Annotated in this window: 98 protein-coding genes; 39 read left to right on the top strand and 59 right to left on the bottom strand. The window is 32.5% G+C overall.

Features of this window, described 5'->3' with window-relative positions; translation table 11 throughout:
* Positions 1–4: 4 nt before the first annotated feature.
* From pncB to ychF, 8 genes are all read right to left on the bottom strand, one after another.
* Positions 5–1180, bottom strand: coding sequence for a nicotinate phosphoribosyltransferase (gene pncB, locus EAH81_RS04885; RefSeq protein WP_140504378.1), 1176 nt, complete (start codon positions 1178–1180; stop codon positions 5–7).
* A 90-nt stretch (positions 1181–1270) separates the two neighbouring features.
* Positions 1271–2254: a transglutaminase domain-containing protein gene (locus EAH81_RS04880; RefSeq protein ID WP_140504376.1), complete on the bottom strand. Its 984-nt coding sequence runs from the start codon at positions 2252–2254 to the stop codon at positions 1271–1273.
* Between the two features lie 51 nt (positions 2255–2305).
* The gene (locus EAH81_RS04875) at positions 2306–3283 is read right to left on the bottom strand and encodes a transglutaminase domain-containing protein (RefSeq protein ID WP_140504373.1); all 978 of its coding nucleotides are present in this window, start codon (positions 3281–3283) and stop codon (positions 2306–2308) included.
* Between the two features lie 4 nt (positions 3284–3287).
* On the bottom strand, positions 3288–3812 hold the full coding sequence (locus EAH81_RS04870) for an NADPH-dependent FMN reductase (RefSeq protein WP_140504371.1): 525 nt from the start codon (positions 3810–3812) through the stop codon (positions 3288–3290).
* Positions 3809–4768: a YihY/virulence factor BrkB family protein gene (locus tag EAH81_RS04865; protein WP_140504368.1), complete on the bottom strand. Its 960-nt coding sequence runs from the start codon at positions 4766–4768 to the stop codon at positions 3809–3811. Before EAH81_RS04865 ends, EAH81_RS04870 begins: the two co-directional genes overlap by 4 nt.
* 107 nt (positions 4769–4875) lie before the next feature.
* Positions 4876–5550 carry a lipoprotein gene (locus EAH81_RS04860; RefSeq protein WP_140504366.1) on the bottom strand — a complete coding sequence of 225 codons (675 nt, stop codon included), beginning with the start codon at positions 5548–5550 and terminating at the stop codon, positions 4876–4878.
* Between the two features lie 8 nt (positions 5551–5558).
* Positions 5559–6236: a TIGR02117 family protein gene (locus EAH81_RS04855; protein WP_140504363.1), complete on the bottom strand. Its 678-nt coding sequence runs from the start codon at positions 6234–6236 to the stop codon at positions 5559–5561.
* Between the two features lie 389 nt (positions 6237–6625).
* On the bottom strand, positions 6626–7720 hold the full coding sequence (gene ychF, locus EAH81_RS04850) for a redox-regulated ATPase YchF (RefSeq protein WP_140504361.1): 1095 nt from the start codon (positions 7718–7720) through the stop codon (positions 6626–6628).
* A gap of 317 nt (positions 7721–8037) precedes the next feature.
* On the opposite strand from ychF, the gene EAH81_RS04845 reads away from it, so the two are divergent.
* Positions 8038–10704 (top strand): TonB-dependent receptor, encoded by a 2667-nt coding sequence (locus EAH81_RS04845; protein WP_140504358.1) that lies wholly within the window; start codon positions 8038–8040, stop codon positions 10702–10704.
* 126 nt (positions 10705–10830) lie between these two features.
* Here the strand turns inward: EAH81_RS04845 and EAH81_RS27355 are convergent, their stop codons facing one another.
* Entirely contained in the window at positions 10831–11994 is a 1164-nt protein-coding gene (locus EAH81_RS27355; protein ID WP_161595783.1) for a carboxypeptidase-like regulatory domain-containing protein, read from the bottom strand.
* A 180-nt stretch (positions 11995–12174) separates the two neighbouring features.
* Positions 12175–12525 carry a 4Fe-4S dicluster domain-containing protein gene (locus EAH81_RS04835; protein WP_140504356.1) on the bottom strand — a complete coding sequence of 117 codons (351 nt, stop codon included), beginning with the start codon at positions 12523–12525 and terminating at the stop codon, positions 12175–12177.
* A 135-nt stretch (positions 12526–12660) separates the two neighbouring features.
* Here EAH81_RS04835 and EAH81_RS04830 point away from each other — a divergent pair, with 135 nt between their 5' ends.
* From EAH81_RS04830 to EAH81_RS04805, 6 genes are all read left to right on the top strand, one after another.
* Positions 12661–13734, top strand: a complete 1074-nt coding sequence (locus EAH81_RS04830) for an acyl-CoA reductase (protein ID WP_140504354.1) — start codon at positions 12661–12663, stop codon at positions 13732–13734.
* Positions 13735–13826: 92 nt separating this feature from the next.
* Entirely contained in the window at positions 13827–14897 is a 1071-nt protein-coding gene (gene serC, locus EAH81_RS04825; RefSeq protein ID WP_140504351.1) for a 3-phosphoserine/phosphohydroxythreonine transaminase, read from the top strand.
* 206 nt (positions 14898–15103) lie between these two features.
* On the top strand, positions 15104–16054 hold the full coding sequence (locus EAH81_RS04820) for a D-2-hydroxyacid dehydrogenase (protein WP_140504349.1): 951 nt from the start codon (positions 15104–15106) through the stop codon (positions 16052–16054).
* A gap of 102 nt (positions 16055–16156) precedes the next feature.
* Positions 16157–16720, top strand: coding sequence for a DUF937 domain-containing protein (locus EAH81_RS04815; protein ID WP_140504346.1), 564 nt, complete (start codon positions 16157–16159; stop codon positions 16718–16720).
* A 188-nt stretch (positions 16721–16908) separates the two neighbouring features.
* A complete protein-coding gene (locus EAH81_RS04810; protein WP_140504344.1) occupies positions 16909–17349 on the top strand; it encodes a DUF6146 family protein in 441 nt (146 codons plus the stop codon).
* Positions 17350–17382: 33 nt separating this feature from the next.
* Positions 17383–17685 (top strand): DUF6787 family protein, encoded by a 303-nt coding sequence (locus EAH81_RS04805; protein ID WP_140504342.1) that lies wholly within the window; start codon positions 17383–17385, stop codon positions 17683–17685.
* A 265-nt stretch (positions 17686–17950) separates the two neighbouring features.
* Here the strand turns inward: EAH81_RS04805 and EAH81_RS04800 are convergent, their stop codons facing one another.
* Both EAH81_RS04800 and EAH81_RS04795 read right to left on the bottom strand, forming a co-directional pair.
* Positions 17951–18247 carry a hypothetical protein gene (locus EAH81_RS04800; RefSeq protein ID WP_140504340.1) on the bottom strand — a complete coding sequence of 99 codons (297 nt, stop codon included), beginning with the start codon at positions 18245–18247 and terminating at the stop codon, positions 17951–17953.
* Between the two features lie 109 nt (positions 18248–18356).
* The gene (locus EAH81_RS04795; RefSeq protein ID WP_140504337.1) at positions 18357–19082 is read right to left on the bottom strand and encodes a phosphodiester glycosidase family protein; all 726 of its coding nucleotides are present in this window, start codon (positions 19080–19082) and stop codon (positions 18357–18359) included.
* Between the two features lie 133 nt (positions 19083–19215).
* On the opposite strand from EAH81_RS04795, the gene EAH81_RS04790 reads away from it, so the two are divergent.
* The 8 genes from EAH81_RS04790 to EAH81_RS04755 all read left to right on the top strand — a co-directional run bounded on the left by EAH81_RS04790 (position 19216) and on the right by EAH81_RS04755 (position 28695).
* Positions 19216–19881, top strand: a complete 666-nt coding sequence (locus tag EAH81_RS04790) for an ABC transporter ATP-binding protein (protein ID WP_140504334.1) — start codon at positions 19216–19218, stop codon at positions 19879–19881.
* A 149-nt stretch (positions 19882–20030) separates the two neighbouring features.
* Entirely contained in the window at positions 20031–20795 is a 765-nt protein-coding gene (locus tag EAH81_RS04785; protein WP_140504332.1) for a TIGR02757 family protein, read from the top strand.
* 72 nt (positions 20796–20867) lie between these two features.
* A complete protein-coding gene (locus EAH81_RS04780; protein WP_140504330.1) occupies positions 20868–21929 on the top strand; it encodes a hypothetical protein in 1062 nt (353 codons plus the stop codon).
* Complete coding sequence (locus EAH81_RS04775) at positions 21926–23362, top strand: glycosyltransferase family 2 protein (RefSeq protein WP_140504328.1); 1437 nt, start codon at positions 21926–21928, stop codon at positions 23360–23362. Before EAH81_RS04780 ends, EAH81_RS04775 begins: the two co-directional genes overlap by 4 nt.
* 7 nt (positions 23363–23369) lie before the next feature.
* Complete coding sequence (locus EAH81_RS04770; RefSeq protein WP_140504326.1) at positions 23370–24635, top strand: YaiO family outer membrane beta-barrel protein; 1266 nt, start codon at positions 23370–23372, stop codon at positions 24633–24635.
* 5 nt (positions 24636–24640) lie between these two features.
* On the top strand, positions 24641–26854 hold the full coding sequence (locus EAH81_RS04765) for a DUF4838 domain-containing protein (RefSeq protein ID WP_241676511.1): 2214 nt from the start codon (positions 24641–24643) through the stop codon (positions 26852–26854).
* A gap of 9 nt (positions 26855–26863) precedes the next feature.
* Entirely contained in the window at positions 26864–27232 is a 369-nt protein-coding gene (locus EAH81_RS04760) for a response regulator transcription factor (RefSeq protein ID WP_140504324.1), read from the top strand.
* Between the two features lie 110 nt (positions 27233–27342).
* Positions 27343–28695: a DEAD/DEAH box helicase gene (locus EAH81_RS04755; RefSeq protein WP_140504322.1), complete on the top strand. Its 1353-nt coding sequence runs from the start codon at positions 27343–27345 to the stop codon at positions 28693–28695.
* Positions 28696–28833: 138 nt separating this feature from the next.
* Here the strand turns inward: EAH81_RS04755 and EAH81_RS04750 are convergent, their stop codons facing one another.
* Positions 28834–29946, bottom strand: coding sequence for a lactonase family protein (locus EAH81_RS04750; protein ID WP_140504320.1), 1113 nt, complete (start codon positions 29944–29946; stop codon positions 28834–28836).
* 374 nt (positions 29947–30320) lie between these two features.
* On the opposite strand from EAH81_RS04750, the gene EAH81_RS04745 reads away from it, so the two are divergent.
* From EAH81_RS04745 to EAH81_RS04720, 6 genes are all read left to right on the top strand, one after another.
* The gene (locus tag EAH81_RS04745; RefSeq protein ID WP_140504317.1) at positions 30321–32249 is read left to right on the top strand and encodes a BatA domain-containing protein; all 1929 of its coding nucleotides are present in this window, start codon (positions 30321–30323) and stop codon (positions 32247–32249) included.
* Positions 32250–32463: 214 nt separating this feature from the next.
* Positions 32464–33720: a dihydroorotase gene (locus EAH81_RS04740; protein ID WP_140504315.1), complete on the top strand. Its 1257-nt coding sequence runs from the start codon at positions 32464–32466 to the stop codon at positions 33718–33720.
* A 5-nt stretch (positions 33721–33725) separates the two neighbouring features.
* Entirely contained in the window at positions 33726–34052 is a 327-nt protein-coding gene (locus EAH81_RS04735) for a hypothetical protein (RefSeq protein WP_140504313.1), read from the top strand.
* 281 nt (positions 34053–34333) lie between these two features.
* On the top strand, positions 34334–34978 hold the full coding sequence (locus EAH81_RS04730) for an alpha/beta hydrolase (RefSeq protein WP_140504311.1): 645 nt from the start codon (positions 34334–34336) through the stop codon (positions 34976–34978).
* Positions 34979–35138: 160 nt separating this feature from the next.
* Entirely contained in the window at positions 35139–35372 is a 234-nt protein-coding gene (locus tag EAH81_RS04725) for a type II toxin-antitoxin system RelE/ParE family toxin (protein ID WP_410501098.1), read from the top strand.
* A 120-nt stretch (positions 35373–35492) separates the two neighbouring features.
* Positions 35493–35807 carry a helix-turn-helix domain-containing protein gene (locus EAH81_RS04720; protein WP_140504309.1) on the top strand — a complete coding sequence of 105 codons (315 nt, stop codon included), beginning with the start codon at positions 35493–35495 and terminating at the stop codon, positions 35805–35807.
* A gap of 67 nt (positions 35808–35874) precedes the next feature.
* Here EAH81_RS04720 and EAH81_RS04715 read toward each other — a convergent pair whose 3' ends face one another.
* The 3 genes from EAH81_RS04715 to EAH81_RS04705 are packed head-to-tail and all read right to left on the bottom strand — an operon-like array spanning position 35875 to position 37635.
* Complete coding sequence (locus EAH81_RS04715; protein WP_140504307.1) at positions 35875–36303, bottom strand: hypothetical protein; 429 nt, start codon at positions 36301–36303, stop codon at positions 35875–35877.
* A gap of 49 nt (positions 36304–36352) precedes the next feature.
* A complete protein-coding gene (locus EAH81_RS04710) occupies positions 36353–36856 on the bottom strand; it encodes a hypothetical protein (protein ID WP_140504304.1) in 504 nt (167 codons plus the stop codon).
* A 14-nt stretch (positions 36857–36870) separates the two neighbouring features.
* Complete coding sequence (locus EAH81_RS04705) at positions 36871–37635, bottom strand: MBL fold metallo-hydrolase (RefSeq protein ID WP_140504302.1); 765 nt, start codon at positions 37633–37635, stop codon at positions 36871–36873.
* Positions 37636–37725: 90 nt separating this feature from the next.
* Here EAH81_RS04705 and EAH81_RS04700 point away from each other — a divergent pair, with 90 nt between their 5' ends.
* A complete protein-coding gene (locus tag EAH81_RS04700) occupies positions 37726–39186 on the top strand; it encodes a TonB-dependent receptor (RefSeq protein WP_140504300.1) in 1461 nt (486 codons plus the stop codon).
* A gap of 285 nt (positions 39187–39471) precedes the next feature.
* On the opposite strand, the gene bcp is transcribed toward EAH81_RS04700, so the two are convergent.
* Entirely contained in the window at positions 39472–39924 is a 453-nt protein-coding gene (gene bcp, locus EAH81_RS04695; RefSeq protein WP_140504298.1) for a thioredoxin-dependent thiol peroxidase, read from the bottom strand.
* Between the two features lie 189 nt (positions 39925–40113).
* On the opposite strand from bcp, the gene EAH81_RS04690 reads away from it, so the two are divergent.
* A complete protein-coding gene (locus EAH81_RS04690; protein ID WP_140504296.1) occupies positions 40114–40770 on the top strand; it encodes an endonuclease III domain-containing protein in 657 nt (218 codons plus the stop codon).
* A 17-nt stretch (positions 40771–40787) separates the two neighbouring features.
* Here the strand turns inward: EAH81_RS04690 and EAH81_RS04685 are convergent, their stop codons facing one another.
* The 9 genes from EAH81_RS04685 to EAH81_RS04650 all read right to left on the bottom strand — a co-directional run bounded on the left by EAH81_RS04685 (position 40788) and on the right by EAH81_RS04650 (position 55207).
* A complete protein-coding gene (locus tag EAH81_RS04685) occupies positions 40788–41852 on the bottom strand; it encodes a tetratricopeptide repeat protein (RefSeq protein WP_140504294.1) in 1065 nt (354 codons plus the stop codon).
* 579 nt (positions 41853–42431) lie between these two features.
* Positions 42432–42575, bottom strand: coding sequence for a hypothetical protein (locus tag EAH81_RS27630; RefSeq protein WP_170214123.1), 144 nt, complete (start codon positions 42573–42575; stop codon positions 42432–42434).
* Positions 42576–42625: 50 nt separating this feature from the next.
* A complete protein-coding gene (locus tag EAH81_RS04680; protein ID WP_140504292.1) occupies positions 42626–43210 on the bottom strand; it encodes an RNA polymerase sigma factor in 585 nt (194 codons plus the stop codon).
* Between the two features lie 328 nt (positions 43211–43538).
* Entirely contained in the window at positions 43539–44297 is a 759-nt protein-coding gene (locus tag EAH81_RS04675) for a family 16 glycosylhydrolase (RefSeq protein ID WP_140504290.1), read from the bottom strand.
* A gap of 83 nt (positions 44298–44380) precedes the next feature.
* Positions 44381–46042, bottom strand: a complete 1662-nt coding sequence (locus EAH81_RS04670) for a family 16 glycosylhydrolase (RefSeq protein WP_140504288.1) — start codon at positions 46040–46042, stop codon at positions 44381–44383.
* 12 nt (positions 46043–46054) lie between these two features.
* Positions 46055–47608, bottom strand: coding sequence for a hypothetical protein (locus EAH81_RS04665; RefSeq protein WP_140504287.1), 1554 nt, complete (start codon positions 47606–47608; stop codon positions 46055–46057).
* 12 nt (positions 47609–47620) lie between these two features.
* A complete protein-coding gene (locus EAH81_RS04660) occupies positions 47621–49120 on the bottom strand; it encodes a RagB/SusD family nutrient uptake outer membrane protein (protein ID WP_140504285.1) in 1500 nt (499 codons plus the stop codon).
* 11 nt (positions 49121–49131) lie between these two features.
* Complete coding sequence (locus EAH81_RS04655; RefSeq protein WP_140504284.1) at positions 49132–52197, bottom strand: SusC/RagA family TonB-linked outer membrane protein; 3066 nt, start codon at positions 52195–52197, stop codon at positions 49132–49134.
* Positions 52198–52438: 241 nt separating this feature from the next.
* Positions 52439–55207 carry a triple tyrosine motif-containing protein gene (locus EAH81_RS04650; RefSeq protein WP_140504282.1) on the bottom strand — a complete coding sequence of 923 codons (2769 nt, stop codon included), beginning with the start codon at positions 55205–55207 and terminating at the stop codon, positions 52439–52441.
* Between the two features lie 335 nt (positions 55208–55542).
* On the opposite strand from EAH81_RS04650, the gene uvrA reads away from it, so the two are divergent.
* Positions 55543–58338 carry an excinuclease ABC subunit UvrA gene (gene uvrA / locus EAH81_RS04645; protein ID WP_140504280.1) on the top strand — a complete coding sequence of 932 codons (2796 nt, stop codon included), beginning with the start codon at positions 55543–55545 and terminating at the stop codon, positions 58336–58338.
* A 356-nt stretch (positions 58339–58694) separates the two neighbouring features.
* On the opposite strand, the gene EAH81_RS04640 is transcribed toward uvrA, so the two are convergent.
* From EAH81_RS04640 to EAH81_RS04610, 7 genes are all read right to left on the bottom strand, one after another.
* A complete protein-coding gene (locus EAH81_RS04640) occupies positions 58695–58994 on the bottom strand; it encodes a hypothetical protein (RefSeq protein WP_140504278.1) in 300 nt (99 codons plus the stop codon).
* A gap of 246 nt (positions 58995–59240) precedes the next feature.
* Complete coding sequence (locus EAH81_RS04635; RefSeq protein ID WP_140504276.1) at positions 59241–60893, bottom strand: mechanosensitive ion channel family protein; 1653 nt, start codon at positions 60891–60893, stop codon at positions 59241–59243.
* A 96-nt stretch (positions 60894–60989) separates the two neighbouring features.
* Positions 60990–62459: a lipopolysaccharide biosynthesis protein gene (locus tag EAH81_RS04630; RefSeq protein WP_140504274.1), complete on the bottom strand. Its 1470-nt coding sequence runs from the start codon at positions 62457–62459 to the stop codon at positions 60990–60992.
* A 65-nt stretch (positions 62460–62524) separates the two neighbouring features.
* Positions 62525–63811: a glycosyltransferase family 4 protein gene (locus tag EAH81_RS04625; RefSeq protein WP_140504272.1), complete on the bottom strand. Its 1287-nt coding sequence runs from the start codon at positions 63809–63811 to the stop codon at positions 62525–62527.
* A 39-nt stretch (positions 63812–63850) separates the two neighbouring features.
* Positions 63851–64030 carry a hypothetical protein gene (locus EAH81_RS04620; protein WP_140504269.1) on the bottom strand — a complete coding sequence of 60 codons (180 nt, stop codon included), beginning with the start codon at positions 64028–64030 and terminating at the stop codon, positions 63851–63853.
* Between the two features lie 269 nt (positions 64031–64299).
* On the bottom strand, positions 64300–66735 hold the full coding sequence (locus tag EAH81_RS04615) for a YfhO family protein (protein WP_140504267.1): 2436 nt from the start codon (positions 66733–66735) through the stop codon (positions 64300–64302).
* A 50-nt stretch (positions 66736–66785) separates the two neighbouring features.
* Positions 66786–67070 (bottom strand): DUF4834 family protein, encoded by a 285-nt coding sequence (locus EAH81_RS04610; protein WP_089352697.1) that lies wholly within the window; start codon positions 67068–67070, stop codon positions 66786–66788.
* A 124-nt stretch (positions 67071–67194) separates the two neighbouring features.
* On the opposite strand from EAH81_RS04610, the gene EAH81_RS04605 reads away from it, so the two are divergent.
* Positions 67195–68172: a transporter gene (locus EAH81_RS04605; RefSeq protein ID WP_140504265.1), complete on the top strand. Its 978-nt coding sequence runs from the start codon at positions 67195–67197 to the stop codon at positions 68170–68172.
* A gap of 62 nt (positions 68173–68234) precedes the next feature.
* Entirely contained in the window at positions 68235–69353 is a 1119-nt protein-coding gene (locus EAH81_RS04600; protein WP_140504263.1) for a GNAT family N-acetyltransferase, read from the top strand.
* A gap of 120 nt (positions 69354–69473) precedes the next feature.
* Here the strand turns inward: EAH81_RS04600 and EAH81_RS04595 are convergent, their stop codons facing one another.
* On the bottom strand, positions 69474–69950 hold the full coding sequence (locus EAH81_RS04595) for a hypothetical protein (RefSeq protein ID WP_140504261.1): 477 nt from the start codon (positions 69948–69950) through the stop codon (positions 69474–69476).
* A gap of 118 nt (positions 69951–70068) precedes the next feature.
* A complete protein-coding gene (locus EAH81_RS04590; RefSeq protein WP_140504259.1) occupies positions 70069–71331 on the bottom strand; it encodes an aminotransferase class I/II-fold pyridoxal phosphate-dependent enzyme in 1263 nt (420 codons plus the stop codon).
* Positions 71332–71624: 293 nt separating this feature from the next.
* On the opposite strand from EAH81_RS04590, the gene EAH81_RS04585 reads away from it, so the two are divergent.
* Both EAH81_RS04585 and EAH81_RS04580 read left to right on the top strand, forming a co-directional pair.
* Complete coding sequence (locus EAH81_RS04585; RefSeq protein WP_140504257.1) at positions 71625–72407, top strand: NYN domain-containing protein; 783 nt, start codon at positions 71625–71627, stop codon at positions 72405–72407.
* A 33-nt stretch (positions 72408–72440) separates the two neighbouring features.
* On the top strand, positions 72441–73952 hold the full coding sequence (locus tag EAH81_RS04580) for an FMN-binding glutamate synthase family protein (RefSeq protein WP_140504255.1): 1512 nt from the start codon (positions 72441–72443) through the stop codon (positions 73950–73952).
* A gap of 79 nt (positions 73953–74031) precedes the next feature.
* Here the strand turns inward: EAH81_RS04580 and EAH81_RS04575 are convergent, their stop codons facing one another.
* The 3 genes from EAH81_RS04575 to EAH81_RS04565 form a co-directional block, all read right to left on the bottom strand.
* Positions 74032–74469, bottom strand: a complete 438-nt coding sequence (locus EAH81_RS04575; protein ID WP_140504253.1) for a hypothetical protein — start codon at positions 74467–74469, stop codon at positions 74032–74034.
* A gap of 263 nt (positions 74470–74732) precedes the next feature.
* Entirely contained in the window at positions 74733–75137 is a 405-nt protein-coding gene (locus EAH81_RS04570; protein WP_140504251.1) for a hypothetical protein, read from the bottom strand.
* A gap of 11 nt (positions 75138–75148) precedes the next feature.
* On the bottom strand, positions 75149–76327 hold the full coding sequence (locus EAH81_RS04565) for a glycoside hydrolase family 88 protein (RefSeq protein WP_140504249.1): 1179 nt from the start codon (positions 76325–76327) through the stop codon (positions 75149–75151).
* Positions 76328–76488: 161 nt separating this feature from the next.
* Here EAH81_RS04565 and EAH81_RS04560 point away from each other — a divergent pair, with 161 nt between their 5' ends.
* Positions 76489–76827 carry a DUF2809 domain-containing protein gene (locus EAH81_RS04560; RefSeq protein ID WP_241676510.1) on the top strand — a complete coding sequence of 113 codons (339 nt, stop codon included), beginning with the start codon at positions 76489–76491 and terminating at the stop codon, positions 76825–76827.
* Positions 76828–77158: 331 nt separating this feature from the next.
* On the opposite strand, the gene EAH81_RS04555 is transcribed toward EAH81_RS04560, so the two are convergent.
* Positions 77159–78937, bottom strand: a complete 1779-nt coding sequence (locus EAH81_RS04555) for an ABC transporter ATP-binding protein (protein WP_140504245.1) — start codon at positions 78935–78937, stop codon at positions 77159–77161.
* An 83-nt stretch (positions 78938–79020) separates the two neighbouring features.
* Between EAH81_RS04555 and EAH81_RS04550 the strand changes: the two genes are divergently transcribed.
* The 4 genes from EAH81_RS04550 to EAH81_RS04535 all read left to right on the top strand — a co-directional run bounded on the left by EAH81_RS04550 (position 79021) and on the right by EAH81_RS04535 (position 84265).
* The gene (locus tag EAH81_RS04550) at positions 79021–79599 is read left to right on the top strand and encodes a non-canonical purine NTP diphosphatase (RefSeq protein WP_140504243.1); all 579 of its coding nucleotides are present in this window, start codon (positions 79021–79023) and stop codon (positions 79597–79599) included.
* 204 nt (positions 79600–79803) lie between these two features.
* Complete coding sequence (locus EAH81_RS04545; RefSeq protein WP_140504241.1) at positions 79804–81720, top strand: DEAD/DEAH box helicase; 1917 nt, start codon at positions 79804–79806, stop codon at positions 81718–81720.
* Positions 81721–81970: 250 nt separating this feature from the next.
* On the top strand, positions 81971–82747 hold the full coding sequence (locus EAH81_RS04540) for a carboxypeptidase-like regulatory domain-containing protein (RefSeq protein ID WP_140504239.1): 777 nt from the start codon (positions 81971–81973) through the stop codon (positions 82745–82747).
* Positions 82748–82954: 207 nt separating this feature from the next.
* Positions 82955–84265, top strand: a complete 1311-nt coding sequence (locus EAH81_RS04535; protein ID WP_140504237.1) for a TIGR00341 family protein — start codon at positions 82955–82957, stop codon at positions 84263–84265.
* Between the two features lie 415 nt (positions 84266–84680).
* Here the strand turns inward: EAH81_RS04535 and EAH81_RS04525 are convergent, their stop codons facing one another.
* Together EAH81_RS04525 and EAH81_RS04515 are read right to left on the bottom strand one after the other, a co-directional pair.
* Positions 84681–86141 (bottom strand): aminoacyl-histidine dipeptidase, encoded by a 1461-nt coding sequence (locus EAH81_RS04525; protein ID WP_140504235.1) that lies wholly within the window; start codon positions 86139–86141, stop codon positions 84681–84683.
* Positions 86142–86649: 508 nt separating this feature from the next.
* Positions 86650–86862, bottom strand: coding sequence for a hypothetical protein (locus EAH81_RS04515; protein ID WP_140504233.1), 213 nt, complete (start codon positions 86860–86862; stop codon positions 86650–86652).
* An 83-nt stretch (positions 86863–86945) separates the two neighbouring features.
* Between EAH81_RS04515 and EAH81_RS04510 the strand changes: the two genes are divergently transcribed.
* From EAH81_RS04510 to EAH81_RS04500, 3 genes are all read left to right on the top strand, one after another.
* Positions 86946–88007 (top strand): DUF3810 domain-containing protein, encoded by a 1062-nt coding sequence (locus tag EAH81_RS04510; RefSeq protein ID WP_140504231.1) that lies wholly within the window; start codon positions 86946–86948, stop codon positions 88005–88007.
* Positions 88008–88173: 166 nt separating this feature from the next.
* Positions 88174–88668, top strand: a complete 495-nt coding sequence (locus tag EAH81_RS04505) for an RNA polymerase sigma factor (RefSeq protein WP_068843197.1) — start codon at positions 88174–88176, stop codon at positions 88666–88668.
* An 8-nt stretch (positions 88669–88676) separates the two neighbouring features.
* Complete coding sequence (locus EAH81_RS04500) at positions 88677–89309, top strand: hypothetical protein (protein WP_140504229.1); 633 nt, start codon at positions 88677–88679, stop codon at positions 89307–89309.
* A gap of 109 nt (positions 89310–89418) precedes the next feature.
* Here EAH81_RS04500 and EAH81_RS04495 read toward each other — a convergent pair whose 3' ends face one another.
* Entirely contained in the window at positions 89419–90249 is an 831-nt protein-coding gene (locus EAH81_RS04495; protein WP_140504227.1) for a lysophospholipid acyltransferase family protein, read from the bottom strand.
* Between the two features lie 125 nt (positions 90250–90374).
* Positions 90375–91025 carry an NUDIX hydrolase gene (locus EAH81_RS04490; protein ID WP_140504225.1) on the bottom strand — a complete coding sequence of 217 codons (651 nt, stop codon included), beginning with the start codon at positions 91023–91025 and terminating at the stop codon, positions 90375–90377.
* A gap of 252 nt (positions 91026–91277) precedes the next feature.
* On the opposite strand from EAH81_RS04490, the gene EAH81_RS04485 reads away from it, so the two are divergent.
* The gene (locus EAH81_RS04485; protein WP_140504223.1) at positions 91278–91712 is read left to right on the top strand and encodes a DUF4268 domain-containing protein; all 435 of its coding nucleotides are present in this window, start codon (positions 91278–91280) and stop codon (positions 91710–91712) included.
* 109 nt (positions 91713–91821) lie between these two features.
* Here EAH81_RS04485 and EAH81_RS04480 read toward each other — a convergent pair whose 3' ends face one another.
* The 7 genes from EAH81_RS04480 to mnmA all read right to left on the bottom strand — a co-directional run bounded on the left by EAH81_RS04480 (position 91822) and on the right by mnmA (position 100559).
* On the bottom strand, positions 91822–94293 hold the full coding sequence (locus EAH81_RS04480; protein WP_140504221.1) for a T9SS type A sorting domain-containing protein: 2472 nt from the start codon (positions 94291–94293) through the stop codon (positions 91822–91824).
* Between the two features lie 334 nt (positions 94294–94627).
* Positions 94628–95326, bottom strand: coding sequence for a DUF4386 domain-containing protein (locus tag EAH81_RS04475; RefSeq protein WP_140504219.1), 699 nt, complete (start codon positions 95324–95326; stop codon positions 94628–94630).
* A 96-nt stretch (positions 95327–95422) separates the two neighbouring features.
* A complete protein-coding gene (locus EAH81_RS04470; RefSeq protein WP_140504217.1) occupies positions 95423–96226 on the bottom strand; it encodes a hypothetical protein in 804 nt (267 codons plus the stop codon).
* A 111-nt stretch (positions 96227–96337) separates the two neighbouring features.
* Positions 96338–96742, bottom strand: a complete 405-nt coding sequence (locus EAH81_RS04465; RefSeq protein WP_140504215.1) for a hypothetical protein — start codon at positions 96740–96742, stop codon at positions 96338–96340.
* 20 nt (positions 96743–96762) lie between these two features.
* A complete protein-coding gene (locus EAH81_RS04460; protein ID WP_140504212.1) occupies positions 96763–97707 on the bottom strand; it encodes an NAD(P)H-dependent flavin oxidoreductase in 945 nt (314 codons plus the stop codon).
* Between the two features lie 12 nt (positions 97708–97719).
* Positions 97720–99327, bottom strand: coding sequence for a S8 family serine peptidase (locus tag EAH81_RS04455; RefSeq protein WP_140504210.1), 1608 nt, complete (start codon positions 99325–99327; stop codon positions 97720–97722).
* A gap of 44 nt (positions 99328–99371) precedes the next feature.
* On the bottom strand, positions 99372–100559 hold the full coding sequence (gene mnmA, locus EAH81_RS04450) for a tRNA 2-thiouridine(34) synthase MnmA (RefSeq protein ID WP_140504208.1): 1188 nt from the start codon (positions 100557–100559) through the stop codon (positions 99372–99374).
* Between the two features lie 145 nt (positions 100560–100704).
* Here mnmA and EAH81_RS04445 point away from each other — a divergent pair, with 145 nt between their 5' ends.
* Positions 100705–102582 carry a PEP/pyruvate-binding domain-containing protein gene (locus EAH81_RS04445; RefSeq protein WP_140504206.1) on the top strand — a complete coding sequence of 626 codons (1878 nt, stop codon included), beginning with the start codon at positions 100705–100707 and terminating at the stop codon, positions 102580–102582.
* Here EAH81_RS04445 and EAH81_RS04440 read toward each other — a convergent pair whose 3' ends face one another.
* The 9 genes from EAH81_RS04440 to EAH81_RS04400 all read right to left on the bottom strand — a co-directional run bounded on the left by EAH81_RS04440 (position 102583) and on the right by EAH81_RS04400 (position 113892).
* Entirely contained in the window at positions 102583–103140 is a 558-nt protein-coding gene (locus EAH81_RS04440; RefSeq protein ID WP_140504204.1) for a DUF4956 domain-containing protein, read from the bottom strand.
* Between the two features lie 221 nt (positions 103141–103361).
* Complete coding sequence (locus EAH81_RS04435; protein WP_140504202.1) at positions 103362–104078, bottom strand: toxin-antitoxin system YwqK family antitoxin; 717 nt, start codon at positions 104076–104078, stop codon at positions 103362–103364.
* 91 nt (positions 104079–104169) lie between these two features.
* The gene (yidC, locus tag EAH81_RS04430) at positions 104170–106077 is read right to left on the bottom strand and encodes a membrane protein insertase YidC (protein ID WP_140504200.1); all 1908 of its coding nucleotides are present in this window, start codon (positions 106075–106077) and stop codon (positions 104170–104172) included.
* 81 nt (positions 106078–106158) lie between these two features.
* On the bottom strand, positions 106159–107784 hold the full coding sequence (locus tag EAH81_RS04425) for a CTP synthase (protein WP_140504198.1): 1626 nt from the start codon (positions 107782–107784) through the stop codon (positions 106159–106161).
* 248 nt (positions 107785–108032) lie between these two features.
* Positions 108033–109358 carry an HlyD family efflux transporter periplasmic adaptor subunit gene (locus EAH81_RS04420; protein WP_140504196.1) on the bottom strand — a complete coding sequence of 442 codons (1326 nt, stop codon included), beginning with the start codon at positions 109356–109358 and terminating at the stop codon, positions 108033–108035.
* Positions 109351–111537: a peptidase domain-containing ABC transporter gene (locus EAH81_RS04415; protein ID WP_140504194.1), complete on the bottom strand. Its 2187-nt coding sequence runs from the start codon at positions 111535–111537 to the stop codon at positions 109351–109353. The genes EAH81_RS04420 and EAH81_RS04415 overlap by 8 nt, the downstream gene beginning before the upstream one ends.
* Before the next feature lie 371 nt (positions 111538–111908).
* Complete coding sequence (locus tag EAH81_RS04410) at positions 111909–112484, bottom strand: hypothetical protein (protein WP_140504192.1); 576 nt, start codon at positions 112482–112484, stop codon at positions 111909–111911.
* 211 nt (positions 112485–112695) lie between these two features.
* Entirely contained in the window at positions 112696–112980 is a 285-nt protein-coding gene (locus EAH81_RS04405; RefSeq protein WP_140504190.1) for a hypothetical protein, read from the bottom strand.
* Between the two features lie 330 nt (positions 112981–113310).
* Positions 113311–113892 carry a glycoside hydrolase family protein gene (locus EAH81_RS04400; RefSeq protein ID WP_161595782.1) on the bottom strand — a complete coding sequence of 194 codons (582 nt, stop codon included), beginning with the start codon at positions 113890–113892 and terminating at the stop codon, positions 113311–113313.
* 604 nt (positions 113893–114496) lie between these two features.
* On the opposite strand from EAH81_RS04400, the gene EAH81_RS04390 reads away from it, so the two are divergent.
* The gene (locus EAH81_RS04390; RefSeq protein WP_140504185.1) at positions 114497–115327 is read left to right on the top strand and encodes an IS982 family transposase; all 831 of its coding nucleotides are present in this window, start codon (positions 114497–114499) and stop codon (positions 115325–115327) included.
* The last annotated feature ends 16 nt before the right edge of the window (positions 115328–115343 follow it).

The raw sequence follows: 115343 nt of genomic DNA, 5'->3' as shown, positions 1-115343 counted from the left end.
ATTACTACTTGATTCCCAGTACTTCTTTCGCCAAATCAATCATTTCGGGAGTTCCCGTATTTTTATTTTTTTCATCAGAAAGTTTTACAACTCCTTCCCAATGTCGATTTTCAAGTTTAACTTCTGTTAATTTTATAACCATATTCATCGACGGCAAGCCTACATCGTTGGTAAAATTGGTTCCGATTCCAAATGACATTTTGATTTTATCTTTACAAAAATCTGTAATGCTTTTTACTTTATCATAATTTAGAGAATCCGAAAAAACAATCACTTTAGACTTCGGATCAATCCCCATTTTATTGTAATGCGAAATTACTTTCTGCGCAAACTCAATTGGATCTCCGCTATCATGACGAACGCCGTCAAAAAGTTTAGAATATTTTTTATCAAATTGACTAAAGAAAATCTCTGTAGTATAAGTGTCTGTTAAGGCAATACCAAGATCCCCTCCGTAAACCTGTGTCCAGTGCTCAAGACTCATAAAATTAGCCATTTTGAACCCATATTGTGCCGCATGAAACATAAACCATTCATGAGCATGCGTTCCTAAAGGTCGTTTATTATTGACCATTGCAAAATGTACATTGCTGGTTCCTATAAAACTTTCAGAACCAAATGTTCGAAGCGTATCGTTTATCAAAACATGTACATCATAAGAATGACGGCGCCTTGTACCAAATTCTAAAATCGAAACTCCAAGCGTATTATAATTATCAATTTTATTTTTAGTCAGCTCTTTCACGGCTTCGTCGTTTACACGAATTAAATGATTGGCTTTATAATAAAGTTCCGAAATTAAGGCCATCAACGGCACTTCCCACAAAATGGTCCGATACCAATACCCTTCAACAGTAACTTTTATTTCAGATCCTTCCTGAGTGATTTGAACTTCTGAAGGATCATAAATATATCCCTGCAAAAAATCGAAATAGGTAGGATCTAAATATGGGCAGTGATGGGATAAATATTGTTTTTCTTCTTTTGTTAATCGCAGGTCAGCCATTGCATCAACTGATTTCCGAAGTAAATCTGCAAAACCCGGTGGAAAAATATGTTTACCTCTATTTATAAAACCGTAACGAACTCTTGCCTTTGGAAAAAGTTTTATAACAGTATGCTGCATCGTAAATTTATAGAAATCATTATCTAAAATTGATTTCAGGAAAGCTGTTTCCATAATAGAATTATTATGTTAATTTTCAAAACCTTAAATGCTAAGATACGTCAATTCATTAAAAGTAGAAAATCCTTCAAACAAACATCTCAATCATATTTGTTTCGGAACTATTTTGAAAGCGGCTAGAGCTTGGTTAGAGAGAAAAAAAGTTATAAATCGGCCATATTTTCTGTTATAAGTAACCTGAAATTCTAATTGTCCGTCTTTTTCTTTTGGATTTTCAATCTTGACATGCTCTTCTTTTTTATTCAAATAATAAAGATCCTCCAGTCTTGAAATATTTTTAATTTGAAAGGTTATTTTATCTCCATCATTTGCGTGAACAACTCCTGAAAAAGGGGCTGAAATTTCGCAGGAATTATCTACGAATTCATTATAAATAAGTGGTCCATTCAAAAATGCTTCTTTATTTCCGGTGTTACCTGCATACATTGACGACTCCGGGAAATGTGTCATGTAGAAATAATCAGGAGCCATATCAAAATAAATAGGCGTAAATTTCTTTACACTCACCTGACGCTTTTCATCAAAATATCCTTCTCCCCACGTAGCATCAATCAATATCCATTTTCCATCGATTTGAACTGTATTCCAGGCATGGTTTGATCCTAATCTTTTTCTGCCAATATCATTTAATAATCTTTTAGAATCTCCAGTTACAAACTGACATTTTAATCCTGATAATGTCGCCAACTGCTGGTACAACAAAGAAAATCCCTCGCATACTGCTTTTTTAGATCTAAATGCTTTCTGAGTGGTACTTGCATGCGCCAATTGAATTTGCTTCGCATTTTCTAATTCATTTTTAGAAGTAAAAGTTTTTGGTTCTGGCGGATCTAAATAAGTCTTTAAGTCATAATTCAAATTCAATGCAATCCAACTATAAATTGCTCTTGCTTTATCATGTTCTGATGTGAAGTCTTTTTGAATTCTTTCTGCTAATTTTTCTGGACTTCCAAAACTTGGGTATTTTAAAACAATACTATCCAATGCACTATATCTTTGAGAATAAGACGAATTTAAAAAAACAACATTCAAAAAAAGGAATACAAAGGCGATTTTTCTTATTGCCATAACAGGTAATTAGGTTTAGTTAGGTTAAAATTGAATAAATTTATTTTTTAATTATTTCGGAATTATTTTGAAAGAAGCTATACTGTTCTGATATAGAAAAAAAGTAATATAAGAGCCCATTTTTTTATCGTAGGTAACTTGAAATTCTAAAGCTCCTCTTACTTCTCTTGGATTTTCAATTTTAGCAGGTCTGCCCTTTTTCAAATAAAAAAGTGTATCTGTTTTTGAAATATTTTTAATTCTAAAAGTGATTTTATCACCGTCATTTGCTTCTATTATTCCTGAATTTGGCGATAAGATCTCATTATCTCCTTCGATTGTAGCATCAAAAATAAGTGGTCCGTTTAAGAAATCTTCTTTGTTTAGTTTTTCATTTAGATAAACTCCGGAATCAGGAAAATGCTTCGCAAAAAAGTACTTGGGATCGGTATCAAAATAAACCGAATTAAAATAATTCACCATTGCTTTTTTATTACTGTCATAATATCCTTGTCCCCATGTGGCATCTACCAAAATCCATTTTCTGTCAATCTGAACGATATTCCAGGCATGATTTGACTGTGAATTTTGACGACCAATATCGCTTAACAATCGCTTAGAATCACCACGAATCACTTCGGATTTTAAACCAACTAAAGACGCTAAGTGCTGATATAAAAGTGTAAAACCTTCACAAACTGCTTTTTGAGAATCAAATGCTTTTTGCCATGTTTTATCCTTTAAAGATTCTATCTGTTTTTGTTTTTCGGCTTCATTTCTGTAGCTAAATCTGATTGGTTTCGCAGGATTTAAGTACGATTTATAGTCATACTTTATATTTAAAGCAATCCAGCTGTAAATAGCTCTTGCCTTATCATGTTCAGTCGAAAAATCTTTTTCAATTCTTTCCGCTAAAATTTCCGTTGAACTAAAATGTTTTGGGTATTTCAGTATAATCTTATCTATCGCATTATATTCCTGCGAGTAGGAAAAGTGCAGGAAAATGGCATTTATAAAAAGAAATAGAATTGTAATCTTTTTTATTTTCATCGAATTAGAGGCAAGCTTTTATAATATCTTTTAGTTCCTTATCTAACTCGGTATTTGAAATTTTATTTTGTACTAAATCAAAATTCGCATTGAAAGTTGGCAATGAATACGTACCTTTTATTTGCGCTCCATATCTTGGCAAAGCATTATTTGCAATCTCTAAAACGGATGCGCCTCCTCTTGGTCCAGGAGAAGTTGCCAATAATAGCATCGGTTTTTGCTGAAAAACTTCTTTCGTTATTCTGGAACACCAATCAAATAAGTTTTTGAAAGCTGCAGAATAGTTTCCATTATTTTCTGCCAAAGAAACAACTAAAACATCTGCACTTTCTATCTTTTTCAGAAATGCTTTTGCAAGTTCATGCTGACCAATTTCTTTTTCTAAATCAACACTAAATAAAGGCATTGCAAAATCATTTAAGTCTAAAACTTCGACCTCTGCATTTTCAAATAAACTAGCTGCATAAGTTGCAAAATGTTTGTTGATAGAATGCTGACTGTTACTTCCTCCAAAGGCTACAATTTTCATGGTTTCTCTTTTTGTAATATTTCTTCTATTGGTTCTTTTTTTGGTTCGTCGATTTCATAAATCTCTTTTGCTATTTCTACAGAATATTCGTTTGGATAGATTTTTCCTCCATAAGATTTAGCATAGACTTTCGTAAATTCTGCTCCAAAGTACAGAATTATTGCCGAATAATACACCCAAACCAGAATTATTATAACAGAACCTGCCGCACCGTACACAGATGCAACTGTAGAACTTCCTAAATAAAAACCAATGGCAAATTTACCTATCATAAAAAGGATAGCTGTAACTCCTGATCCTATAAAAGCATCTTTCCATCTTATTTTTCCGTCAGGCAATGTTCTAAAAATAATGGCAAAAAGAGTTGTAATACTCGCTAGCACAATAACTATATTAACCACATAAAATAAATAAACTGTACTCTCCGGAAAATATACTTTTAGACGTGAACTCAGTAAATCTAAAGTTGTACTTATAAAAAGACTGACCAACATTAAAAATCCAACCGAAGCAATCATAGAGAATGACATTAAGCGATTTTGAATAAATTTTTTAATCCCTTTGTCTGGTTTTGCACGTAATCCCCAAATAAAATTTATAGAGCTTTGTATTTCAGCAAAAACTCCGGACGCTCCAATTAACAACATAACGATTCCGAAAACGGTTGCAAAAACATTATCGCCAGATAACTGCACATTTTTTATAGCTTCCTGAATTTGACTCGCCGCACCATTACCTACTAAACCATTAATTTGTCCATACAATTCTCCTGTTACAGCTTCTTCTCCAAAAAAGAAACCACAAATTGTGATGATAATAATTAATAAAGGCGGCAAGGCAAATATGGTGTAATATGCCAATGCTGCACTTAGTTTAATCGCATTATCATCGTTAAACTGTAAAAAGGTGTTTTTTAGAAGAAACCAGGTTTTGGAGAATATATTTTTGATTTTCATGTACTGCATTTTTGATATTCTCTCAAATTTATGAAATTTCCAAAAATTTTGAATTGTTGCTTTTTCGGCAAAAATTACATTTTTACCATGTGATTTTGAGCTTCTTTTTATTTTGAAACCTTATCATATTGCAGATCTGTCCCTAAATCTTTAATTTTTAAAATATCTTTAAACTCACGTCGGGTTGGTTTTATTAAATAAGAAGTTGAATCTAACATTATCCCTTTAATTTGGGTAACCGAATCTAATTTCTTTAAATCTTCTTTTTCATAAATATTTTTAAACTTAATTGTATTTTTTTCAATTGAAAGAAACTGAACATTCCAAAATATAGAATCTCTTCTACTTAATACTAATTGACCATTGATACGTTTTGCCTTGTTATTAAGTGAAAATCTAAAAATAGTGTCAATATCTTTACTTACTATTTCTAATGAATCCCCTTTTACTAACAGATCAAGTTTTTTATGTGTAGCTTTTTCTACTAATTGATGATTTTCAATATCAAATTCTTGTTTTAATGAATCCAGTTCATTTTTGTGAATTCTAATTTTAAAGTAAGATTCTCTTAAAATCCTGTCTTCTTCAATTCGAATAAAAATAGAATCACTATTCATATACAATCCTTTGAACTTAGCAGGAAAACCTGTTAATTCTGAATCATTATTTGGTTGCGGATTTTCAAAATAGAAAGTTAAACAACTATCACACGCTGGTCTATCAGCTTTTTTACAGGAAGTTAAAACGACAAGTAAAACGAGAATTAGTATTATCTTTTTCATAGCTGCTTTTATTGATAATGACAGAAAATCCCTTTATCATAAATCGTCCACAAACTTGCTTTTTGATTGGCAGCTTTCAAAGCACAATTTGCCCAGGTATTACAAGTATAAAAAAGACTATAACTTCCTTTGGCTTCATAAAAAGCATCTTTCTTTCCATAGCTATAACCTTGAATCCATTCCGGGTTTGTGGGATTATTAAAACTTTCTGAAATATAAGTTACTAACTTTTGATAGTCTTCTTTTGAAATCAGGATGCGTTTACAATTTTCGCCTTCTTTTAGTTGTTTAAAAAATGTAGTATGCATTGCTGACGAACTAACTCCAAAAATAGCTTTTAAAGCCGTACTTGCTTTTAAATCCGACCATTCTGGTGTATGTAAATAAAATCCTTTATCGCCCCAACCAAAACCTACAAATTGCATGAGACTGTCTTTTGATTGTGTTTGACTGAATTGGATTTCCTTCCTCCAATCTTTAATTTCATTCGTAATTGGAACTACAATATCAGTGTGAACTCCGTTTGAAAGTATGTAAATAGGAATTGCATCTTTTTCATCCACTTTTGCAATATCTGAATTCACAGTGATTTTAGAAATCAGATAAACAGAGATTACATATAAAACAAGAAAAGTAATGATTCCGAGGATGGTCCAGCCTAGAAATTTGAAGGTCTTTTTTAGCATTTGGTTGGTTATTTTAAGGTTTATAAAAAGGTCTTTTTTGTTGTAACCAATTTTTGAGCCAAAAAAATGATGGCACGCGGATAATACGGATTCGCTAAAGCGAAAGCGCGGATTTACACGGATTTTTTTTTGGCTTGTGTTTTTTTTTCAGAAATTTAATCTCATTTTTTGTCATTTCGACCGAAGGGAGAAATCACACTCGCTAATCGGTAAAGATTGGCGATATTCTTTGCGGAGTTTCTTGTGTGATTTCTCCCTTCGGTCGAAATGACAAACTTTACGCAGATTCCTTTTTTAACGCATAAAAAAAACTGCTGAATCTCTCCAGCAGTTTAGTCTATTCTCTTTATTCTATTTTCTATAATCTTGATTCTCTATTCTCCAGAATTTTAAACGTTAAAACGGAAGTGCATTACATCACCATCTTTTACGATATATTCTTTTCCTTCTACTTTGAATTTTCCTGCTTCTTTTGCTTTTGCTTCTGAACCGTATTGAACGTAATCTTCGTATGAAATAACTTCGGCACGAATGAATCCTTTTTCGAAATCAGTGTGGATAACCCCTGCTGCTTGTGGCGCTGTTGAACCAATATTGATTGTCCAGGCACGAACTTCTTTTACACCTGCGGTAAAGTAAGTTTGCTGTTTTAGTAATTTGTAAGCTGCACGAATTAAAACTGACGCTCCCGGCTCTGTTAATCCCATATCTTCAAGGAAAACCTGACGCTCTTCGTAGCTTTCTAACTCTGTAATATCGGCCTCTGCTCCTACTGAAAGGATAATTACTTCAGCACCTTCATCTTTTACTAATTCACGAATCTGATCTACATATTTATTTCCGCTTACTGCAGAACTTTCATCAACATTACAAACGTATAAAACTGGTTTTGCAGTAATTAATTGAAAAGATTCCATTAAAACTTCTTCGTCATTACCTTGAGGTACAACCGTACGAGCTGATTTAGCTTGTAATAATGCCTCTCTGATTCGGTCTAAAAGTCCTTTTTCAGTTTGCGCTTCTTTATTTCCGGTTTTAGCGGCACGATTTACTTTTTCTAAACGTTTTTCAACGGTTTCTAAATCTTTTAATTGAAGTTCAATATCAATTGTTTCCTTGTCACGAATTGGATTTACATTTCCGTCAACGTGAACAATATTATCATTATCAAAACAACGTACAACGTGAATGATAGCATTACACTCTCTGATATTTCCTAAAAATTGGTTTCCAAGACCTTCACCTTTACTTGCACCTTTTACCAAACCTGCAATATCAACAATATCAACTGTTGCCATTTGTACGCGTTCTGGTTTTACCAATTCTTCTAATTTGTTGATTCTTGGATCCGGAACGTTTACAACACCAATATTAGGTTCGATTGTACAAAACGGAAAGTTGGCACTTTGCGCTTTTGCATTAGATAAACAATTAAATAATGTTGATTTTCCAACATTTGGTAATCCTACAATTCCTGCTTTCATCTGTTGTTTCTATTTATTTTTTATTTGATCCCGACTTTCTCAGGTCTTATCATTAATGCTTCTACCTTAATATATAGGTGCTAACTTTATTGATATATAATTTATGTTTTGATTTTTTGTTTCTGCCGAAATGATATTTTTTGGCTTTAAAATTTTGCAAATATAAGATTTAATAGCTCGTAAGTGAAGTAAAAATGACGATTAATGTATTTTAAAACACTCGTCGTAAAATAATTGAACTTTTTACTAATATTTTGTTAAAAAATACTACTTTTAACAATGATCAAAACAAAAAAATAAACCAAACCCACACAACCATGAAAAAGATTGCATTATTTTTATTTCTATTAAACACGGCGTTTCTTTTTGCTCAAAAAGAAGTTTCGGGAGTTGTAAAAGACAAAACAGGAGCACCTCTACCTGGTGTAAACATACTTGAAAAAGGAACAACAAACGGCGTATCTACTGATTTTGAAGGTAGTTACAGAATAAAAGTTAAAGATGGCGCTACTTTAATTTTTAGTTATATTGGATATTCTACTGTTGAAAAACAAGCTACAAGTACCGACGTTAGTATAGTTTTAGATCAAAACGGCGGTCAGATTTTAAGTGACGTTGTCGTTGTGGGATCCAGAAACACAAAAAGGACAGTTGTCAATTCGGCCGTGCCTATTGATGTTATTAATGTAAAAGATGTCGCCACACAAAGCGGAAAAATAGAAATCAATCAGTTGTTGCAATATGTTGCTCCTTCGTTCAACGCCAACAAACAATCGGGTTCTGATGGTGCTGACCACGTTGATCCTGCTTCCTTGAGAGGTATGGGACCTGACCAGACTTTGGTTTTAATTAACGGAAAAAGAAGACATCAATCATCTCTTATCAACTTATTTGGAACTCGCGGACGTGGAAATACAGGAACCGATTTGAATGCTATTCCGGTTGCCTCTATCAAAAGAATTGAAATTCTAAGAGATGGTGCCGCTGCGCAATATGGTTCTGATGCTATTGCAGGTGTTATTAATATTGTCACAAATGACAATGTAAATGAGTTAACAGGATCTGTTACTTATGGTGCTTTTAACACCGATGCAAAAGGAGATTTTTTACCGGGAACACCAAATACTAAAGGTTTCAGATTGGACCAAAAAGGAAATGGAAACTCCTACGGAAAAGACAAATCTCTTGACGGTCAATCTATAAAAGTGGCCGCCAATTATGGAGTTGCTTTAGGAAGCAAAGGTGGTTACGCCAATTTTACGGGTGAATTCATCAATAAAGAAAAAACTTTGAGACCAGCTTACGATTTCAGAAAAGGTTTTGGTGATGCACAAATTAATGGACTAAATTTCTTCGGAAATCTTGCCATTCCAATTGGGGAGAAAACAGAATTTTATGCTTTTGGCGGAAGCAGTGTTAGAAATACGGATGCTTATGCTTTTACCAGAAATAGTGGTGAACAAGTGGTAGAATCTGTTTATCCAGGCGGATATACGCCAAGAATTACCTCAAAAATTAATGACAATTCGATCGCTGCCGGAATTAGAACAGAAACTTCTGGCGGATGGAAAATGGATTTCAGTAACACTTTTGGAAAAAATAAATTCCACTATGATATAAAAGGTACTATTAATGCTACTCTTCTGGACAAATCTCCACTTGAATTTGATGCAGGAGGACATAGTTTACTTCAAAACACCACCAATTTTGATATTTCTAAAAACTATGGCGACGTTTTAAAAGGTTTTAATATTGCTTTTGGAACAGAATTTAGAGTAGAAAAATTTGAAATTTTTGCCGGTGAAGAGGGTTCATACACAACTTATGATACCAACGGAAAACCAATTACGGACCCAACTACTCAAAGCCCGCCAACAATCCCAAATCCTGACTATGACCCTACTGATCCAACTTCGTCACCAACAACTCCAAGACCTGGAGGTTCTCAGGGATTCCCGGGATATAGCCCCGCAAATGAAGTAAATAAAAGCCGTACTAACTTCTCTTTATATACGGATGCTGAGTTAGATATCACAGAAGCTTTAATGGTTAGCGGAGCAGTTCGTTTTGAAAATTACAGTGACTTTGGAAGTACTATAAACGGAAAATTAGCTTCAAGACTAAAAATTACAGACCATATTAATCTAAGAGGATCTGTAAGTACTGGTTTCCGCGCTCCATCATTGGCTCAGGTTTATTATAATTTACGTTTTACGAACTTCAATGCCAGCGGTGCAACTGACGTTATTTTGGCTCCAAATGACAGTCCGATTACAAGAGCTTTTGGAATTCAAAAACTAAACGAAGAGAAAGCTGTAAATGCTTCTTTGGGCTTCACTGCAAATTTTGGAGATTTTACGGCAACAGTTGATGGATACTATATCAAAGTAAAAGATCGTATCGTTCTTACCGGATATTTTGACGCAAGCGCTTTAAACTTAGGCGTTGATAAAGCTCAATTTTTCACTAATGGTGCAGATACAAGTACACATGGTTTGGACTTGGTTTTCTCTTGGAAAAAAGGATTTGATTTTGGACAATTCTCAGCAACTTTTGTAGGTAACATTAACGATATGAAAATTGATAATATAAAAAATGGTTCTTTGCCTGCTGACACTTTCTTCGGAAAACGTGACCAAGCATTTCTATTGGCATCGGCTCCGGATAGTAAATTTGGTTTAAACCTAAACTATTCTAAAAATAAATTTGATGCAGGTTTAGCCTTTACACGTTTTAGTAAAGTAGTTTTAGTAGATTATGCTGATGAAGATGATGTTTACAACCCAAGATTAGTAACAGATTTGACTTTAGGTTATAAATTAAGCAAAAGTCTGAAAATAAGTATTGGAAGCAATAACTTATTCAACGTTTATCCAACGAAACAAGATGAACAAGGTAATACAGAAGCTGGTGGATATTGGGATGCTGTACAAATGGGTTTCAGCGGAGCTTACTACTATGCAAGACTTGGATTTAATTTTTAAAAAGAAATTCAATCTAAAGCATTATAACTATCAACAAAAAATCCTGAACTTCAATAGTTCAGGATTTTTATTATTAAAACATATTTTTACATTTTCTAATTATCTCATTTTCTAATTATCTCATTTTTACAACTTAAATTGCAGTGAATCTATAATACCTTTTTCTTCTTCGGTAGCTGTAAAACCTGAGATATCCCAATAATTAGTGAGAATTTTATTTTGTTTATTAAAAAGTGATTTTTCTGTGAATACGTCACTATCCTTATAAGTAAAATTTTGTTTATTGAAATTTGTCGTAACAAAATTATTTCGAACCTGAATATTTTTGATTTTATCCTTTAGAATCAGATCATACGCTATTTCTTCATTAGAACTCAGTAAATAATAATCTAATCCATCTGTTCTGTAACTAACTTTTACAAATGATCTCGTGATATGTTTAGAACCTATAGCAGGTTTATCTTCTATTTCAGGAATATTTCCCGGTGCAATTGAAACTGTAAATTCAATAATTAGTTTTTTCTCGGGATCATATGTAATTTCAAAACTGTCAAGAGCTTTTTTTGATTTAACCAGAGGTATAACCGTCATTACATAATAGTCTTTATTTTTAGGATGTCCTTTAGTTATAAAATCATAATTCTTTTTTGTTTTTGAATCCAGCAAAGGATCGAAGTACTTAAAATTAGAATAATTTTCCATTAAATTATTCAAATTATAACCTTTTAAATCGGCACTAACATCTGTTTCTAATAAACCATAAGATCGATTTTGCTCTACCAATAAAGTTGTATTGATTTTTTTTTGACGTGCCACAAATTGAAAATTCACCAACCCGTCATTATAATAAGAGTATTTATTGTCAAGCATAAAAAACTCCCTAACATACACTTTAAGCCTGTAAGAAGCGGCTAACTTCTGTTTTGAATTAGCAACAATTTTACTGAGTGATTTAAAGGGTTTTTCTTTTGAAACAACAATTTCATCTAGTTTATTATTGTTGCTTTTAAGATAAACAACAAACATGTCTGGCTTTAAACTTCCCCAACGCAGTGTCACTTTTTCGTAATTGGTTTCTGAAACCTGAATATTGGACCCACCAGTCAACATAAAAGTTACTTTTCCGTCTTGATTACTTATTAATGTTTGTTTCGTTTTCAAAATAAACACAGCAGCATTTTCAATAGGCAATTGTGTTTCAATATCTTTTACAACAATTGAATACTCAATCTTCTGAGCAAAAACGCCGACATTAAAGAACAAAACAAATAAAAGTATTAGTCTCTTCATAAGCAATTATTAAATTTTTCAACTAAAAACACTTCAACATTAAAAAATTATCATCAAATTAACTAAAATAAAACATTAAATACCAGTATTATACAAAAAAATTATATTAAAAAAGTGACAAAAAAAAATCCTAAGCGTTGAAACTCAGGATTTTTTCAAAACTATTTGAGGTAAATAAAATTATTCTCCATGCAAAAACGCCTGTCTGTTCAACAAGGTTTCTTCATCTTCTACATGATTATCATCTGGCACACAACAATCAACAGGACATACAGCCGCACATTGCGGTTCGTCATGAAAACCCTTACATTCTGTACATTTTCCGGGAACGATATAATATACTTCGTCAGAAATTGGAGTTTGAGCATCATCAGCATCAACCTCAGTTCCGTCAGGTAAAATTACTTTTCCAGAAAGTCTTGTTCCGTCTTTATATCTCCAATCGTCAGCTCCTTCATAAATTGCTGTATTAGGGCATTCTGGTTCACAAGCCCCACAGTTTATGCATTCGTCAGTTATAATTATTGCCATTTTGTTCTTGGTTACGAGTTAAAAGTTACAAGTTGAGAAATAATAATACGAAGATTTTATTCTGCTTTGTCTTATAACTTAATATAGCTTATTTTTGTGCAAAATTACAATCAAAACTCTTCATAAACAAACATTATGACATTAGAAACAAAAAAAAGTGTTTTTGTTGAATTAGGGAAATTTCTAAAACAATTCTCTGAAAAGGACACAATTAAAAAATCGGATGTCTTACATAACGATTTATTTTTTGATGATTTCGAAAAATTAATACATTTATCACAATCTCATAATGGCTGGTACACACCTGAACAAGTGTATTTTGCAATCAAATCATGGGCAGACGCTTTGACGGAAGAAAACCTTGATAAATGGCTTTCTCAATATTCATCAGAGTTTACTCAGGATGACAAAACAGAAAAAACGGTCGCTTTAATATTAGCCGGAAATATTCCGTTAGTAGGTTTTCACGATTTTCTTTCCGTTTTAATTACCGGAAACAAAGCTTTAATAAAAACATCTTCAAACGATCAGCATTTATTACCGTTTTTAGCCAAATATTTAATTGCTGTTGATGAAAGTTTAAAAGATAAAGTCACTTTCGTGGAAGGTAAACTGGAAAACTTCGATACCGTAATTGCCACAGGAAGCAACAATACGGCGCGTTATTTTGAATATTATTTCAAAGATAAACCTTCGATTATTCGAAAAAACAGAAATTCGGCTGCAGTTTTAAACGGAAAAGAAACCAAAGAAGATTTAGAAGCTTTAGGCGAAGATATTTTTAGATATTTTGGATTAGGATGTCGCAATGTTTCCAAACTTTTTGTTCCAAAAGATTATTCCTTTGTTCCCTTTTTTGAAGCTATTTTTAAATATCAGGACGTTATTCATTACGAGAAATACGCCAATAATTATGATTATAATAAAGCGGTATTTTTAATGAGTAATTTCAAGTTATTAGACAATGGTTTTCTAACGTTAAAAGAAGATCCAAGTTACGCCTCGCCTATTTCGAGTGTTTTTTATGAATTTTACGAAAATATCGAAGATTTACAAACTCGTCTTGAAGCTGATGCTGAACAAATTCAGTGTATTGTAAGCAACGATTTAGTAAAAAACAGCACACCATTTGGGCAAACCCAAAATCCTCGTTTGTGGGATTATGCAGATAACGTAAATACTATAACGTTTTTGTTAACAACAAAGTAAAAATATGTTTAATTATTTCGAATAATTTATCGCTTTTTCGGCTCCTATTGCCGAAATTTGCGTCTTTAAAATTTCGACTATTAACAACAACCATGAAAAAACACAACTACAGCGCAGGACCAAGTATCTTACCTCAAGAAGTTTTTGAGAAAGCATCAAAAGCAATTTTAGATTTTAATGATTCAGGACTTTCTATTCTGGAAATTTCGCACCGAAGCAAAGATTTCGTTGCAGTTATGGACGAAGCTCGTTCCCTTGCCTTAGAATTATTAGGTCTTCAGGGAAAAGGTTATCAAGCCTTGTTTTTACAAGGTGGTGCAAGTACAGCATTCTTAATGGCTCCTTATAATTTATTGAAAGATGGCGGAAAAGCTGCTTATTTAGATTCTGGAACATGGGCAACTGCTGCAATAAAAGAAGCAAAGAATTTTGGAGAAACTATTGTTGTAGCTTCTTCCAAAGAAGAAAATTACAACCATATTCCAAAAGGATACACAATACCTAGTGATGCTGATTATTTTCACTGTACTAGTAACAACACTATTTTTGGAACACAAATGAAAGATTTCCCTGCAACCAACGTTCCTGTTGTTTGTGATATGAGTTCTGATATTTTTTCACGCGATTTAGATTTCTCTAAATTCGATTTGATTTATGCCGGTGCTCAAAAAAATATGGGTCCTGCAGGAACTACTTTAGTAGTTGTAAAGGAAGAAATCTTAGAGAAAAGCGGTAGAACTATCCCAAGTATGTTAGACTACGCTAAACATATTAAAGCAGAAAGTATGTATAATACTCCTCCTGTTTTTGCTGTTTATGTTTCATTATTAACATTACAATGGATTAAAAATAAAGGTGGAGTTGCTGCTGTTGAGAAATTAAACGACGCAAAAGCAGATTTACTTTATAATGAAATCGACAGAAACCCATTATTTAAAGGCGCTGCAGCGGTTGAAGATCGTTCTAAAATGAATGTGACTTTCTTATTAAACAACGCTGATCATACAGAAACTTTTGATGCTTTATGGAAAGCTGCAGGAATTTCGGGATTGCCAGGACATCGTTCAGTTGGTGGTTACAGAGCTTCTATTTACAATGCTATGCCTATCGAAAGTGTTCAGGTATTGGTTGATGTAATGAAAGCTTTGGAAAGTAAAGTTTAGTTTTCAGTAACAGACGACTGAAAACTGAGTCTGAAAACTGAAACTCTAGCCCCGATAGAAGTGGAAATCCTTTTATTTTTTTCCTTTAAAAAAATAAAAGATTGTAACGAATAGCGGGATCAGCTCCAAAAAAAAAAAGAAAAAATCAAAATAGCTGGTTCATCGATTAAACAAATTAACGATTAGCCAAATAAACAATATACACAATGAAAGTATTAGCAAATGACGGAATTTCTAAAAGTGGAATTCTAGCCTTAGAAAAAGGTGGATTTGAAGTTATAACTACAAAAGTAGCTCAGGAACAAGTAGCTAATTTTGTGAATGAAAATAATGTAGACGTAGTTTTAGTGCGTAGTGCAACTAAAGTTCGTAAAGATATTATCGATGCCTGCCCTGGATTAAAAATTATTGGTCGTGGCGGTGTTGGTATGGACAATATCGATGTTGATTATGCAAAAAGCAAAGGAATTCACGTAATTAATACACCTGCTTCATCATCAGAATCTGTTGCTGAATTGGTATTTGGACACTTATTTTCTGGTGTTCGTTTCTTGCATGATTCTAACAGAAATATGCCTCTTGAAGGAGATTCAAACTTTGACGGTTTGAAAAAAGCTTACGCAAACGGAACTGAACTAAGAGGTAAAACTTTAGGTATTGTTGGTATTGGTCGTATTGGACAAGCTACTGCAAAAATGGCTTTTGGTTTAGGAATGAAAGTAATTGCTGCAGATAGTTTTATTCCTTCTGTAGATGTTAAAGTTGAGTTTTTTGATGGACAATCTATCACAACTACAATTGTTTCTCAATCATTAGAATCTTTATTTAAAGAAGCTGATTTCATTACATTGCACGTTCCTGCTCAAGATGGTTACATTATTGGTGAGAAAGAATTGGCGATCATGAAAGACGGTGTTGGAATCGTAAACTGTGCTCGTGGTGGTGTTATTGACGAAGTTGCGCTGGTAAAAGCTTTAGATTCAGGAAAAGTTGCTTTTGCTGGTTTAGATGTTTTTGAAAGCGAACCAAAACCGGAAATGGCAATCTTAATGCACACTAAAATCTCATTGACTCCGCACATTGGAGCTGCAACTGGAGAGGCACAAGACAGAATTGGAACAGAATTAGCTTCACAAATTATTACTTTGTTGAGCTAAGTAATTAAAAAATAGATTAACTTTAGAGGGATTTACTATATATTTGTAGTAAATCCCTTTCTTTTTACGTAAATTTGAAGTCTAATTTAAATTCTTAAAATCATGTTTGAACAATTAACGCAATTAGTACAACAATACGGAGGCGACGCCGTGGTAAACAATTCTGCTATTCCTAATGAGCACAATGAAGCTGTAATAAGCGAAACCAGTTCTTCAATTTTTGCAGGATTGCAAAAAATTGCTTCAGAAGGCGGCGGTGAACAACTTGCCAGCTTATTTAGCGGAAAATCGTCTATAGACAGTTCAAATCCGGTTGTACAGCAATTAACACAACAAGTAACAGGAAGTCTTGGTGAGAAATTTGGATTGAGCAGCGATGCTTCTTCTGGGGTTGCGGCAAGCATGATTCCGCAGATTTTAAGTTCGTTAGTAAACAAAGCTAAAGATCCTAATGACAGTAGTTTTAATATTTCGGATATTATTGGTGCTATTTCCGGAAATGGCGGGCAAGCTTCCGGAATTATGGACACGATTTCTAAATACGGAATGCAGTTTGGATTAGATCAAAATGCTGACGGAAAAGTAGATGTAGCCGATGTTCTTGTAGTAACAAAAACTAAAGGCGGAATAGCCGGATTTATTGGAAAATTGTTTGGAAGTAAATAAAAAGGTTCTGAGGTTCTGAGTTCTTAAGGCTCTAAGCTTTTTTTTAATCTTAACTATATTAAAGGCTGTTTGCTCTGCAAATGGCTTTTTTATTGTCGAATGTTAAACCTTGCAAAGCTAGATTATAAGAATCTTAACAGCGTGTTCTGAAATTTAGTTGTAATTTTAAAGTATTGAAAATAAAAGTCATGAAAAAGTATTTCTACATATTAGTCCTTTTGTTTACAATAATCGCTTGTTCTACTGCATCAAAAAATATTAGCGCAACAAATCCTGTACCTACGCCAAAAGTTGCCGTAAACGATACAGTACGAATTGCCAATGATTCTCTGGAATATGAAGTTATTATTATTGACAATGGTTTTAGTACATGGCTGGCTTCAACAGCGCTTCCGCGAAATTACTATTCCCTGTCCTATCTTGAAATCAAGAATCAATTGTATGTAACAGAATGGAATCTTAGAGCCTCGCAACCACAGCGTTACAATCCAAATTTATACGAAATGACAATTGATTACCGACCTAATATACATTATGGGTACGAGGTAAATTATTTGATTTATAATTATATGATTTATTTTCAGAATACATACAAACAAAAGCTTGCGGGTTACGTTCCAATGCGATAATCTTGCTATATTTGTAATTGTTATAAATAAAGCATGAATAGATTAAAGAAACGTTGGGGAATCACCTCAAATCTACAAGCCATTATTATATTTACCGTTTTTGCCATTACCGGATCGGCATCTGCGTATTTGTCTAAACCTTTTTGTGTATGGCTTGGTATTACCAAAGAAGACTTTGGTAGTTGGTTTACTTTAATCCGTTTATTGATTATTTTCCCTATTTATCAGGTTTTATTAGTTGCAATTGGAGCCATTTTTGGGCAATTCCGTTTCTTTTGGAATTTCGAAAAGAAAATGCTTAAAAATATGGGACTGGGATTTCTCTTTAAAGACTAAATTCCAAATTCAAATTAAACGAATGAATGCAAAAACCGGAGCTATAAATCAGGGATGAGTTTTACCACAAAGTACACTAAGTTTTTTTAAAGTATAAAAACGTATACAAACACAGAGTTCGCAAAGCTTTGTGTAGGTAAAGCTTTGCGAACTTTGTGTTTTTTGCATCTACTATTAGATAAAATATTAGCGTGCTTTGCGTTAAAATTATTTACAATACAAATAGCTAATTTCTAATATTTTTCCACAACAATATCCCTTGATCCTAAATTTCCCTATCTGATTTTTGAAAATAATAGGTATAAATCCACGTCAATGTAAATGACGGAATCACATCTGTAAAAGGTAATATTTCTTCAACAAAAGTCAAAATACTCGCCACTTTTCCAACTCTGCCTTTGTACATTCTGGTCATTACAAAAGCCGCAATTGGCGCCCAAATCACATCTGAGAATTCTCCCAAAAGCGGAATTGTGAACGAAATCATTCCAATTCCGTCCAAAAGTAAACCCAAAAGTAATTTCCTGGTTCTATCATCGCTTGTAACTTCCAAATCTTGCATCTTCTTCTATTTAGATATTATTCGAATTTAAAAAGAATTCATTAAAGTAATTTATTTCTAAAAATAATTTTCTTACTTAATTTCAACATGTTGATTTTTAAAACTCCAACTAGTTTTTCTTTTTTCCTGTTACTGCAAATAATACGCCAAAATTACCATCAGTCTGAATCCAGTTTTCTGACGGAACATATGCGCGTGATACAAATCCATCGAGATACAAAGCATTTTTACATCCTAAACTTTTAAAATAACTTGCAAAATCATAGAAATTAACTTCCTCTTTAGACAACACAAAAACTACTTTTCCATCCGCCAAAATCCCAACTCCATTTCGAATATTTAAATTAGCTGAACCTTCTCTAAAATCCGGATGAATTTCGCCATCGATCACCAACATTGGTCCGGATTGCGTTGCATATTCTATTTTTCCGTTATTTTTAAATTTTTCAGTTGTACAAATTTCTGCCCTTTTTCCGGTTGTTAAATAAAATACTCCGTTAGGTTTTAGATAAAAATTCCCTTCTGCTTTAGTTGTATCTAGTGGAGATAAAACTTTCTTTTTTTCGATATAGAGACCTTGCGGCGAATTGTCTTTTTTATACATTCCGGCATTCATCGCAAAACTTAGTGATAAATTATTCTTTTCTATCCAATTTTTCAAATTTAGAATACTTCCAAAATTTTGTCCGGATTCATTCTTCCAGTACAATTTTAGATCTTGTTTTTTGAGATCTACTTTATATACCACAAACGGATCTTCAGAATATACCTTTGCATTGATAAAAACTGCAAAGGCAACTATTATCAATATCAGAAGTCCAAGTTTTAATTTCATTTTTTTTTCTACTTTAACATAAATGTAAAATAAAAAATCCAATAATCATTTATATCGTTTTCTTCTTAAATTTCTGTTACAACCCATTTTTATATCGGGAGAATCTTTGTTTCTTTGTAGAAACAGTTTCAAAATGATACACGCAAAAAATATACATAAATTCTACGACCAACTCGAAGTTCTTAAAGGAGTTGATTTGCATATTAAAAAAGGAGAAATTGTTTCGATTGTTGGCGCTTCCGGTGCCGGAAAAACAACTTTATTGCATATTTTAGGAACACTCGATAAACCTTCAAAATCTGACACCGAAAGTTCTTTAACCATTAATGGTCAGAATGTTTTGGGGTTTAATGATAAAGCGTTATCAAAATTCAGAAACTTAAATTTAGGTTTCATTTTTCAGTTTCATCAGCTTTTACCAGAGTTTACAGCTTTAGAAAATGTTTGTATTCCTGCCTATATTGCGGGCAAAAAACCTTCAGAAACCGAAGCAGAAGCAAAAAAATTACTGGATTTTTTAGGATTATCTCATAGAATTAATCACAAGCCAAACGAACTTTCAGGCGGAGAACAACAACGTGTTGCCGTGGCAAGAGCGCTAATCAATAAACCGGATGTTATTTTTGCCGATGAACCTTCCGGAAATCTGGACACGCATTCTGCCGAGAATTTACATCAATTATTCTTCCAGCTTCGTGACGAATTTGGACAGACTTTCGTGATCGTTACCCACAACGAAGATCTGGCAAATATGGCGGATAGAAAATTAGTTATGGTCGATGGTTTAATTAGTAATTAGGAGCTATTTACTTCATCAGTTCGCTCTCGCTCGAGTCCTGCTATACGTTTCAATCTTTTGTTCCATTTCATTACACAAAAGGATTTTTCCCGAAGCTTCGGGACTATCAGGGCTAGGGCTTTACGACAACAATTACCTTTCATTAAATTATGAATAAATCAGAACTAAAGGATTTCCTCGACGAAAAAGTCGTTCAATATAACAATCAGGATTTTATCGAAAGTGATCCTGTACAGATTCCGCATTTGTTTACTCAAAAAGAAGACATTGAAATCGCTGGTTTCTTAAGTGCTACAATTGCCTGGGGAAATCGTAAAATGATTATTAAAAATTCGCATCAAATGATGGAATTAATGGGTAATACACCTTATGATTTTATCATGTCCCATTCTGATGAAGATTTAGAAAGGTTAGAGAACTTTGTTCATCGTACTTTTAACGGAAAAGATTTTGGAGGCTTTATAAAAGGATTAAAGCATATTTACCAAAATCATAATGGTCTGGAAGCCGTTTTTGCCAAACATCAGGAAGCAGACAGTTTGCAAAAAAGCATCAGTGAATTTAAAAAGATCTTTTTTGAAATCGATCATTTACCGCGAACTCAAAAACATATTTCAGATCCTTTAAACAATTCGGCAGCAAAAAGAATCAATATGTATTTGCGCTGGATGGTTCGTCAGGATACAAAAGGTGTTGATTTAGGTATTTGGAAAACCATTTCGCCAGCTGCATTATCATGTCCGCTGGATGTACATTCCGGAAATGTTGCCCGAAAACTCGGTTTGCTTACGCGAAAGCAAAATGACGGAAAAGCATTAGCCGAATTAGATTTAAAACTTAGAGAGATGGATTCAAAAGATCCTGTAAAATATGATTTTGCACTTTTTGGACTGGGCGTATTTGAAGGATTTTAGCCTCAAAAGCAAGAGATTTCATTAGCTTTTCTTCTTTTTTTTTCGTAATATTACCATATAAAAGCCTTTTGTATGGAACATTTTATTTTCGATTTAAAATATTATATCATTCCGTCCTTCTCAATTGCAACCTTATCTTTAGCCATTATTCTAATATTGAATAGAGTCTATTATCAATACAACTTGCCTTCCAGGCATCTGATTATTCGTAAATCCGAAAAATTTCTGACCGAAATCACTTTATCAAAACCGGACAAAAACACTTTAAAATATAAAATAGCTCAATTTAAATCTGAAATCCCCATAAATCGCTCGTGGTGCAAAGAAATGCTCATTGAGGATATGATCAGAATGAAAAGCAATTTAAAAGGCAAAACAGCCAAAAACATCCTGATCATTTACAAACAACTCGATTTAAATCATTACTCAGCAAGTTTAATTCGGGATTTTAGAAAATATAAAAAACGGGAAGGTATTTATCATTTTCAGGCATTAGGATACAGACCCGGAATTTCGCTTATAAGAAAGTATTTATATCATCCTGACAAAATTATTCGGTCTAATGCCAATATCGCTTATCTGGCTTTATCAAAGGGAGATTGGCAGGCTATTAATAAACTTCCTGTTAAGGTATCTATAATTACTACTATAAAAGTAATGGATGTTTTGCATTCAGAAAAAATACCTATTCCGCCTCAAATTGATCTTTGGATAGAATCAGAAAATCCAACTATCCTGAAGTTAGCGGTTATGACGATGGTTTTTTATAATTACACCAATAAAGCCTCCAAAATAATAAAATTGCTGCATCATGAAAATAAATCATTAAAAATTGATGTTATTACAGCAATTCAGGATCTATATTTAGAAGAAGCCGAAGAAGAACTGATTAAAATCTTTCCAACCGAATCGGTGGAAATTCAAATCGAAATATTAGACGCTCTCTCAGTTATAGGCTCCGAAAAAACAATTATCTATTTAAAAAATGAAATTGAAAAACAGGAGATAAAAGATATAAAGTTAAAAATGGTATTTTGCCTGAACAATCTTGATTCAATAAGTCTTGATGTTTTAGGAAGTTACGATCCAGACACTCAAAAAATGATTAATCACACTAGAAAATTACAGCTATGATACATGATTTTCTATCTTATCTTATTCGTGTTTATGATGTTTTTGTAGCCTGTTTTTCTATTGGTTATATCTTATTTTATATAGCTCTATCCATTCTATCATATTGGGCCATTATAAAACATTTAAAATATCAAAAATATCTGGAAGAAGAAGTCCTAATTCGGTCCAATCATATATTGGGTGTTTCCATTGTAGCTCCGGCATTTAACGAAGGTGTAAATATTGTGTACAATGTAAAATCGCTTCTTTCGCTAACGTATCCAAAATTTGAAATCATTATCGTAAATGATGGAAGTTCTGACAATACTTTAGAAAAATTAATATCCGAATTTGATTTGGTAAAAATTGACTTTTACTATCAGGAAAAAATCGTCACACAACCTGTTCGCGGGCACTATAAATCAACAAATCCCGTTTATTCAAGATTGCTTATTGTTGATAAAGTAAATGGAAAAAGTAAAGCAGACGCCTCAAATGCAGGAATAAACTCCTCGCAATATCCTTTGTTTTTATGTACAGATGTCGATTGTATCTTAAAAAGTAATACTATTTTGAAACTGGCAAAACCATTTATGGAAAACGAAATCCGTGTTATTGCAACGGGCGCAGGAATCAGAATTTCAAATTCATGCGATATAAAAGAAGGCTTTTTGTACAAAGTGCATTATCCTAAAGAATGGTATCCGAGGTTTCAGGAATTAGAATATGTTCGATCATTTTTATTTGGAAGAATGGCCTGGAGTCAAATAAATGGATTATTACTCGTTTCCGGCGGTCTTGGAATGTTTGACAAAGATATTGTTATAAAAGCCGGCGGATACTGGCATCAATCCTTAGGCGAAGACATGGAACTCATTACAAGAATGAGAAAATACATGCATGATACAAATGAAAAATTTTTGATAAAATATATTCCGGAATCACTTTGCTGGACAGAAGTTCCAAGCAGCAGAGAAATATTCTTGAGGCAGCGCGTTCGTTGGGCAAGAGGATTGATACAAACCTTGTATCTGCACAGGAAAATGTTTTTAAATCCCAAATATGGCCGAACAGCATTTGTAGTTTTACCATTCTTTTTTAGTTTTGAATTTCTGGTGCCTATTATTGAATTTATAGGTATAATTACTTTAGTTGCAAGTTTTGTGTTTGGTATAATAAACTTTCAATATCTATTTCTAATTAGCGCATTAGTTTATCTGTTTTATTTGTCAATAACCATAATATCAATCTTAATTGACGAAGTGCTTTATAAGAGTTATGCCAGTTACAAAGAGCTGATTACGCTTGTTGGAATGGCAATTATTGAGCCTTTTGTGTTTCATCCCATTACGGTTTATGCATCGCTAAAAGGATATTGGCATTTCTTTAGAAAAAAAGAACAAAAATGGGGCGTTATGGTTCGCAAAGGTTTTGAATCACCTTCTAAAAAATAATTTGATTATGAAATATTGTAAACCTATAAATATAGCTAAGCTACTTTTCTGTTTGTTTTTATTTTCAAATCAAACAATTAAAGCACAAAGAAAAATTGACACAGACAGTCTTTTAACCGTTGTGATGAAGGACATGAAAAGTACACATCCTGATTATAAACTCAATATTCAAAGAGCTTTATTAGGAAAAAAACTAGCGCCGGATTATATTGATTTTCATCTGGCTTTAGGCAGAAATTACGATCTGCTAAAACAAAAAGACAGCGCCCGATTCTATTACAATTATGTAATCGATAAAAATCCAAGATACGAAGACGCTTTTCTCTACCTTATAAATATGGATCTAGAGGATAAAAATTATGATGAAGCGCTAACTGTAACCTATAAAGCAATTGATTTATATCCTGACAGTAAATCTTTCAGACTTAAAAGAATTGCTATTTATGCGCTGCAAAATGACACTCAGAATGAAGCCAAATATCTTAAATCGATCAGAGCAAAATTCCCGCATGATCCGGATATAGAGCAGCGCCTTTTCGAATTGTATAGTAAAACTAACATTGATCGTGTAGGTACTTATTACAACCTGACTACAATTGATCGTGACGGAGTTGGTCCGTGGCACTTAGCCAGCGCCGATTATATGCGACAACGTACTTGGGGAAGTCTGATTGGCAGAGTTAGTTATGCCAAAAGACTTTCGTCTGATTTGGTTATGGCAAGCGGGCTTCAGTTTGAAGTTGAATCTTATCTTTTTGCCAAAAAAAATAACTACCATTATATTGACATTGCCTATAGTAAAGACAGCGCTTTTCCGGAATGGAGATTGGGTTATTCGTACTTTCAGAATTTCAATAAAGGCTGGGAAGCAGATTTAGGAGTTCGATATATCGTAATGCAGGATAATAGCGATTTAAAAACCTTAAATGTGGGAATAGGGAAATATCTGGGTTCTTACTGGATTAATTTAAGATCATACATCCAAAAAGATAGTCCGTCATTTACTCTAACATCTCGCTATTATTATAAAACAAAGTTTGATTATGTGACTGTAATCGCAGGCTACGGAACTTCACCAGATGATAGAACCAGGTCTGCAGAATATGATACGAGAAAATCATTAAACTCTTATAGAATAAGTGCAGGATTTTATAAACTAATAAAAAGCCACTATATCTTTGGATTTCTAATCACAGATAATGAGCAGGAATATACCACAAACAAATTCCAAACCGAACTTGATTTCGCGGTTTTATTGCAATATAAATTTTAAATATCATGAAAAAAAAGCATCACATTTATATCCAATTCTTCTTTTTTTTCCTGTTTACCTTCCATATGATGGCACAATCTGAAATCGTTATAACTGAAAAAAATAAAATTGTTACTGCTTCTGAAAATACTGAGAAAGCAGCAAAAATTTTGAAAATATATCTGGATAAAGCTTTTAAAAAACCTTTTGAAATTACATCAGAAAGTAAAAAAGACAATAATTCGTCAGAAATAATTTTAGAAATTTCAAGTACTGAAAACCTAAAAGCCAATGAGTTCATTATCAAAAGCGACACAAAATCAATTTATTTAATTGCTCCAAATCAAAAATACCTTCGTTATGCTGTTTACAGTTTACTTGAAATCTGGGAGTTTAGAAAATTTACTGCTGCAGAAACCTATATTCCCAACATAACACAAGTCACTTTTGCAAAAAATACAAAAAAATTGGAGCAGCCATCCTTTGATTACAGAGCATTGTTTTATCCGGATTGTTATGATGAAGACTTTAGAGATTGGCACAAACTCGATTGGCAAGTAGATGATTTTGGTATTTGGGGACATTCTTTTACCGTACTTATTCCGGCAAAAGAATATTTTAAAAGTAATCCGAAGCTTTTTGCTTTGTACGAAGGCGAACGAAATGGAGAATCATTATGTATGACCAATGATACTGTGGTAGATTTGGTGGAGAAAAAAATGGCTAAAATTATTGCCGAAACCCCAAACGTACAATTTTATTCTGTAAGTCAAAACGACGATGTGGTTTATTGCGAATGTACTGAATGCCGAAAAATAAACCAAAAATATGGCGGTCCTCAAGGTTCATTATATTATTTTCTAAATAAAATTGCATCTCATTTTCCAAAAACAAAAATTACAACACTCGCCTATCTTCATACGCTTAAACCGCCCGTAAATATTAAGATCGAACCAAATATCTATACAATATTTTGTCCGATTGAATTGAATCGGGGAAAAGCAATTACGGCTCAAAACTCGCCAACATTTGTAAAAACACTTGAAAACTGGAGTACTGCTTCTCCGCATTTATTTTTATGGGATTATACGGTACAGTTTTCAAATTATATGTCACCGTTTCCTAATCTGGAACCTTTTCAGAGCAATTACAAATTCTTTAAAAAGAATAAAGTAAAAGGAATGTTTGCTCAGGGATATGCTGATGTTCCGGGAGATTTCTCAGAATTGAGACAATATCTTTTGGCTAAATTAATGTGGAATACTGACATCGATCTTGAAGCCACAACTGCTGATTTCTTAAGAGGATTTTATGGCAAAGCTGCACCGTTTATTGAAAAATACCTGAATCTTTTAGCCAATTATCAAAATAAAAGCAATAGCAATCTGGACATTTATGATGGTCCGGTTCAAGCCCGAAATACTTTTCTAACGCCAGAAGCAATGGATCAATATGATAAATTGCTGGAACAGGCATCGAGTGCTGTTGAAGCCGATTCGGTTTTAAACCTGAGAATTCAAAAACTAAGATTAGCTTTAGAATTTGCTTATTTTGAGCAATCTAAATTTTATGGAAAAAACCAACATGGAATGTTTATCGTAAATAATAAAGGAGAAAAAGAAGTACGTGAAGGTCTAACGGAAAGAGTTTTGAAATTCTCCAAAACCTGCAATGCGTTAGGAATTTATGAATTAAGTGAAGGCGGACTTTCACCCGATAATTATTACAAAGAATGGTTAGAAATCTGTAAAAATACCACAACTCATTTAGGAGAAGATTTAAAAGTAAATTTTATTACACAACCTTCAAATGAGTTTAAAGGCAAAGGAAGCTACAGTTTAGTGGACGGAAATCGCGGTTATAAAGATTTCAATATTAACTGGATTGGCTGGTATGAAAACAATCCGGAAATTGAAATTGAAACAAAAAACTTAAACTTTAATACTTTAAGAATAAATTTTTTAAGCGATCAGAGACATTGGATTTTTACTCCAAAAAAAATAAAAGTATATGGCTTTAAAAATCAAAAATGGAATCTTATAAAAGAAGAGGATTTTGAAATTTTAACAGAAAACAACGAAATTACAACAAAATCATGGGAACTTAAGAATCAAAGCTTTAGTAGTTTTGTCAAAGTAGAAGTGATTATAGAAAACCAAGCAGAAATACCGGTTTGGAGAAAACGCAAAAACAAAAAACCAATGGTCATGTTAGATGAAATAGAATTATACCAAAAATAAACGCCCGAAATGAACACTAGTGAAAAAAAAATTATGATTATTGAGGATGACGAAATGACGATTGAAATTCTAAAATTTCTCCTTAAAAGGGAAGGCTACAAAATCAGCATTGCAAAAGATGGTATTAACGCCATCGAACGAATTCCCACAATTATGCCTGATCTTGTTATAACAACGATAATAATTCCGCTAAAATCAGGATTAGAAATTATCAGTTATATCAAAAAGAATTTCAAGGACATTCGCGTTATTGCACTATCGTCTCTTGGAGAAGAAGAAAATACTGTAGAAGAAGCTTTTGAATTGGGGGTTGATGATTTTATTGCAAAACCCTTTAATCCAAACGAGCTTTTATTGCGAATAAAACGTTTTTTATAGTATTTAAAACTCTATTTTTGAGAAATACGAATGCCCCAAGCTTTCGTAATTTCAAAGAAACATCGATTTTTCAGCTATTTATAGCTATATTTGCACAAAATTTAATGCAAATGAGCACTTTCGAGAAATTCAATCTTCCAAAATCAGTACAAAAAGCAATCGACGAATTAGGATTTGTTACGCCTACTCCAATCCAGGAAAAATCCTTTTCAGTTATTATGTCTGGTCGAGATATGATGGGAATTGCGCAAACCGGTACCGGAAAAACATTTGCCTACTTATTACCTCTTTTAAAATTATACAAATTTACCCCAACCAACACACCAAAAATTGTAATTCTGGTTCCAACTCGTGAATTAGTAGTTCAGGTTGTAGAAGAAGTTGAAAAACTTACCAAATACATGTCAGTTAGCACACTAGGTATCTTTGGTGGAGTAAATATCAATACACAAAAAAAAGCTGTTTATGAAGGTGTCGACATTTTAGTTGGAACACCTGGACGTACAATGGATTTAGCGCTTGATGCAGTAATACGTTTTGATGAAACTCAAAAATTAGTAATTGATGAGTTTGACGAAATGCTGAATTTGGGTTTCCGCACACAATTGACAGCACTTTTGGCAATGATGAAAACCAAACGTCAGAACATTTTATTCTCTGCAACAATGACAGATGAAGTAGATGCTGTTTTGAATGACTTTTTTGATTTTCCGGAAGAAGTTACACTTGCAGCTTCAGGAACTCCGCTTGAAAATATTACCCAAATTACTTATAATGTTCCAAACTTTAATACAAAAGTAAATCTGTTAAAACATTTATTAGAAACAAACGAAAGCATGGAACGTGTTTTGGTATTTGTGAATAATAAAAAAATCTCAGATATGCTTCATACCAGAATTGAAGAAGATTTTGAAGGTCAGTTTGGCGTAATTCACTCGAATAAATCTCAAAATTATCGTTTGAGTACAATGGCTGAATTCCAGGAAGGGAATCTACGTGGATTAATAACTACCGATATTATGGCAAGAGGTTTGGATATTTCGAATATCTCTCACGTTATAAATTTTGAGCTTCCTGAATTTCCTGAATTATATATGCACAGAATTGGTCGTACAGGTCGTGCAGATGCTACAGGAACTGCTATTAGTTTTATCACTCCTCGTGAAGAAGAATTTAAAGTTGAAGTCGAAGTATTAATGAACCAAGAGCTTGAAATTGCTGAATTTCCGGAAGAAGTAGAAATTTCAGCTAAATTAATTGAGCCTGAAAAAGACAGACAGCCAATCAAATTTTTAATGAAAAAGCAAACCTTAAAAGGTGACGGTGCTTTTCATGAAAAAGATAAAAAGAACAAAAAGGTCAATCTTGGAGGACCTTCAAAAACAAAAAAGAAGACTCACGGATCTGTCAATCGAAACATGTTGAAAACGAGAGATAAGAAAAGAAAAGATAAAGACAAGTAAGAGTTAAATTCCAATAAAAAAATCCAAATCCCAAATGTAGCAACATTAGAATTTGGATTTTTTTTATTGGAATTTTTCAGTTTTCAGTCTCAGTTTTCAGTTTGCTCGGGACTGAAAACTGAGACTGAATACTGAGAATTAGATCTTCGTAAAAACCAATCCTACCGGCGAACAAAGTTCAATTTTCTTGCCAGTATCAGTTATTTTTCCTGTGGTTTTGTCTCTTTTGAATACGATGATAGTATTCGTATATTGATGTCCTACTAAAAGGTAATTTCCTGTTGGATCAATCGCAAAATCTCTTGGTCCTTTTCCTAAAGTGCTTACTTGTTCTACTAATTCAATTTTCCCTTCTTTAAGAATTTTATATACTGAAATTGAATTTGCATCTACACGATCTGAAACGTATAAAAAGTTTCCGTCAGGCGAAATTTTAATTGCTGCAGCACCAGTTCCACCAGTAAATCCTTTTGGTAAAATGCTTGTTTCTGCAATTATTTTTAAACTTCCTGATTTATCATAACTAAACGTTGTCAAAGTAGCATCCAATTCCTGAATCAGATAAACAAATTTTCCGTCTTTGCTAAAAGTTAAATGTCTTGGGCCACTTCCTGCCTTTACGTCAACTGTTTGTTTTAGTGTTAACATTTCGTTTTTAGAATTCGGATTGTATTTATAAATAAAGACTTTATCCAGACCCAAATCGTTAGACAAAACAAACTTTTTATCCGGTGAAAAAACAGCCATATGTACATGCGCTTTTTCCTGACGGGCAACATTTGGTCCTTTTCCTTCGTGCTGAATTAATTGCTGTACTTTAGAAATACTTCCGTTTGCATTTTTCTTAAAAACAACAAGATTTCCACCCGAATAATTAGAAACAATTACATTTTTATCATCGTTAATTATATGACAAGGATCAGCGCCTAAAGCATCATTTTTATTCAAAAAATTTACTTTTCCTGATTTTGAATCATAACCAAAAGCACTTACCGTACTTTCCTTTCCGTTTTCGTTTACTGCATAAATAAATTTATTATCTGCAGAAACTGATAAATAACTTGGGCTAACTACGTTTTCAGAAGAATTCTTTAATTTAAAATCGCCAGTCGAAGCATTAAATTCGTACACGTAAATTCCGTTACTCTGGCAAGTATTGGTATAAGTTCCCACCAATAAATTAAATTTATTCTGAGCTTGTAAATTTATAAAAGCAAAAGCTGCAAAAAGGACCATATATAATCTTCTCATATTTTTTCTATTATTTTTTGAATATGCTAAAATACTCAATAATATCTTTCGCAAATAGATTTTTTGTTACAAATGAAGTATCAAAAGTTACATTTTTTAAACCTCTTCTCGTGCCTCTAAACCATATAAGTTATATAAGTTTATTTAACTTTTGCGTAAATCAAGCTCAACTTACAATCTCTTATATAACTTAAATGGTTAAACTAAACGTATAAGTTATATAAGTTTATTTAACTTTTGCGTAAATCGAACCTAACTTATAATCTCTTGTATAACTTATATGGTTAAACTAAGTATTACCTATATAGTTTTGACTAAAAATTTGTATTTTTGACCAGCATCTACAAAACGTAGTGAAATAAATCTAAGCCGGAATGCATTTTAAACATCCTGAAATTCTATACTTTCTGTTTTTATTGATTGTTCCAATTTTGGTACATTTATTTCAATTACGACGTTTCAAAATCTCTTATTTTACTAACGTTCGCTTCCTAAAAGAACTTTCTATTCAAACCCGAAAAAGTTCAAAAATCAAAAAAAGACTTTTATTAGCAACTCGTTTGTTGTTGTTAACTTGTATTATCTTGGCTTTTGCACAGCCTTTTTTTGAAGCCAAAGACAGCAAAAATGCTTCAAACGAAATGTATATTATTCTGGACAATTCGTTTAGTATGCAGGCAAAAGGAAAAAAAGGAGAATTGCTTAAGCGTGCAGTTCAGGAATTATTAGAAAACACACCGGAAACTACTCAATTTTCTTTGTTAACAAACACCGAGAATTATTGGAATACGGATATAAAAGCATCCAAAAGCGCTTTACAAAATCTAAACTACAGCGCGACTCCTTTTGAGCTTCCGTCTATTATGGCGAAAATAAAAGCACATAAATCAGCTCATAAAAAAGACATTGTTATTATTACAGACGCTGTTGGTTTAGCCGAAAAAGATGTAAAAAACATTGATACCGAAGAGAAACCGTATTTTATTATTCCCGAAGCCGAGCAAAAAAACAATATTGCAATTGACAGCGTTTTTATCAATCAGACTTTAGAAAATTTCTACGAATTAAGTGTGAATTTATCTGCTTATGGCGAAGATTTTAAACCGGTTTCGATGGCGTTGTACAATCAAAATAAATTGATTGCCAAGACGATTATCAAATTTGATGCGAAGAAAAAGAAAATCAATTTTACGATTCCAAAAGAAGCTTTTCATGGTTATGTAACTATTGAAGACAATGGTCTGACCTATGATAATAAACTATATTTCAGTATTTCAAAAAATAAAAAAACAAATGTTCTCAGTATCGGAGAACCTGAAAAAAGTAGTTTTTTATCCCGAATTTATACCTCGTCTGAATTCAATTATAATAATTATTCTATCAACAGTTTAGATTATAATAGTTTAGACAAACAAAATACCATTATCCTGAATGAATTAGCTGAAGTTCCGCAAGCATTACAAACTACTTTGAAAGCATTTGTTGCCAAAGGAGGAAATCTAGTTGTAATTCCTTCTGAAAAAAGTTCGGTTTCAAATCTAAATACTTTTTTAAGTAATTTCGGAAAAGTACAATTTGGCGTTCTTGAAAACAAAAGCAAATTAATTACCAAAATAAACTTCGATCATCCATTGTTTTCGGGTGTTTTTGAAAATAAAATCACCAATTTTCAATATCCAAAAACGACAAATTCATTTGCTATTTCAAGTCCATATCCTGCAGTTTTATCTTATGAAGACCAAAGTGTATTTGTGACTACGATTCAAAATCCTGTTTCGGGAATCACCATTTTTTCGGCACCAATAAACACAACAAACTCTAATTTTCAGCAATCACCTTTAATTGTTCCGTTGTTTTATAAAATGGGACAAAACAATCAGAAAACAGGTGTAAATGCATTAACTATTGGTAATAATCAGCCTTATTTTGTAGACGTTTTATTGACAAAAGATGCTATTCTGGAGGTAAAAGGAAATGAAGATTCTTTTATTCCGATTCAACAAATATTGAATAATAAAGTAAAATTAACTTTCAATGATTTTCCTGAAACAGCTGGAAACTACAGCATTTTTGATAAAAAAGAATGGGTTGAAAATCTGAGTTTCAATTATAAAAGAAGCGAAAGTGATTTGAGTCAGGTAAATACAAATGTGGTTTCGGATTTTAAAACTGCTGATACGATTTCGACCATTTTTAACACGCTACAAACTGAGCGAACAGACAGTCAAATTTGGAAATGGTTTGTTATCTTTGCACTGTTATTTTTAGCACTGGAAATGGCAATTATCAAATTTGTAAAGTAAAACTTAAAGTTTTATTTTTTGAACCATTAAGATATTAAGAACATTAAGGTTTTAAATAATAAATAAACTCTGGCTTGTCATTTTCGACGAAGGAGAAATCGCATGTGCTGAAAACGCACTGCATGGGATACTCTGGATGTGATTTCTCCTTCGTCGAAATGACAAATAGTGATCTAAAACAATACAATTTCAGTTCAAAATAAATTCTCTACATATGAAAATAATCATCAGAAGCGCCAAAATTATCGATTCAAAAAGTCCGTTTCATAACCAGACTGTAGATCTTTTAATTTCAGATGGTTTAATAGAAAAAATAGGAACTTCAATTCTTGATATCGATGATTCAATTGAAGTAAAATTTGACAACTTACATCTTTCTCAAGGTTGGTTTGACAGTAGTGTATCTCTTGGAGAACCAGGTTATGAAGACAGAGAAACGATCGCAAACGGATTAAATGTTGCTGCCAAAAGTGGTTTTACCGCAATTGCTTTACAACCCAACTCTTACCCTGTTATTGACAATCAATCGCAGGTAAATTTTGTAAAAAACAAAGCGAATGGTTTTGCAACCGAACTTTTCCCAATCGGAGCTTTGACAAAAGCCAGCGAAGGAAAAGATATGGCAGAATTGTTTGATATGAAAAAATCCGGAGCTATAGCTTTTGGAGATTATAACAAAAGTATCGACAATGCTAATCTCTTGAAAATCGCTTTGCAATATGTACAGGACTTTGACGGATTGGTAATTACGTATGCGCAAGATGCTAATATAAAAGGAAATGGTGTTGCCAATGAAGGAATTGTTTCTACAGGATTAGGTTTGAAAGGAATCCCGAATTTAGCGGAAGAATTGCAAATTTCCAGAAACTTATTTTTATTAGAATATACTGGTGGAAAACTTCATATTCCGACTATTTCTACAGCAAAAACAGTTGAACTGATCAAAGAAGCTAAAGCAAAAGGTTTACAAGTAACTTGCAGCGTTTCTGTACATCATTTACTTCTTACAGATGAAAAACTAGAAGGTTTTGACACGAGATTTAAAGTAACTCCGCCATTAAGAAATGAATCTGACAGAACTGCTCTAATAAATGGTGTTCTAGACGGAACAATTGATATGATTACTTCTGATCATAATCCAATTGATATTGAATTCAAAAAAATGGAATTTGATATGGCAAAAAATGGAACAATTGGACTGGAAAGTGCTTTTGGAGCATTACTGACTGTTTTACCTCTTGAAACAGTAATCGAAAAACTAACTTTAGGAAAAGCGATTTTTGGAATAGAAAACAATTCAATCACAGAAGGTTCTAAAGCTAACTTTACTTTCTTTAATCCGGAAGGAAAATCAACTTTCACGAAAGCTAATATTCTTTCAAAATCTAAAAATTCTGCCTTTTTAGGAACTGAAATAAAAGGTTCTGTGTACGGAATTTTAAACCAAAATCAACTTGTTACATCTAAATAATTACAATGAATAATTCAATCGAAGAGGGAAAATCTATCGCAATTACCAGTTATATTTTGATTATTGGTGTTTTAATTGCGATGTCTATGAACTCTGAAAATAAAAATAGTTTTGCTTCTTTTCATATTCGTCAAGCTTTAGGTTTATCACTTACTTTTATCTCTTTCGGAGCCATTATAAGCAACTTTGACAGCTTTATGATCACGTTTCCAATGTGGATTTGTATTTCGATATTATGGACTTACGGGATTTTTAGCGCCATTCAGGGGCAAACAAAACCAATTCCGTTAGTTGGCGGACTTTTTCAAAAATGGTTCAAATCTATTGGATAATCTAAAAGGAAATTCCAATTTTTAAATTCCAATTAAAAATTAAAATTACAAAAAAGAAATCCGTTACAATCCGCGTTTTCGCTTTAGCGAATCTGTTTTATCAGCGTATAAATTTTGAACACGGATGACGCGGATCTGCAAGCAAAAACACGGATAAAAACAGATTTTATAATAATCTCGATAAGCTTTGTCAAAGTTTAAAACTTTGACAAAGCTCAAAATCCTATAAACGTTCTCAAGATCAGCTGAAAACTGAAACTGAGACTGAAAACTAATAAAAAATGAATCTATCTTTAGAATATAAAATACAAGAACCAAAAGTTATCTTAGACAAGAATCCTGTTTTACTTTTATTACACGGATATGGCAGTAACGAAGCTGATTTGTTCTCGTTTGCTACGGAACTTCCTGATAATTATTATATTATTTCTGCACGTGCGCCTTATGATTTACAATATGGAGCTTACGCTTGGTATGCGATAAATTTTGATGCCGATCAGAATAAATTTTCAGATAACGATCAAGCAAAAACTTCTCGTGATTTAATTGCAAAATTCATTGATGAATTAATTGCGAACTATCCAATCGATGCAAATAATGTAACTTTGGTAGGTTTTAGCCAAGGTTCTATTTTGAGCTATTCTGTAGCGCTTTCTTATCCTGAAAAAATCCAGAGAGTTGTAGCAATGAGTGGTTATTTTAACGAAGACATCATGAAGGAAGGTTACGAGAAAAACGATTTCAAGAAATTGAAAATATTCGCATCTCACGGAACCGTAGATCAGGTAATCCCGGTTGATTGGGCTAGAAAAACTCCGGCAATTTTAGAAAACCTAAACATTCCGATTATATATAAAGAATATCCTGTTGGTCACGGTGTGGCTCCGCAGAATTTCTTTGATTTTAAGAACTGGCTGGCTTTGTAGCCTCTTTTAAAATAATTTTTTTTAGGAAAATTCTTTTAAATAATTTCATTATTCTCTATATAAGTTGTATTTTTAAAACTTATAAGATAAACTATTAACTAAATACACAAAAGTATCCTTAAAAGGAAACTTTTGTGTATTTTTGTAATGAGAAAATGTAATGGAAAAACTTTTTGATGTAATATTTCTAGATGAAGCATTTTCATTTCTAAAAAATCTAGAATCAAAACATTCGGAAAAAATCATTTATAACATTCGGAAGTCACAAATCAAAAATGATCCTGAACTTTTTAAGAAATTAAATGATGAAATTTGGGAATTCCGCACACTTTATCAGGGAAAACAATATCGATTATTGGCATTCTGGGTAAAACAAATTCACAAAACACTCTAGTTGTTGCGACACATGGATTTGTAAAAAAACAAAGTAAAATTGGCGATAAAGAAATATTAAGAGCAAAAAATATTAAATCAAATTATTTCCAAGACAAGGATTAATAAAATTTATAGATAAATGAAAATACATACATTAGATGATGTTACTGACAATCTAGTTGGAAAAATTGGAACTCCAAATAGAGATAAGTTTGAATATGATTTGCAAATAGATTTAATTGGAAGTGTTATAAAACAAACCCGAAAAAATCAAAATTTAACTCAGGAAGAGTTGGGAAAACTTATAGGAGTTCAAAAAGCACAAATTTCTAAATTGGAAAATAATGCTGGAAACATAACATTAGACACTTTAATTAAAGTGTTTACCGCATTAAAAGCCAAAGTTAAATTTCAGATAGAACTATCCGACTTAAATATTAGCTTTGATAAATAAAATAGTTTATAATCACACTTTCAATCCCACAAATGAGACTAAAAACTGCGACTGAATACTGTAAACTTTACTCTCCTGTATAAATAATCTTATCTCCTTTTTTAAGAACATAACCTTTCCAGGGAATTAATTGATAATCATCTTTAATCCAAGGTTCTCCTTCTGCTTTTCTTTCGAGAATAATAGCATCTTTTTGGCTATCCAGGAAAAGTTCGGCTTTGTTTCCGTCAAAAATTACGAAAGCAGCGGTTGTGTATGTTTTTCCATCGTCGGCGTGAGATAATTTTGTTCCTTCAAAGATGCGAATACATTCTTTTTTAAGAGTTGACCAAGTATATCCCGCAGAAGCTTTACAACCATGAGCGTCAGAATCTCCTCCAACAACAACCGGTTTAGTTTCTACTTTTTTATCCGGAGTTTTATTTTCATCCGAAACTTTTTTTCCACAAGAAAACGAAAGACCTATAATAATCGAAAACAAAAATATTTTTTTCATAAGTTCTATTTTTTATCTGATTATGGTAAAAAATAGAACTTATTCAATCCTATTTTTGATATAACCAAGTCTGATTTACTTCAAAAGTAATCTTTTCATCTTGATCAACAAAATATTTTAACAAGACTTCTCCCCATAATTCTCCATTGCTATAATCTGCAATGATCCATCTGTGATTTAAAATTTTTATTTTATTGATGATAAATTTGTTTGGACCAATTTTATCTTGTCCTGTATAAGGATTTCCCTTAGGATTTGAATTTAAGTCCAATAGTTTTTCGGTAACAACCGGAATCAATTTTTCGTATAGAATTACTTTTCCGCCAGAAGCACTATTATCAAAGTAATTTTGTGCATTTTCGTTGTGTTCTAAAGAAAAATAATCGGCATCAGCCAGTTTTGTTGATACTAAATTGATGCTATCTCTAAGTTTCTTAGTGGTTTTATCGTATCTGTCCTGCTCAAATTTTGCTTCTCGGCTATAAAACATATAAGTAAAAACGTTCATTAATATCGCTAGGATAAAAAGGTAAAGCATTAAGGATTTTTTCATTTTTTTAATCTAATTTAAATTGTAATTTCTAAGTTATCGTATGCCAGAAATACGTTTTTAGGAAGTTGTTTCTGTACTTCTTCATGAAAGCCTAAAACGTGGCTAATATGGGTTAAATAAGCGATTTCCGGTTGCACCAAATTTATAAAATCAAGTGCTTCCTGCAAATTAAAATGTGTATCGTGTGGTTCTACCCGTAATGCATTTACAACTAAAACTTTAAGGTTTTTAAGTTTCTTAATTTCAGCTTCTTCAATGGTTTTAACATCGGTTAGGTAAGCAAAATCATCGATACGATAACCAAAAACCTGCAAATCTCCGTGCATTACATTTACCGGAATTGCCATTTTATCACCAACCGCAAAAGGTTCGTTATTGATTACTTCAATAGTTTTAACACTTGGGGCGCCGGGATATTTGTTTACGGTTTCGAAAACATATTCAAAACGGCGTTTCAAATTATCAATTACTCTTTGATGTGCATAAACAGGAATTTCACCCTGACGAAAATTGTACGGGCGTATATCATCTAAACCGGCAGTATGATCTGCATGTTCATGCGTAAACAATATTGCATCGAGATGTCGGCAGCCACACGAAAGCATTTGCTGCCTGAAATCGGGACCGCAATCGATCACGTATGAATGTTCGTTCCATGTAATCCAAATGGCTACTCTGAGCCTTTTATCCTTAGCATCAGTGCTTTTACAAACAGGATGATCGACTCCGATAATCGGAATACCTTGAGATGTACCTGTGCCTAAAAAATATACCTTCAATTGAACTTATTTTTTTTACAAAAATAGGATTATTTCTCTTTCATTAGAAGCCTAATTTGCTAACTTTGTAACAAATCTATTTAAAATAAAATGGGTACAGAAATAAAACTCAAAGGTGACAAGGTCATCGAACAGATTCCTTCTATAAAAGACAAAGCGTTACGCATAAATTTAAACGAGAATATTTACGGAACATTTGCTGAAATTGGTGCGGGACAGGAAACCGTCAGGCATTTTTTCAGATCCGGAGGTTCATCGGGAACAATTGCAAAAGCAATGTCTGCCTATGACAAAGATTTTAGTGACGCCGTTTATGGAACTGAAAAAGATGGTCGCTACGTAACCGAAGAGCGACTAAAAAAAATGCTTACTCTTGAAGGACAAATCATTGAAGAGCGATTAAGCAGGGAAAAACATCCGACAAAACTCTTCTTTAGTTACGCCAATACTGTTGCAACGATAGATTTTGCCAAACAATTTAAAGGTCACGGTTGGGTTGGAATTCGATACCAAATTGAACCTGACGAAGCTTACAACGAAATTATTCTACACATTCGTTTTAAAGAAACGGATGCCAGACTACAACAAGAAACTCTCGGAATTTTAGGTGTAAACTTAATTTACGGTGCTTTTTACAAATACAATGATCCAAAACGATTACTTCGTTATTTATACGATCACTTAGACAAAGACCAACTTGAAATTGATACTATTAACTTCTCAGGACCTCGTTTTGCTGATGTTGATAATCGATTGATGAGTTTGCAACTGGTTAAAAACGGAATGACTGATGCCGTAATGTTTAATCCTGAAGGGAAAAATGTTTTACCAGCCGCCATTTTATACAAAAAAAATCTTCTTGCTTTTAGAGGTAGTTTTCGTCCCGTTACGAATGTAAACCTTGATATGTACGAGAAATCTCTTAAGATGTTTCTTGAAGAAAATAAGGTTGAGAAAGACAATACTTTGGTAGTTTTTGAAATTACACTTTCGAATTTACGTTCTGATGGTGAAATTGATGAGCGCGATTTTATGGATAGAGCCGAATTGCTTTGTTCACTAGGTCAAACTGTAATGATTTCGAATTTCCAGGAATATTATAAAGTAGTTGAATACTTTGCTAATTATACCAAAGCAAGAATGGGATTAGCGATGGGTGTAAACAACTTAGTAGATATTTTTGATGAGAAATACTACCGTCACTTAAGTGGCGGAATCCTTGAAGCTTTTGGAAAATTATTCTACCGTGACATGAAAGTCTTCTTATACCCAATGTTGGGTGAAAATGGAGAAATTATTACTTCTGAAAACTTAAAAGTCCACCCTAGAATGAAGGAGTTGTATAAATTCTTTAAATTCAATGGAAAAGTGGTTGATATCGTAGATTACAACCCTGATATATTAAATGTATTCTCCCGTGAAGTTCTGAAAATGATTAGTCAAGGAAAATCTGGCTGGGAACCAATGCTTCCGTCAGGAGTTGCTGAAATTATAAAAGAACACCATCTTTTTGGGTATCATCCGCAGAAAGAACTGGAACAGAATAACTAAAAAAAAGGTCCGAAAAAGAAATTTCTTTTTCGGACCTTTTTTTTAGTTTCAGGTTTCAAGTTTTTCTTGTTTCAGGTTTCTTTTGTTACGCAGATTTTAATGTAGAGACACACAGCAGTGCGTTTAACACAAAACCAAGACGCACTGCTGTGCGTCTCTATGTGTATAATTGATTGATAAACGAGATGGATTAAAATCCATCCCTACACAATATGTTCTATTCCTCTGGAACGTTTTATGACCACAACTTGAAACAAAAAAAACTTTTCAACCTGAAACATTTTTTTACTTCAAAATCTGCGCTGCGTGTTCTTTTGTTTTTACTTTTTCGATTACCTCATCGATGATTCCGTTTTCGTCGATTACGAATGTTGTTCTGTTGATTCCGTCGTATTCTCTTCCCATGAATTTCTTTGGTCCCCAAACTCCAAATGCGTTGATTACTGATTTGTCTTCGTCTGCTAATAACGGAAAAGGAAATTCATATTTGTCTTTGAATTTTGCCTGCGCTTTCTGACTGTCGGCACTTACACCAAGAAGTTCATAATTATTGGCTTTAAAGCGCTCAAAATTATCTCTTAAATCACATGCTTCAGCCGTACAACCTGGTGTACTTGCTTTTGGATAAAAGAATACTACTAATTTTTTTCCGGCGTAATCTGCCAGTTTATGTGTTTTGCCATCCTGATCTACTCCTGAAAAATTTGGTGCTTTATCACCGGCTTTTAATGTTATCATTTATTATAGATTTTAGATTTTAGATTTTAGATTTTAGATTTTAGATTTTAGATTTTAGATTTTAGATTTTTGGATTGCGCATAAAAACCAAATTTACAATTCATAACTACTAACTAATAATTCATCATTAATAATTCATAATTAACAATTGATAATTTATACTATTTTTACAGGATTAAAAATACGGAAATGAATAAAGAAGCTCGCGTACAATTTGTTATAAATACGTTAAAAGAACTCTACCCTACTATACCTGTCCCATTAGACCATAAAGATCCTTATACACTGTTGATTGCTGTTTTACTTTCGGCGCAATGTACGGATGTTCGCGTGAATCAGATTACGCCGTTACTTTTTGCTAAGGCTGATAATCCGTATGACATGATTAAAATGTCTGTGGAAGAAATCAAGGAAATAATTCGGCCTTGTGGTTTATCTCCGATGAAATCGAAGGGAATTCATGGTTTATCGCATATTTTGATTGACAAACATAATGGTGAAGTTCCGCAAAGTTTTGAAGCTCTTGAAGAATTACCTGCTGTTGGACATAAAACAGCTAGTGTGGTAATGTCGCAAGCTTTTGGCGTTCCTGCTTTTCCGGTTGATACTCATATTCATAGACTAATGTACAGATGGAATCTTTCGAATGGAAAAAATGTTGTACAAACTGAAAAAGATGCTAAAAGATTATTCCCAAGAGAAATATGGAATGACTTGCATCTTCAGATTATTTGGTACGGACGTGAATATTCGCCTGCAAGAGGATGGAGTTTGGAGAAAGATATTATTACGAGAACCGTTGGCAAAAAATCGGTAATAGAAGAAGCTGATAAAAAGAAAATTTAGCAGCTTCTTTTTTATTTTTACATGCTGCTCTTTAAGGCATTGTATTCATTTGTCATATCCAACGATCTGTAAACTCCTAAAAGTGTTTTTGTTGCATCTGTATTTTTAGGTTCGATTGTCAGCACTTTTTTAAGATATGGAATTGCACTACGGGCAACATCATCTTTTCTGGCGTTTAACTTATCATATTTCTGCATTTCTGCAGGGGAAGTCCCTAACATGGCTATTTCATCAGCGAGATCTTTTTTCATTTGCAACTTTAGATAAGCAAGATTTATATAGGCATCAATGTAATTTGGATCTAATTCCAAAACATAATTATAGGTTGTTTCTGCTTTGGCATAATCCTTTTTTTCCATATAAGAATAAGCTAAATTACTATTAACTTCAATTTTCTTAGAAGGAACGGACTCTGTTCTTGGTTTTTCATATGATCCTTGCAAAATTGCTGATTCTCTGGCTTTTGGAGAAACAAAAACATCTTCTTCTTTTGTTTTTTTGTTTGTAGCTAGATACAGAATTCCTTTTCCTGAAAAATTAATCTTTTTTAAGGCTTCGTAGTATTTTATTGCCAGATCATAATCTTTAGCATTTACAGAAGATGCTGCAGCATTGTATAGGTTTAATGTGTCTTTTTTATCAAACAAATAAACTTTATAACTTTTCTCAGCACTTTCTTTGAATTTACCGGCATTAAAATCAGTCATAGCACCATTTACCAGACTGGACTTCATTTCTTTTAAAGCCGCATTAGCCTTGACAGTAAATTTAAATTTGCCTGATTCATTTTCGTATAAAAATACGTCCTGATAAGATTGTGCTGCTTGTGTAAAATTATTAGCTGCATCAATATTTTTTACAGCTAAATCTTTTAACACGTTTCCTTTTAAAAAATAAAAATCAGATTTATCTTCATCAGATGCATTAAGAATGAGGTATTCTGTTTTATTTAAAATTGCTGAAGCTTCGTCGCTTTTTCCTTTATCAAATAAAGTTTGGGCCTCTTTAATTTGGTCTTTTTGAGCAAGTGCTCCAATACTCATCAATAGTAGACTTGAGAGTATTATAAGGTTATTTTTCATCTTGGTGGTTTTGTTTAGTTGGTAAATAGATTGGAACTAGTAATATTATATTACAGAACAAAATCTCTCCTTTTGTCTATAATAAATATGTAGCATAAAAAGTGTAATTGGCCTTTATTCTTTTTATACAGCATTTTTCATGCTCAACAAACAAAACAAAATAAAATAGTGTAATTTTTCTTCATAGGTGATCTGGTTATTTTGGTTAAACTTTGTTTTTTTATTTTTTGCTGGTAAATTCTTATACATATAAACTTTTTAATACGAAAAAGTCTTTGATTAAGCGATTTAATTGAATAAAAAATTATTTTTTAACCAAAATAAAACTAATTATTGAATAAATAAACAAAATGTGAACAAATTATTAAATTTTAACACATGTGCCTTAAAAACAGAACTCAATCTTCACAAAATCAGATCAATAGAACAATATTATTTGAGGAAGTAAAAAACAAAAAAACAGATTTAGTACATAAAAAAACTCACTACCTGTATTTGCATACAAATAGTGAGCTTTCAACCAAAACGACCATTTGGTTTTTCTTTCGAAATAAACATCCGACCAGAGTAGTGGGCTGTTTAATTAGCTATAATTTCAAAACTTTTATCTTCAATTTTCACAATTGTTAATGCTTGTGAATAATTAAGTAAAAAAGAAATAACTTCTTTTTTAGGTTTTAAATTCTTTGAAGCTAATGCCTTTTTCGAGTAAATTTTCGCCATACTATGAAAATGTTTTATAATAGTATAACGGGCTAATAATCAAAATAGTATTAGTTGGTTAAAATAATTTGATGTTTATCAATTATTTTTCTCAAATTCATTAGCGCATAACGCATTCTTCCTAATGCTGTATTTATACTGACATTTGTCAATTCCGAGATTTCTTTGAAGCTCATATCCTGATACATACGCATCACTAATACTTCTTTTTGATCTTCAGGTAACTCCTCGATTAATTTTTTTAAGTCAATTTCGACCTGATCGACAATCATTTTACCTTCAATGGTTAAGGAATCATCAGACATTATAGAAAAGATAGAAAACTCTTCTGTCTCTCTGTACATTGGCATTTTTTTGGTTTTGCGAAAATGATCCACAATTAGATTGTGGGATATACGCATTACCCAAGGCAAAAATTTACCTTCTTCATTATAGGAGTTACTTTTTAAGGTTTTGATTACCTTAATGAAAGTGTCTTGAAAAATATCGTTTGAAATATCTCTATCAGCGATCTTAGAATATATAAAACCATATATTTTAGATTCGTGTCTCTTTATTAATGTTCCAAGTGCAGATTCGTTGCCTTCGACATAATTTTTCACTAATAGAGCGTCTGGAATATGCAGATCAGCCATAATACTACTTTTTTTAGTTTCTGTATAAAATTTTAAGTAATTTTTTCTAAAAAGTAGTTTTATTGTATAGGCGTATCCTTTTTTGAGTTATGTTAATATTGTGACCAAATTTAACAAATAAATGTTTTAAAAAGCAAATAAAAGAAACAATAATTATCAAGAAAACATTAAGTTTTGTAAAATAAACTTAAACTTTGCCTGTAAAAGGTTCAAAATACTCAAAATAAAAAGTATTTTTAACAGTTAAAAACAGATGTAAATAACTTACAACTAAACACTTAAGCATTCTACATCTGTTCTAAATACAACATTTTAAAGTATTATTTTTTTATTGGTAAACACGTACATAATCGACGTAATATTTTTGCGGAAGCACCTTATCATCGACTTCAGGACCTCCAAAATTTCCCCCTATGGCCAAATTTAGGATAATATAGAATGGTTTATCAAATGGCCACGTATCTTCATTTTTTACTTGAGGATTGAAGGTATAAACTAATGTTTTATCTACAAAAAAGTCCATTTTTTCTTTGGTCCACTCAATAGCATATACATGATATCCTTCTTCTATTGTAGGAAAAGCAGTTCTTTTTGTATTAATTGTATTTCCGTGACTGTCTTGTGTATGCAAGGTTGTATAGACCATATGCGGATCTCTGCCAATGTATTCCAGAATATCTATTTCTCCGGTTTTAGGCCATTTTACGGCATCGATATTGGCGCCCAACATCCAGAAAGCTGGCCATAGACCGTGACCAATTGGCAATTTTGCTCTGGCTTCTATTCGTCCATACAAGAAATCTTTCTTTCCTTTTGTGGTTATTTTTGTAGAGGTGTATTTATCTCCTTCTTTTCTGGCTTCGATAACTAAATTCCCGTCTTTTAATTCGTGATTTGTTTTGGTATAAATCTGTCTTTCATTATTTCCGAATCCACAAAGATCAGGACAACCATCTCCAATTTCAAAATTCCAAACAGATTCGTTTACTTCCTTTTTATTAAAATTTTCTTCCCAGACTAGTTTTCGTTTTACTGTCTGAGCAAAACCAAAACTGGTAATCAATAATAATACAATTACTTTTTGCATAATTTCATTTTTAAATTGCTAAAATTAAGAAGGCCAGCCTTAAACTGACCTTCTTACTTCATTCTTACTAATTAATTTGTATTCTATTGATATACTCGTACATAATCGATCTCCATCGAAGATTGTGTAAAAGCGGGATCAATATTACCGCCCAGATTACCGCCCATTGCGACATTCAAAATTAAGAAAAAGTCACTATTAAAGGGAAGCGTACCGTCATTAGGAACTGAATGAATCATGGTGTCATCTACATACGTTTTGACTGATGATGCTGTCCAGATTGTTTTATAAACATGAAATTCTGTTGAGACATTTGGTATTGTTTTGGAGCCTGTATTACCATCTCCTCCTGAATGTCCGGGATAATGAAGCGTGCTCAAAATAACATTCTGGTTATTGCCCACATGCTCCATCATATCAATTTCTCCACAGGCTGGCCAAGGTTTGGTTGCATAATTTTGTCCTAACATCCATAATGCCGGCCACGTTCCTGCTCCTGTTGGAAGCTTGGCTTTTATTTCGAGTTTTCCATAAGTGAATGCAAACTTGCCATCGGTTTTTAATCGTGCCGAAGAATAATCTGCTCCGCCTGAAGCTTCTTTTTTAGCCGTTATTTTAAGACTTCCGCCCTGAACAATCACATTTGTTGCTGAATTGGTATAATTCTGTTTTTCATTATTTCCCCAGCCATTTGTTCCTTTTCCTAAATCATAAACCCATTTTGCTGCATCTGGTGCTCCATCAGTATTGAATTCATCAGAAAAAACCAGATTTGTAAAGTCCGGATCCGGAGTTTGATTAGGCGGCGTTGTGGTAAAAGTATGATACCATGCCAAAGAAGCATCTCCGCCCATAATAGCTCTGACAACCATTCTGTTTGCTGTAATTGACAAGATCTCATAAGAACTCTGACCAATATAATACCCCATAAATCCACCATCAGAGAAGTTCAACATTGTACCTCTGGTTTGTGTTTGATGATCCGGATTTTTTGTTACCACAGATTCTGACGGACTTAATGAAACTGTTTTAACTCCTGTCGCGTCATAAGCTAAACATGCATCTCCAGCTCCGCTTCCGCCTGCTACATTTTTGAATGATGCATTAAAGAATGTCGCTCCTCCGTTGTCTAATTCGAATTTCAATTGCCCTCCGACAAGGGAGAATGTCAATACGTTTTCGTATAAACAGCTGCTTGTTGGTGATCCTGCTTTTTCAAAAGGTGTTGCAGAATAGTAATTTGGAAAGAAGTTTTTAGCCGCATCTCCGTCATTTTGTCCCACTCCTAAATGTCCAGGCTCTGATGCTGACCAATACCATTTTTGAGAACTTCCGTTCGTTAAGAACTGAACGGCTTCGTCATCACTAAAATTACTTAATACTGTAACATCTACGGTACTATTTGTAGCTATACCTCCTCTTCCTGTTGCAATTATTGTAACAGTATAGGTATTTACTCCTGTCTTGGTAAAACGTTTGGTAAATACACCGCTTGGAGAATTTTGTGAGGTTCCGTCGCTAAATATATATTTATAAGATACAGCATTATCTGCCGTTGCTATTAACTTTACCATTCCTGAACCGTCTCCGTCCGGAGCATCGGCAGTTTTTCCGATAATTTGAGCTGTTACTTTAAGATTTGAAGGTGCTGACAAATTGCCAAACGCATAATCATCTTTCTGGCAACTTACGGTCAAAAACAATGACAGTAATGCTATTATATTTATAATTATTTTTTTACTCATGATTTCGTTTTTTTAATTGGATTGTTTAATGTCATCAAAATAATAGGTTTTTCCTGTGCCGTTAACTCCAAAGTCAAAGAACACTACTACTCGCTGAAATTGATTGGCCGTTGTTGCGCCGGTGAAATCAAAAGTCAGCTCTTCCCATCCGTTTGCAACAGTTGTAGTCGCATCTACTTCTTTATTGATAGTATTATCTGACATGTTTTCAAACTTCATTTTAACGATAATTCCTGCCTGTGGCGACCATACTTTCATTTTCAATTTCTTGAATGTAGAAAAGCTAAGCGGACTTGCCAATTCGATAAACGATCCGGCCCAAACTTCAGAACCATTTCCTTTTGTTAGTGCGCCTACTTTTGCTGAAGTATTAATTCCTGTTTTATCCGGATTATCGGCTAATACTGAATTTGCTCCACCAAAATTGGTAAAGGAATACGTCAGTACAGAAGATTCGAAAGTCAATGGTAATTTTACCGTTTCTACACCTGCAGTCAATTCGATATCATCAAAATAATAATCAACTCCGGTACCGTTATTTCCAAAATCAAAAAACACCACTACTCTTTGATAATTCTTAGCATTGTCTACCGCTGAGAAATCAAAAGTTAATTCTTCCCAACCGTTAGCAACTGTATTGGTTACGTCAACTTCTGTATTGATATTAGAATCTGTTAAGTTCTCTAATTTCATTTTAACTACAATTCCTGCTTTTGGCGACCATGCTTTAAGCTTGATTTTTTTCAATGTAGAGAAATCAATTGGTACACCTAATTCTAAAAATGAACCTGCCCAAACTTCAGAACCTGCGCTCTTACTTAACTTAGCTACTTTTGCGCTTGGATTGTCTTCGTTTACACTTGGATTATTTGCTACAACTGTATTTGCTCCTCCAAAATTGTTAAAGGCATAATTAAGAGTTGCAGATTCAAAATCTACAGGCAATAAAATAGGATTAGAAATCGTAATTGTTTCTTCATAAGTTGTAGTTGCAAGGCCTCCGCTTAATGCTACTACTTTTACGTTATATACTCCTACATTTGCATAAGTATGCGTAATCGTTGCTCCCTCCATGAAATTTACCGGAACTTCATCCGGAGTTTCACCAAAATATACCTGAAAGAAAGTTTCCAGACTTGCCTTTGCTGTAACTGACGCTGACAAATTATCTCCTGCAACATGTGCCAAAGTCACTTGTAGGTTTGTTGGTGCCAAAAACGAAACGGTTACTTCCTGATCTACTTCAGTTATTTTTCCGTTGATTCCCATGGCTTTAATTTTAGCATGGTAAACTCCTTCTGCGTAGGTATGCTCAACAGTTCCTCCAGATCCAAAATAAGCCGATTCCGGACTTCCGTCTCCATAGTTTATTTTGTATTGCGTAACGCCTTCTCCTTTAGGTAAAAAAGTAACTTTACCTGTATTGTCCTGCGTTACGGTGGTCAAAGCAGATATGTTTGACGGTGCACCAACGCTGTCTAAATCAATATCGCTATTATTGTCATTTGAACAACCCAGTAGTATTGTCAAAACGAAAAGACTTATAATAAAATGTAATTTTTTCATAATAATGTTTTTTTAATATCCAGGGTTTTGCTTCCAATTTCCATTTGCGAATTGAATTTCTTCAATTGGCAGCGGAAATAACTCGTTTTTATTTGCTGTAAAACCCGGTATTTTTCCAACTGCTTTTCCAGTTCTTACTAAATCAAAGAAACGATGTCCTTCTCCAAAAAGCTCTGCTCTTCTTTCTGCCCAAATAAAATCAGTAAGTGCTGCTCCCGAAACTGATATATCATGATTATTATCTCCAAAAGCACGTCTTCTTACCTGATTCAAATATCCTCTTGCTTTTGTATCGTCAATTCCGCCACGATTATACGCTTCTGCAGCCATTAATAAAACATCGGCATAACGAATTGCTCTGTAATTATTTGGATTGGTCAAATTCAAATCTCCCTGAGCATTATCGCTTCTTTTTCTTGGCAAATATTTTCTGTTAAAGTATCCTGTGTCTTCATTTCCTTTTCCAAACGTAACTCCTTTTCCTTTGTCATAATCTTTGTTTGCCGCAGCCCACGCTGCAATATCAAGTATGGCAGTATTTTTACGTTTATCTCCTACTTCAAAAGAGTTTGCAGCTTCGGCAGTTGGAACATTAAAACTAAATCCTGAAGAAAAAAGCGGTCCTGAATAATTTCTTACTCCACTAAAACCAACTGCAACGTTTCCTTCACTACATTGTAAACAGGTAAAGGCTGCTCCTTCAACATCTGTATATTGTACTTCAAAAACAGATTCAGCTCCGTTTTCTCCATCCATTTCAAACATCGCATCATAATCTGGTAATAAACTGTATTGTCCTGAAGTTATTACAGCATTAAAAGCAGTTGCAGCTTGTGCAAATTTCTTTTCATATAAATAGGCTTTTCCTAACAATGCCTGAGCGGCACCTTTAGTTACTCGCCCTTTTTGAGATGCTGTTGGAGATAAATTAGCAGCAGCAAAAATTAAATCAGCTTCTATAGAAGCATAAACTTCTTCAACTGATGAACGTGGTACTGTTTTTTCATCTCCAACTTTAAACCTAGCATCCCCTTTCATCGGGATTCCGCCAAACCATTTAACTAACTCAAACTGGTAATACGCTCTTAGAAAATGTGTTTCTGCAAGTAATTGGGTTTTTCCCTCAAAATCGGTTTTATTTTGAAATTCAAGAATATAATTGGCTCTTTGAACTCCTGCAAACATCCAATTCCAAATATCTCTTAAATTGCTGTTTACGGGCGTATGAATCATATCATCTACTTGCTGCCAGCCAATTACATCTGTTGGGCTTTCTCCTCCGGCTAATGTATTGTCTGAAGCAATTTCTCCCAACAAAGCATTTGCATAAGTAGATTGCAACAAATCATAAGCGGCAACAAGGGCATCATTATAGTCATCTTTTGAATTGAAATAATTTTCAGAATCTATAGAATACTGCGGTTTTGGACTTACAAACTCATCTGAACAAGAAATACTTATTGTCGAGAAAAGTGTAAGTGTTATGATGGTGGTAATTAAATATTTTTTCATTTTTATTGAAATTAAAAATTAATGTTTAAACCCAATAAATAGGTTCTTGGAACGGGGTAAAATCCATAATCAATTCCGGCACCAATTGGTGATTGAGAAACTCCGTCTTTATTTGTTGGTCCAAAGGAAGCTCCCGGATCAAAACCTTTATATTTCGTAAAAGTGTATAGATTATTTACTCCTGTATAAAGTCTTAGCTTAGTAATTCCTGCTTTTTGAGTTACTTTTGGATCAATTGTATATCCGATTTGTATATTTTGAATTCTGAAATAAGAAGCATCTTCAACATAATAATCTGAAAGTACATTGTTTGCTGTTGCTCCCGTAGTTACTCTTGGCACTGAATTACTTGTACCCGGACCTGTCCATCTGTCCAAAACATAATCCAATCGATTAGCATCAGAAAGTACACGCTCGTAGTTACGCACCATATCGTTACCAATTGAAGCAAAGCTATAAAGTGCAAAATCAATGCTTTTATAATTTAACTGTATATTGAAACCCATTGTAGCATTAGGAATAGGGTCTCCAATATTGGTTTTATCCTTAGCGTCAATTACGCCATCACCATTTACATCCACATAACGAATATCTCCCGGTGAAGCATTTGCTCCCAACGCTAATTGTGACGGATGTGCATCCACTTCGGCCTGATTTTGAAATAATCCATCTGTTTTATAACCATAGAAATATCCTATTGGTTGTCCGGCTTGCATGCGTGATGCCGCTGGTTGTCCTACTCCAAAACTACCTTGCTCGATAATTCCGGTTCCATTATTTACTTCCAAAACTTCATTCTTAATAAAAGTTACATTATAACCGATACTCAAGCTCAAATCATTTGAAAATTTCTCTTTGTAATCTATCGCAAATTCAAGTCCTGAATTTCTAACTGTACCTGCATTCAAAGTTGGAGGGGTTGCTCCCGGAGCACCAACTCCTGTAATTCCTGAAACTGGAATATCCGGTATCAATAAATCTTTTCTGGTATCAATAAAATAATCTGCTACAATAGAAACTTTATCGTTTAATACTCTAAGGTCTAAACCAACATCAAACTTTTTAGCTTCTTCCCATTTTAAGTTAGGATTAGGTATTTGTCCCGTTGCTACTCCGCTTACTAACTTACCATCAAACACATAAGTAGCTTCTCCGTTTAAAAGACTTAAGAAACCGTTATTCGGGATTTGATCATTTCCTAATGTACCATAACTGGCTCTTAATTTCAGGAAATTAAATGTTTTTGATTCACCAAAGAAACCTTCGTCAGAAATTACCCAACCTCCTGTAAAGGATGGAAAATATCCCACTTTATTATCCGGACCAAATTTTGTTGATGCGTCACGTCTGATCATTGCAGACAGCAAATATTTTCCTTTATAATCATATTGTGCTCTTCCAAAATAAGAAAGTCTTCTTTGGTCATAAACATAACCTCCGGTATTCACCGCTGTTGCCAATCCTTTTGTTAAAGAAAGATCTGCATAATCCCATGAATTATTAGGAACATCAAAACCGGTTCCACTTGCAGAATTTCCCCATTGTTTGTAAATGGTATTTCCTAGCGTTGCCGTGATATTATGGTTCTCCCCAATTTTTGTAACATACGTTCCGTAAAGATCAAAGGAGTAATCATTATCGTTTGTTGCAGTTTGTGTTACAGAACTTCTTTGTACATCAAAGACTTTTCCGCCATAACTTATTTTTTTTCCAAATGTTTTTCCTTCACTGTTTGAAGTATTAAATCCTATTGAACTCGAAAGCGTAAATCCTTTGAAAATTTTATAATCCAAACCAAAATTTCCATTCAGTTTTTTATAATTGTAATCATTATAGGTATTAGCAATTTGTGCCAGCGGATTTATAATTTCTGTTCCTAATCCTGTTGTACTTGGTACTAAAGTATAATTGCCATTTGCATCATAAGGAGCAAAAGTTGCAGGAACGTTAAGCGCATTAAACAATACAGAACCTAATCCGTTTTCGTTAATGGTTTTTCTATCAAAATACGTGTAGATTACGTTCGTTTTTACTTTGAATTTATCACTCAAATCAGCTCCTAAAGCTAATCTTGCAGTGTTTCTTAAAAATCCTGATTTAGCTGAGCCCACAATTCCTTCCTGATCCAGATGTGAACCACTAATAGAATAGGTAATTTTATCAGAACCTCCGGAGATTGTTATATCACTATTTAATATAGGAACACTTTTACCAAGAACCTGTTTTTGCCAATCCGTGCCAGTTCCTAAGCCACTTGCATTTGGATAAGGAAGCGCTTTTCCGCCATTAGCATAACTTTCATTTAATAATAAAGCATATTCAGTCGCATTAAGCATTGGTAATTTTCTTGAAGCTTCCTGAAATCCTGTATAACTATTAAAAGAGACTTTTGTTTTGGAGTTCTTTTTACCCATTTTAGTGGTAATTAAGATGATTCCGTTTGCTGCAATTGTTCCGTAGATAGCAGCCTGAGCATCTTTTAATACTGTAATTGTCTCTATATCATTTGGATTAAGCAAGCTTAAATCTCCTACATATCCATCAATAATAGCCTGAGGTCCATTCTCACCATTGGTTGCAATACCACGAATGCGGATATCCAGCTTTGCTCCCGGTGCTCCGGATTGTGTGGTAACATTTACTCCGGAAACAGTTCCCTGCAACGCTTGTTCAACCTTAATTGGTTTTAGGATGTCAAGCGTTTTACTGTCAATTACAGAAACAGCTCCTGTTACTTCTCTTTTCTTTTGAGTTCCATATCCAATCACGACAACTTCTTCAAGTGATCTGGCATCATCACTCATTTTTACTGTAATTTTTGGTGCAGAAACCACAACTTCTTGTGTTTTAAAACCGATATAACTGAAGATAATTGTCGTTCCTTTTGGAACTCCTAATAATTTAAAAGATCCGTCAAAGTCTGTGGTTGTACTTTGTGACGAACTTTTAACCTTTACATTCACGCCAGGCAATGATAAACCTGAGCCATCTAGTACTGTTCCATTTACATCAAAAGACTGCGAAAACGCAAACGATGTAAACAGTAATAGTACGGTTAGTAATAATTTAGATTTCATAATTAGTTAGTTTTTATTGAAAGCTAAAATTATCGTATCCTCTTAATAATACGTTAAAATTAACCACAACAAAAAACATACATCATAAAAAAATAACAGTAAAATTCAATATATCTCAAAAAACATCTTGATTTATATATAATTTCAGAATCAAAATTTCCTTAACATTACCTTAACAAAAACACTATAAATATCAAATGTTGAGGTAATGTATAGTTTTTTATCACCGTTTTTTGAGTTCCTATACAGCAAGAATATATTCGACCAAACCAATTTCGTGCTGTAAATCCATTTTTTTACGCAAACGATATCTTTTAATTTCAACACTTCGAACCGAAATATTAAATAAAGGAGCAATTTCTTTTGAAGAAAGATTTAATCGCAGGTACGCACAAAGACGCAAATCGTTTGGAGTCAATAACGGATGCAGTTGTTTGATTCTTTTCAGGAAATCTTTATCGGCATTATCAAACGCTTCTTTAAAGACATTCCAGGAATCTTCTTCTGTTATGTTTTTATTTATGGTACTAATAACAGATTTAATATTATTGCTGTCATTTTGCGTTGTCTTTTTCAGATCGTCTTTGATAAAAGCAAGCAATTCGTTTTTACTATTCAAACTCATTGTCGAAACTGCCAATTCGCGATTCTTATTATCAACATCCTGCGACAATTGCTCGTTTCTGAGTTTCATTAATTGCTGTTCGTTTTCCAGTTCTTTAATCTCCAGTAAAAGATTATTCTCCTCAATTAATTTTGCTTCTTGCTTTCTATAATAATTAGTGTAGGCTTTGTTCACAAAATAAGCCAGAACAATCATTAAAAGAAAATAAATAAACCAAGCCAGATTGGTCAAATACCACGGTTTTAAAACCACAAATGTATAGGTGGCTGTATTTTCTAAAATTATATTGGCATATTTGGCTCTTACTTTAAATGTATATTTTCCAGGTGAAAGATTTTTGAAATTCACAGTTGCTTTTGTACTCCATTCGCTCCACTCGTTCTGAAAACCTTCTAATAAATACTGATATTCTGAATTGATGTATTTATTGTATTCCGGAACCGTATAATTCAAAGTGATATTGTTTTCGCTTGAGCGGAAATTCCCTTCGCTTTGAATTGCAACATTCTTTAAAGTTTCGTTTTGTTTATTAATTGCAATATCAGTAATGAAAACCGTATAATTTTTAAAACTTAAATCATCAATATTCAACGTATAATAGCCATCAGTAGTCCCTATTAAATAGGTTGATTTTGAAATTTGAGTAATATTCTCAAAACCCAGCATAGAATTAGTCAATGAAGACGGAATCGGGATTACGTTTTGTTTTAATTGATTGCTGAGTTTACTGGCGGAGAAATAATGAATGTAGTTTTTAGAAAACAACCAGATTTTATTCGAATTATCGACAATTAATTTCCCAGAAGTATATTCGTCTTTTTCAAAAATAGAACTCAGTAAATTGTCTTTTTCAAAGAGTTTCGTAGCAGGATTTAATTTGAAAATTCCGCCTTTGTAAGCATAATAAATTTGATTGTTGAACTTAGTCAAACTTGCATTTTTCCCCTTTTCAGGAGATTTATACGTATAAAAACCATTTGTTTTTAAGAGCGTTTTATCCAGTTTAAGCCTAAAAATTCCTTTGTATTCATGACTTACATAAACATCCAGATTATTTGAAACTTCAAAATATCGGGACGAATAATCAAAACCCTGAACTTTATTTTTGAAAACCCATTGATTGTTTACTTTTTCCAAAACCGAAATTCCGTAATAATTCCCCTGAAGTAATTGATTTTTAGAATTTGGAACAGGTTCAAACTTCCATGTTCCCGATCCCGAAAATATACTTCTTGCGGAATCATTGCTAATAATAAAAGTACCGGAATCATGACCACAAAAAAGCGTATTATCATATACAAAAAGCGACCAAACCTGACCTTTTGTTCCGTTGATAAATTTAAACTCTGAATTGCTTTGGATATTCTTGCAAAACAATCCCTGATTGGTTCCTACATACAACAAACCATTAAAAGTCGCCGATGCATAAACAGTTCCTAAAACTCCCGTATCATCCGTAAAACTGTGCACCGGAGATTGAATATTGATACAATTAATTCCGTTATCAAGTCCTGCCCATAAATTCTGATCTTTATCTTCAAAAAGTGATAGAGCCGTGTTATTGCTTAAACCTTTGCTTTGCGAAATATGATATTTGAGTTTTCCGGTATCCGATAAAATAAAAATCCCGTTAGAGACCGTTCCCAAAGCAAAACTCCCATCCTGAAGATGTTGGCTGCTATAAACAAAACTCGATTTTAATTCTGAATCAACATCGGTAGAAAAACGAGTCAAAGTATTTCCCGTCAATTTATAAATTCCATCCAATTGCGTTTGAATCAACAAACCATCGTCCAGTGTAAAAACATTGACAATCGTAAATTTTTTAAGAATAGGATTATCTGAAACTAGCTTTGCTTTTCCGCTTTCAATTTCAAAAAGTCCTTCTTTTATTGTTTGGAAATAAATAGCATTTTTAGGCGCAAATGATTTTACAACACCATTCTTGGGCGCAATGATTTTGAATTTTCCGGTTTTAGTATCATAAATATAAATTCGGTTCAGGGATTGAAACAAAATCCATTGATCGTACTTCAGAATATTCCAAAATTGTTCATCATCAAGTATTTTATTCTTGATCGTATCGCTAAGCGAAGTATATTTTAGTTTGCCATTAGTTTGTCTTGTCCAATAGCCAAAATTCATGTAACAACCTGTATAAACCTTATTTTCAATCACTTTTACAGATCGAATAATAGTTTCATTTGGAGCAGGATACAATTGCCAGGTTGTTCCGTTATATTCCAAAAGACCGTCGTTATTGGCAAAATATAAATAATTCTGATCGTCCTGCGAAATCATCCAACTTTGATTTCCTGCACCATAAACAGAAGATGAATATTTGACAATTGGCGGAAACTCCTGTGAAAACAGTAAGAAATTCATCAAAAAAAGTAGTATAAACAGTTTAGTTTTCAAATTGGTATATTGTATTAATGGAATATAAAAACAGTTCTAAAATAGTGTTTTTTTTGCCACGGATTAAAAGGATTAATATTGTAAATGTTTTTTTTGCCACTCCCGATAGCTATCGGGATTCACAAATTTTCACAAATTAAGTTGGCGAAAAAAAATCGTGGCAACCGAGACTGAAAACCGAGACTGAAAACTGAGATTGAAAACTGAAAACTAACACCAATGCAATTAGTTAAAATTTGGAACAATCTGATTAACAAAACTCAAATCAAAATTGATTACTTTTGTAAAAATTGACTTTTTTTATGCAAATCGATCTTTCTACACTCGACCCAAAACATAATATTATAATTAAAGGAGCACAAGTACATAATTTAAAAAATGTAGATGTGGTAATTCCCCGAAACAAACTTGTTGTTATCACAGGACTGTCAGGATCAGGGAAATCAAGTTTAGCTTTTGACACTTTATACGCCGAAGGACAGCGTCGTTACGTAGAAAGTTTATCTTCTTATGCGCGTCAGTTTTTGGGTCGTTTAGACAAACCAAAAGTGGAATACATTAAAGGTATTGCGCCCGCGATTGCGATTGAGCAAAAGGTAAACACAACCAATGCACGTTCGACCGTAGGAACTTCGACTGAAATCTACGATTATATAAAGCTTTTGTTCGCCAGAATTGGACGTACGTATTCGCCAATTTCAGGACTTGAGGTTAAAAAAAATACCGTTACCGATGTTGTTTCTGACGTGAAAAATCTGGAATTAGACAGTAAATGGCTGTTGCTTTCTCCTATTCATCTTGAAGAAGGCAGACAATTAGAAGACAAATTAAAAGTACTGCTTCAGCAAGGTTTTGCCCGTGTTTTAGTAGATAACGAAATGGTTCGTTTAGATGAATTTACACCAACGGAACTTCATAAATTAGACAATAAAGACATTTTATTAGTTATTGACAGAATTGTTGTGAAAGACGAAGAAGAATTTTACAATCGTCTTGCCGATGCCGTTCAAACTGCTTTTTTTGAAGGAAAAGGAATCTGTTATTTACAAGAATTAGGCTCCGATAAAAGATTTACTTATTCGAATAATTTTGAGCTTGACGGAATTACGTTTTTAGAGCCAAATGTTCATTTATTCAGCTTTAATAATCCTTATGGCGCCTGTCCGGTTTGCGAAGGTTATGGAAACATTATTGGTATTGATGCTGATCTAGTGGTTCCAAATACATCTTTATCTGTTTTTGAAAGCGCTATTTATCCTTGGCGAGGCGAAAGCATGAGTTGGTACAAAGACGAATTGGTGAAACATGCTTATAAGTTTGATTTCCCAATACACAAACCATATTTTGAACTTTCAGATGAACAAAAGGATTTAATCTGGAAAGGAAATAGTTATTTTCAAGGTTTAAATGGTTTCTTTAAAGAACTTGAAGAAAAAAATTATAAGATTCAAAACCGCGTAATGTTATCTCGTTACCGCGGAAAAACTAAATGTCACGCTTGTCGCGGAAAACGCTTACGCGAAGAAGCTTCATACGTAAAAATTAACGGCAAAACCGTTTCTGATTTAGTTGATTTGCCAATTAAACATTTGGTTACTTTTTTCAAAAATATCGATCTGAATGTTTACGAACAGCAAATCGCAAAACGTTTGATGGTTGAAATCAACAATCGTCTATCATTCCTGACAGAAGTTGGTTTGGATTATCTGACTTTAAACAGAAATTCGGCAACACTTTCAGGAGGAGAATCGCAGCGTATTAACCTTGCCACTTCGTTAGGAAGCAGTTTGGTTGGTTCTATGTATATTCTTGATGAACCAAGTATTGGTTTGCATCCCAAAGATTCTGAGCGTTTGATTAAGGTTTTGATTTCGCTTCGTGATTTAGGAAATACAGTTATTGTGGTAGAACACGACGAAGACATCATGAAAGCGGCTGATATGATTATTGATATTGGTCCTGAAGCCGGAACTTTTGGGGGTCATTTAGTAGCTCAGGGAACGTATGAAGAAATATTAAAATCTGATTCACTTACAGCTAAATACTTAAATGGAGATTTAGAAATTTCTGTTCCTAAAAAAAGAAGAAAATTCAAAAATCATATTGATATTGTTGGCGCTAGAGAAAATAACTTAAAGAATATTAATGTTACTTTTCCTCTTGACGTTTTAACTGTCATTACAGGTGTTTCAGGAAGTGGAAAAAGTACGTTGATCAAGAAAATCTTATTTCCCGCAATGCAGAAGAAACTGGAAAATGCTGCTGAAAAAGCAGGGCAGTTTAGTGAAATAAAAGGTTCTTTTGCGCAAATAAAACATATCGAGTATGTTGATCAAAACCCAATTGGCAGAAGTTCAAGATCAAATCCGGTAACGTATATCAAAGCCTACGATGATATTCGTGATTTGTATGCCAAAGAAAAACTATCTAAAATAAGAGGTTATCAGGCTAAACATTTTTCTTTTAACGTTGATGGCGGCCGTTGTGAAACCTGTAAAGGAGAAGGTTCTATTAATGTCGAAATGGTCTTCATGGCTGACGTTTCTCTTCCATGCGAAACCTGCGGAGGAAAACGATTTAAAAAAGAAATTCTGGAGATTAATTTCGACGACAAAAACATCAACGATATTTTGACAATGACAATTGATGATGCAATTGCCTTTTTCGAAAAAAATAAACAAACCAAAATTACTCAAAAATTACAACCTCTCCAGGATGTAGGATTAGGATATGTGCAATTAGGACAATCTTCTTCTACTCTTTCCGGTGGTGAAGCACAGCGTATTAAACTGGCTTCGTTTTTAGTAAAAGGTGCAACAAAAGACAAAGCATTATTTGTTTTTGATGAACCTACAACCGGTTTGCATTTTCACGATATCAAAAAATTATTGGCTTCATTTGATGCTTTAATAGACAAAGGACATTCGATAATTGTAATTGAACACAATCTTGATCTGATAAAATGTGCCGACTGGATTATAGATTTAGGTCCAGAAGGTGGAGAAAATGGCGGACATTTATTAGCCGTTGGGACTCCGGAAGATGTTGTAAAAGAAAAAAAATCTGTTACGGGAGTTTATTTGAAAGATAAATTATAAGAAATAGGCTCTGAGGTACTAAGTAGCAAAGGGACAAGGTTTTAGGTTTCCGGTTTCAGGTATCAAATGCAAAAAACTAAGCTTAATTTTACAGTTGAGATATCCTGCAAGGTTTTTTTCAACCTTGTAGGTATTACAATCGCAACAATTATGTGTAAAAAATATACCTACAAGGTTTTGAAAACCTTGCAGGAACGAAAAAACAAAATATCATAATAAAAGGTTTTATCGTAGAGACGCATAGCAGTGCGTCTTGTTCTATAAATAAAAATTCCAAATTCCAATACGGTAATCCGCTATTGGAATTTGGAATTTTTCAATTTGTAATTTTAATTTTTAATTTGTGATTTAAATTACTAAGCGACTAAGCATTTTTCTTCAAATGGAAAACCATCTTCATCAATAGCTACTAATATTTTTTTTTGTTTTGAAGCTTCAAAAGTAAGATATAACCATGCAAATGACCATAATCCTAAGGTTAAACAAAAAATCATAAAATTTAAACTGTGATTGACAACTTTTCCCCCTTTTGAAAGGACAGCAAAAAGAAATTTGTCATTTCTCTCTTCCAAAATAAACCCATTATGAACTCTATTCGATATCATGTTTGAAAATACTTGTCTGCTTTGTTCCTGACTGAGCTGATTGTTCTTCATAATTATTGATCTAAAATTAATCCAAATTCTACCACATCTTCTTTCAACTATTTTTCATTCTACAATTCTGTAAAATTATTCAATCTAAAAAACTGTAATATCTACTTTTAATGATTTTAAAACATGTTAAACTCAATAACCTAAAAAGCAATATTCATTTTTGAAACATAAATTTAATTTTAATAATTTAAACTACAAAATAAACCACTGTTAAATGTTAAAAAAAATCAACTAAGTATCAATGCCTTAACTTTTATTTTTGATATTAAAAGTGGGTGGCTCATACTCTTTTTTCAAATAATTCTCAGGAATTGTTGTTGTGTTTCCGTCACGTAAGGCATTATAATGTGGCGACATAATTTCAATTCCGGCAGCATTAAAGGAGTCCTGAATATTCTGATGCAATGAGGAATAAATTCGAGGCTGTTTAGTGGGTTCTTTGGTATAAACGTTAATTTGATAAGAAACATAAAAATCATCTAAACTCGTTTGCAAAACAAAAGGTGCAGGAGTTTGTTCAGTCATTTCTGTTTTTAATGCGGCATCAATCAAAGCTTTATGAATGTCCTTCCAAGGTACATCATACCCAATGGTTACCGTAGTATGAATTAACAAACCATTATTAGCATGTTTTGTATTGGAGGAATAATTTGTAGAAGTACTTGACAAAACTGTCGCATTTGGAATTGTAATATCTTCAAATTTTGGCGTTCTAATTCTTGTTACCAACGCTGTTTTCTCTATAACTTCTCCACTTACATCGCCAATTTTAATAAAATCACCAATCTTAAACGGACGCATATAAGTAATCACTAACCCTGCAACCATATTGGCAATTGCATTTGAGGAACCTAATGAGAATAAAACCCCAACAAATACCGAAACTCCTTTAAAAATTGGTGAATCTGATCCCGGTAAATACGGAAAAATGATTACCACCATAAAAGCCAACATTAAAAGACGAATTATATTAAATGTAGGCATTGCCCAATCATTATAAAAACCATCTATTTTGATGTTTTCTTTTTTAATTTCATCAAAAAAGAAACGAATTATTCTTATCGTGTATTTAAAAATAATCACGATAACAAGAATGGTTACCAGACTTGGCAGGAAATGAACGAAACCCATCACGGCAAGTTTCGCAGGAGAAAGAATCCATCTCAACAATGTTGTTGTATAAGCTTCTGTAGCAGGAAAAATGCTAAATAGTACCGGCAACGAAAGATAAACAATTAAAATAAGTGTAAGAATCTTTATAAAACCATACAATCTCATTAATAAAAATTGTTGTTTCTGTGGCGAAAGAATATTGATATTATTATAAGTAAACCCTTTAAAATATCTATCACTATTCTTTAGAATATATAATTTTATTCTATTAAATATTTTTCCAACAAAGTATAGAATCAATCCAATAATCAAAATCAATAATGCCGTGTAACCAAGTCTTTTTGGGAGCATCGAATAATTCTCATTTTGATAAATGACAGCTCTTTTTATCAAATTCAAATTTCTTTTGGCAATGTATGCTGCAGTTTGATTTTCGGCTTTTGCATCAATATCCAAAACTGACATGATAACAAAATCATTTTTATACATGATATCCTGAGAAATATCTGAGGGAACTACAGCAATAGAATCTTTCTCGAAAAAAGAATCTTCATAAAGTTTTCTAATTTTTTCCGTAATTGCATTCGCTCTGCTTTCGGCAGAAAAAGAACCCACTTTATTATAAACATAAAAAAGCGTGTCTTTAAATGGAGATACCGGATATCCTTTTGGTTTTAAAGCAACAGTAACTGCTTTTGAAGTTTTTAAGCTATCTTTTTGAGCAAAAGTAAATGAAGATAGCAAAATAATAAAGAAGGCTAAAAAACAAAGAAATTTCTTTTTCATATTGTGTTAGCTATAAATTGGTTATCCTTTCTAACAAATATAAAAACAAAATAGCTTCTAATGTAAATAACTTCTTATTTTCTCCACAAAATCTTATTAAATTTTGATTCCCGCTTTCTTTAAAATAGTATCAATAACTTTATTAATATCCGGAGAAATATTGAACTTGTAATTCAGATATAAATATAAGATCGTTACTAATATTGATTTTAAAGTAATACTAATCAATTGATAAAAAGGAAATTCCCAGAAATAAAACAGCAAAAACAATGCAAATGTCAGCAGTATTGAATAAATGGTTTCTTTTGTAAAAGGGTACAAATGCAGTTTTTTTACAACAAAAAGCAACTTTGCCAAACTGTATAGAGTAATCGACAATAGTGTGGCAAATGCTGAACCTTTAATTCCAAAAATTGGAATAAAAATCATATTTAAGATCACAGTCAAAAACACCAAAAGCAATCCTAAATACAGCACCATTCGGTAGTATTTTGTATTGAAAATAATGGCATTATTATTTCCTAAAATCAAATCGAAGTATTTAGATAATCCAATCATAAAGACAACCGAGATTCCACCGCTGTATTCTTTTGGAACCAATTCATACAATTGATTGATATTGACAAAAATGCACAACATTACAAAACCACCAACTATTTGAAGATTTATTGAGGTTTTTTTGTATAAAATATTCAGTTCATCATGTTTGTTATCGTGCATCAATTTAGCCGTAATTGGATATACAATTTGATGCATCGCACGACTTGGAACTGAAATTACCAAAGCAATATAGGTCGCCACTGAATAATAAGCAATATTCTCAATTTTCATGTACTGATTCAGCATCAGTTTATCTCCATCTAAAAGTAAATTGGCAACACTTCCTGACAAAATAATGAAAAATGTATATTCCATTACATCTTTTACATTCTGAGGAATATTAACTTGAAATTTAGGTTTTTTAATATAGAAGGCATAAAACATAGTCACTATAAATGCTATGAAATAAATTCCCGCAGTTACATAGACAAACTGAATAAGTGTCATCCAATGAAAATACAAACCTACCAAAGCAAAAGTCGAAAACAATCTCAGACCCACTTCTTTAATGAAATTTCCAAAAACAGAATGCATGTGTACTCTTGCCCAAGCATAAAATATTTCGAAATATGCCATACAAATCCCAATAAAGGGAATTAGAAACATAAACTCTTTTACTACAGGGTTTTTCTTTGTAACAAATGCTGTAATATCGTCGAAAAAAAAGATTCCGATTATACCCAGTGGAATACACATTAATATGGGAAATAATGCCGTAAATGATAAAAACTGCTCTCTTTCTTCTTCGGTTTTGTATTGTGAATAAAATTTAACCAGCGTATTTTGCATACCAATCGCAAACAAAGGCATGATAACATTTGCCGCAGACAAAATGTAATTTGTTAATGCATAATAAGTTGCACCTAAATAAATTGGGTATAAATAAAGTGTATTAATGGCTCCAATACCGAAACCTATATAAGTAATAATTGTATTTTTGAAAGACTGATTTAAAACAATACCCATGTTTTGATTTTAGATTGTAGAGTTCTGATTTTAGTCCCGATAGCTATCGGGATTGATGTTAACTTTTACTTGTTAATCAATTGTGCTAGTTGTTTGGTGAGGTTTTTTCTTGAATATTGTTGTAAACCAACTCCATAAGATTGTAATTTTCCTTCCAAATACTGATTATAAAAGTCCAAAATTACACTTTTTAACTTCGCTTTTTCAGAATAATCAAAAAATACTCCTGTATTAGTTTCTGTAATGATATCGGCAAAATCAGAACCTTGAGGTCCAATCGCAATTATTGGGCGATTTGAAACCATATATTCGAATAATTTACCCGGAATAATGCTTTTAGTATCTTCTGAATTTATCTCTATTAAAAGTAAAACCTGTGATTTTTTTTGATGAGCAATTGCTTCGTGATGCGAAACATACCCAAGAAGATTCAAATAATCGTTCAAATTAAACGCTGCAATAGCATCCAGAACTTCCTGACTAACTGCACCAATTAATTTAATTTCTAAATGAGATTTAAATTCCGGTATTTCCTGTAGTAACTCAACCAGACATTCCCATAAAAACTTAGGATTTCTTTCCGATAAAAAAGATCCGATATGTGCCAAAGTAAATTTGGTATCTAAAGTCTGTTTTTCGACATTTTCGATATCATAACCATTCGTAATTACCGAAATTGGTTTATTGGTAATCGCCTGAAATTCGGTTTTTGTAGTTTTACTGGTTACAATAATAGTATCGGCAGTATTAAGAACTTTATGTTCTAATTGTTTGTGTTTTTTATCGGCGTAAGCTGATAAACGCAACGATTTATGATAACCTATTGTAGTCCATGGATCACGGAAATCTGCGAACCATTTTATGTTTAATTTTTCTTTTAATTCTAAACCTATTAAATGCAAACTATGCGGTGGACCCGAAGTTACAATTGTATCTATATTATTTTCTTTGATGTATTTTTCAAGATACGAAACAGAAGGTTTTACCCAAAAAACACGAGCATCCGGAATAAAAAGATTTCCGCGAACCCAAAGAAAAGTCTTATCTAAAAAAGTCTGTTTCTTTTTATGTGGAAAAATTCCCGAACTAATCTTCTTGGTTTTATTTTTTGAAAAAACAGAAGCCAATTGATACGGTTCCCAAATTTTATTTTTAAGAATAATTACCTGATCAGAAATTTCACTAACCAAGCCTTCGTCAATTATTGGGTAAGTTGGATTCTCCGGAACATAAACAATTGGCTGAATATTAAATTCAGGCAAATACTTTACAAATTTCAACCAACGCTGAACACCTGGTCCGCCAGCCGGTGGAAAATAATACGTAATGATTAAGAGTTTTTTTTGTTCCAAGAAAATATTGGGTTTATTTTTAAAGTGCAAATTTAGAAGTTATTTTGAACTTTTATTGTTTTTAAATGGAATGCTATTAACAATACGTAATGTATAAGAAACTTCAATAATTATCATTAATCTTTCTAATCTTTCAAGGTAAGAAAGTGATTTTATTTCAGCTATTCTTCTTTGTTCGCTATTCTTTAAATTCACTTCAATCGCCTTATCAATATTCATTTTAGATTTTTTTTCTTAAAAATTACAAATAAAATATACAATAAAAACAAGCAATTTAAAACAATCCAAAAATTATAGAAAATCCAAACCACTTTATATTCTGTTTGCATGCTGGAAAGGCTAAAATATTCTCCCTGACTTTTATCATAAAAATCATCATAGCCCATCATATAAAGTCCACAAAAAATAAATACTAATAAATCAAAAATGACAAATAGAATTACTTTTAGAACTTTCAGAAGCATAATTAAACTGAGACTAAAAACTGATTATTGATTGCTTGCAGCTTTCTTTCTTTCGAAATAAACTCCGGCAATCAAAAGTAAAATCATTCCAATAAAGCTTACTAAAGTAATTGTTCCTCCGGTTTTTATTACCTCAGGTTCAAATTTAAATTCGATTGTATGTTTTCCTGCAGGAACTTCCATTGCTCTTAATACGTAGTCAACCGGAAAATGATCTGTCAATTTACCATCAACATAAGCATTCCATCCATTTTTATAGTACATTTCAGAGAAAACCGCTAAACCGTCTTTTCCATTATCTGATTGATATTTAATGTAGTTTGGTTTATATTCCATTACTTTAATCGTTCCGGTTGTGTCCCAATCCTTTTTCATTCGGGCATTTCTAAATTTGCCTTCATGGTCATGAACGTTAAAAACTGCTACTTGTTTCGTATCAAGATGATCTAAAGCTTTCATGACATCATCTGGTTTATTTACCAATTTTACGGTATTTACAAACCAGGCATTTCCGTTTGCATCAGGATTTACAACAGGAAATTCTTTTCCTTCTTTATCTGTCTGAATAATATACTTAACATTCAACATATTAAGCACTTCAATATTATTTTTTGCAATTTGATAATCAAATAACTGTTGCATTCTTCTAGGTTTTGCAGCATGATATCCTCCTATCGAATGATGGAAATAAGAAGCACGTGCACTTGAAAGATTTCCGTTTACTTCAAAAACTCTATAATTTGATTTGTCTTTTAAAATCTGAATATCTGAAGGTGTTTCCTGAAATGGAGCTGCAATTTCTACCGGACTTACAAAATCTTTAGCAGAAACATATTTTTTATCCACAAAAAACAAATCAAAAATCATTAAAAGACCTACAATAATCAAAGTGGTATTTTGAGCCAGTTTATTTTTGATAAACAACCATAAAATTCCAAAAGTAACTACGATAAAAAAGCCTGAACGCAATAAATCTGCGGAATAAAGGCTCATTCTGTCTTCTTTTAAAGCATCCACAAAAGCAGGTCCGTAAGTTTGCATGAAATAACTATCGCTGCTTCCTGTAAAATGGAACATACCTTTTGCAAATACCAAAATCAGAATCACTCCTAATCCAAAAGCACCTGTTTGTACTAATGCTTTCTGTTGTAATTTAGGTTCTTCTTTAGCTTTAAAAAAGGATTGTAAACCCATAATAGCCAGAACAGGAAAACACAATTCAAGAATTACCTGAATCGATGAAACTGCTCTAAACTTATCATACATTGGAATGTAATCGATAAAAAAGTCTGTTAAAAGAGAGAAATTTTTCCCCCATGAAAGCACTAAAGAAACTAATGCTCCGGAAAGAAATACATATTTTATTTTTCGATCGTCAATAAATAATGCTAATACTCCCAAAAAGAAAACCACTACTCCAATATACGCCGGAGCAGCAACAATAGGCTGATCTCCCCAATATGTTGGCATTCCTGATACAAAATCCAGAGCTTGCTCTGACGGAACACCTTGTTCTGTCATAAACGAATACATTCGGCTGTCTGTACCAACGTTTTCATGGTTTGAACCTCCAAAAAGTCTTGGTGCAATTAAGTTAAAGCTTTCTGCAATTCCATAACTGTATTCTGTAATATATTCCCTGCTTAAGGCGTTTTCGTTCGTCTTTTTAGACCCATCAGGATTAAAAGTCAGTTCACTATTACTACGGGTACTAAATTTAGCATATTCACTTGTAGCCATTAAATTGCCCGCATTGGCGCCAATAGCAAAAATTCCGGCTACAGCCAAAGTTCCAATAGCAGTCAAAAGTGGCTTGTATTCTTTTTCTCTGATAAATTGAAAGGCAAAATATCCTGAAAGTATCAATAAGAAAATCAATAAATAATAGGTCATTTGAAAGTGATTTGCATTCACTTCAAGTGCAACCGCAAACATGGTGAGTAAACCTCCCCAAATATATTTTTTTTGAAAAACCATTATAAATCCGGCGATGACCAATGGCATATACGCAATTGCATGCGCTTTTGCATTATGACCAACTCCAAGTATAATGATTAAATAAGTAGAGAAACCAAAAGCTATTGCTCCTATAAATGCTTTTAAAGGATCTGTTTTTAAAACTAATAATAAACCATAAAAACCTAAGAAATATAAAAACAGATAATCTGCAGGACGTGGTAAAAAACGTAAAATATCGTCTATATGCCCCACAAAATCATTAGGATAATTTGCGCCTAATTGATAGGTTGGCATTCCGCCAAATGCTGAATTTGTCCAATAAGGTTCAGAATGTTCTGCGGCTCTAAAGTCATTTTGCTCTTTTGCCATTCCGGTATATTGAGCAATATCCGATTGGAAAATTTGCTTTCCTTGTAAAACAGGATAAAAATAAATTAAAGAAACGAGAATAAACCCCAATATAACAAGGGCATGCGGATAGAACTTATTTACTATTTTCAATTGTGGCAGGTTTGGTTAAATGATGAATCCTCTATTTTTAGGACACAAACTTAATCTATTTCTTCGTAATCAACATAATCACCCACCTTTTTGGTTTCGCGAGGATTTTTTGCATTGGCAGTATTAATGATTATTTCATCATTGTTTGTCCGTGTTTTTTGCCACGTATTATCCTGACTATATTGTTGTTGTCTCTGAAAATTCTCTCCTGCTTTTTCAACCGCCTTTTTTACCAATACCGGTAAAAAGATTCTAGCTAAAAACTTAAAAATATAATAAAATGCCACCATATAGCATATGGCTTTTATTAAACCTGTAAAAGATGCTTCTTGCATAATCGTATAATTTTTTCCAAAATTAATAAATCCATTGTTTAAAATTAAAATATCAATCTTAAATAAATAATAAAATATAGTACATTTGAAATGCGTTATTACTTTTTAATCAAAAAATACATCTATGTTAAAAACTAAAAACTTATTTCTTACAGCTCTTTTTTTTGTACCGCAAGTTTTTTTCGCACAATATACTGATATCATCAACTCCAATCGTCCAGGCGAAACAATGTCTGCATACGCCGTTGGAAAAACCGTATTTCAAGCAGAATTGGGTATTTACGGAATTAAAGAAAAACATGATTTACTTGGCTATAACTCCAATGGTTTTGGTACTGATTTAACGCTGCGTTATGGCGCATTTCTTGAAAAACTGGAATTTATTCTTGATCTTCAGTATCAAATGGAAAATTTTGATACCCCTTTTACATCTTATAAAAAAAATAACTTCAGGCAAACTGTTTTGGGAGCTAAATATTTGATTTACGACCCTTATAAAAATTACAAAAGAACAGACAACATTTACAGCTACAAAGCTAATCGCAGTTTTGACTGGCATTCTTTAATTCCGGCAGTTTCAATATTTGCAGGAGCTAATTTTGTTGGTGCAGATAATCCTTATTATTTTTCTCCTCAATCTGCAATTTCTCCAAAAGTAGCATTGATTACTCAAAACCTTTTTGGAGGCGGAAAATGGGTTTTTGTAACTAATATTATTGCTGATTACATTGGAACAGATTATCCAAGTTATGGTTATGTATTAACTTTGACACACGGATTCAATGACAAATGGTCTGGTTTTGTTGAAAATCAAGGCTATAAAAGTGATTTTTATAGTGATGCCATTGTTCGTGGCGGAGCAGCTTATTTAATTAATCCAAACCTTCAGGTTGATGCATCAATAAGTACCAACTTTAAAAACACGCCTTCTATATTATACGGCGGATTTGGGGTTTCATGGCGTTATGATGGGCGTTACAAAGAGAAAGAAGTAGAATTTAAAAGCAACGAAAAAGCTAAAAAGAATAAGGATAACGACCTGCAAAAGAAAGAAGTCGATTATCAGGAAAAAGAAAGAAAACGTAAATCTAAATACGAATAAGAATTTAATAACTAAACTTCTCTGAAACGATATTTGAAGAGATATTTTATAATACCAATTTAATGATTACAATAAAAGAAGCCAAAACCAAAAAAGAATTAACCGAGTATATAAAATTTCCATTTTCACTATACAAAGACAATCCATATTGGGTTCCGCCAATTATTGCAGATGAACTGGAATCGTTTGACAAAACAAAGAATCCGGCTTTTGATAATGCCGAAGCTTACTTTTATGTAGCTTACAAAAATGATGAAATTGTTGGTAGAATTACGGCTATTATAAACTGGTCTGAAGTCAATAATCAGCATAAAAGAAAAGTTCGTTTTGGTTGGTTTGATGTTATTGATGATATTGAAGTTACCAAAGCGTTACTAGAAAAAGTTTACGAATTAGGCAGACAAAATAATCTGGAGCACGTTGAAGGTCCTATGGGATTCTCAAATCTGGATAAAGTTGGAGTTCTTACAGAAGGTTACGACCAAATGGGAACCATGATTACCTGGTACAACAATCCTTATTATGTAACTCATTTTGAACAACTGGGTTTTCAGGTAGAAAAGGAATATATCGAAAGTATTTTTCCGTTCTCTAATGTTAAACCTGAGTTTTTCCTAAAAGCGCAGGAGCTAATCAAGAAAAGATATAATTTACGTTCTTTAACTTTCACCAAGACAAAAGACATTATGCCGCATGTCGACAAAATGTTTGATTTGTTTAATGATTCGTATGCAAGCCTTGCTTCGTTTGTAGCAATTACAGATGTTCAGAAAGAATATTTTAAAAAGAAATACATCAGTTTTATCAATCCGGAATACATCAAATTTGTGGTAGATAAAGATGATAATTTAGTCGCTTTTAGTATTGTAATGCCCAGTTTTTCTGAGGCTTTGCAAAAAGCGAAAGGAAAATTATTCCCATTTGGATTTATTCATTTATTGAGAGCCCGTAAAAAGAGTAAAGATGTGGTTTTTTACCTTATCGGAGTTCATCCGGATTATCAAAATAAAGGCGTTACAGCAATTATCTTCGATGAATATTTTAGAACTTTCTCTGAAAAAGGAATTCAAACTTGTATCCGAACTCCGGAATTAGCAGAGAATACTGCGATTCATTTATTATGGAAAAACTTTGATCCAAAAGTTCATTGTCAAAGAAAAACGTATTTGAAATACCTTTAGGAGAGTTTACAGTTTTCAGTCTCAGTTTGCAGCTTGCTATTCTCTGAGACTGAAAGCTGCAAACTGAGACTGAATACTGAGACTGAAAACTGTGACTATTTCACTATTTATATTACGTTATTATTGAGGACAATCAACTTTTGTCAAAGTATTTTTTGCATCAAATTTTAATTTCTTTTTATCTTTAAAAGTTACTTTATTATTTGCATCCACTACATCTCCATATCCTTCAATAAGAGTTCCGTCTTTTTGCAAAAAAACCACTTCTCTCACAGAAGAAACTCCTTCAGATATAAAAGTATAATCAGCAATTAGCGTATCACCTTTCATATTTCCTACTAAAGTACCTTCGTTTTTATCTTTTCCGGTTAAATTGTAACTTAATTTTCCGTTTACTTCCTGATGTGAGTTTACATTAAAACTTAGTGCCACGATATTACCGTTTAGTCTTGATGCAAAACACTGATCTCCTGCCGGTTCTGCAACCTCAGCTTCTTTTGGAGGATCTGGCGTAATTTCAGGCGCGGGTGCAGGCTCTGCCTTTTTGCACGAAACTAAAACAACTAAAATTACTGTTAGTGCTAATAATTTTTTCATAATGCTATTTTTTTACTGTGGTTTAGAGATATAAATTTACTCTAAATAAAAAAAATCCATTCGCATAACGAATGGATTTTTTTATATAATTCCCATATGAGAATTTATTTTCAAGAAATTAAGCGTCTAAATCTACTTTAGTTCTGCTTGCAATTTCTTTATATGTACCGTTTTCTAATTTCTCACGAATAGCTTCAAATGCCACCAACGTTTCATCGATATCAGATAAAGTATGTGAAGTTGTTGGAATCATTCTCAACAAAATAATTCCTTTTGGGATAACAGGATAAATTACGATAGACAAGAAAATACCGTAGTTTTCTCTTAAATCATTTACCATAACCATCGCTTCCGGAACGCTTCCTTCTAAGTAAACCGGTGTTACACAAGTATTTGTGTCACCAATATTGAAGTTTCTTGAACGTAATCCGTTTTGCAACGCATTAACATTTTCCCAAAGCTTATCTTTTAATTCCGGATGATTACGCAATAATTCTAAACGTTTCAAAGAACCAATTGTTTGAATCATTGGCAATGCTTTTGCAAACATCTGAGAACGTAAATTATACTTTAAATAATCAATGATATCTTTATCTGCAGCAATAAAAGCTCCAATATTTGCCATTGATTTTGCAAAAGTTGAGAAATAAACATCAATACCATCCTGAACTCCTTGCTCCTCACCTGCTCCGGCTCCTGTTTTACCAAGTGTCCCAAAACCATGTGCATCATCTACTAATAAACGGAAATTATATTTCTCTTTTAAAGCAACAATTTCTTTTAATTTACCTTGTTGTCCTCGCATTCCAAAAACACCTTCGGTAATAAATAAAATTCCACCACCTGTTTCTGTAGCCATTTTAGTAGCACGTTGCAGGTTTTTTTCCATACTTTCAAGATCATTGTGTTTATAGGTAAAACGTTTACCCATGTGCAGACGAACACCATCAATAATACAAGCATGAGAATCTACATCATAAACAATAATATCATTTTTAGTAACTAATGCATCAATGGTAGAAACCATTCCCTGATAACCAAAATTCAATAAATAAGCGGCTGGTTTCATTACAAATTCAGCCAATTCATTTTCTAATTGTTCGTGGTATTTAGTATGTCCGGACATCATACGGGCTCCCATTGGATAAGCTGCTCCAAATTGAGTTGCAGCATCAATATCAGCTTGACGAACCTCCGGATGATTTGCAAGACCTAAATAGTCATTCAAACTCCAATTTAAAATATCTTTTCCACCAAATTGCATTCTTGGACCAAGTTCACCTTCTAATTTTGGGAATACAAAATAACCCTCAGCTTGTGAAGCCCATTTTCCTAATGGCCCTTTGTTGTTCTGAATTCTTTCGAATAAATCTTTTACCATAAATATATTTTGAAGTAATAATTTTAATTTATACAGGGTGCAAAAATAAATATTTATTCTATGGTATCATAATATTTTAAAAATGATTCGAATTCAAAGTTTTAATTTAATTACGTTTTAATTTAAAATATTCTTATTTGAAGTTATTTTCTTACCAAAATAAAATGTTTTTATTTCCGTTTACCAATTTATACCTGTTATAAATTCGATTAAAAAGACTGTAATTGTTTTATTTTTTACTAATTTTAAATGCGTTTTAAAAAAATGAATCAAAAAAAACTAACACCTAAATAATGGCTTTAAGCAACTCAAAAGATTTAAAACTAGCCGTTCTAATTGATGCCGACAACGTTCCGTACAGCAACGTAAAAGGTATGATGGAAGAAATAACGAAGTTTGGAACCCCAACCACAAAGCGTATTTATGCAGACTGGACTAAACCGAATTCTAATGGTTGGAAAGGCGTTTTACTGGAACATGCAATTACTCCTATACAACAATACAGTTATACTGTGGGGAAAAACTCATCAGATTCTGCCTTAATTATCGATGCAATGGATTTGCTTTATTCCGGTAAGCTGGATGGATTTTGCATTGTTTCAAGTGACAGCGATTTTACACGTCTTGCCATTCGATTGCGAGAATCCGGTATGAAAGTTATAGGTATTGGAGAAAAGAAAACGCCAAATTCCTTTATAGTTGCCTGCGACAGGTTTATTTATATTGAAGTTTTGGATGGCGCAATCCAAAAGAAAAAACCAAAAGTAACTACAGCCGCAGATGCTAAAAAACCGGTAGAAAAACCTGCCGAAAAAGCATTACATAAAATTGACAAACAAACTATAGAGCTTATTGAAGCTACGATTGAAGACATTGAAGATGACGATGGCTGGGCATTTTTAGGCGATGTGGGAAATCTCATCGTGAAAAAGAAACCAGAATTTGACCCAAGAAATTATGGTTTTTCTAAGCTTACACCAATGTTAAAATCGTTAACCGATATTCTTGAAATCGACGAAAGAGAATCTGACAAAAAAGGCATTAAACATGTTTATGTTCGGTTACGATTCAATTAATTACAAAATACTTTATATTAAACTTAAAAAAACATGAGAAAAAAATTCTTTATCTACGGATTTTTATTGTTTCTAATTGTTGCAGCAACTTATTATTACACAAACCGCGGTTTTTTACTTGTCATTCTTTTACCAATCCTTTTAGTTATTGGTATTTATAATGCCATTCAAACAAAACATGCCATTTTAAGAAACTTCCCTGTTCTGGGCTATTTTAGATATTTGTTTGAAATGATTGCACCAGAGATCCAACAATATTTCATTGAAAGATCTACAGACGGAAAACCTTTCTCCAGAAATCAGCGTTCTTTAGTGTACCAAAGAGCTAAAAATATTGATTCAAGTACACCATTCGGAACACAACTAAACCTAAATCACGATAGTTACGAAGGAATAAAACATTCTATTTTTCCGGCAAAAGTAAACGAAGAATTACCTCGTATATTAGTTGGTGGCAAAGATTGTAAACAACCGTATCTGGCTTCTTTATTTAATGTTTCGGCGATGAGTTTTGGTTCGCTAAGCGAAAATGCCGTTCGTGCCATAAATATTGGTGCTAAAAAAGGAAATTTCTATCAAAATACGGGAGAAGGTGGTTTAACCGAATTTCATCTTGCCGGCGGCGGCGATATTACCTGGCAAATTGGAACAGGATATTTTGGATGTCGAAATGAAGAGGGAAATTTTGATGCTGAAAAATTCTCAGAAAAAGCCAATCTTCCTAACGTAAAAATGATCGAAATTAAACTTTCGCAAGGTGCTAAACCAGGTCATGGCGGCGTACTTCCGGCAGCTAAAAATACAGAACAGATTGCAAAAATAAGAGGCGTTGAACCACATACCATGATTCTTTCTCCTCCCGGACATCATGCTTTTTCAGACAGTAAAGGTCTTATTCATTTTATCGCACAATTGCGTGAATTATCAAACGGAAAACCCATTGGATTTAAATTATGTATTGGAAACACAACTGAATTTGAATCCATTTGCCATGAGATGATTACTGAGGATATTTATCCTGATTTCATAACTGTTGATGGTGCCGAAGGAGGAACCGGAGCTGCTCCGCTTGAATTTGCCGATGGTGTTGGAATGCCTTTTGAGCCTGCTTTAATCTTTGTAAACAAAACTTTAATTCGCTTGAATATTCGCGATAAAATACGCATTATTGGCAGCGGAAAAATTATCTCGGGATATTCTATTTTGCATGCTGTGGCTTTAGGCGCAGATATGTGTAACAGCGCTCGTGGCTTTATGTTTTCGTTAGGTTGTATCCAGGCGTTACGTTGTCATAATAATGAATGCCCAACCGGAGTTGCGACACAAAACAAAATGCTCATGAAAGGTCTTGTAGTGACTGATAAATCAGATCGCGTGTATCATTTTCATAAAAATACTTTGCATGCCGCCAATGAACTTTTGGCTGCAGCCGGTAAGAAAAATTTTGCTGATGTCGATCCCAACATTTTTATGCGTGGAGACGAATTCGGACATCTATCAGACCGCTATTTCCCTGATATTTTAACAAATGTTACCAAGCATTAACTATAAAAAAAAGCCTCTTTGAATTTTTTTACAAAGAGGCTTTTTTTCTGGTTATTTTTGGCTTTTGTTTTATTTAAAATTAAAGTTTTGCTGTTTCCTTACCGGTCGCAGTACTGGCTTTTCCTTCCAGAACAGCCAATTCTTCTTTATCTACTAATTGCTGAGCAAGAATAATATTGTTGTATGATAAAAAGTACACGTCAAACTTTACTCCTTCTTCGATTAATTCCGGAGAGATCTGATCGTTTTTAATCATTTCTTTTAGTAAACCCGGAAAAGTATCCTGATAAGCTTGTTTGTTAGCAGCAGTTCCTTCTAAATTGGTTTCAATTCTAATTTCGATTTTACTATCATTTAAAAATGCTTTTGCACTAGTACTAACAACATTTCCACCTTTTATAGAAGATGAAGTATTGTAGTTACTAACATGTTCCTGTATTTTTTGCTTGGTATTCTTACAACTTACAAGCAACAATACAAATGCAAAAGCAAATGCGATTTGGGTAATTTTTTTCATAATTTTTTGGTTTTTAGGTTATTTTTTAACTCAAACATAACAAACTTATAACACAAAAACAACATGTATTAGAAAAAATAAAAAATGTAATTATTTAACTACAAATGAATTACTATCAAAAGTCAAGCAATTGAAAAGCATAAAAAAAGTAAAGATTATAAAGATTAGCAGCATTCCAAAAACTAAAAAAACCCCTTTAAAATAATTAAAGAAGATTTTGAAATATTGATTATGTCCGGAAATCCTTTTCGATAACACTTACTCTATTTTAATATTTCAGGCAGTTCTTCCTTATTAATTATTTGTTTCACAAGAACTGTATTGTCATTAGCCAAAAAATAAGCATCAAATTGTACTCCTTCTTCAACCAATTCTTTCGGAATCTGATCTTTACTAATCATTTCTTTCAATAACTTAGGAAACGCTGCATTAGCAGCCAATTCATTTGCTGCATTTTTCTCTAAGTTAGTTTCAAATCGCAATTCGATTTTACTATCATTTATATATCCTCTTGCCGTTGTAAGGGTCACATTCTCACTCTTAAAACTTTTTGCGTCAGCATTATAAGAAACAACATATTCCTGAAGTTTTTGTTTGGTATTTTTACAGCTTACCAATATCAAAATGATAATAATTGCAAACGAAATTTGGCTTATTTTCCTGATCATAATCTTTAATTTTATTTTAGTTTTTGAAGTCTTAAAAGTGCTTCAAGATAATAATAATCTGCATAATTTATAGAACAATCAATTTCGCTTCCTGCAGGTTTATGTCCTGTTGAATGAAGCAAAAAAGCAGAGTTAACATCGTGACTTTGATAATGATCCGAAAGCGAAACAATCATTTTTTTAGATTTTGTCAGATATTCATTTTTCAAAGTTTTATCTTTTGTATAAGAACTCAATTCAATAAGAGCCGAAGAAACAATCGCAGCTGCAGAAGCATCTCTTGGCTCATTTGGAATTCCGGGAGCATTAAAATCCCAATACGGAATTAAATCATCGGTTGTCAATCTATCTAAATATACACGTGCTACTTTATGAGCAAAATCTAAAAATTTAGGATTTTTTGTTTCTCTGTAAACCATTGTAAAACCATAAATTGCCCAAGCCTGACCTCTCGCCCACATACTGTCGTCGCTATAACCTTGTGCGGTTCTTCCTTTTATTTTTTTACCCGTTTCATAATCGTAAATTACAACATGATAAGAGGAATAATCAGGTCTGAAATGATTATTCATCGTAGTTTCGGCATGTTTTACTGCAATATCATAAAGCTTTTTATTTCCACCATTTTTAGAAGCCCAAAAAAGCAATTCTAAGTTCATCATATTATCGATAATCGTATTGTGACCACCCATTTTATTATGAGGCCAAGACTGAATCGTTCCCACTTTTGGATTAAAAAGCGTTGCCAGAGTATCGGCTGTTTTAAGGATAATATCTTTGTATTCCGGATTCTTAGTCAATCGATATCCGTTTCCAAAACTATTAAAAACCTGAAAACCCAAATCGTGATCGTTTGCTTTGCTTACCGACAATGGCTTTAAAAACTGGCTAAATTTATCGGCTTCTTTCTCCCATTTTTTATCTCCCGTTGCTTCATATAAATACCATAATTCTCCCGGCCAAAAACCACTTGTCCAATCTTTATAATCAACAAATTTCCATTCTTTGCTTCCTGTGGCAATACTTCTTGGAGAAGTTCCATCATTTGGAATCACTTTTAAAGTCTGAGAAGCCTGATTTGCACAATATTCGAACTGCTTTTTTATATTAAATGAATTATCTTTTTGAGAATAACCTATATTTCCTAAAAGAAACAAAGTCAAAATCAGCATAGTAAATCTTGTATTCATGTGGTTATTTTTTGATAGAAGTTTATAGAATCGATAAATTTATAAAATAACTGGAACGAATCCGAATCTTTGTATTTTTGTTTACCTAAAAAAGTACTAATAATCCCAATCAAAGTTAAATCTTGAAGAAATCCAGAATCTATTATTTCCTTTTATTTCTAATGACAATTTTTTTCGGAATTATGTCAAGGCGAATTCCGCAAATACCTTTAATTACTGGCGATTTTCTATATGCTGTCATGATTTATTTATTGGTACGAATTGTATTTACAGACAAAAAAGCCTTATACATTATAATGACTTCCTTATTAATATGTTATAGTATCGAATTTTTGCAACTTTATCAGGGAAATTGGATGATCGAACTTAGAAAAACACTTTTTGGAAGATATGTTCTTGGGCAAGGTTTTTTGTGGAGTGATATTCTTGCTTATACTTTTGGGATTTTCTTTGCTTTTTCTATTGAAAAAATTGTTTTGAAATACATTAATCGTGTGTAGATGTAACTTCATCAAGAACATCTTGTTGACGGCTACCTTTGTCAAAGTTTAAAACCAAGAGTGTAAGGAACTTTAATTTTAGCTTTTGACAAAGATTAAAAAAAAACATTTTACACAAAATAACCACAATCTTGTCATTTCGACCGAAGGGAGAAATCACACACGGGGATAACGCACTGTTGCTGAGCTACTTTATGTGATTTCTCCCTTCGGTCGAAATGACAAAAACACGCAGACTCGCTTTGAACATAAGCTTTTACAAAGTTCCTTACACCTTTGGTTTAAAACTTTGACAAAGATCGCGATGTAGACGTTTGCATCATCGCTCTAATTAATCAAGCGTCTGTGTAATCTTATCAATATTTAAACTATTTGCCATCGCCGTAAATATTTCATAATACACCGATTTATTATCGTAAAGCTCCTCATGTGCACCTTGTTCTATGCATTTTCCTTTCTCTAAAACAATAATGTGTGAAGCGTCAATAATCTGAGAAATACTATGCGAAATAATAATCACCGTTCTGTCTTTTTTTATCGCATCTAATGATTTCTTTATTTGCTCTGTAGCAATAGCATCCAAACTTGCTGTAGGTTCATCTAAGAAAATGATTGGCGGATTTTTCAAAAATAATCGGGCAATAGCAATTCGTTGTTGTTGTCCGCCCGAAAGCAAATGCGCATCAGAATCATATCCTTTAGGCAATTGCACAATCTGTTCATGTATATAAGCTTGTTTCGCAGCATCTATAACTTCGAGATTTGAAGCATCCGGATTTCCATAGAGAATATTCTCTGCAATTGTTCCCTTAAAAATGTGATTCTTTTGCAAAACCAATCCAATATTTTTTCGCAGAAAGTCAGTATTATAATCATTTAAGTCTACTCCATCTAAATAAATTTCCCCAGAGGAAGGCAGATAAAACTTATCCAGCAAATTAATAATAGTACTTTTTCCGGCACCGCTTAAACCAACCAAAGCAGTGGTTTCATTAGATCTTATAGTAAAATTAATATCCGAAAGTGCTTTTGTGCCATTTGGATAAGCAAAATCAACATTTTTAACTTCAATCAATCCGGTTATTTTTTCAGGAATATAATCTCCGCTGGTTTCTTTTTCATTTTCAGATTCTAAAATATCGAAAAATCCTTCGGAATAAATCAAAGCATCATTTACTTCATCATAAATACGATGCAATTGCCTGATTGGAGACGAAACATTGTTGAACAACATAATATGAAACATGATTGCACCAATAGTCATCTTATTATTCAAGACAAAATAAGCGGTAAGGATAATGATAATTACTACTCCTATTTGTTCAATAAAACCTTTTATACTTTCAAAAATGAAACTGGTTTTTCTGGTCGCCAATTGATTCTCGGTCATTTCAAACTGAATTTTTTGATGCCGATCTGCTTCCATTGGCTCTCTAACAAAAGACTTAATTACCGTTATGGATTCTATTAAACTGATGATTCCGTTGTTCTTTGTTTCACGATAGTTACGCATTCTTCTTCTAAAACCACTTAATTTACTGGCTTGCAATTGACTTACGTAAAAATAAATCGGAATAATACACAAACTCACCAAACCAACATATATATTGGCATAAAACATTAATATCAAAGCCACAAAGGCATTGGCAAACAAAGGCATAATATCTATGAAGAAATTCTGAACCAATTTTGTCAAACTGCTAATTCCTAAATCAATTCTGGTCTGAAGTTTTCCGCTTTCATTTTCGCCTGACGTATAAAACTCCATTCTATAACTTAGAATTTTCTCTACAATAGTTTGAGAAATATCACGAGTTATAAAGATCCGCAGTTTTTCTCCATAAAATTTCTGTCCAAATTGAACTACTGAAGAAATCAATTCTTTAGTAAGCAAAACGATACTTATAATCCCTAATAAATGAAACCCTTTTGACAATGGTTCATGCGCAACCATTAAATTACTAATCTTATCAACGGTATACTTTATTATTAAGGCGTTTACCTGTGCAGCAAATGAACCTAAAAAAGTAAGCAGCAAAGTTGCTATTACCATTTTTCGGTACGGTCTGACAAAAGGTGTTATTTTTTTATATAATGTGGATACCTCCATTTATTTTATTTTTTGGGCGACTATCAAATATAAGAATTCTAAATTTGTGTTTCAAAAATAGTCGTACCTTTAAATTCAATATTATGAAACTTGTTTTCGCATCAAATAATCAAAACAAAATAAAAGAAATCCAAAGTATCCTAAACGGATCAATACAATTATTAAGTCTTGAAGATATTGGCTGTTTTGAAGAAATAGAAGAAACTGCGGACACTATTGAAGGAAATGCAATTTTGAAAGCCAATTATGTAAGGGAGAAATATGGTTATGATTGTTTTGCTGATGATTCGGGTCTGGAAGTTACGGCTTTAAACGGAGAACCGGGTGTATATTCGGCAAGATATGCGGGCAAACAGCGCAATGCTGATGATAATATGAACAAACTTTTGGATGGTTTAAAAAACAAAGAAGATCGCAGCGCACAGTTCAAGACCGTTATTGCTTTAAATATAAAAGGAGAACAACATTTGTTTACCGGAATTGTAAAAGGAAATATTACTTTGGAAAAAACAGGAAATCAAGGTTTTGGATATGATCCTATATTTCAACCTGAAAATTATACAGAAACTTTTGCCGAGTTACCCTTGGAAATCAAAAATAAAATTGGTCATCGCGGAAAAGCAACTCAGCAACTAATTGATTTCCTGAACACAACAAAGTAATTGTTTAAAATACAACATTTTGGAGTGCAATTTTTATATTTCACGACGTTTTTTCGCGGAAATTTCTTCCGTATGTAATGAAAATCATTTTACATTAAACATAACTTTTTGATAATCAAATCATAACAAATACATAATTCTTAAAATAGCATTAGTTTATCTGAATAATTAACAGTAATTTTGCACCCTATTTTAAATACACATATGAATAAATTTGAACAATTAGGATTGAGTGAATCGTTACTGAAGGCGATTTTAGATCTAGGATTTGAAAATCCGACCGAAGTACAGGAGAAAGCGATTCCCCTATTATTGGAAAAAGACACAGATATGGTTGCGTTGGCTCAGACAGGGACAGGGAAAACGGCAGCTTTTGGTTTTCCGCTAATTCAGAAAATTGATGCCAACAACAGAAATACACAAGCATTAATTTTATCTCCAACCCGCGAGCTTTGTTTGCAAATTACTAACGAAATTAAAAACTACTCTAAATACGAAAAAGGTATTAATGTAGTTGCAGTTTACGGTGGTGCTAGTATAACAGAACAAGCTAGAGACATAAAAAGAGGAGCACAAATTATTGTGGCTACTCCAGGTAGAATGCAAGATATGATTAACAGAGGATTGGTAAACATTTCTCAAATCAACTATTGTATTCTTGATGAGGCTGACGAAATGTTGAACATGGGTTTCTACGAAGATATCGTAAACATCCTATCTACATCTCCAGACGAAAAAAGTACATGGTTGTTCTCTGCAACTATGCCACAAGAGGTTGCAAGAATTGCAAAACAATTCATGCATGATCCATTAGAAATTACTGTTGGAGCTAAAAACTCAGGTTCTTCAACTGTATCTCACGAATTTTACTTAGTTAATGCACGTGATCGTTACGAGGCTTTGAAACGTTTAGCCGATGCTAATCCAGACATTTTCTCTGTAGTTTTCTGTCGTACTAAAAGAGATACACAAGCTGTAGCTGAAAAATTAATCGAAGATGGATACAGCGCTGCTGCTTTGCACGGAGATTTATCTCAGGCACAACGTGATGGTGTAATGAAATCTTTCCGTGGAAGACAAATTCAAATGCTTGTTGCAACTGACGTTGCTGCACGTGGTATTGATGTTGATAGTATTACACACGTTGTAAACTACCAATTACCTGACGAAATTGAAACTTACAATCACCGTTCAGGACGTACTGGTAGAGCTGGAAAATTAGGAACTTCTATCGTAATCGTTACTAAAAGTGAATTACGTAAGATTTCTTCTATCGAAAGAATTATCAAACAAAAATTTGAAGAGAAAACAATTCCTTCCGGAATTGAAATCTGCGAAATTCAATTATTGCACTTAGCAAATAAAATTAAAGATACTGAAGTTGATCACGAAATTGACAACTATTTACCAGCAATCAACAGTGTTCTTGAAGGTTTATCTAAAGAAGAGTTGATCAAGAAAATGGTTTCAGTAGAATTTAACCGTTTTATTGCTTACTACAAAAAGAACAGAGATATTTCTAATCAGTCTTCAGGTTCTGAAAGACGTGAAAGAACTGATTCTGAGCCAAGAGAATTCAATAATAACGGAGCAGTTCGTTATTTTGTAAACATCGGTTCAAGAGACAACTTCGATTGGATGTCACTTAAAGATTACTTGAAAGAAACATTAGACTTAGGTCGTGATGACGTTTTCAAAGTAGATGTAAAAGAAGGTTTCTCTTTCTTTAACACTGATCCTGAGCATACTGACAAAGTAATGGAAGTATTAAACAACGTACAATTAGAAGGACGTCGTATTAATGTTGAAATTTCTAAAAATGATGGTGGCGGAAGACGTGACCATAATGGCCGCAGCGGTGGCGGAGGTGGACGTAGTTCTGCTCCAAGACGCGAAGGAAGTTTTGCTCCAAGACGTGAAGGTTCTGGTGGTGGCGGATTCAGAAGCGACAGAAACTCTGCTCCTAGAGAAGGTGGTTTCAGAAGCGACAGAAATTCTGCTCCAAGAGAAGGTGGTTTTAGAAATTCAGCTCCAAGAACAGAAGGTGGTTCTGATAGAGCACCAAGACGTTCTGAAAGCTTTGGTGATTCGCCAAGACCAAGAAGACCAAGAAGAGATTAATAATTTAATATCTTAAAATACAAAATCCCAAATTCCAAACTAATTGGAACTTGGGATTTTTTTTATATTATGAATAATTCTCTCTGAATGCGTTTTGCAATTCAAAACGATCTAATTTAATCTTTTGCATCCCTTTTTATTTAAATACCAAAAGTAACACTGCTTCCTTTGTTAATTTTCTGATAATTATATTCGAAGACTGCGAAATATTTAATCCCGATTTACTACTTTTAGAGCTTTAAATCAGGATATGAAATATTTCGCAGTTTTCTTTTTTACTTTACTATCTACGACCATCTCTTTTGCTCAGGACGTTGAGTCTACAGTACCACAAAGAGTTTCCGGTTACATCATTAATGATAATAGTAAACAGCCACTTGCTAACGTAAATGTCATCAACACAAACAAAGTACGGGGCGCGAAGTCTGATGCTAAAGGATATTTTGAAATTGATGTACAGCCAAATGATACGATTCATTTTTCTATACTTGGATTTCAATCTCTTCGAATCAGAGTTACAAATGACTGGATAAAAAATAAAGTAACGCGAATTCAGCTTACTGAAAAAGCAATTGCACTTGAAGAAGTAATCATTGCTCCGTTTAACCTAACCGGCTATCTTGAAGTCGATTCAAAATTAATTCCAACCAAAGAAAACTATCGTTACAGTATTTCTGGCCTTACGCAAGGTTATGAAGCTGGTGAATATTCTCCAAATGCTTTTGGAAAAGTATTAGGATCTATCTTTAATCCTGCCGATGTACTTTATGGTTTCTTCGGAAAAAACGGAAAAGAACTCAAGAAATTAAAGGAAATGAAGAAGGACGATACGATTCGAAATTTATTAGAATCAAAGTATGATCGTGAAACTATTTCTGTGCTTTTAGGCATTAGCAAAGACGAAATTCCTGAAATTTTACAGCGTTGTAATTATTCTGATTCCTTTATACAAACAGCTAATGATTTGCAGATTATGGACGCAATTAGCGGTTGTTACGAACAATATAAAGTCCTAAAAAGGAATTAAACTTTACTTTCAATTCAAAATATATAAATCCTCAATCTTAAAGTTGAGGATTTTTTTATGCATTTTTTTTCGAAATAATAAAATTAGACTTTTGTTTCTGTTTTATACTTACCTTAATAAATGTAGCATTTAACGTTTTTTTTGACTAAATTAGATTTCCTTACTTCTATCGAAATTTAAATCTCGATTATAATCACATAGAATACAATGACAGATTTTACTCAAAAAATTCTAAACTTTATTGATCTTCACAAAGGCGAAGAAAATAAAAAATTAGTAATAGAAAACATCACAAGTGCCATATCTTTCAGAGGTTCTAATATTTGGATTTTGGCTTGTGCTATTATTATTGCTTCTGTAGGATTAAATGTTAATTCGACAGCTGTAATTATTGGCGCGATGTTAATTTCGCCATTAATGGGACCAATCGTAGGTGCAGGTTTCGGACTGGGAATGTATGATTTTGAACTTGTGAAAAAATCAGTCAAAAACTTATTGATCGCAACAGTTGTAAGTTTAATTACGTCGACCTTTTATTTTTATATAAGCCCTTTTAAAGAAGCACAATCTGAATTATTAGCCAGAACTTCTCCAAATATTTACGATATATTAATTGCCTTTTTTGGAGGTTTGGTGGGTGTAATCGCAGTAACTCGTGTCGAAAAAGGAAATCCAATTCCCGGTGTTGCTATTGCAACCGCTCTGATGCCGCCACTTTGTACTGCCGGCTATGGTTTGGCTTTAGGCAATTATCTCTATTTTTTTGGTGCTTTATACCTTTACACTATCAATTGTGTATTTATCTGTATTGCAACTTTTATAATTGTAAAATACTTGAATTATCCAATTGCGAAACAATTAGATCTAAAACATCAAAAACGAGTAAAATATGGCATTACAATTCTAATTTTACTTTTAATTGTTCCAAGTATTTATTTTGCATACCAATTATACATCCAAAAAAGCTATAATTCTAAAACAGAAATTTTTATACAAAAAGAATTTCTAGATAATGATTACCCTATTATTTATAAAAAAATAAGATATAATACAGCTCCTAAAAGAATTGAATTAGCCTTTTTAGCCAAAAAATTCAGTGATAGTGAAATTACTGATCTTAATAAAAAACTGAATAGTTATGATTTACCCAACACAAAATTGATTATCAGACAAGATACTGTCAATTTAAGAAAGGATATCATGAATCAAATCAATAGCAATCAAAGTGTAGTGGATCAGAAAGATATTATAATCAATAATCTTCGGACTCAATTATCACAATATCAATTCAACAACAATCAAATTAGTGCCGAAGCTAAAATATTATTTCCAACAATAACTTCTCTTGCAATTGGAAATTATACAGTTGAAAATGATGCGAATAAGCCAAAAACAATTCCGGTAATTCTTTATCAAAGCAAAAAAGGTATGGATTTGCAAACACAACAAAAAATGAAATTATGGCTTAAACAAAGGCTTGCGAAAGACTCAATTGAAATCTATCAGCAAAATAATTAATATAAATCAAAAATAGAACTTATATTTACTTGAAAATAAATTAAATAACTAAATTAAGAAAAGATGGCAAAGAGTCAAGATGCTAAAAAAACAGCAAAAAAAGAACCGTTAAAAACGGCTAAAGAAAAGAAGGAAGAAAAACGAGAAAAGAAAAATTCTCCTAAGAGAGATTAGTTTTCAGTCGCAGTTAATAGTTTTCAGTCGCAGTCGCAGTTTTCAGTGCTATTAAGGATGAAAACTGTGACTGACAACTGATTACTTTATTTTTTAGCTTACAGTCGCAGTTTATAGTTTTCAGTTCTATTGAGACTGAAAACTGAGACTGAAAACTGACACTTTATTTTTTAGCTTACAGTCGCAGTTTATAGTTTTCAGTTCTATTGAGACTGAAAACTGGGACTGAAAACTGATTACTCTATTTAACCGGAATATTTGAAAGAATTTCTAATACAAATTTCCAATATTTTTGAGCAGATGAAATACTTGCTCTTTCGTCTGGTGAATGAGCACCATGAATGGTTGGTCCAAAAGAGATCATATCCATATCAGGATAATTTGTTCCTAAGATTCCACATTCTAAACCAGCGTGACAAGCAACAACTTTAGGTTTTTCATTATTTTGTTTCTCATAAATTCCTACCAAAATATCTAGTATTTCAGAATTTACGTTTGGCGTCCAACCTGGATAAGAACCTGAAAGTTCTACTTCGCAACCTACTAATTCAAAAGCCGAACGAAGAGAATTAGCCAAATCAAATTTTGAAGTTTCCACAGAAGAACGTGTTAAACATCCAACCAATATTTCACCATCTTTTACAATAACTCTTGCAATGTTGTTTGAAGTTTCAACCAAATCATCCATATCAGCGCTCATTCTGTAAACACCATTTTGAGCAGCATAAATAGCACGGATAATTCCTTCCTGAACACCTAAATCCATGACTTTTTCAGGAGTATCGCATTTTACGATTTCGATAGATAAGTTTGGTTCTGTTGTTTTATACTCCGTTTTAATATCATTGATAATTTCCTGCATATCAAAAATATAGGCTTCATCAAACATCTCAGAAATAATCACTTTTGCAACACTTTCTCTTGGAATTGCATTACGTAAACTTCCACCATTAATTTCAGATACTTGTAAACCAAAGTTTTCAAAAGCATCAAATAACAAGCGGTTCATGATTTTATTGGCATTTCCTAAACCTTTGTTGATATCCATTCCTGAATGTCCGCCATTTAAACCTTTTACAGTAATAATATGACCAACTGATCCTTCCGGAACTTCTTCTTCATGATAGTTTCTGGTAGCCGTTACATCGATTCCACCAGCACAACCGATATCAATTTCATCATCTTCTTCTGTATCTAAATTCAACAAAATCTGACCTTGAAGAATTCCTCCTTTTAAATTTAAAGCTCCTGTCATTCCAGTTTCTTCGTCGATTGTAAACAATGCTTCGATTGCCGGATGCGGTATATCTTTGCTTTCTAAAATAGCCATAATTGTCGCTACTCCAAGTCCATTATCAGCGCCAAGAGTTGTACCACGCGCACGAACCCAGTCACCATCTACATACATATCAATTCCCTGGGTATCGAAATCAAAAATGGTATCTGCATTTTTTTGGTGCACCATATCAAGATGTCCCTGCATTACGATTGCTTTACGATTTTCCATTCCCGGAGTTGCCGGTTTACGGATAATTACATTTCGGATATCGTCTTCAAAAGTTTCTAAACTTAAGCTATTTCCAAAGTCTTTCATGAACTCAATCACACGTTCTTCTTTCTTTGACGGACGCGGAACTGCGTTTAAATCGGCGAATTTATTCCATAGCGCTTTAGGCTCCAGATTTCTTATTTCCTGACTCATTATATTTTGTTTGAAGTTTAACAATTAAGAGCCCCAAAGTTACAAGTTTAAATCGTTTTCGCTGGGAAAAGGTTTGTTTTTTTTTGCCACGAATTGCACGAATTAGCACAAATTACGAGGACAGTAAATTAGATTAAACGAATATTTAATACTTTGTTAAACCATTAAAAATAAAGCAAATTATTAATTAGTGAAGATTCAATACTGATATGTTGAATTTTATTTAGGATATTTTGCAGGATCTAATGAAGTATTAAAAACAGATAAAATATAAATTGTTTTCAACTTTTCATTAATAAAATAAAAGATAATAAAAGGGAATTTTTTCGTGGGGATGCCGTGATAATCTTTGTATTTAACCTGAAAGAAAGGATTTAAGGTCAATGTATCAATGTGCTCATCAATTACTTGATAAAAATAATCACCTAACCCAATTTGTTTAGATTCATAATAATCGATTGCATCTTGTATATCAGGAAGTGCTCTTGGTTCAATATAACTTCAAAAATCATTTTCCAGATTTAAAGCGCAATTGTTTTTTCGCTTCATTACACGGAAGAAAATCCTCGACTTTCGATGTTGATCTTCTTTCGTCTAATAAATTTTTCATTTCTTCAGTCACAGAAAATTCATTAATTACCGTTTCATAATTAAATTTTTCTATTAATTGCATGAAGAATGACAATTCATTATCTGGAACATTTAAAGTTATTTGTGTCATTTTTCTTTTTATTGAATAACAAAATTACAAAAAAGAAAGGGAACTACTATTTTAATTATTATTTTTAACCCAAAAGTAAAACCGTGAGAAGAAAGTATATCCTTCCTTTATTTCTATTGATTCAAATTATCATTTTAAAGATTCTTCCCTATTTCCCGGAATTTATCGAAAGCTTTTACAGCAACGGATTGTATCTGAAGATTTCACATTTTTCGAGAATCATTTTGGGCAGAATTCCTTTTTCTTTTGGTGATTGTATTTATTCTATTTTGATTTTATTAGTAATTAGATGGTTTTGGAAAGTTAGAAAAACATGGAAGATTCAATGGAAAGACAACCTCTTAAAAGTCTTGAGTGTTCTTTCTATATTTTATTTTTTCTTTCATCTTTTTTGGGCTTTCAATTATTACAGAGAACCTCTTTTCGAAAAAATGAAAATCAAAAGAGAATATACGGATGCTGAATTATTGGTTTTTACCAAAAAATTAATCGCAAAAACCAATGAAATTCAATTCCTGATTACGAAGAAAGACAGTTCAAAAATTATTTTCCCTTATTCGCAAAATCAGGCTTTTCAGATGAATTTAAGCGGCTACAGCAATTTAGCAGCAGAATATCCATATTTTAAATATGAAACCTTAAGCGTCAAAAAATCTCTTTTTAGCTTACCACTCACCTATATGGGTTTTGGCGGATATCTGAACCCATTTACCAATGAAGCACAGGTCAATGATTTATTGCCTATGTACAATTTTCCGCTTACCAGTTGTCACGAAATGGCGCATCAAATGGGTTATGCAAGCGAAAGTGAATGTAATTTCATAGGCGTTTTGGCTACTCTAAAAAATGATAATTTATACTATAAATATTCGGGATACAGCTTTACATTACACTATTGTCTAAGCATCTGGAAGTTTAAAAACGAAAAAATATTTAATCAATTAAAGAAATCCGTTCATGTTGGAATTTTAAAAAATTATAAAGAAAGCCATGATTTCTGGAAACAATATGAAACTCCAATTGAAACCGGATTTGAGATATTTTATGATAATTTCCTAAAATCAAACAATCAGAAAGACGGGATGGATAGTTACAGCAAATTTGTAGATTTGATGGTTAATTATTATAAGAATCGACCTCTATAAAAGTTTGCCACTAATTGCACAAATTATCGAATTTTGTATGATTAAAGAACATATTTCAAATACTCTGCTTTTACTAATCAAGCCATAATTCGAGAAATTTGTAAAATTCATGGCAAAAAATAAAAATCATCTGTAACAAAAACGCTTTCAATACCACTAATACATTATGAGCGAAAATCTAGAACAGTCATTTGTTGCGCAATTGCAGGCAAATCAGAATATAATCCACAAGATTTGTAGGTTATATACTGCCGGCGAAGACGCTCACAAAGACTTGTTTCAGGAGATTACCATTCAGCTCTGGAAGGCGTATCCAAAATTTAGAGGCGATAGTAAATTTTCGACATGGACGTATCGTGTCGCCTTAAATACCGCCATAACGCTATACCGAAAAACCAAACGAACCGTATCGACCGTAGAATATGAAAGCCATCAGCATTTTGTAAAGGATGTCGATTACAATTATGAAGAGGAAGAACAGATTAAATTGATGTATAAAGCTGTTTATCAGCTTAATGACATCGAAAAAGCATTAGTATTTATGTATTTAGAAGACAAAGATTATCAAGAAATAGCCGAAACCTTAGGAATCAGCGAAGTGAATGCGCGCGTGAAGATGAACAGAATTAAAGGGAAACTGAAAAAAATACTAAATCCTTAAAAATTATTATGAAAGAACTGGATTTACTAAAAAAAGACTGGAAAAAGAACTCGGATTCTTTTGAGCAAATTTCTGAAACAGAGATCTACAAAATGATTCACAAAAAATCATCTTCTATCGTGAAGTGGATTTTGATTATCAGTATTTTGGAAATTTCATTTTGGACTTTTTCAAACTTGTTTCTTAATACTGATGATCTTTTACAGAAAATTAATCATCCGGAAATTGTTGCAGCGCTGGAATTTTTGACTTATTTCAATTATGTTGTTGTGTTGATTTTTGTTTTCATTTTCTACAAAAACTACAAAACAATTTCAACAACTGTTGCTACAAAATCTTTAATGAGTGCGATATTAAGAACCCGAAAAACGGTTCAGTATTATGTATGGTATAATTTGGGAATGATTGTTGTGACAGCTATTCTAAGCTTCTTCATTGCATTTGTCTACAATCCCGATATGGCTTTCTTAAGAGAAAAACTAGCCATAGACGGAAAAGCAATGCTGGTAACAGTGGGGATTTTAATTTTGGTTATATTAGGTTTCTTCGGATTATTCTGGTGTTTTTACAGACTGCTTTACGGAACTTTATTACGTAGATTATACGCAAATTATAAGGAACTGAAGAAGATAGATTTTTAGAGGAAAGGTTCATAGGTTTTTTCTTTGAGTGGCTTTGGGACTAAGGTTTTTTTGATGCCAATTGGAAAAACTTGAAACCTAAAACAAATAAAACCTGAAACAAAAAAATCTAATGTTCGTTTTCTGAAGCCTTGTAACTCCATCTTCTCATTTCGTTAAGTTCTTCTTCTACTTCGATTACTTCGGCTGGAATTACTTTTAAAAATGATGGATGCTGTTCAATTGCATATTCTACTTTTTCTACGATTTCTTCGATTGTATCGTTTTCATAATCAATATCAAGAGGTTCTTTGATGATGAAAGATTGTAGAATTCCTTTTTTCTTCATTCGTAATCCTTTTTTATCAAACGATCGGCGGAAGCCATCAATAACGATAGGAATTACAATTGGTCTATGTTGTTTTATGATATGAGCAGTTCCTTTTCGAACAGGTTTAAATGATTTTGTGGTTCCTTGTGGAAAGGTAATTACCCAGCCATCTTCTAAGGCTATTCTAATGTTTTCGGTATCATTTGGGTTAACATCACGTTTTTCTGTAACATCTACACCTTTGGCACGCCAGGTTCTTTCGACAGTAATTGCTCCAACATAAGCTAAAATTCTTGGCAATAAACCGGCTTGCATGGTTTCTTTGGCAGCGACATAATAAATATTCATCTTGGGCTGCCACAAATAACCAATGTTCTTAATGGTATCTTGACGTCCGCTTAAACTTGCGTTAAACACATGAAACATTGCCACAACATCGGCAAAATAAGTCTGGTGATTCGAAATAAACAAAACATTTGTATCCGGCAATGTTTTAATGATTTCAGATCCTTCGATTTGTAATTCATTAAATCCCCTATATCTTCTATGCGTCATGGCACCCAAAATACGGATTAACCATTTTTTGATGAATAATATATGTCCAAAAGGATTTCGTTTAAACAATCCCATAGCTGTTTATTGTGTTTTCTTGTTAGGACGCAAACATACAAAAATTATTCTTTTAGCAATACTATAAAGCAATTTCGGAAATAATTTGTTATTATAATGAATATCAAATTGTTAATTTTCTGTTTTTACGAATTTTCTGCAAATGTAATTTTCAGGACATCTCTCAATTCACTTAAAATCATTGCGGTTGCTCCCCAAACAATGTGATTTTGAATATTAAATGCCGGAACTACTATATTATTGCCGTAAGAAGTTGACAATGTGGCTTCGATGATAATTTCATCATCCAAAAAAACGGATAATGGCAATTCTATAATATCAGCAACTTCTCTGACATCCGGATAAAAGGAAAGTTCTTCTTTTGAAATTCCCAAAAAAGGATGTACCAAAAAATTGCTGGGCGGAATATACATTGGAGAGAAATGCTTAATTACTTCGATTTTGTCCGGCAACACTCCAACTTCTTCATGTGTTTCTCTTAAAGCTGTTTCTTCAAAATCTGCATCGGTAGTTTCATATTTTCCTCCCGGGAAAGCAATTTGGGAAGAATGAACCCCATTATAAGCATTCCTGACAATTAAAACCAGATGTGTTTTTTCTTCTTTTGGATAAAACAACATCATTACTGCAGCAATTCTTGGGTTTTCGGCTTTAAAATCAAGATTTTTTAAGGATTCTATCCTTTCTTTAGGCGCCATTTTTAAATGTGCGGCAATTGCCGGTAATTCAACTGGAATTAAATTAGGAACAAATTGCAAAAAATCTTGAAAATCCATAATCAAAGTTTATTTTTGTACTATTAAATTCCGTTTAAAATTTCTATGATCCTTTTTTACGGATTATTTTTTACCATATTTCGTTAAATTCATAAAAAATAAGTTCATTATTCTTTCTAAATTTGCCTTATCTATCAAGAAATAATCTCATAAAAATTCTGATCTATAAGATTTAAACAGAATCTAAAATAAAATATAAATATAGTCTAGAAAACGCGGTTCTACAAGTTTTCTAAATTCAAAGCCATAAAAATGTACAGTAAAGAAGAATCACAGAAAATAAAAAGAGAATTTTGGGTGGCTTTCGCCGAAAAATATCCACGAAAATGGGTACTTTATGACACTAAAATTAAAGATTTCTCTTTTAAATTTTATGTTGACAATAAAAAAGCACAGGTTTTAATTGACATTGAACACCGAAGTGATGAAAAAAGAACTGCTTATTTTGAAAAATTAGAAGCCCTAAAAAGTATTCTCGAAGAAGAGTTCATCAAAGATTTGGTTTTCGAAAATAACTACACTTTAGAAAGTGGTAAAACCATTAGTCGAATTTGGATCGAAAAACAAGGTGTAGGTTTTAGTAATCGCAATAATTGGGAGGATATTTTTGATTTCTTTTTTGAAAAAATGAATGCTCTTGAAATGTTCTATTTGGAATATGATGAGTTTATTAAGGATATTTCTTGAAAAAAGATTCTAAGATTTTGAGGAACTATCTCGAAGGTTCGGGACTGAGATTTTGATATAATAAACCCGATAGTTTTTTAAAAAATCTATCGGGTTTTATTATTACTTTTTATTTTTTAACTATTTTCTTTGTAATTGTTCCCGAATCCGAGGAAAGCTTTATAAAGTAAATTCCCGAAGCAAATCCGGACATATCAACTTCCAGATTATCCGTACTTTGAACTTTAGCCGAATATAATTCCTTTCCGTTTACAGAATAAACTGCAATCTTATTTGGTACAATCGAATTAGTAAACGATAAACTCACTTTCTCTTGCACCGGAACAGGGAAAACCTGCACATTTGAAGCTAGTTTTTCCGGTGTTGGGCGTACAGATAATGAACCTGATGATTTTCCAAGATTAAGTTTAACAATAGTAGATGATGAACTTGAATTACTATTGTTATTTGTACCAATTGCAAACATATAATTATCAGATGTACTAACTGATTTTGCTTTGTGTGAAACTGGAGAACTATCTTCCGCATCTTTTACCCCAACAATATCTGTTATATTATCAATTACAGCCGGCATTTCAAAATCAGTCTTGATTGTACCATCCAGATTTATTGCCGTAACTTTTGAAGGCACTTGCGTAATATATATGACAGAATCTACTTCTTCAATTTTTCTATAATCGTAATATTCTCCTCCGCTAATTCCTACTTTTGGAATTTTTAGATTCTCATTGAATTTAACATCAATCTCACCATCTTTGGAGAGCTTTACTAACTGGTTAGGGGTTGAAGTACCGCTGTAATCCAGAAAATATCCTGCAATTACAATCTCACCCGACTTCAATACATTTAAATTAGTAACAGATGCATCGGTGTATGAATCAGCTTTAAATTCCTTATCAATCGAACCATCCAGATTAAATCTTATAAGCTTAGATTTTGGACGATATCCAGCACCAAAACTTTCAAATTGAGCGGCACAAATAATTTTATCGCCCTGCATATCAAATTTAATAACTGAAATCCAAAAATTAGGATCTGAATTTAATGAATAAACAATTTCCTGAGTACCATCTTCATTAAACATATACAACCCCGATTGATAAGTGATTAAAAATTTTCCATTATTCAATACTTTAAATTGTTGTATATATAAATCAAAATTACTTTTAAAATCAAAATCCTTTAGAATCTCTCCATCATTATTCAATTTTAATAATTTCTCTTTAGTACTGATAAAAATGGTCTGATCATCAATAATTTGACATTGTGTTATATCACCTAAATAGTTTGGAAAAATAAACGATTGATTAACCGAACCGTTTTCATCTAGCAATCCAATACCAAAAGTTTCAACATCATTTAATTTTACAAAATCTCCTTTAACAACCAATTTTCCGTCAAAATAACCTCCGCTTTCAAAACTACCATATCTACTTGGTTTTAATTCTGAAGAATCTAATATGTTTCCATTTAAATCGCAAATAGATAATCCGTACTTATTCCCAGTATATTCTGAGTTATTGTAGAAAATTTTTTCATTCGCAAAACCTGAGACAAAGTAATTTCCACCTAATTCATTCAATTTAATTTTATTAAAACTTTCATCTAAAACTCCATTAGGTTTTAGTCTTACCAAAAAAGTACCAGAAGAAATTCCATCATTTACAGGTATTTGTGTCGCTATATAAATATAAGAATCCTTCAAACCGATAACAGAACTCCCAAAACTAGAATAAGAGGTCGAAAAACTTTCGTCAAATAATCCGTCAGAATTTAATCTAATTAAACTCGTTGAAGTTACATTGTCTTTCGTATTGAAAAAGTTTCCTCCAATTAATAATTTACCATCATCTTGAAGTGTCATTGAAAAACCGGAGCCATTCGAGCCTTGTCCTACATCAAATGTTGTATCAATTACGCCATCAGAAGTTAATTTTACAAGACTATTTTTAGCAATATCATCAATAGCAGTAAATGCACCACCCACATATATAGCAGTGCCAGAAACTACGACATTGTTTGTTGCTCCGTTAAAAGCTAAATCATTCTTGAAAGTGTCGTCTAAAGAAAAATCACTGTTAAATCGATTCACATAACAACTTGTAAAATTATAGTAGCCAATTGCTCCTCCGGTAACCAATATTTTATCATCGGCCTGAATTGCAATAGATGTGGCATTAAAAATAGTACTAACTTCTTTTATAATTCCACCATTTGGATCAAGCTGATACAGTTTAAAATAATCAGCATATCCAGAATTACCTTTAGTTGTTAAAACAATAATATTTCCGTTACTTTGAAATTTGACATCTTTAATTTCTGAGTTTAGATCGCCATTAAACACAAAAGTTTCGTCGAGCGAATAATCAGCATTTAATCGGATAAGATTACTAACTTTTTTCTCTTTAAAGAATTGGATGTGTCCTCCAAGTAAAATCTTACCATCGGAAAGTTCTTTTATAACGGCAATTTTCGCTGCTTTATAAGGCGTTGGCTGAACAAAAGTCTCATCAATAGTTTGAGCATTTGATGATAAAATTCCGAAAACAATAAGTAATAATAGTGAGTAAAGTTTCTTCATTCGCAGTGTTTACAGGTTAGATTATATTTTTGATTTAATGATAATTTTTTAATTAATCCATAATTTCAACATCCTATTTTAACTAAAAAACATTTTAAAATAGATTAATTTAACAGTTCAAATATAGTTTATTTTAGATCAGAACTTTAAAATAAAACTGTATTTCAAAAAATATTTTTATTAGGAATATTAACAAGCTATCGCGGTACCAATTCATAAAAAAACAGAACCCATTTTATCCCAAAATTAGCGGACAAAACGGGTTCATATATATTTAAATTCTTACTTCTTTATTCTCAAACTCTTGCTTCTTCCTTCTTTTCTTTCCTCCGCCTTAAGCAGAAACTTTTCTAACTCCTTTAATCAATAACCAAAAAACCATAGAAAATTCAGCTACTGAAGAGGTTAAACCCACAATAATACCCGTTACAGAATAATGATAACCTGGGAACAAAACAAATGTAAAAGCGTCAAGTACATAAGCAGAACCTCCGATAATTAATAATATTCCCAAAATTTTAGGCATAAATCCAGATCTGTAAACCAATTGCCCGAAGGGAATTAACCAAAGTCCCCAAAAGATTCTGATAACAACATTGCCGTAATTATACATTTTAATAAATGCCATTATCAAGGATTGCAACTGAGCAGACGGAAAACCTCGCATGAAATTTTCTTTCAACAACAATAAAGCAAACAACTGATTGAAAATAATAAGAAATGCAATTGGAACTCCAACAATCACAAGTGCAAACATAGTTCTGGTTAAATGTTTGCTAACCTGTTGAAATAATTTATAAAGCTGAAGGACTAAAAACACAAATAAAGTCTGGCAAACCAAATTGCTCATAATACCGGAACGAAACAAAAACTCATGTCGCAAAATAGTTCGCATTGTCAGCGGTAAATTACCGGAATCAATTAGCTGCATCGGCACATACATAATACCAAAAACACCTGTTATAGCAATAAATAAATAGATAAATCCTGCAATTCTTGCCGTTCTTTTTAAGTTGATTTGCTCCTGACCCATATCTTAAGTTATTGATTTACTGAAGATCTAAGATACTATTTATTTTATATTTTGAGATTTAAAGTTGGAAAAGGCAAATATCTGATAAAATAAAAATTAAAAATAAACATCAAATTTTACATTACCTCTGGCATCATAGTTTAGCTTCCAGATTTTTTTGGTATTAGAAAAAACCGAATTGTCTATATTCTTTCCCTGCTTTTGGTATTTAGTAAAATTGTTTTTTGACAATGCTCTCAAATAAGTATCTTCAAAAATAACTAACTTTTTTAATGGATTTGGAGCATTATCGTAGTCACTAAAAACTTCTACATTTCTATAATCATAGTTTGTTCTAGTGTACATTTTGGTTACAATGCTATCTAAATTTCCTGCAGGATTATAGTAATATTGAGCCGATTCATTTTGAGTGGTACTATTGCCTTTTTTTGTTGCAATAATTTGGTCTAAATCGTTGTAAAAATATCTAATTGTATCATTTTTTATATAATCACCAGCACTATAAATCCACCTTTCTGCCATTCTGTTTTTACTATCTAAAACAATCGTTCTATCATAAGCATATAGCTGAAACTCTTTATAAGTTGTTTTCAAAACTATTTTAATCTGTCCGTTTGAATAGCTTACATCTTCAAAGATTTCATTACTAAATCTACCTGGGATACTAGAGTCAGATCCATTCCATAAAACCTTACCTGTTTTTTTTACTACTCTTTGATCCTTATCATACTGCATATTCACTAATTCATCTGAAGATGTAGCAAATGCATTTGTATTATGAAACATATAGTCAAAGTGATACTTCACGATCTCATTCGTTGATGAATCTGAACTATCGTCACTTGAACAGCTGAAAAGGGTCGCTAGAAGAAAAAGGTAAATAAAGTAATGCTTTTTCATATATTATTTTAATAATTAATTTCAGTTCTTTTATGGTTTATGATATATAAACCCAACCGGTTTTAAAACTTGTCGGGCTGCTTGAAACTTAAAATATAATATAATTACACACTAAGAAATATTGTAAACAATAATATGATCGTCGTAGTTAATATAAAGCTGTTTGCGGTAGTCTTGTTTTTTACGGGTTATGATTGAAAGTTTACAATCTTTCCCTTCATTGTCTTTGCACATAAAAGAGTACACAATATCAGTATCGTTTTCTTCACGCTCGATATAATCTTCTATATTGAAAAGTTGAATTTCTTGCGAATACACCACAATTCGGTGTTTATTGGTATCTAAAATAACGGAGAGATTTACCAAATCAAGATTGGACCATTCACCCCATTTTCCTTTTTCATTTTTTTCTAAAACACTAAATCCTGAGGTTTTAAATTGATAGGACTGAGCTTGAACTTGTTGCAGACCAAATGCTAAAAAAAGGATTAATATAGAGATGCGTATAGTATTCATAATAGTATTCTTGCAGATAATTAAAACTCAAATTTAGCTTTTTCTTTGGAAGCAAGTTCAAAATCAGCCATCATTTGTTTGATAATTTGCTCTACCGGCAAAATTTCATGAATAATTCCTGCAATTTGTCCAATTTCAAGTTCACCTTCTTCAAGATCGCCTTCAAACATTCCTTTTTTCGCTCTTGCTCTACCTAAAAGTTCTGTTAGTTCTTCTTTTGAAGGGCATTTTTCATATAAAGCCTGAACGTCCTGATAAAACTTATTTTTGATCAATCGCACTGGCGCCAATTCTTTTAGCGTTAATTGTGTATCACCTTCTTTTACATTCACAATCGTTTGTTTGAAATTATCATGTGAAGATGATTCAATTGATGCGGCAAAACGGCTTCCGACCTGAACACCATCTGCACCTAAAATCATTACCGCCAACATTCCTCTTCCGGTAGCAATTCCGCCAGCTGCAATAATTGGAATCTGGATTTTTTCTTTCACCATCGGAATCAATGTTAACGTCGTTGTTTCGTCACGTCCGTTATGTCCGCCCGCTTCAAAACCTTCTGCAACAATAGCGTCAACTCCGGCTTCCTGCGCTTTTAAGGCAAAGATGCTGCTGCTAACTACGTGAACAACTGTAATTCCTTTTTCTTTTAGAAAAGAAGTCCATGTTTTGGGATTTCCTGCCGAAGTAAAAACGATTTTAACGCCTTCTTCAACCACAATATTCATGATTTCTTCAATATTTGGATATAACATCGGAATGTTGACCCCAAACGGTTTATCAGTGGATTTTTTGCATTTCTGAATATGTTCTCTCAAAACTTCCGGATACATTGAACCTGCGCCAATAAGCCCTAAACCTCCGGCATTACTAACTGCCGATGCTAATTTATAACCACTATTCCAGATCATTCCACCTTGAATAATTGGATATTTAATATTGAAAAGCTGCGTAATTTTATTCATTCAAAAATGCTGTTATTGTTTAATTATCTTTCCTGTTTTGTGCAAACCATCAGCATCAAAAGCATAAAAATAGAGTCCGCTTTGCAAAGATGCCACAGAAAGAATTGGATCTTGATTTGTTATATGTTTTTCGATTACCTTTTGTCCTAAAACAGAATAAATTTTAACCGAAGCGTTGTAATTCTCCTCTGAAAACTTAAAGGAAACGGTAGTTTGAGCAGGATTTGGATATACTGAAAAAACAGAAAGTGTTGTTTGATAATCTTCAACTCCCAAAGTTCCTCCAAAATTTGGAATTCCGTAACCGTAATTATTATTTGGTGCCGCATATTTATCTGACGATTGTAGAATCATTTTTCTGATTTCTTTATTCGTTTTTGTTGGAAAAGCCTGCCACAAACACGCAATCATTCCCGCCATAATTGGGCACGAAAATGAAGTTCCGTTTACAGTAGTGATATTTCCGTTTGTATCAGAAACAACCGCCGCTGTTCCTTGCGCCATAACATCCGGTTTTATTCTATTATCAAAACTTGGTCCAATCGAACTAAAAGTAGATTTCACTTTTGCTGCCGTAACAGAGCCAACTGTTATAACCGAAACTCCATCTGCAGGTCCACCAATATGTGGTTCTGCAGTATTTCCTTCATTTCCTGCTGAAGCTACGACGATAATCCCTTTGCTAAAAGCGATTTCGGCTCCACGGGAAATAAAATTCGTAATACCATTCATATCGCTGTAAGTATGGCTATAATTGGCGTTATCAAACCCAAAATATCCTAACGAAGTTGTAATTATATCCACCCCAAAATAATCTGCTCTTTCTGCCGCTTCTACCCAAAGTGATTCTTCAACGGGATTCTCAGTAGCATCATCTTCAGTAATAAACAAATAAAATGACGCACTGGGAGCAGTTCCTACCAAAGCATTTTCTTTATAACCGCCAATAGTAGAAAGCACCATTGTACCGTGATCATCGCCCGAATAAAAATTATCGTTTCTGGCTACAAAATTATATCCACCTAAAATCTGATTGTTAGTAATAAGATTTTGAAACGGCTGAGCAGTATTTACACCTGGAAAACCTGCGTCTATAACTGCAATTATCTTTCCTGAACCTGTAAAATTTTGTTGGTGCAAAACTTGTCCGTTAAGCATTTGTATTTGATTTGCTGAATTTCCGTAAGCATAGTCAATCGAAGTTTTGAGTTTATCTTTTGTTTGGGCAATTTTATTCTCTGAAACTTTTTTACCGGTTGTATTCAAAGTTTTATCTGCAAAAACCACTTTATCTACAAATGAAAGTAATTTTAAAGCTTTAATATCCGTTTGAGTTCCTCGAATATGAAGCGCATTCATCCATTTAGATTGTGCCATTACCGTAATTCCTGTAGCACTTTTCACCTGAGTAATATAGGTTTCTTCTAACGGAACATCTGCAAGATCTAACGAAATATTCTGATTGGTTCTGCGTTCTAAAGCTCGTGCTGAAAGCATCTCAGACGGATTATCTAAAAAATGCTGCGAATTGGGTTTATCTTTAAAATATACCCAAGCGTCTTCTTGTGAAAACATTACAGTTGAAAAAACCAATAAAAGAAATGTGTAGTAGTGCTTCATAGTTTACTTTTTTTAAAGGAAAACCTTTGTAAAAAAGTATAAAGCTAAGAAATTACTCCCGAACCAACTAATTCATTATCGAAATACCAAGCAGCGAACTGACCTTCTGTAATTGCAGATTGTCCTTCTTCAAATTGAACATACATTCCGTCCTCAAATTGATGTAAAATAGCTTTTTGCAAAGGCTGACGGTAACGAATTCTCGCCATAACTTCCATCGTCTCTCCTACTTTTAAAGCTAAATCAGTACGAATCCAGTGTACTTCAGATTTTTCGATAAACAAAGCTTTTTTGAATAATCCAGGATGCAAACTTGTTAAACCAGTATAAATAGTATTGGTTTCAATATCTGTAGCAATGATAAATAACGGATCTGTTGTTCCGCCTACATTCAATCCTTTTCTTTGTCCAATCGTAAAATAGTGAGCGCCTTGATGTTTTCCAACTACTTTTCCCATTGTTGGAAGATAATCACGCTTTTTAGCTTCTAATTTCAATTCTTCTTCTAAAGACAAACCTACAGGTTTTTCGATAGCATAAATGGGATCATTTTTATCAATCTGAACAATTTTACCTTCTTTTGGCTGCAATTTTTGTTGCAGAAATTCCGGCAAACGAACTTTCCCGATGAAACATAATCCTTGAGAATCTTTCTTTTCAGCGGTTACCAAATCCATTTCAGCAGCGATCTCGCGAACTTCTGGCTTAGTCAAAGCACCAATTGGAAACAATGATTTTGCCAATTGATCTTGCGATAACTGACATAAAAAATACGATTGATCTTTATTATTATCCGCTCCGGCAATTAATTGGTAAACAGGTTTTCCATCAACTTCAATTTCATTTTTTTGACAATAATGTCCCGTTGCCACATAATCAGCACCAAGACTTAAAGCAATTTTCATGAAAACATCAAATTTGATTTCGCGATTACAAAGTACATCAGGATTTGGAGTTCTCCCTTTTTCGTATTCGTTGAACATATAATCAACGATTTTTTCTTTGTATTCTTCACTTAAATCGACAGTTTGAAACGGTATACCAAGTTTTTCAGCTACTAATAAAGCGTCATTACTATCCTCTAACCAAGGACATTCATTAGAAATAGTAACTGAATCATCATGCCAATTTTTCATAAAAAGCCCAATAACTTCATATCCTTGTTGTTGCAATAAATAAGCAGCAACACTAGAATCTACTCCACCAGAAAGTCCAACAACTACACGTTTCATTCTAAATCGTTTATAATTTTACAAGGGTGCAAAGATAACTCAAATTATAGATTATTTGGATCGTTTTTGATTAGTTTATATAATGCCGTGGTAGATAAAACTTATTGTGTTTTTTTAATTACTTTTAATCATCAATTAAAATACCATGCAAAGATATATTTACAGTTTGGTTTTTCTATTCTTAATTACCACTTTAAGTGCACAAAGATACACTTCGTCATTGGCTAATTATGAAGCATATAAAGCATTTAGAGGCAAACCTTTATCAGATAAATTTTCGAATATAGAATCTGTAAAAGTTATTTATGATATAAAAAAGCAAAAGATGTATTACTTCAATAGTAGTCTGATTCTTTTGCACTACGACTTTGTTACGAATTATTTAGGCTATAGTCAGGATTTAGAAGTTTTCAATAATGAAAATTATAGCGATACTCTAAAAGACAGAGATTTTTTCTTAGGAAATCTGAATCACATCAAAGGAACTGACAAATGGATTTTCGAATTAGCAGCTTCAGATCATATGCCAATTGAATCCATTGAGCGGTTCTACAACTTAATTGTACAATCGACTTTTATTGGTTCAAATTTAAAATTTTATTTGAATAATCCAACTCAAATGGAATGGTTTCAGCAAAATAAATTCAGAATTCCTTGTGTAAAATCAGATTATATTTTTAACGAAATCAAGTATCAGGAAGTTGTTGCAGGAACAAACATTGGTATTCTGAAACAATATAAAATCAAAGACTTAGAAGCCACAAAACCAAATCCTGATGAAATTATTGTTTTGGACGGGACACCGGATATTTTGCCGAATGTAAGAGGAATTATTGTGAATGAATTGCAAACTCCATTAAGCCATTTAGTGCTTTTAGGCAAAAACAGAAAAATTCCGATAATGGCATATACAACCGCTTTACAGGATAATAACATCAAAAGATTACTTTCAAAAAAAGTAGAACTAAAAATTGAAATCGACACTTTTTACATTAAAGAAAGTACTAAAAAGATCGAGCTAAAAGCAATTACTAAAAAGAAAAAATTAATCATTGACAATAGCGTTACGGACTTAGTAGATTTAGCAATAATCCCAAAAAAGGGAATAAACTATGTTGGTTCTAAAGCGCAAAATATGGCTTATTTAATCGCTATTTCAAAAGAAATTCCGTTTAAAACTCCCGAAGATGCACATGCAATTCCGTTTTATTTTTATACAAAACACATTCAGAAAAAATCAATTTCACCCTTAATTTCTGAGCTTTTAGAATATCCTCACAAAGATTCTGTCGTTTGGATTCATAAACAATTAAAAAAAATTCGGGATGCAATTAAAAAAGAACCTGTAGATCCTGAATTAATTGCAAAACTGAATCAAACTTTTAAAAATGCTGCATTTAAAAATTTCAGATTCAGATCCTCGACTAATGCCGAGGATTTAGATGATTTTAATGGCGCTGGTTTATACGATTCAAAAACCGGAATTCTGGGTGACAGCATAAAGACATTTGAAAAAGCGATTAAACAAGTTTGGGCAAGCGTCTGGAATGAAGCTTCGTATAACGAAAGAGAACTTTTTGGCATCGATCAGCATAATATCGCCATGGGAGTTTTAGTTCATCGTTCTTTTCCTGACGAACTGGCAAATGGTGTTGTGATTACAAAAAATATCTTCAGGGAAAATTTCCCTGGCATAACTGTTAATGTTCAAAAAGGAGAAAACTCAGTTGTAAAACCGGAAAAAGGAGAAATTTGCGAGCAATTTGTCGCTTATCACTTTAATTCAGGAAAAGACGACACTGATTTTGACGTAGATTACACTTCAAACTCGAACTTAAACAACAACGAACCTTTATTAAGCCGAAAAGAAATGAGTAAACTTTTTCTTGTCAGCTCAAAAATCGAAGAAAAAATGTATCGCTATTGGAAAAAAAACCGATACCATCCCGTCGATATTGAGTTCAAGATTGTTGGAGGAAACAGAGATTTATACATCAAACAAGTTCGACCTTTTAATGAATAATCAATAAAACACCTGAAGATCAAGTTCGTTTGAAACCGTGTTTATATTCACAATTTTAAAATCAAAATCGTCAATATTTATTTTGTGCTGAATCGACTTTCGAATGGTTTGATTGTCTAAAGAAAAATTGCTTTCTAAGGCAATTTTTACATCTACAATATTCAGATATTTAGAAGCTTTTTTATTCACAATAACGGAAGCTATAATATAAAATCCGATTATGATAATTTGAAAAAATAAAAGCACTTCGATCTTTTCATACGGATACATAATATCTAAAATAGAAAGTGTAATTGTGGCAAAAAGAAAAATGATCGCATTTACAGTAAACGATTGTGTCCTGAATCTTAAAATGGAGAAAATTGCAAACAACCCAAACCCAATTCCAACGCCAATTTCTATTTTTGTAAATAAATAACAAAGCGAAAATGTACAAAGTCCAACAATAACCATCAGGGGAATTATGTTTTCATTATCTTTTCTATTGGAGAAAAAATACAAAATCAAAATTGAAAAGAACAATAATAAAAATCGTCCTGAAAGCTCGTTTAAATCCATTTAGCTAAAGTATTAAGTCAATCAAATTTAGAAAAAAGTTTAGCACAAAATGCACGAATTTTTCTTTTTGGTACACCGAACCGAATTTTAAAAAAAAGTTTGCCACAAATTACACAAATTTTCACAAATTATTTTCCTTCGCGTAGTTGCAGTATAAATATAATTTGTGAAAATTTGCGGAATTTGTGGCAAAAAAAAGTCCGCTTTAGCGGACTTAAAATCTATTCTTTCTTAGGTTTTGAATCGGCTTGATAGTTGCTTTTTGGATCACTCATGTTTACTTCTTTAGTGAATTTACCTTTTAAGAAAAACTGCCATTTTCCAACTTTTTTTCCGTTTAGAAATTTTCCTTTTGAGGCTACAGCTCCTTCTGAATCATAGAAAACAGCGTCTCCATTATATTGATCATTAGCATAAGTGGTTTGTTCTAAAAGAGTTCCGTTTTGTCCGTATTTTTTATAAATCCCCTCTTTCAGACCATTCTTATAGGTCATTTCTTCGGCAACCTTAGCATTAGGATAATAAACAGTTCTTGTGCCTTCTAATTTACCATTTTTGTAATTCTCAAGAGTCATGACCACTTTAGAAGCTTTATGATAATACTTCCATTCTCCTTCATTATTCCTGCCAATTACTTTACCTTCACTTACTTTATTTTTATTTTGATCATAAAAAATATTGTAAGCACTTCCGTCATTTGCACTAAAATCACGAGTAGCTACAACATCGCCTTTTTTAGTATCATCAAAGTATTTAAATATACCCGTTTCTTTTCCGTGACTGAAAGTTCCTTCATAACGAGGACGTTTAGAAACTTCATAAGTTCCTTTCCAGACACCATCTTTCTTTCCGTTGGCATCCAGTTTATTAAAATCCTGCGCCGAAACTAAAATAGCGTTTAAGAAAACTAAAGCAATTATTATTTTTTTGTAAATCATATTATATTCGATTTTAGACTTTAACGAAAATGGCTTTGATAAAGTATAATTTAGGTAAAAAAAAATCCCGATGACTCGAGATTTTTAACTTTTATTTCTTTTTACCTTTTGCAGCTTCTTGTTGCTCCATCACATCTTGAAGACGTTGTTGAAACTTACTTTGCTTTTTAGGTTCTTTTAATTTATTCTCTTGAATCTGAGCATGAATTTTGTCTGTATCAACAATATAATTTTTAATTACAAACATAATTCCAATTGTAATTAAGTTTGAAATAAAGTTATACAAACTCAAACCAGCACCATAACTATTGAAGAAAATTAACATCATTAATGGTGAAACATAAATCATGATTTTCATCATTTTTGCCATATCCGGCATACCTTCTTGTTGAGGCGCAGCCATTTGCTGATCTCCAGATGTCATTTTCATATAAAAGAAAATCGCAACTGCAGCCATAATAGGAAACAAACTAATATGATCTCCATACAACGGAATGTGGAATGGTAATTTTACAACAGCATCAAATGATGATAAATCGTCTGCCCAAAGGAAACTTTTTTGTCTTAACTCAAAAGCTGACGGGAAAAACTGGAATGATGCATACATAAACGGAAGCTGAATCAACGCCGGGATACATCCTGCCATTGGGTTTACTCCTGCTTTATTGTACAACTTCATTGTTTCTTGTTGTTTCTTCATTGGGTCTTTTTTGAATTTTTCTCCCAACTCTGTAATCTCCGGACGTAAAACTTTCATTTTAGCCTGTGACAGGAATGATTTATAGGTAATTGGCGACATAGCCAATTTGATAATAATTGTAAAAATGATAATCGCAATTCCTAACGACAATCCAATTGTAGAACTTAAAAATCCAAATAACGGAATAAAAATCCATTTATTAATCCAACCAAAAATTCCCCAACCTAATGGAATAATTTTTTCGAAGTTTTTATCGTATGATTTTAAAGTTTTATAATCAGATGGTCCAAAATACCAGCTCATTTTATAGTCAACTTCTCCATTTGTAAAAGCCAATGGAACTGTCGCTCTAAATTGCTTGATAAAAGTTGTATCTATTACTTCATCTTTTACCAATTCATCAGACTGCAGTTTCGATTTTTCGAATGGCTTATCTGTTGCTAAAATCGCGCTAAAAAAGTGCTGTTTAAAAGCTATAAAACTCACTTTTTCCGGAGTATCTTCTTTTCCTACACCAGCACTTACTGAACTGTATTTTTCATCACCATATTTATATTCCAATTGCGCATAACGCTTTTCGATAGAAATACTTTTCTCATTTCTGTAACTTTTTAAATCCCATTGTAAATCTAATGGCTTAGCAGAATTTAAAACTTTATTCAATCCTTGAGAACGAACATCAAAACCCACTAAATAGTCGTTTGCTTTTAGGATATATTTATATTCTAAAAATTCATTTGCACCAGCTTTCAAACGCATAGTCAAAATTTGATCCGCTCCGTTTTTAGTCAACGTTGGTTCAAAATACAGATCTTTAGTATTTAAAGTTCTGTTATCAGTCGTTTGTAACTGAATGTTTAAATTAGAATTATTATCTTTAATTAATTCTACTAATTGACCTGAATTTTTCTCAAACCTTTTAAATTCTTTTAACTTAGCTTCAACTATATAACCACCTTTATTGGCGATTTTTAGTATCATCTTTTCGTTTTCGATTGTTGTAAAAGATTCCTTAGCAGAAGGAAGTGTAGCTGAATAAGCAAAACCACCTAATGTTTTTTGTAATTGTGCCAATTGAACTGTGTCGCCAGGAGTTGTAGCCGCAGCAACTGGTAAAACAGCTGTTTTAGTTTTATCCGTTTTAGCTTGTGCTTCTTGTTTAGCAACTAATTCTTTCTTGGCTTTCTCAGCAGCAATCTCCTTATCAGAAGGTTGATTTTGGTACATAATCCAAATCAAAATTCCAAATATCAATACAAAACCAATGATTGAATTAAGATCAAATTTTTTTTCTTCCATTATTGTTTTAAAAAAGTTATTCGTTAAAGATTATTAGTAATGAGTTTGCCTCAAAAGTTACATCCTTTAGAATATTAATTATTATTTTTTATGCGCATTTACATGCTTATTTACCGCAGCAGCCACAAAATTCACAAAAATTGGATGTGGGTTTGCCACTGTGCTTTTGTATTCGGGATGGTATTGTACTCCAATGAAAAATGGGTGATTCTCAAGCTCTATGATTTCTACTAAACCCGTATCAGGGTTTACTCCTGAAGCTTTTAAACCAGCTTTTTGCAATTCATCAGCATATTTATTATTGTACTCATAACGGTGACGGTGACGCTCCGAAATAGTTTTTTGACCGTAAATTTTATACGCTAAAGTATTTGGCTTAATATCACATTTCCAAGCACCCAAACGCATCGTTCCTCCTTTATCCGTAATTGTTTTTTGCTCTTCCATTAAATCTACAACCGGATGAGGAGTTTTATCATTCATCTCAGTAGAATTCGCATCAGCGTAACCTAAAATATTTCTGGAATATTCGATAACAGACATTTGCATCCCTAAACAAATTCCAAAAAACGGAATATTATTTTCACGTGCAAAACGAACTGCTTCAATTTTTCCTTCAATACCTCTTTCTCCAAAACCTGGTGCAACTAAAACTCCGTCAAGGACTCCTAATTTCTCTTCCACATTATCACTGTTGATATGCTCTGAATGTATAGAAATTACATTTACTTTAGTTTCATTTGAAGCTCCTGCATGAATAAACGCCTCTAAAATAGATTTGTAACAATCCTGCATTTCTACATATTTTCCAATCAAACCAATATTTACGGTATGTTTTGGATTTTTTAATCTGCGTAAAAAAGTATTCCAGTTTTTTAAATCCGGAGCAGCTTTTTTAGGTAAATCTAATTTCTTTAAAGCCACAACATCTAATCCTTCTTCAAGCATTAAATTTGGAACTTCATATATTGTTGAAGCATCAATAGATTGAATTACTGCTTCTCTTTTTACGTTACAAAACAACGCCAATTTATTACGCAACTCATCAGAAAGCTCATGCTCAGTTCTACAAACCAAAATATCAGCTTTGATACCACTTTCCATCAACGTTTTTACAGAGTGCTGTGTAGGTTTTGTTTTTAACTCACCGGCAGCAGCCAAATAAGGAACTAAAGTCAAATGAATAACTATTCCATTATTTTCTCCTAATTCCCAAACCAACTGACGAACTGACTCTATATAAGGTAATGATTCGATATCACCAACAGTTCCACCAATTTCAGTAATTACAATATCATAATCGCCGGATTTACCCAACAATTGCATTCTGTCTTTAATTTCGTTTGTAATATGAGGAACAACCTGAACTGTTTTCCCTAAAAATTCTCCTCTTCTTTCTTTTTCAATTACCGAAAGATAAACTCTTCCTGTAGTAACATTATTCGCCTGAGAAGTAGGAACGTTCAAAAAACGCTCATAGTGACCTAAATCTAAATCTGTTTCTGCACCATCATCTGTTACATAACATTCTCCGTGCTCGTACGGATTTAACGTACCCGGATCTACATTTATGTACGGATCAAATTTTTGAATAGTCGTACGATATCCTCTTCCTTGTAACAATTTTGCTAAAGATGCTGCGATAATCCCTTTTCCTAATGAAGAAGTCACACCGCCTGTAACAAAAATATATTTTGTTTGATTCATTCTGTTGTTGTTTGTATTGTAGTTGTGTAAAAAACTTGGCAAAAGTACAAATTTAATTAGATAATTTATCAATTAGAGAATGAGATAATTTGCAAATTTTTAATTAGATCGATTACTTGGTTTTGTAATCGATAATTTTAAGCTTTTATTAGGATTATTTTTGAAGAATACTCTTAAATATGTTTTGGATATTACTTCTTAATATTCCTAAGTTAGTTATTCTACTCCGAAATGTCTTTTTAGATAAACTATTTTACTTTATGCCTTAAATTATCAAAGAAACGCTCAATCAATCTCCTGTCTTCCGTGATTATTTCTGCTGTTCCTTTTGCTTCAGCATGAAAATTTAATTCTACTCCGTAATTCGTTTTTAATCCAAATGGTAAGTCTATATCAACAAGATAGGAGTTGATTTTATTTTGGTTATCTGATAATGTCTTTTGGTTTGTTACCAGTGATATTCTTTTAACTTTCCCTTTTATTGAACCATATTCATTAAATGGATAATTATTAAGCTTTATAATTACTCTTTGTCCAATTTTGACTTTCCCGGAACCATTTTCAGGTAAATTTACCTGACCAATAATTTCATTGTTGTCAGGCACTATCTTAAACAGTTCTTGTCCGGATTGGATAAAGTCATTGTTTTTAATAAAACTCAAAAAATCAACTTTACCATTTATTGGACATACAAAAACATAAGTACGTTCCCATTTTTTTATGGCATCAATCAAATCATAATAACTATTAAACATATTAATAATTAATTCTCTTTCTCTCGTAGATTTCTCTATCGCAATAGTCTGAGCTTTATTTTGAGCTTCTTTTATTTGATAACTTGTATTATTAACTTCCTTATCAATAGCGTTATAATCTAATTCACTGTTTGCTTTTGCAATAATTGAACGTTCAATATCGGCTTTGGAAGTCACGTTTTTAATATATAAAGTCGAATCTTTTGCAAAAAGACTTTGAGAAGTTTTATATTTTACTTTTTGATTTTGATAATCATTTTCCAACTGATCAAATTTCTTTATCTGTAATTCCAGTAATTTTTGATTTATTTGTTTCTGGATTTCATAAGGCTGTTGAACTGTATAGTCTAAATACTGATACAAGGAATTCAAATAGCTAAAATATTTATTGTTCATTTCTCCCAAAGATAAATTTTCAGGAAATAAATGACGATCCTCTTTATAATTAACTTGATGGATATTTATTTTATGAAGCATCGCATCCAACAATTGAACATCATTTAAATTTGCCTCATTTTTGATGTAGGCTATATATTCTCCAGTTTTTACCGTAACAATTGATTTATTCTGCAATAAAATAATATTTCCTGATGTTGAAGCTATTAATTTAACTGGGGCTTGTTGTGTATTTATAACTATTGGTCCTGACAACACAGAGGGATATTTTATTAACCAACCGAATAAAAGCAATAACAAAACCAATCCAATTGCGACAGCACTAATTATGGCACCAAATTTAGTTGGCATTCTTTCAATAATTGAAGCGACTTCCTCGGTTCTATTTTCGTTAAGTGTTTTATGAAATCCTTTATTAGCCATTTGCAGTATCTCCTATTTGTGTTTTTACCAATTGATAATAATGTCCACCTTCTCTTGTCATCAACATATCATGATTTCCAATTTCGCTAATAAAACCATTTTTGAGTACAATAATTTGATCTGCTTTACGAATCGTACTTAATCGATGCGCCACAACAATTACTGTTTTATTTTTAAAGATCTCTTCTAATGCGACCACTATTTTTTGCTCGTTGATTACATCTAGAGAGTTGGTTGCTTCATCAAAGAATAAATAATCCGGGTCTTTATACAAAGCCCTTGCAATTAACACACGTTGTTTTTGCCCTCCGCTTAAACCTCTTCCATTTTCTCCCATCATGGTTTGATAACCTTTAGGCATAGCTTCTATTTCAGTTGCAATATTTGCTGCCGTTACTGCTTTTTTCAACCTTTCATAATCAATATTTTCATCATCTAAAACAATATTATTCTGAATCGTATCACTAAAAATTTTACCATCCTGCATCACTGCACCGCAACTTTCTCTCCACTGTTTTAAGTTGATGTTCTGAATATTTAAATTCCCCATTGCTAATTCTCCGTGTGTAGGTTTGTATAATCTTAGAATAAGTTTTAGCAACGTCGTTTTTCCGCTTCCACTATCTCCGACAATTGCAGTTACTTTTCCTTCCGGAATCATTAATGAAATATTGCTCAAAATATAATCACTATTTCGACTGTATTGAAAGCTAACGTTTCGCAAAAACAAACTTTTATCTTCTGGTAGCTTTATACTATTATTCACAGCATTTTCTTCCTCATCTTCCAGTTCGTGTATTTCATTCAATCTCAAAAAACTTATTTTAGCATATTGTCCTGATTGTATAAAGGAAATAAATTGCATAATAGGACCATTCAACATTCCGATTATAAACTGGGTAGAAATCATTACACCAAAAGTGATTTCTCCTTTTATTACTGATTTTGCACAGTAAAAAGTAATTACAAGATTGGTTAATTGATTGATAAATTGAGCTCCTAAATTTTGAGCATTGGTAATTCGTAATATCTTTTGATCGACTTTAAACAACTGAACTTGCAAAGCTTCCCATTTCCATCTTTTTTGTTTTTCGTAGTTATTGATTTTAATGTCCTGGATACTTCCAATTGTTTCAACCCAATAACTTTGATTTTTGGTATGAATGTCAAAATACTCCCAATCCAGTTTTTTTCTAAACTGAAGAAAAAATACTACCCAACCAATAAATAATGTACTTCCGATGATATAAATCAAACATAAAACTGGACTATAAATAAACAGGATGATTCCGAAAATAAAAAAGGTAAGAATAGAGAAAATAAAATTGAGGGAATTATTCATTATAAAATCACGAATACGTTCATGATCTTGTGCCCGCTGTAAAATATCTCCGATTAGTTTATTCTCAAAAAAAGTAATAGGCAATTTCATTAATTTGATAAGATAATCTGAAATTAATGAAATATTAATTCTTGATGTAAGATGCAGCAATATCCAATCCCGAATCATATTGCTTAAAAGTATACTCACAATAATTGTAATATTCGCAATTAAGACTAGATCGATAAAATCAAGGTCATTTGTCTGAATACCGACATCAATAACTGCTTTTGAAATAAATGGTAAAAATGCCTGCAAAATCGTCACCAAAAGCATGACTATAAACAAGTTTATAAAACTCTTTTTGTATGGTGTAAAGTAACCCAGAAAATTTTCAAGTGTTTTACGACGCTCTAATTTATCATTTATAGATCGTTGTTTAAAGTCTGCCATGGGCTCCATAGCCAAAACTGCACCCGATTTAGATTCTTTTAACCAGCCTTGTTGAAAATTTTCAAATGAATATTTTAATAAACCTTTGGCTGGGTCAGAAACAAATACCTGCTTATGGGTTATTTTGTAAACTACTATAAAATGACCATCTTCCCAATGCACAATACACGGCAACGGAATAGTCTTTAGGGTATTAAAATCAGTTTTAATGCTTTTGGTTCGCAAACTAATTGCCTCACAAGCATCGCTAAGATCTAAAAAACTAACTCCCTCACGTGTTATACCACATAAATCACGTAAAAAAGGCAGGCTATAAAACCTGCCGTAATATTTAGCTATTATTTTTACACAAGTTGGTCCACAGTCTTTAGCATCGAGCTGAAAATCATGGGGAAATCTAATCATTTGATTCTTTTTTCATATTCTGTAATCTTAAAAAACATTATTATTAAACTTCATTACTATTGTAGTTCAATAAACTCCAAGATTAAGGCAATGATATACACAATTGTTATAGGAACGCAAAGACAATAAAAGCTTAAAGTTTTACTGTTGAAGAAAAGATCATCCTCAGAAAAATACTTTAGTTTCTCACAGAGTTTATACATAACCATCCAGAAAAATATTATACCTATTAATCCAATAAAATGAATTATAAAATCTTCATATTTACATTCCATTTCAGTTAGATTTAAAAATTCATTTTAATACTAATTATTTACATTTCACTGAACCAAGTTATTTATTTTTTAGAATACCTAAATTCTTAACAATTGTTAAAAACAAGGACCTCCAACTTTTATTTTTTCAATTCTTTCTAAAACATATTTTATCTCTCCATCATTTGTTATTCCTCCACAAGCAGAACCTCCATCACAACCTAAGTGAATCTCTTCAGAATTTAAAACCCTCATTTCTTCCCAAACTTTTTGGGATCGAACAAAATTTTCTTTTGAAGCTATATTTATTCTTAAGCAGTTAACAAAATAAGAATTGCCCTTTGCTTTTAAAACTCCTTCTTTATTTCGCTTAATGTACTCATCAAATTCTTTTAGCCTATGTTTTACAACTCCATTTAAAAGATTATCAATAAATCGAAGTTTTTCCATTGAACACAAACTATAACCAATGCTAGAACCTGCATTAGTGTCACAAGAAAATTTTTGAGATCTATAAACATAAATAGGATCTGTCTTATCTATGATAGAATCATTGTCTTTAATTTCCTTTCTAACAATAATTTCCTTTTTAACAATGTCTTTTTTGTTGGGGAAATAATTATTATACATAAAAATAATAGTACCTAATAATAGTATATTAAGCGATAGAGAAATAATCACAACTTTTTTCATCTTTATTTTGTATATTTTAAATTCATAGATTTAATCAAAAAATGATTATATAATAAAAGCTAATGATCCACATCAAACAATAAGAATGATTCTTTAACTAACTTTTATTATATAATCATTTTTTAGTCCTTTTATTTTTTCATTCCCAACCTTATTAATTTCATTTTTTACATCTAAAATTTATTTTGACAGTATTTTACAACCTTTATGTTTACTTTTCATTAAACTTTTTACTTCTTCTTGGGTACATACTATCCATTACTTTTTTTGACATAACATATTTTAGTCTTTTTCTATAAGAGATTGTATAAGGATTTACTATCGATCTTGTAAGGCTAGATCTCAAATGAAAATTATAAATCAGTAATTCTTCATAGCGCCTTTTATAAATCATCTGCTCAATTCGTATAAAAGCATTTTTATCATTTCTGTACTCTTTATAATTTATACCATAAGACGCGCCCCATATAAACTCCGCAGCACTTTGATCTACCACATAACTTTCTTTTAGTTGCTTTAAACCTTTTCTGGTATCTTCTTTAAAATGATCTTCAAATCAATAATATTTAATTCTTCATCAATTACCCCATAAAGACTATCAATTTTCTTTTTATAATCAATTTTTAGAAATTTTTTATCATTATTGACATCTTTAAAATGATAAGAGATTAAACTTAGCGTATCTGTGTAAGATTCTGGTAAACCTATATCTGCTTTTAGCTCGCTAAACTCATCTTTCGTATTCTTTGGTTCAATTTTAATTGACTCTCTAGATTTCTCTTTACACGAGATAATACAACAAAGTACTATTGACAGATATAATTATTTATTTAAGACCTAATGATACAAGTTCAGCATTAGCTTGTTCGGGAGTCAATGATCTTCCATTAATAAATGCTTGTGCTTCAAAATATCTTCTATCTTTTAATCCACCATTAGTTTCATTTAAATATGAATTTGTAAAGGCACTATTAGCAGATTTTACACCTCCACTTTTCATGGCAGACAAAATATTATCCACAACATTTCCTCCATTAAAAGTCATATCAACTAAAGCTAAATACTGACTTCTATTAAATTGACCTGTTAAACCACTATTTTCTATTTTTTGATTCAATGTATTTTGTGCAACAACAATATCCTTTGCCAAATAAGACACCGCTTGATCCATAGTGATTGACTGAATATCACCAACTTTAATCGCACCATAGTGAAGTAAATGCCCAAAACCTATTGTAGTGTTTTGCCCTGTATTACTATCTTTATCATAAACTGTTAGAGATAAACTTTCGTACTGAGCTATTGCGATAGCACCATCAGCATTTAATTTCATCGTAGGTTGAAACGTTTTATTATAGTCAAATTGGTTTTTAATAGGATCAAAAGTTATTGTTGATGAATGTAGCATTTTTGAAAAATCAATTTTCATAAATCCATAAAAAATATCATCTCTTGTAAAATCAATTAATTTTGCAGATGTAGGAGTGGAACTTGCAGATGTAACATAAGTAGAGCCTGCTAAAATACCTCCACTACCTCCGCTTCCACCGCCGTATGCCGAACTATAAATATCTAAAACACCATTATTATAAACTACTCCTGAGGCAATTGTGCTTGGTCCCTTATAATTAATTCAAGTTGCTAGTTTAGAGGTAATAAAAAAACAAAGCACAGGTTCAGTAAATTTGTTTTGCGAACCAATAAACCTTACCCATGCTTTGTAAAGACAAAATTATATCAATTTTTTGTTTAATAGACGATATTTTACAAGGAATTAATCATCCGGAAGATGTAAGAAGACATGTAAGTGACAGCGAAATTATCCTGACAGCAATTGTTTCTTCGACAAGTTTTTATGGCAATCACTGCTCAGCCATTAAGTTTATGAAAGAATATGGATTTATTCCAAAGATGCTTGATAAGNTAATTAATTCAAGTTGCTAGTTTAGAGGTAATAAAAAAACAAAGCACAGGTTCAGTAAATTTGTTTTGCGAACCAATAAACCTTACCCATGCTTTGTAAAGACAAAATTATATCAATTTTTTGTTTAATAGACGATATTTTACAAGGAATTAATCATCCGGAAGATGTAAGAAGACATGTAAGTGACAGCGAAATTATCCTGACAGCAATTGTTTCTTCGACAAGTTTTTATGGCAATCACTGCTCAGCCATTAAGTTTATGAAAGAATATGGATTTATTCCAAAGATGCTTGATAAGAGTAGGTTCAACAGACGTTTACATAAAGTTGGCAGACTTCTATATGAATTATTTGAGATCATAAGTTCCTATTTTAAAGATTTCTGTTGTGAGATGCAATACATTATAGATTCATTTCCCGTAGCAGTTTGTAAAAACATGAGGATTACAAACTCTAAGATTCTTAAAGGCAAAAAGTACAGAGGTTATACAGCAAGTATGAGAAACTATTTTTATGGGGTAAAAGTTCAGTTATTGACAACTAAAAATGGAATACCGATAGCGTTTCATTTCACGCCAGGTAAAACAGCTGACATAAAAGCTTTAGGAAAAATGATAGATAAGCTGCCTGCTGAAGCATCGATTTATGGAGATAGTGCTTATACTGATTACGGTTTAGAAGATTTTGCCCTAATGAAAAAATGTGTTTTATTAAAAATTCAAAGAAAGTCAAATGCTAAACGAACAGATACAATAGAGCAAAAAAATGAAAAGTTAAAAATGAGAAAAAGAGTAGAAACAACAATAAGCGACATAAAAAAAATGTTTCCAAGAACTATACATGCAGTAACATTAGAAGGTTTTTTGATAAAACTGACATTGTTTGTATTTGGACTCCAGTTAAATAAAGCAATCAACTAGCAACTTGAATTAATTA

Origin of the sequence: Flavobacterium pectinovorum (genome assembly GCF_006438875.1) — a bacterium.
GTDB lineage: Bacteria > Bacteroidota > Bacteroidia > Flavobacteriales > Flavobacteriaceae > Flavobacterium > Flavobacterium pectinovorum_A.
This window is presented reverse-complemented; position numbering and strand designations above follow the sequence as displayed.

Coding starts and splice junctions, on each gene's coding strand:
- pncB (WP_140504378.1), bottom strand. CDS start 1,180: ATGGAAACAGCTTTCCTGAAATCAATTTTAGATAATGATTTCTATAAA.
- EAH81_RS04880 (WP_140504376.1), bottom strand. CDS start 2,254: ATGGCAATAAGAAAAATCGCCTTTGTATTCCTTTTTTTGAATGTTGTT.
- EAH81_RS04875 (WP_140504373.1), bottom strand. CDS start 3,283: ATGAAAATAAAAAAGATTACAATTCTATTTCTTTTTATAAATGCCATT.
- EAH81_RS04870 (WP_140504371.1), bottom strand. CDS start 3,812: ATGAAAATTGTAGCCTTTGGAGGAAGTAACAGTCAGCATTCTATCAAC.
- EAH81_RS04865 (WP_140504368.1), bottom strand. CDS start 4,768: ATGAAAATCAAAAATATATTCTCCAAAACCTGGTTTCTTCTAAAAAAC.
- EAH81_RS04860 (WP_140504366.1), bottom strand. CDS start 5,550: ATGAAAAAGATAATACTAATTCTCGTTTTACTTGTCGTTTTAACTTCC.
- EAH81_RS04855 (WP_140504363.1), bottom strand. CDS start 6,236: ATGCTAAAAAAGACCTTCAAATTTCTAGGCTGGACCATCCTCGGAATC.
- ychF (WP_140504361.1), bottom strand. CDS start 7,720: ATGAAAGCAGGAATTGTAGGATTACCAAATGTTGGAAAATCAACATTA.
- EAH81_RS04845 (WP_140504358.1), top strand. CDS start 8,038: ATGAAAAAGATTGCATTATTTTTATTTCTATTAAACACGGCGTTTCTT.
- EAH81_RS27355 (WP_161595783.1), bottom strand. CDS start 11,994: ATGAAGAGACTAATACTTTTATTTGTTTTGTTCTTTAATGTCGGCGTT.
- EAH81_RS04835 (WP_140504356.1), bottom strand. CDS start 12,525: ATGGCAATAATTATAACTGACGAATGCATAAACTGTGGGGCTTGTGAA.
- EAH81_RS04830 (WP_140504354.1), top strand. CDS start 12,661: ATGACATTAGAAACAAAAAAAAGTGTTTTTGTTGAATTAGGGAAATTT.
- serC (WP_140504351.1), top strand. CDS start 13,827: ATGAAAAAACACAACTACAGCGCAGGACCAAGTATCTTACCTCAAGAA.
- EAH81_RS04820 (WP_140504349.1), top strand. CDS start 15,104: ATGAAAGTATTAGCAAATGACGGAATTTCTAAAAGTGGAATTCTAGCC.
- EAH81_RS04815 (WP_140504346.1), top strand. CDS start 16,157: ATGTTTGAACAATTAACGCAATTAGTACAACAATACGGAGGCGACGCC.
- EAH81_RS04810 (WP_140504344.1), top strand. CDS start 16,909: ATGAAAAAGTATTTCTACATATTAGTCCTTTTGTTTACAATAATCGCT.
- EAH81_RS04805 (WP_140504342.1), top strand. CDS start 17,383: ATGAATAGATTAAAGAAACGTTGGGGAATCACCTCAAATCTACAAGCC.
- EAH81_RS04800 (WP_140504340.1), bottom strand. CDS start 18,247: ATGCAAGATTTGGAAGTTACAAGCGATGATAGAACCAGGAAATTACTT.
- EAH81_RS04795 (WP_140504337.1), bottom strand. CDS start 19,082: ATGAAATTAAAACTTGGACTTCTGATATTGATAATAGTTGCCTTTGCA.
- EAH81_RS04790 (WP_140504334.1), top strand. CDS start 19,216: ATGATACACGCAAAAAATATACATAAATTCTACGACCAACTCGAAGTT.
- EAH81_RS04785 (WP_140504332.1), top strand. CDS start 20,031: ATGAATAAATCAGAACTAAAGGATTTCCTCGACGAAAAAGTCGTTCAA.
- EAH81_RS04780 (WP_140504330.1), top strand. CDS start 20,868: ATGGAACATTTTATTTTCGATTTAAAATATTATATCATTCCGTCCTTC.
- EAH81_RS04775 (WP_140504328.1), top strand. CDS start 21,926: ATGATACATGATTTTCTATCTTATCTTATTCGTGTTTATGATGTTTTT.
- EAH81_RS04770 (WP_140504326.1), top strand. CDS start 23,370: ATGAAATATTGTAAACCTATAAATATAGCTAAGCTACTTTTCTGTTTG.
- EAH81_RS04765 (WP_241676511.1), top strand. CDS start 24,641: ATGAAAAAAAAGCATCACATTTATATCCAATTCTTCTTTTTTTTCCTG.
- EAH81_RS04760 (WP_140504324.1), top strand. CDS start 26,864: ATGAACACTAGTGAAAAAAAAATTATGATTATTGAGGATGACGAAATG.
- EAH81_RS04755 (WP_140504322.1), top strand. CDS start 27,343: ATGAGCACTTTCGAGAAATTCAATCTTCCAAAATCAGTACAAAAAGCA.
- EAH81_RS04750 (WP_140504320.1), bottom strand. CDS start 29,946: ATGAGAAGATTATATATGGTCCTTTTTGCAGCTTTTGCTTTTATAAAT.
- EAH81_RS04745 (WP_140504317.1), top strand. CDS start 30,321: ATGCATTTTAAACATCCTGAAATTCTATACTTTCTGTTTTTATTGATT.
- EAH81_RS04740 (WP_140504315.1), top strand. CDS start 32,464: ATGAAAATAATCATCAGAAGCGCCAAAATTATCGATTCAAAAAGTCCG.
- EAH81_RS04735 (WP_140504313.1), top strand. CDS start 33,726: ATGAATAATTCAATCGAAGAGGGAAAATCTATCGCAATTACCAGTTAT.
- EAH81_RS04730 (WP_140504311.1), top strand. CDS start 34,334: ATGAATCTATCTTTAGAATATAAAATACAAGAACCAAAAGTTATCTTA.
- EAH81_RS04725 (WP_410501098.1), top strand. CDS start 35,139: ATGGAAAAACTTTTTGATGTAATATTTCTAGATGAAGCATTTTCATTT.
- EAH81_RS04720 (WP_140504309.1), top strand. CDS start 35,493: ATGAAAATACATACATTAGATGATGTTACTGACAATCTAGTTGGAAAA.
- EAH81_RS04715 (WP_140504307.1), bottom strand. CDS start 36,303: ATGAAAAAAATATTTTTGTTTTCGATTATTATAGGTCTTTCGTTTTCT.
- EAH81_RS04710 (WP_140504304.1), bottom strand. CDS start 36,856: ATGAAAAAATCCTTAATGCTTTACCTTTTTATCCTAGCGATATTAATG.
- EAH81_RS04700 (WP_140504300.1), top strand. CDS start 37,726: ATGGGTACAGAAATAAAACTCAAAGGTGACAAGGTCATCGAACAGATT.
- bcp (WP_140504298.1), bottom strand. CDS start 39,924: ATGATAACATTAAAAGCCGGTGATAAAGCACCAAATTTTTCAGGAGTA.
- EAH81_RS04690 (WP_140504296.1), top strand. CDS start 40,114: ATGAATAAAGAAGCTCGCGTACAATTTGTTATAAATACGTTAAAAGAA.
- EAH81_RS04685 (WP_140504294.1), bottom strand. CDS start 41,852: ATGAAAAATAACCTTATAATACTCTCAAGTCTACTATTGATGAGTATT.
- EAH81_RS27630 (WP_170214123.1), bottom strand. CDS start 42,575: ATGGCGAAAATTTACTCGAAAAAGGCATTAGCTTCAAAGAATTTAAAA.
- EAH81_RS04680 (WP_140504292.1), bottom strand. CDS start 43,210: ATGGCTGATCTGCATATTCCAGACGCTCTATTAGTGAAAAATTATGTC.
- EAH81_RS04675 (WP_140504290.1), bottom strand. CDS start 44,297: ATGCAAAAAGTAATTGTATTATTATTGATTACCAGTTTTGGTTTTGCT.
- EAH81_RS04670 (WP_140504288.1), bottom strand. CDS start 46,042: ATGAGTAAAAAAATAATTATAAATATAATAGCATTACTGTCATTGTTT.
- EAH81_RS04665 (WP_140504287.1), bottom strand. CDS start 47,608: ATGAAAAAATTACATTTTATTATAAGTCTTTTCGTTTTGACAATACTA.
- EAH81_RS04660 (WP_140504285.1), bottom strand. CDS start 49,120: ATGAAAAAATATTTAATTACCACCATCATAACACTTACACTTTTCTCG.
- EAH81_RS04655 (WP_140504284.1), bottom strand. CDS start 52,197: ATGAAATCTAAATTATTACTAACCGTACTATTACTGTTTACATCGTTT.
- EAH81_RS04650 (WP_140504282.1), bottom strand. CDS start 55,207: ATGAATTTCTTACTGTTTTCACAGGAGTTTCCGCCAATTGTCAAATAT.
- uvrA (WP_140504280.1), top strand. CDS start 55,543: ATGCAAATCGATCTTTCTACACTCGACCCAAAACATAATATTATAATT.
- EAH81_RS04640 (WP_140504278.1), bottom strand. CDS start 58,994: ATGAAGAACAATCAGCTCAGTCAGGAACAAAGCAGACAAGTATTTTCA.
- EAH81_RS04635 (WP_140504276.1), bottom strand. CDS start 60,893: ATGAAAAAGAAATTTCTTTGTTTTTTAGCCTTCTTTATTATTTTGCTA.
- EAH81_RS04630 (WP_140504274.1), bottom strand. CDS start 62,459: ATGGGTATTGTTTTAAATCAGTCTTTCAAAAATACAATTATTACTTAT.
- EAH81_RS04620 (WP_140504269.1), bottom strand. CDS start 64,030: ATGAATATTGATAAGGCGATTGAAGTGAATTTAAAGAATAGCGAACAA.
- EAH81_RS04610 (WP_089352697.1), bottom strand. CDS start 67,070: ATGCAAGAAGCATCTTTTACAGGTTTAATAAAAGCCATATGCTATATG.
- EAH81_RS04605 (WP_140504265.1), top strand. CDS start 67,195: ATGTTAAAAACTAAAAACTTATTTCTTACAGCTCTTTTTTTTGTACCG.
- EAH81_RS04600 (WP_140504263.1), top strand. CDS start 68,235: ATGATTACAATAAAAGAAGCCAAAACCAAAAAAGAATTAACCGAGTAT.
- EAH81_RS04595 (WP_140504261.1), bottom strand. CDS start 69,950: ATGAAAAAATTATTAGCACTAACAGTAATTTTAGTTGTTTTAGTTTCG.
- EAH81_RS04590 (WP_140504259.1), bottom strand. CDS start 71,331: ATGGTAAAAGATTTATTCGAAAGAATTCAGAACAACAAAGGGCCATTA.
- EAH81_RS04585 (WP_140504257.1), top strand. CDS start 71,625: ATGGCTTTAAGCAACTCAAAAGATTTAAAACTAGCCGTTCTAATTGAT.
- EAH81_RS04580 (WP_140504255.1), top strand. CDS start 72,441: ATGAGAAAAAAATTCTTTATCTACGGATTTTTATTGTTTCTAATTGTT.
- EAH81_RS04575 (WP_140504253.1), bottom strand. CDS start 74,469: ATGAAAAAAATTACCCAAATCGCATTTGCTTTTGCATTTGTATTGTTG.
- EAH81_RS04570 (WP_140504251.1), bottom strand. CDS start 75,137: ATGATCAGGAAAATAAGCCAAATTTCGTTTGCAATTATTATCATTTTG.
- EAH81_RS04565 (WP_140504249.1), bottom strand. CDS start 76,327: ATGAATACAAGATTTACTATGCTGATTTTGACTTTGTTTCTTTTAGGA.
- EAH81_RS04560 (WP_241676510.1), top strand. CDS start 76,489: ATGACAATTTTTTTCGGAATTATGTCAAGGCGAATTCCGCAAATACCT.
- EAH81_RS04555 (WP_140504245.1), bottom strand. CDS start 78,937: ATGGAGGTATCCACATTATATAAAAAAATAACACCTTTTGTCAGACCG.
- EAH81_RS04550 (WP_140504243.1), top strand. CDS start 79,021: ATGAAACTTGTTTTCGCATCAAATAATCAAAACAAAATAAAAGAAATC.
- EAH81_RS04545 (WP_140504241.1), top strand. CDS start 79,804: ATGAATAAATTTGAACAATTAGGATTGAGTGAATCGTTACTGAAGGCG.
- EAH81_RS04540 (WP_140504239.1), top strand. CDS start 81,971: ATGAAATATTTCGCAGTTTTCTTTTTTACTTTACTATCTACGACCATC.
- EAH81_RS04535 (WP_140504237.1), top strand. CDS start 82,955: ATGACAGATTTTACTCAAAAAATTCTAAACTTTATTGATCTTCACAAA.
- EAH81_RS04525 (WP_140504235.1), bottom strand. CDS start 86,141: ATGAGTCAGGAAATAAGAAATCTGGAGCCTAAAGCGCTATGGAATAAA.
- EAH81_RS04515 (WP_140504233.1), bottom strand. CDS start 86,862: ATGACACAAATAACTTTAAATGTTCCAGATAATGAATTGTCATTCTTC.
- EAH81_RS04505 (WP_068843197.1), top strand. CDS start 88,174: ATGAGCGAAAATCTAGAACAGTCATTTGTTGCGCAATTGCAGGCAAAT.
- EAH81_RS04500 (WP_140504229.1), top strand. CDS start 88,677: ATGAAAGAACTGGATTTACTAAAAAAAGACTGGAAAAAGAACTCGGAT.
- EAH81_RS04495 (WP_140504227.1), bottom strand. CDS start 90,249: ATGGGATTGTTTAAACGAAATCCTTTTGGACATATATTATTCATCAAA.
- EAH81_RS04490 (WP_140504225.1), bottom strand. CDS start 91,025: ATGGATTTTCAAGATTTTTTGCAATTTGTTCCTAATTTAATTCCAGTT.
- EAH81_RS04485 (WP_140504223.1), top strand. CDS start 91,278: ATGTACAGTAAAGAAGAATCACAGAAAATAAAAAGAGAATTTTGGGTG.
- EAH81_RS04480 (WP_140504221.1), bottom strand. CDS start 94,293: ATGAAGAAACTTTACTCACTATTATTACTTATTGTTTTCGGAATTTTA.
- EAH81_RS04475 (WP_140504219.1), bottom strand. CDS start 95,326: ATGGGTCAGGAGCAAATCAACTTAAAAAGAACGGCAAGAATTGCAGGA.
- EAH81_RS04470 (WP_140504217.1), bottom strand. CDS start 96,226: ATGAAAAAGCATTACTTTATTTACCTTTTTCTTCTAGCGACCCTTTTC.
- EAH81_RS04465 (WP_140504215.1), bottom strand. CDS start 96,742: ATGAATACTATACGCATCTCTATATTAATCCTTTTTTTAGCATTTGGT.
- EAH81_RS04460 (WP_140504212.1), bottom strand. CDS start 97,707: ATGAATAAAATTACGCAGCTTTTCAATATTAAATATCCAATTATTCAA.
- EAH81_RS04455 (WP_140504210.1), bottom strand. CDS start 99,327: ATGAAGCACTACTACACATTTCTTTTATTGGTTTTTTCAACTGTAATG.
- mnmA (WP_140504208.1), bottom strand. CDS start 100,559: ATGAAACGTGTAGTTGTTGGACTTTCTGGTGGAGTAGATTCTAGTGTT.
- EAH81_RS04445 (WP_140504206.1), top strand. CDS start 100,705: ATGCAAAGATATATTTACAGTTTGGTTTTTCTATTCTTAATTACCACT.
- EAH81_RS04440 (WP_140504204.1), bottom strand. CDS start 103,140: ATGGATTTAAACGAGCTTTCAGGACGATTTTTATTATTGTTCTTTTCA.
- EAH81_RS04435 (WP_140504202.1), bottom strand. CDS start 104,078: ATGATTTACAAAAAAATAATAATTGCTTTAGTTTTCTTAAACGCTATT.
- yidC (WP_140504200.1), bottom strand. CDS start 106,077: ATGGAAGAAAAAAAATTTGATCTTAATTCAATCATTGGTTTTGTATTG.
- EAH81_RS04425 (WP_140504198.1), bottom strand. CDS start 107,784: ATGAATCAAACAAAATATATTTTTGTTACAGGCGGTGTGACTTCTTCA.
- EAH81_RS04420 (WP_140504196.1), bottom strand. CDS start 109,358: ATGGCTAATAAAGGATTTCATAAAACACTTAACGAAAATAGAACCGAG.
- EAH81_RS04415 (WP_140504194.1), bottom strand. CDS start 111,537: ATGATTAGATTTCCCCATGATTTTCAGCTCGATGCTAAAGACTGTGGA.
- EAH81_RS04410 (WP_140504192.1), bottom strand. CDS start 112,484: ATGAAAAAAGTTGTGATTATTTCTCTATCGCTTAATATACTATTATTA.
- EAH81_RS04400 (WP_161595782.1), bottom strand. CDS start 113,892: ATGCTACATTCATCAACAATAACTTTTGATCCTATTAAAAACCAATTT.
- EAH81_RS04390 (WP_140504185.1), top strand. CDS start 114,497: ATGCTTTGTAAAGACAAAATTATATCAATTTTTTGTTTAATAGACGAT.